The organism is Thermotomaculum hydrothermale, assembly GCF_016592575.1.
Taxonomy (GTDB): Bacteria; Acidobacteriota; Holophagae; order Thermotomaculales; family Thermotomaculaceae; genus Thermotomaculum; species Thermotomaculum hydrothermale.
In genome coordinates this window covers 692,056-807,398 of record NZ_AP017470.1, presented here as the reverse complement: position 1 = coordinate 807,398, position 115,343 = coordinate 692,056, and the positions used below count along the sequence as shown (strand labels likewise).

Annotated in this window: 108 protein-coding genes, 7 tRNA genes, 1 other RNA gene, 2 pseudogenes and 1 riboswitch (2 of these 119 only partly in view); of the genes and pseudogenes, 20 read left to right on the top strand and 98 right to left on the bottom strand. The window is 33.8% G+C overall.

Annotation, left to right across the window (positions count from 1 at the left end):
* The 4 genes from TTHT_RS03710 to rsmD all read right to left on the bottom strand — a co-directional run.
* Positions 1–394: the 5' portion of a hypothetical protein gene (locus TTHT_RS03710; protein ID WP_201328693.1), read on the bottom strand. It extends 236 nt beyond the left edge of the window; the window shows 394 of its 630 coding nt (coding positions 1–394); the start codon lies at positions 392–394; its stop codon lies off the left edge, out of view.
* Positions 391–2,757: a homocysteine S-methyltransferase family protein gene (locus TTHT_RS03705; protein WP_201328692.1), complete on the bottom strand. Its 2,367-nt coding sequence runs from the start codon at positions 2,755–2,757 to the stop codon at positions 391–393. The genes TTHT_RS03710 and TTHT_RS03705 overlap by 4 nt, the downstream gene beginning before the upstream one ends.
* Positions 2,750–4,906 carry a methyl-accepting chemotaxis protein gene (locus TTHT_RS03700; RefSeq protein ID WP_201328691.1) on the bottom strand — a complete coding sequence of 719 codons (2,157 nt, stop codon included), beginning with the start codon at positions 4,904–4,906 and terminating at the stop codon, positions 2,750–2,752. The genes TTHT_RS03705 and TTHT_RS03700 overlap by 8 nt, the downstream gene beginning before the upstream one ends.
* 395 nt (positions 4,907–5,301) lie before the next feature.
* On the bottom strand, positions 5,302–5,862 hold the full coding sequence (gene rsmD / locus TTHT_RS03695; protein WP_201328690.1) for a 16S rRNA (guanine(966)-N(2))-methyltransferase RsmD: 561 nt from the start codon (positions 5,860–5,862) through the stop codon (positions 5,302–5,304).
* 68 nt (positions 5,863–5,930) lie between these two features.
* On the opposite strand from rsmD, the gene TTHT_RS03690 reads away from it, so the two are divergent.
* The 4 genes from TTHT_RS03690 to TTHT_RS03675 all read left to right on the top strand — a co-directional run bounded on the left by TTHT_RS03690 (position 5,931) and on the right by TTHT_RS03675 (position 8,028).
* Positions 5,931–6,413, top strand: coding sequence for a metallophosphoesterase (locus tag TTHT_RS03690; RefSeq protein ID WP_201328689.1), 483 nt, complete (start codon positions 5,931–5,933; stop codon positions 6,411–6,413).
* Positions 6,414–6,426: 13 nt separating this feature from the next.
* Positions 6,427–7,851: a glutamate--tRNA ligase gene (gene gltX / locus TTHT_RS03685; protein ID WP_201328688.1), complete on the top strand. Its 1,425-nt coding sequence runs from the start codon at positions 6,427–6,429 to the stop codon at positions 7,849–7,851.
* Positions 7,852–7,867: 16 nt separating this feature from the next.
* A tRNA-Gln gene (locus TTHT_RS03680) sits at positions 7,868–7,942 on the top strand.
* A gap of 11 nt (positions 7,943–7,953) precedes the next feature.
* Positions 7,954–8,028, top strand: a tRNA-Glu gene (locus tag TTHT_RS03675).
* 185 nt (positions 8,029–8,213) lie between these two features.
* Here the strand turns inward: TTHT_RS03675 and msrA are convergent.
* The 3 genes from msrA to panD are packed head-to-tail and all read right to left on the bottom strand — an operon-like array spanning position 8,214 to position 9,498.
* The gene (gene msrA / locus TTHT_RS03670) at positions 8,214–8,717 is read right to left on the bottom strand and encodes a peptide-methionine (S)-S-oxide reductase MsrA (protein WP_201328687.1); all 504 of its coding nucleotides are present in this window, start codon (positions 8,715–8,717) and stop codon (positions 8,214–8,216) included.
* Positions 8,717–9,142, bottom strand: coding sequence for a thioredoxin TrxC (gene trxC, locus TTHT_RS03665; protein WP_201328686.1), 426 nt, complete (start codon positions 9,140–9,142; stop codon positions 8,717–8,719). Before trxC ends, msrA begins: the two co-directional genes overlap by 1 nt.
* Entirely contained in the window at positions 9,142–9,498 is a 357-nt protein-coding gene (panD, locus tag TTHT_RS03660) for an aspartate 1-decarboxylase (RefSeq protein ID WP_201328685.1), read from the bottom strand. Before panD ends, trxC begins: the two co-directional genes overlap by 1 nt.
* A 95-nt stretch (positions 9,499–9,593) precedes the next feature.
* Between panD and TTHT_RS03655 the strand changes: the two genes are divergently transcribed.
* Both TTHT_RS03655 and TTHT_RS03650 read left to right on the top strand, forming a co-directional pair.
* Positions 9,594–11,483, top strand: coding sequence for a tetratricopeptide repeat protein (locus tag TTHT_RS03655; protein WP_201328684.1), 1,890 nt, complete (start codon positions 9,594–9,596; stop codon positions 11,481–11,483).
* Position 11,484: 1 nt separating this feature from the next.
* Positions 11,485–11,868, top strand: coding sequence for a hypothetical protein (locus TTHT_RS03650; RefSeq protein WP_201328683.1), 384 nt, complete (start codon positions 11,485–11,487; stop codon positions 11,866–11,868).
* Positions 11,869–12,068: 200 nt separating this feature from the next.
* Here TTHT_RS03650 and TTHT_RS03645 read toward each other — a convergent pair whose 3' ends face one another.
* The 47 genes and pseudogenes from TTHT_RS03645 to TTHT_RS03415 form a co-directional block, all read right to left on the bottom strand.
* A complete protein-coding gene (locus TTHT_RS03645) occupies positions 12,069–12,926 on the bottom strand; it encodes a CsgG/HfaB family protein (protein ID WP_201328682.1) in 858 nt (285 codons plus the stop codon).
* Between the two features lie 126 nt (positions 12,927–13,052).
* Complete coding sequence (locus TTHT_RS03640) at positions 13,053–13,325, bottom strand: HU family DNA-binding protein (RefSeq protein ID WP_201328681.1); 273 nt, start codon at positions 13,323–13,325, stop codon at positions 13,053–13,055.
* A 9-nt stretch (positions 13,326–13,334) separates the two neighbouring features.
* Complete coding sequence (locus TTHT_RS03635; RefSeq protein WP_201328680.1) at positions 13,335–14,348, bottom strand: tetratricopeptide repeat protein; 1,014 nt, start codon at positions 14,346–14,348, stop codon at positions 13,335–13,337.
* The gene (locus tag TTHT_RS03630) at positions 14,336–16,363 is read right to left on the bottom strand and encodes an FHA domain-containing protein (RefSeq protein ID WP_201328679.1); all 2,028 of its coding nucleotides are present in this window, start codon (positions 16,361–16,363) and stop codon (positions 14,336–14,338) included. Before TTHT_RS03630 ends, TTHT_RS03635 begins: the two co-directional genes overlap by 13 nt.
* Complete coding sequence (locus TTHT_RS03625) at positions 16,360–17,295, bottom strand: FHA domain-containing protein (RefSeq protein ID WP_201328678.1); 936 nt, start codon at positions 17,293–17,295, stop codon at positions 16,360–16,362. The genes TTHT_RS03630 and TTHT_RS03625 overlap by 4 nt, the downstream gene beginning before the upstream one ends.
* A gap of 34 nt (positions 17,296–17,329) precedes the next feature.
* Positions 17,330–17,698 carry a DUF192 domain-containing protein gene (locus tag TTHT_RS03620; protein WP_201328677.1) on the bottom strand — a complete coding sequence of 123 codons (369 nt, stop codon included), beginning with the start codon at positions 17,696–17,698 and terminating at the stop codon, positions 17,330–17,332.
* Positions 17,699–18,622 (bottom strand): type II secretion system F family protein, encoded by a 924-nt coding sequence (locus tag TTHT_RS03615; RefSeq protein ID WP_201328676.1) that lies wholly within the window; start codon positions 18,620–18,622, stop codon positions 17,699–17,701.
* 11 nt (positions 18,623–18,633) lie between these two features.
* Positions 18,634–19,494 carry a type II secretion system F family protein gene (locus TTHT_RS03610; RefSeq protein ID WP_201328675.1) on the bottom strand — a complete coding sequence of 287 codons (861 nt, stop codon included), beginning with the start codon at positions 19,492–19,494 and terminating at the stop codon, positions 18,634–18,636.
* 3 nt (positions 19,495–19,497) lie between these two features.
* Positions 19,498–21,177, bottom strand: a complete 1,680-nt coding sequence (locus TTHT_RS03605; RefSeq protein WP_201328674.1) for an ATPase, T2SS/T4P/T4SS family — start codon at positions 21,175–21,177, stop codon at positions 19,498–19,500.
* A complete protein-coding gene (locus TTHT_RS03600; RefSeq protein WP_201328673.1) occupies positions 21,174–22,391 on the bottom strand; it encodes a type II and III secretion system protein family protein in 1,218 nt (405 codons plus the stop codon). Before TTHT_RS03600 ends, TTHT_RS03605 begins: the two co-directional genes overlap by 4 nt.
* A gap of 11 nt (positions 22,392–22,402) precedes the next feature.
* The gene (gene cpaB / locus TTHT_RS03595) at positions 22,403–23,206 is read right to left on the bottom strand and encodes a Flp pilus assembly protein CpaB (protein WP_201328672.1); all 804 of its coding nucleotides are present in this window, start codon (positions 23,204–23,206) and stop codon (positions 22,403–22,405) included.
* Between the two features lie 18 nt (positions 23,207–23,224).
* Positions 23,225–24,157 (bottom strand): hypothetical protein, encoded by a 933-nt coding sequence (locus TTHT_RS03590; RefSeq protein WP_201328671.1) that lies wholly within the window; start codon positions 24,155–24,157, stop codon positions 23,225–23,227.
* The gene (locus TTHT_RS03585) at positions 24,158–24,682 is read right to left on the bottom strand and encodes a TadE family protein (RefSeq protein WP_201328670.1); all 525 of its coding nucleotides are present in this window, start codon (positions 24,680–24,682) and stop codon (positions 24,158–24,160) included.
* A 16-nt stretch (positions 24,683–24,698) separates the two neighbouring features.
* A complete protein-coding gene (locus tag TTHT_RS03580) occupies positions 24,699–25,235 on the bottom strand; it encodes a hypothetical protein (RefSeq protein ID WP_201328669.1) in 537 nt (178 codons plus the stop codon).
* An 11-nt stretch (positions 25,236–25,246) separates the two neighbouring features.
* A complete protein-coding gene (locus tag TTHT_RS03575) occupies positions 25,247–26,638 on the bottom strand; it encodes a TadE/TadG family type IV pilus assembly protein (RefSeq protein ID WP_201328668.1) in 1,392 nt (463 codons plus the stop codon).
* 7 nt (positions 26,639–26,645) lie between these two features.
* On the bottom strand, positions 26,646–27,803 hold the full coding sequence (locus TTHT_RS03570; protein WP_201328667.1) for a TadE/TadG family type IV pilus assembly protein: 1,158 nt from the start codon (positions 27,801–27,803) through the stop codon (positions 26,646–26,648).
* An 8-nt stretch (positions 27,804–27,811) separates the two neighbouring features.
* Positions 27,812–28,363 carry an A24 family peptidase gene (locus TTHT_RS03565; protein WP_201328666.1) on the bottom strand — a complete coding sequence of 184 codons (552 nt, stop codon included), beginning with the start codon at positions 28,361–28,363 and terminating at the stop codon, positions 27,812–27,814.
* Between the two features lie 25 nt (positions 28,364–28,388).
* Positions 28,389–28,628, bottom strand: a complete 240-nt coding sequence (locus TTHT_RS03560; RefSeq protein WP_201328665.1) for a Flp family type IVb pilin — start codon at positions 28,626–28,628, stop codon at positions 28,389–28,391.
* 24 nt (positions 28,629–28,652) lie between these two features.
* Positions 28,653–28,856 carry a hypothetical protein gene (locus TTHT_RS03555; RefSeq protein WP_201328664.1) on the bottom strand — a complete coding sequence of 68 codons (204 nt, stop codon included), beginning with the start codon at positions 28,854–28,856 and terminating at the stop codon, positions 28,653–28,655.
* Between the two features lie 317 nt (positions 28,857–29,173).
* A complete protein-coding gene (locus TTHT_RS03550; protein ID WP_201328663.1) occupies positions 29,174–30,622 on the bottom strand; it encodes a hypothetical protein in 1,449 nt (482 codons plus the stop codon).
* Between the two features lie 20 nt (positions 30,623–30,642).
* Positions 30,643–32,505: a DUF3373 family protein gene (locus TTHT_RS03545; RefSeq protein ID WP_201328662.1), complete on the bottom strand. Its 1,863-nt coding sequence runs from the start codon at positions 32,503–32,505 to the stop codon at positions 30,643–30,645.
* Positions 32,506–32,574: 69 nt separating this feature from the next.
* Complete coding sequence (locus TTHT_RS03540) at positions 32,575–32,913, bottom strand: c-type cytochrome (protein WP_201328661.1); 339 nt, start codon at positions 32,911–32,913, stop codon at positions 32,575–32,577.
* 144 nt (positions 32,914–33,057) lie between these two features.
* Positions 33,058–34,326 (bottom strand): shikimate kinase, encoded by a 1,269-nt coding sequence (locus TTHT_RS03535; RefSeq protein WP_201328660.1) that lies wholly within the window; start codon positions 34,324–34,326, stop codon positions 33,058–33,060.
* Positions 34,323–34,970 carry a type I 3-dehydroquinate dehydratase gene (locus tag TTHT_RS03530; protein ID WP_201328659.1) on the bottom strand — a complete coding sequence of 216 codons (648 nt, stop codon included), beginning with the start codon at positions 34,968–34,970 and terminating at the stop codon, positions 34,323–34,325. Before TTHT_RS03530 ends, TTHT_RS03535 begins: the two co-directional genes overlap by 4 nt.
* The gene (aroB, locus tag TTHT_RS03525; protein ID WP_201328658.1) at positions 34,933–35,997 is read right to left on the bottom strand and encodes a 3-dehydroquinate synthase; all 1,065 of its coding nucleotides are present in this window, start codon (positions 35,995–35,997) and stop codon (positions 34,933–34,935) included. Before aroB ends, TTHT_RS03530 begins: the two co-directional genes overlap by 38 nt.
* A 12-nt stretch (positions 35,998–36,009) precedes the next feature.
* On the bottom strand, positions 36,010–36,402 hold the full coding sequence (locus tag TTHT_RS03520; protein WP_201328657.1) for a bifunctional nuclease family protein: 393 nt from the start codon (positions 36,400–36,402) through the stop codon (positions 36,010–36,012).
* Between the two features lie 78 nt (positions 36,403–36,480).
* Entirely contained in the window at positions 36,481–37,788 is a 1,308-nt protein-coding gene (gene miaB, locus TTHT_RS03515) for a tRNA (N6-isopentenyl adenosine(37)-C2)-methylthiotransferase MiaB (RefSeq protein WP_201328656.1), read from the bottom strand.
* Between the two features lie 63 nt (positions 37,789–37,851).
* Positions 37,852–39,627 carry a phosphoenolpyruvate--protein phosphotransferase gene (gene ptsP / locus TTHT_RS03510; RefSeq protein ID WP_201328655.1) on the bottom strand — a complete coding sequence of 592 codons (1,776 nt, stop codon included), beginning with the start codon at positions 39,625–39,627 and terminating at the stop codon, positions 37,852–37,854.
* A gap of 2 nt (positions 39,628–39,629) precedes the next feature.
* Positions 39,630–39,899: an HPr family phosphocarrier protein gene (locus tag TTHT_RS03505; protein ID WP_201328654.1), complete on the bottom strand. Its 270-nt coding sequence runs from the start codon at positions 39,897–39,899 to the stop codon at positions 39,630–39,632.
* Positions 39,892–40,314, bottom strand: coding sequence for a PTS sugar transporter subunit IIA (locus tag TTHT_RS03500; RefSeq protein ID WP_201328653.1), 423 nt, complete (start codon positions 40,312–40,314; stop codon positions 39,892–39,894). The genes TTHT_RS03505 and TTHT_RS03500 overlap by 8 nt, the downstream gene beginning before the upstream one ends.
* A gap of 17 nt (positions 40,315–40,331) precedes the next feature.
* On the bottom strand, positions 40,332–41,315 hold the full coding sequence (locus tag TTHT_RS03495) for a hypothetical protein (protein ID WP_201328652.1): 984 nt from the start codon (positions 41,313–41,315) through the stop codon (positions 40,332–40,334).
* Positions 41,305–41,790 (bottom strand): PTS sugar transporter subunit IIA, encoded by a 486-nt coding sequence (locus TTHT_RS03490; RefSeq protein WP_201328651.1) that lies wholly within the window; start codon positions 41,788–41,790, stop codon positions 41,305–41,307. The genes TTHT_RS03495 and TTHT_RS03490 overlap by 11 nt, the downstream gene beginning before the upstream one ends.
* Positions 41,791–41,799: 9 nt before the next feature.
* Entirely contained in the window at positions 41,800–42,327 is a 528-nt protein-coding gene (gene hpf / locus TTHT_RS03485) for a ribosome hibernation-promoting factor, HPF/YfiA family (protein WP_201328650.1), read from the bottom strand.
* Positions 42,317–43,792: an RNA polymerase factor sigma-54 gene (gene rpoN, locus TTHT_RS03480; protein ID WP_201328649.1), complete on the bottom strand. Its 1,476-nt coding sequence runs from the start codon at positions 43,790–43,792 to the stop codon at positions 42,317–42,319. Before rpoN ends, hpf begins: the two co-directional genes overlap by 11 nt.
* The gene (lptB, locus tag TTHT_RS03475; protein WP_201328648.1) at positions 43,792–44,520 is read right to left on the bottom strand and encodes an LPS export ABC transporter ATP-binding protein; all 729 of its coding nucleotides are present in this window, start codon (positions 44,518–44,520) and stop codon (positions 43,792–43,794) included. Before lptB ends, rpoN begins: the two co-directional genes overlap by 1 nt.
* On the bottom strand, positions 44,517–46,196 hold the full coding sequence (locus tag TTHT_RS03470) for a hypothetical protein (protein ID WP_201328647.1): 1,680 nt from the start codon (positions 46,194–46,196) through the stop codon (positions 44,517–44,519). The genes lptB and TTHT_RS03470 overlap by 4 nt, the downstream gene beginning before the upstream one ends.
* Positions 46,193–47,536, bottom strand: a pseudogene (gene recJ, locus TTHT_RS03465) (single-stranded-DNA-specific exonuclease RecJ); the annotation flags it as partial. The pseudogene recJ and the gene TTHT_RS03470, both read right to left, overlap by 4 nt.
* Positions 47,537–47,546: 10 nt before the next feature.
* Positions 47,547–47,891, bottom strand: a complete 345-nt coding sequence (locus TTHT_RS03460) for a hypothetical protein (protein ID WP_201328646.1) — start codon at positions 47,889–47,891, stop codon at positions 47,547–47,549.
* Positions 47,888–48,835 carry an acetyl-CoA carboxylase carboxyltransferase subunit alpha gene (locus tag TTHT_RS03455; RefSeq protein WP_201328645.1) on the bottom strand — a complete coding sequence of 316 codons (948 nt, stop codon included), beginning with the start codon at positions 48,833–48,835 and terminating at the stop codon, positions 47,888–47,890. The genes TTHT_RS03460 and TTHT_RS03455 overlap by 4 nt, the downstream gene beginning before the upstream one ends.
* 108 nt (positions 48,836–48,943) lie before the next feature.
* Complete coding sequence (locus TTHT_RS03450; protein WP_201328644.1) at positions 48,944–50,545, bottom strand: tetratricopeptide repeat protein; 1,602 nt, start codon at positions 50,543–50,545, stop codon at positions 48,944–48,946.
* A 45-nt stretch (positions 50,546–50,590) separates the two neighbouring features.
* A complete protein-coding gene (hslV, locus tag TTHT_RS03445) occupies positions 50,591–51,118 on the bottom strand; it encodes an ATP-dependent protease subunit HslV (RefSeq protein WP_201328643.1) in 528 nt (175 codons plus the stop codon).
* A complete protein-coding gene (locus tag TTHT_RS03440) occupies positions 51,118–51,579 on the bottom strand; it encodes an NUDIX hydrolase (protein WP_201328642.1) in 462 nt (153 codons plus the stop codon). The genes hslV and TTHT_RS03440 overlap by 1 nt, the downstream gene beginning before the upstream one ends.
* A gap of 12 nt (positions 51,580–51,591) precedes the next feature.
* On the bottom strand, positions 51,592–53,325 hold the full coding sequence (locus TTHT_RS03435; protein ID WP_201328641.1) for a proline--tRNA ligase: 1,734 nt from the start codon (positions 53,323–53,325) through the stop codon (positions 51,592–51,594).
* 11 nt (positions 53,326–53,336) lie between these two features.
* Positions 53,337–54,062 (bottom strand): ATP-binding protein, encoded by a 726-nt coding sequence (locus TTHT_RS03430; RefSeq protein WP_201328640.1) that lies wholly within the window; start codon positions 54,060–54,062, stop codon positions 53,337–53,339.
* 3 nt (positions 54,063–54,065) lie between these two features.
* On the bottom strand, positions 54,066–54,842 hold the full coding sequence (locus tag TTHT_RS03425; RefSeq protein WP_201328639.1) for a hypothetical protein: 777 nt from the start codon (positions 54,840–54,842) through the stop codon (positions 54,066–54,068).
* Between the two features lie 17 nt (positions 54,843–54,859).
* The gene (locus tag TTHT_RS03420) at positions 54,860–55,591 is read right to left on the bottom strand and encodes a hypothetical protein (protein WP_201328638.1); all 732 of its coding nucleotides are present in this window, start codon (positions 55,589–55,591) and stop codon (positions 54,860–54,862) included.
* Positions 55,592–55,604: 13 nt separating this feature from the next.
* Positions 55,605–56,468, bottom strand: a complete 864-nt coding sequence (locus tag TTHT_RS03415) for a DUF4388 domain-containing protein (RefSeq protein ID WP_201328637.1) — start codon at positions 56,466–56,468, stop codon at positions 55,605–55,607.
* A gap of 198 nt (positions 56,469–56,666) precedes the next feature.
* Here TTHT_RS03415 and TTHT_RS03410 point away from each other — a divergent pair.
* Positions 56,667–56,755: transfer RNA gene (locus TTHT_RS03410), tRNA-Leu, on the top strand.
* 94 nt (positions 56,756–56,849) lie between these two features.
* Positions 56,850–57,200: a transfer-messenger RNA gene (ssrA, locus tag TTHT_RS03405) on the top strand.
* 5 nt (positions 57,201–57,205) lie between these two features.
* On the opposite strand, the gene TTHT_RS03400 is transcribed toward ssrA, so the two are convergent.
* The 12 genes from TTHT_RS03400 to TTHT_RS03345 form a co-directional block, all read right to left on the bottom strand.
* Entirely contained in the window at positions 57,206–58,399 is a 1,194-nt protein-coding gene (locus TTHT_RS03400; RefSeq protein ID WP_201328636.1) for a tetratricopeptide repeat protein, read from the bottom strand.
* Positions 58,400–58,535: 136 nt separating this feature from the next.
* On the bottom strand, positions 58,536–60,032 hold the full coding sequence (gene purF, locus TTHT_RS03395; RefSeq protein WP_201328635.1) for an amidophosphoribosyltransferase: 1,497 nt from the start codon (positions 60,030–60,032) through the stop codon (positions 58,536–58,538).
* A 126-nt stretch (positions 60,033–60,158) separates the two neighbouring features.
* Positions 60,159–60,235, bottom strand: a tRNA-Arg gene (locus TTHT_RS03390).
* Positions 60,236–60,251: 16 nt separating this feature from the next.
* A complete protein-coding gene (locus TTHT_RS03385; RefSeq protein WP_201328634.1) occupies positions 60,252–61,013 on the bottom strand; it encodes a tetratricopeptide repeat protein in 762 nt (253 codons plus the stop codon).
* A complete protein-coding gene (locus tag TTHT_RS03380; RefSeq protein WP_201328633.1) occupies positions 61,010–62,788 on the bottom strand; it encodes a BatD family protein in 1,779 nt (592 codons plus the stop codon). The genes TTHT_RS03385 and TTHT_RS03380 overlap by 4 nt, the downstream gene beginning before the upstream one ends.
* 32 nt (positions 62,789–62,820) lie before the next feature.
* Positions 62,821–63,552, bottom strand: coding sequence for a tetratricopeptide repeat protein (locus tag TTHT_RS03375; protein WP_201328632.1), 732 nt, complete (start codon positions 63,550–63,552; stop codon positions 62,821–62,823).
* A 10-nt stretch (positions 63,553–63,562) separates the two neighbouring features.
* Entirely contained in the window at positions 63,563–64,534 is a 972-nt protein-coding gene (locus TTHT_RS03370; RefSeq protein ID WP_201328631.1) for a VWA domain-containing protein, read from the bottom strand.
* Positions 64,531–65,520, bottom strand: coding sequence for a vWA domain-containing protein (locus TTHT_RS03365; RefSeq protein ID WP_201328630.1), 990 nt, complete (start codon positions 65,518–65,520; stop codon positions 64,531–64,533). The genes TTHT_RS03370 and TTHT_RS03365 overlap by 4 nt, the downstream gene beginning before the upstream one ends.
* Entirely contained in the window at positions 65,507–66,454 is a 948-nt protein-coding gene (locus TTHT_RS03360) for a hypothetical protein (protein WP_201328629.1), read from the bottom strand. The genes TTHT_RS03365 and TTHT_RS03360 overlap by 14 nt, the downstream gene beginning before the upstream one ends.
* Positions 66,451–67,326 carry a DUF58 domain-containing protein gene (locus TTHT_RS03355; RefSeq protein ID WP_201328628.1) on the bottom strand — a complete coding sequence of 292 codons (876 nt, stop codon included), beginning with the start codon at positions 67,324–67,326 and terminating at the stop codon, positions 66,451–66,453. Before TTHT_RS03355 ends, TTHT_RS03360 begins: the two co-directional genes overlap by 4 nt.
* A gap of 27 nt (positions 67,327–67,353) precedes the next feature.
* The gene (locus TTHT_RS03350) at positions 67,354–68,343 is read right to left on the bottom strand and encodes an AAA family ATPase (RefSeq protein WP_201328627.1); all 990 of its coding nucleotides are present in this window, start codon (positions 68,341–68,343) and stop codon (positions 67,354–67,356) included.
* A 171-nt stretch (positions 68,344–68,514) separates the two neighbouring features.
* Complete coding sequence (locus TTHT_RS03345; protein ID WP_201328626.1) at positions 68,515–69,543, bottom strand: ketopantoate reductase family protein; 1,029 nt, start codon at positions 69,541–69,543, stop codon at positions 68,515–68,517.
* Between the two features lie 122 nt (positions 69,544–69,665).
* Here TTHT_RS03345 and TTHT_RS03340 point away from each other — a divergent pair, with 122 nt between their 5' ends.
* Complete coding sequence (locus tag TTHT_RS03340) at positions 69,666–70,358, top strand: uroporphyrinogen-III synthase (protein WP_201328625.1); 693 nt, start codon at positions 69,666–69,668, stop codon at positions 70,356–70,358.
* Between the two features lies 1 nt (position 70,359).
* Positions 70,360–71,337, top strand: a complete 978-nt coding sequence (gene hemB / locus TTHT_RS03335) for a porphobilinogen synthase (protein WP_201328624.1) — start codon at positions 70,360–70,362, stop codon at positions 71,335–71,337.
* A gap of 1 nt (position 71,338) precedes the next feature.
* Here hemB and TTHT_RS03330 read toward each other — a convergent pair whose 3' ends face one another.
* Positions 71,339–72,544 carry a MiaB/RimO family radical SAM methylthiotransferase gene (locus tag TTHT_RS03330; protein WP_201328623.1) on the bottom strand — a complete coding sequence of 402 codons (1,206 nt, stop codon included), beginning with the start codon at positions 72,542–72,544 and terminating at the stop codon, positions 71,339–71,341.
* Entirely contained in the window at positions 72,537–73,055 is a 519-nt protein-coding gene (purE, locus tag TTHT_RS03325) for a 5-(carboxyamino)imidazole ribonucleotide mutase (protein WP_201328622.1), read from the bottom strand. The genes TTHT_RS03330 and purE overlap by 8 nt, the downstream gene beginning before the upstream one ends.
* Positions 73,056–73,160: 105 nt before the next feature.
* Between purE and TTHT_RS03320 the strand changes: the two genes are divergently transcribed.
* The 5 genes from TTHT_RS03320 to TTHT_RS03300 all read left to right on the top strand — a co-directional run bounded on the left by TTHT_RS03320 (position 73,161) and on the right by TTHT_RS03300 (position 77,096).
* Entirely contained in the window at positions 73,161–73,463 is a 303-nt protein-coding gene (locus tag TTHT_RS03320) for an HNH endonuclease (protein ID WP_201328621.1), read from the top strand.
* Positions 73,447–75,021, top strand: a complete 1,575-nt coding sequence (locus TTHT_RS03315; RefSeq protein ID WP_201328620.1) for an ArnT family glycosyltransferase — start codon at positions 73,447–73,449, stop codon at positions 75,019–75,021. The genes TTHT_RS03320 and TTHT_RS03315 overlap by 17 nt, the downstream gene beginning before the upstream one ends.
* 93 nt (positions 75,022–75,114) lie before the next feature.
* Complete coding sequence (locus TTHT_RS03310) at positions 75,115–75,486, top strand: GntR family transcriptional regulator (RefSeq protein WP_201328619.1); 372 nt, start codon at positions 75,115–75,117, stop codon at positions 75,484–75,486.
* A gap of 8 nt (positions 75,487–75,494) precedes the next feature.
* On the top strand, positions 75,495–76,355 hold the full coding sequence (locus TTHT_RS03305) for an ATP-binding cassette domain-containing protein (protein WP_201328618.1): 861 nt from the start codon (positions 75,495–75,497) through the stop codon (positions 76,353–76,355).
* A gap of 12 nt (positions 76,356–76,367) precedes the next feature.
* Positions 76,368–77,096 carry a hypothetical protein gene (locus TTHT_RS03300; RefSeq protein WP_201328617.1) on the top strand — a complete coding sequence of 243 codons (729 nt, stop codon included), beginning with the start codon at positions 76,368–76,370 and terminating at the stop codon, positions 77,094–77,096.
* Positions 77,097–77,122: 26 nt separating this feature from the next.
* On the opposite strand, the gene TTHT_RS03295 is transcribed toward TTHT_RS03300, so the two are convergent.
* The 5 genes from TTHT_RS03295 to TTHT_RS03275 form a co-directional block, all read right to left on the bottom strand.
* Positions 77,123–79,003 (bottom strand): TonB-dependent receptor plug domain-containing protein, encoded by a 1,881-nt coding sequence (locus TTHT_RS03295; RefSeq protein ID WP_201328616.1) that lies wholly within the window; start codon positions 79,001–79,003, stop codon positions 77,123–77,125.
* Positions 79,004–79,076: 73 nt separating this feature from the next.
* Positions 79,077–79,261: riboswitch (cobalamin riboswitch) on the bottom strand.
* Positions 79,262–79,393: 132 nt separating this feature from the next.
* Positions 79,394–79,470, bottom strand: a tRNA-Arg gene (locus TTHT_RS03290).
* Between the two features lie 147 nt (positions 79,471–79,617).
* Positions 79,618–79,676: transfer RNA gene (locus TTHT_RS03285), tRNA-Cys, on the bottom strand.
* A gap of 287 nt (positions 79,677–79,963) precedes the next feature.
* A complete protein-coding gene (locus TTHT_RS03280; RefSeq protein WP_201328615.1) occupies positions 79,964–80,269 on the bottom strand; it encodes a ComEA family DNA-binding protein in 306 nt (101 codons plus the stop codon).
* Between the two features lie 260 nt (positions 80,270–80,529).
* Positions 80,530–81,540, bottom strand: a complete 1,011-nt coding sequence (locus tag TTHT_RS03275; RefSeq protein WP_201328614.1) for a DHH family phosphoesterase — start codon at positions 81,538–81,540, stop codon at positions 80,530–80,532.
* Positions 81,541–81,597: 57 nt separating this feature from the next.
* Here TTHT_RS03275 and mutL point away from each other — a divergent pair, with 57 nt between their 5' ends.
* Positions 81,598–83,331: a DNA mismatch repair endonuclease MutL gene (gene mutL / locus TTHT_RS03270; protein ID WP_201328613.1), complete on the top strand. Its 1,734-nt coding sequence runs from the start codon at positions 81,598–81,600 to the stop codon at positions 83,329–83,331.
* Between the two features lie 50 nt (positions 83,332–83,381).
* Here mutL and TTHT_RS03265 read toward each other — a convergent pair whose 3' ends face one another.
* On the bottom strand, positions 83,382–84,974 hold the full coding sequence (locus TTHT_RS03265) for a sodium:proton antiporter (RefSeq protein WP_201328612.1): 1,593 nt from the start codon (positions 84,972–84,974) through the stop codon (positions 83,382–83,384).
* 149 nt (positions 84,975–85,123) lie between these two features.
* On the opposite strand from TTHT_RS03265, the gene TTHT_RS03260 reads away from it, so the two are divergent.
* Genes TTHT_RS03260 through TTHT_RS03250 form a run of 3 tightly spaced genes read left to right on the top strand, consistent with a single transcriptional unit; the run spans position 85,124 to position 87,812 of the window.
* Positions 85,124–86,077, top strand: a complete 954-nt coding sequence (locus TTHT_RS03260) for a DUF1573 domain-containing protein (protein ID WP_201328611.1) — start codon at positions 85,124–85,126, stop codon at positions 86,075–86,077.
* 13 nt (positions 86,078–86,090) lie between these two features.
* The gene (locus tag TTHT_RS03255; RefSeq protein ID WP_201328610.1) at positions 86,091–87,101 is read left to right on the top strand and encodes a tetratricopeptide repeat protein; all 1,011 of its coding nucleotides are present in this window, start codon (positions 86,091–86,093) and stop codon (positions 87,099–87,101) included.
* A 15-nt stretch (positions 87,102–87,116) separates the two neighbouring features.
* Positions 87,117–87,812 (top strand): hypothetical protein, encoded by a 696-nt coding sequence (locus tag TTHT_RS03250; RefSeq protein WP_201328609.1) that lies wholly within the window; start codon positions 87,117–87,119, stop codon positions 87,810–87,812.
* Between the two features lie 152 nt (positions 87,813–87,964).
* Here TTHT_RS03250 and rfbC read toward each other — a convergent pair whose 3' ends face one another.
* The 23 genes and pseudogenes from rfbC to TTHT_RS03135 form a co-directional block, all read right to left on the bottom strand.
* Entirely contained in the window at positions 87,965–88,513 is a 549-nt protein-coding gene (rfbC, locus tag TTHT_RS03245; RefSeq protein ID WP_201328608.1) for a dTDP-4-dehydrorhamnose 3,5-epimerase, read from the bottom strand.
* Between the two features lies 1 nt (position 88,514).
* Positions 88,515–89,384 carry a glucose-1-phosphate thymidylyltransferase RfbA gene (gene rfbA, locus TTHT_RS03240; protein ID WP_201328607.1) on the bottom strand — a complete coding sequence of 290 codons (870 nt, stop codon included), beginning with the start codon at positions 89,382–89,384 and terminating at the stop codon, positions 88,515–88,517.
* Positions 89,385–89,386: 2 nt separating this feature from the next.
* Complete coding sequence (locus TTHT_RS03235; protein ID WP_201328606.1) at positions 89,387–90,490, bottom strand: 6-phosphofructokinase; 1,104 nt, start codon at positions 90,488–90,490, stop codon at positions 89,387–89,389.
* Positions 90,491–90,552: 62 nt separating this feature from the next.
* Positions 90,553–92,793: a Tex family protein gene (locus TTHT_RS03230; RefSeq protein ID WP_201328605.1), complete on the bottom strand. Its 2,241-nt coding sequence runs from the start codon at positions 92,791–92,793 to the stop codon at positions 90,553–90,555.
* 106 nt (positions 92,794–92,899) lie between these two features.
* Positions 92,900–93,685, bottom strand: coding sequence for an ABC transporter permease (locus TTHT_RS03225; RefSeq protein ID WP_201328604.1), 786 nt, complete (start codon positions 93,683–93,685; stop codon positions 92,900–92,902).
* On the bottom strand, positions 93,669–94,298 hold the full coding sequence (locus TTHT_RS03220) for an ABC transporter permease (RefSeq protein ID WP_201328603.1): 630 nt from the start codon (positions 94,296–94,298) through the stop codon (positions 93,669–93,671). Before TTHT_RS03220 ends, TTHT_RS03225 begins: the two co-directional genes overlap by 17 nt.
* Positions 94,299–94,649: 351 nt before the next feature.
* Positions 94,650–96,056: an ABC transporter substrate-binding protein gene (locus TTHT_RS03215; RefSeq protein ID WP_201328602.1), complete on the bottom strand. Its 1,407-nt coding sequence runs from the start codon at positions 96,054–96,056 to the stop codon at positions 94,650–94,652.
* Positions 96,057–96,305: 249 nt separating this feature from the next.
* On the bottom strand, positions 96,306–96,701 hold the full coding sequence (locus TTHT_RS03210) for a hypothetical protein (protein WP_201328601.1): 396 nt from the start codon (positions 96,699–96,701) through the stop codon (positions 96,306–96,308).
* Positions 96,702–96,726: 25 nt separating this feature from the next.
* Entirely contained in the window at positions 96,727–97,749 is a 1,023-nt protein-coding gene (locus tag TTHT_RS03205; RefSeq protein WP_201328600.1) for a glycosyltransferase family 2 protein, read from the bottom strand.
* A 2-nt stretch (positions 97,750–97,751) separates the two neighbouring features.
* Entirely contained in the window at positions 97,752–98,426 is a 675-nt protein-coding gene (locus TTHT_RS03200; RefSeq protein WP_201328599.1) for a glycosyltransferase family 2 protein, read from the bottom strand.
* Positions 98,419–99,300: a DUF2232 domain-containing protein gene (locus TTHT_RS03195; protein ID WP_201328598.1), complete on the bottom strand. Its 882-nt coding sequence runs from the start codon at positions 99,298–99,300 to the stop codon at positions 98,419–98,421. Before TTHT_RS03195 ends, TTHT_RS03200 begins: the two co-directional genes overlap by 8 nt.
* Positions 99,300–99,542, bottom strand: a complete 243-nt coding sequence (gene rpsR, locus TTHT_RS03190) for a 30S ribosomal protein S18 (protein ID WP_201328597.1) — start codon at positions 99,540–99,542, stop codon at positions 99,300–99,302. The genes TTHT_RS03195 and rpsR overlap by 1 nt, the downstream gene beginning before the upstream one ends.
* A gap of 2 nt (positions 99,543–99,544) precedes the next feature.
* The gene (rpsF, locus tag TTHT_RS03185; RefSeq protein ID WP_201328596.1) at positions 99,545–99,946 is read right to left on the bottom strand and encodes a 30S ribosomal protein S6; all 402 of its coding nucleotides are present in this window, start codon (positions 99,944–99,946) and stop codon (positions 99,545–99,547) included.
* Positions 99,947–100,015: 69 nt separating this feature from the next.
* Complete coding sequence (locus tag TTHT_RS03180) at positions 100,016–102,055, bottom strand: sodium-translocating pyrophosphatase (RefSeq protein ID WP_201328595.1); 2,040 nt, start codon at positions 102,053–102,055, stop codon at positions 100,016–100,018.
* Positions 102,056–102,077: 22 nt separating this feature from the next.
* Positions 102,078–102,650 (bottom strand): aminoacyl-tRNA hydrolase, encoded by a 573-nt coding sequence (gene pth, locus TTHT_RS03175; RefSeq protein ID WP_201328594.1) that lies wholly within the window; start codon positions 102,648–102,650, stop codon positions 102,078–102,080.
* Positions 102,651–102,658: 8 nt separating this feature from the next.
* Entirely contained in the window at positions 102,659–103,300 is a 642-nt protein-coding gene (locus TTHT_RS03170; RefSeq protein ID WP_201328593.1) for a 50S ribosomal protein L25, read from the bottom strand.
* A gap of 16 nt (positions 103,301–103,316) precedes the next feature.
* Positions 103,317–104,276, bottom strand: a complete 960-nt coding sequence (locus TTHT_RS03165; RefSeq protein WP_201328592.1) for a ribose-phosphate pyrophosphokinase — start codon at positions 104,274–104,276, stop codon at positions 103,317–103,319.
* A gap of 28 nt (positions 104,277–104,304) precedes the next feature.
* Positions 104,305–104,379, bottom strand: a tRNA-Gln gene (locus TTHT_RS03160).
* Between the two features lie 107 nt (positions 104,380–104,486).
* Positions 104,487–104,774: pseudogene (locus tag TTHT_RS03155) on the bottom strand (SpoVG family protein); the annotation flags it as partial.
* A 97-nt stretch (positions 104,775–104,871) separates the two neighbouring features.
* Positions 104,872–105,051 (bottom strand): hypothetical protein, encoded by a 180-nt coding sequence (locus TTHT_RS03150; protein WP_201328590.1) that lies wholly within the window; start codon positions 105,049–105,051, stop codon positions 104,872–104,874.
* On the bottom strand, positions 105,048–109,652 hold the full coding sequence (locus tag TTHT_RS03145) for a LamG domain-containing protein (protein ID WP_201328589.1): 4,605 nt from the start codon (positions 109,650–109,652) through the stop codon (positions 105,048–105,050). The genes TTHT_RS03150 and TTHT_RS03145 overlap by 4 nt, the downstream gene beginning before the upstream one ends.
* 62 nt (positions 109,653–109,714) lie before the next feature.
* Positions 109,715–110,365: a Crp/Fnr family transcriptional regulator gene (locus tag TTHT_RS03140; RefSeq protein WP_201328588.1), complete on the bottom strand. Its 651-nt coding sequence runs from the start codon at positions 110,363–110,365 to the stop codon at positions 109,715–109,717.
* 1 nt (position 110,366) lies between these two features.
* Positions 110,367–113,846, bottom strand: a complete 3,480-nt coding sequence (locus TTHT_RS03135; protein ID WP_201328587.1) for a methylmalonyl-CoA mutase family protein — start codon at positions 113,844–113,846, stop codon at positions 110,367–110,369.
* A 128-nt stretch (positions 113,847–113,974) separates the two neighbouring features.
* Here TTHT_RS03135 and TTHT_RS03130 point away from each other — a divergent pair, with 128 nt between their 5' ends.
* Positions 113,975–115,270, top strand: coding sequence for a YjiH family protein (locus TTHT_RS03130; protein ID WP_201328586.1), 1,296 nt, complete (start codon positions 113,975–113,977; stop codon positions 115,268–115,270).
* On the opposite strand, the gene mtnA is transcribed toward TTHT_RS03130, so the two are convergent.
* A protein-coding gene (mtnA, locus tag TTHT_RS03125) for an S-methyl-5-thioribose-1-phosphate isomerase (RefSeq protein ID WP_201328585.1) crosses the window boundary here: on the bottom strand, positions 115,253–115,343 show its final stretch. It continues 890 nt past the right edge of the window; the window shows 91 of its 981 coding nt (coding positions 891–981); its start codon lies beyond the right edge, outside the window; its stop codon occupies positions 115,253–115,255. The genes TTHT_RS03130 and mtnA overlap by 18 nt on opposite strands.

The following is a 115,343-nucleotide window of genomic DNA, read 5'->3' as shown; positions in this document are numbered from 1 at the left end:
AATATATTCCTTCAGTTAAAATTAAAAATAGCAAAAGCAAATTTAAAATCCATAAAAAATCTTTTATTTTAAACATTAAAATCAGAAAAATCACAAAAACAATGAGCCAGAAAACCAATAAAGGTTTTATTTTAGAAAAAATAAAATTGTAGTAAAAATTACCTGCTTTAACTACCGTATCTTTGTTAAGAAAAATATCAGCAAAAAATTTTTCTTCTCTATTTACATCCTTTCCAGAGGGTAAAATCTCCATATTTTTTCTATAATTCAAAGGCACCTGATAGATTGAATCAACAAAGTAAACCCTCCCTTTTTCGTCTTTGTACTTGTAAACATCACTAAATGCAGAAAATGAAATAAATATTATAAACAGAAAAAATATAGTTTTTTTCATAACAGATTCCTTACAAGGTTAACTGCATCAAAGGCATTTTTTCCATAACCGTCGGCTCCAATTTCCTCTGCAAACCTTTTCGTTACAACAGCCCCACCTACAATTACCTTAACCTCTGGCAGACTTTCCTTTATTTTTTTTACTGTTTCTCTCATATAAGGTAAACTTGTTGTCATTAAAGCGGATAAACCAACAACTCTTGCATTTGTTGAATTAATTTCCTCAATAATCTCATCAGGAGATTTATCAATACCACCATCAAAGACAGAAAAACCAAAACTCTTTAAAACTGTTAAAACAATATTTTTCCCTATATCATGCACATCGTTTTGAACAGTAAAAAGAAGTATTCTTGCATTATCCATGTTTTTATTTTTATTTTCCCCGGCTAACTCTTCTTCAAGATAAGGCTTTAATGTCTCAAAAGCGTTTTTCATTGTTTCTGCTGAAGAGAGTAATTGAGGAAGGTAAATTGCTCCCTTCTCAAAATAGCTCCCGATTTTTTCCATATTTTCAATTAACCCTTTTTCAAGTAAAAATGTGGCTTTATCCCTTTTTTCAAGCCTTGAAATAATCTCTCTGGTTAAATTTTCAATATCCCCTTTAATCAGATACTCGCCCCATTTGGAAAATTCCCCTTTAAAAACCAAGCCATTCTTTTCTCCCAGAGAAAAACCTTTCCCTTCAAAAATAGCCTCGTTATTAAAAATAACTGAAGCAATATTTGGGTCAGAAATATCTAATATAGAGGCAGTTAAGCCCCTTCTAATTAAATTTGTTAGAAGAAATGAATTAAGCCTGCTTCTATCAGGTAAACCGTGGGAAAAGTTAGATAAACCAACAATTGTTTTATATTTTGATTTTTCAATTATCTCCTCAACATAATGGTAGTTTTCAACCCCTGTACCCAAAGTTAAAGCAAGGGGATCGACAAAAATATCTCTTTTATCAATTTCGTACTCTTCTACAAACATATCCACCAATTCAAGGCCTTTAAGCCTTTCTTCAAAGGTTTTAGGTACTTTTTTGCCACTCATTAGAAGTACTATTATTTTGCCCCCAAATTTTTTATACAACTCGGCAATAAAATTAAACCTCTTTTCCGTTAAGTCAGCAGAATTGTAAAGGGGGGTACAAGCAGAATACAAAGCAACCTCATTCATAACTTCCAGGTATAAGGTATCAATTGAAATTATAGGTTTTGCAAAATTTTGAAGAGCAATTATATCCCTTTTAGCAGTTAAATAGTCATCTCTGGCAATCAAATCTACATTAAAATCAAGACATTTAGCCCCTGCAGTTATCTGCCTGTTAACCTCTATTTCAATAGCATTTTCAAAATTTTTCAGGTAATTTTCTTTAAATGTTTTATTGCCAAGTAAATTTAGCCTTTCGCCTATTGGAAAAAATGATTTGTTTTCAAAATCTACAAGAAAATCAGGAGAAACCAAAAAATCTTTTTTATTTTTCTTGACATAAGTACCCTTAAATTTATTAACTTCTTCTTTAATTGCCCTCGTATAATCTGGATTTGAACCACAACAACTTCCAACAATCCTTGCTCCATTTTTTAAAAATACAGATAATGCTTTTTTAAATTCTTTTTTAATATCAGGATAATAAACTTCCCCATTTCTCAATTCTGGAAGCCCTGCATTTGGAGAAGCAGACATTGGCTTTGAAATATATTCTGAAAAAGATTCAAAGTTTAAAGCCATATCTAAAGGCCCGGTAGAGCAATTTAACCCTGCCACATCACAGTCAATTGTATCTAAAAATGCCCCACAGTTTTTCGCATCAACACCCTGAATTGTTGCCCCGTTTGAATTCAGAGTAAATTGAGCAATTACTGGAATAGAATTTGAAATTTTTCTTACAGAATAAACCGCCAATTTTAATTCAAGAAAGTCTGAAAATGTCTCAAAAAGTATGCCTTGAACTCCCTGCAAAAGTGCCAGTTCAGTGGCAGTTGAATAAAAATCTATAAAAAAGTCCAGAGTTTCAGCAGAATAACTAAATATTGAATCACTCATAGGACCAAAGCTGGCAAAACAAAATACACTTTTCTCTTTTGCCGCTTTAACCCCTATTTCAACACCAGATTTTAAGAGTTTCAAAGCGTAATTTTTGTCTATTTTCCCGGTATTAAAGAGGTGAAATAGCCCAAAAGTATTTGTTTTGATTATATCTGCCCCTGCATCAATATAATTTTTATGAAGGCTTAACACTGTTTCAGGAGACACTATATTAGCTTCTTCTGGAAAGTTTATTCCTTTTATAGAAGCGGATAGTTGAGTACCATAAGCACCGTCAAGAATAAGAATTTTATCAAAAAGCAATTGAATAAATTCTTTTCTATTCATTTTCTACATCAGAGGAAGGTAATTTTATTGTTGAAAATATTGAATTTAATGCAATCATTGCCTTATTAATACTGTATAAAATAAATTCAATATTAATAATAGCTTCTTTCATCCCTTCTGAGCCTGCATCAATATTATTTAATAAAGTTAATATCTCCTTAAGTCTATTTTTAAATCTGACAATGGATTCATTTAAATCTACCGAAAGGTTTCTCATTTTATCGTATGTAAAACTAAATGTTGAAGTACTGTCAGACATCTGTTCATATGAAACCTTGATAACCTCAACGACATCTTTTAAATCAATAGCGTTATCAAATATCTTATCCATAACTTTTTTTTGTTCAGAGAAATCATAATTTATAGAATCAAGAAAATTCTCAATATTCCTTAAATCCTCAACCAGTTCCCCTAACATCATCTTTGCATCTTCAATAATAACAAAAATAATATCATTACTCTTTGAAATAGATTTAATCTGATTCTTGTTTTCTTCCACAACCTTAGATGCCTTATCTAAAAAATTTTCAACTGATGCTAAAGATTTCTTTGAATTCATTCCTATCTCTTTTATAACCTTAAAATTACCAACTCCTTTTGAAATAATCCCACCCATTTCAGACATAGAAATATGCAATCTTTCTGACAAATCTTTTATCGACTCAGCAATAACCCCAAAACCTGAATCCTCGCTACCACTTTTAACTGCAATTAAAGATGCGTTTAAAGCCAAAACATTAGTCTGGTCAATCAAATCCTCAATAATTTTAAATATCTGGTTTATTTTATTTATTTCCTCAGATTGCAAATCAATCTTTTGTAAAATTTCTTCAAAATATTTTTTAAATTTATTTAATGAATCAGCAGTGTTGTCTAAATAATCCTTATTTTTTATATTTTGCTTTTCAAGGGTTAAAAGCTTTTTTATTGCCTCATTATTTTCAATTGACAGGTTTCTTGCAAAATCAAAAACTTTTTCGATAGACTTGTTAAGCCTATCACTAATCATTAAAATCCTTCTGGTTTGTTCTTCTAATTCGCTGTGAGTAACATTCACTTCTGTAATCGAAGTAGTAATACTATCAGTAATTTTAAGTAAATTATGAGTTTCATTCCTTGCTTCATTGATAGCTGCCACAAATTTGACAATAACATGAGAGAAATCTTCCGCAATTTGCGACAACTGAGAAGTAACACTTGTTATATTTGTAACAAACTCATTTAAAAATAGTAGTTGAGATTTTGTTGCAGACAAATTTCTCGATTGATTTGTTGAATGTAAAGAAAAAGAATCATAACTTGAAAGAAGATTATTTACATCGGAAGTAATATGGGAAATTAAGAATGAAATTCTGGTGAATAACAGAGACAGACTTTTTTTAGCTTCAATAATCTTTAAATTAAGTTTCACTAACTGATCATCTGAGTACAGAACTTTAAATTTTTGCAGATCTTTGGATACAAGCTTTTCCACATTACTTTCTATGATGCTAAATTCATTTTTAATATCTTTACCCATTTGAACATAAACTACATACCCTAAAAATAATAAAAAAATCAAAAAGAAAATTAAGCCTTTGCTCAATATTAATTTAAAAATTTGAAAAGATTTTATAGGAACATAAACAAAAAGTGTTCCTAAATCTTTCACCTTTGATTTAATAAAAACATCCTGACTTGACATTTTTTGAGGAAAGGAATATCCAAAAATTTTCCCTTTTCTATCAATAAAAGAAATTCTTGCCCCTTTAGGAAATTTTACCGTTTTTAAATAAATATCAAGGTCTTCAGGAGAGCTATTTGAAAAGTAATACCCTTCTATGGATTCTTCAATTTGGTCTATTGAGCCATTTATAAAATCCATTATATTATTTTTCAAAATATCTGTAGTAACACTTAAACTAACAATACTAAAAAAGAGAATGACATAAAAAAGGACATAAGTTAAATTAACTAAAAACCATTTAAAATCAATAATTTTTTCCGGTAAAAAATTCAACTGAATCTCATCATCAAACTCTTTTAGTATCCCGGAAAAATAGGTTCCAACTATTCTCTTTGATATTATTTTACTTACAAATGCAGAAATCGGAGAAAGACCAACAACCGAAAACAAAACAACAATTATCCTAAAAAAATCATTTTCCATGAAAAATAACCTCAAGACAACAGCAAAACTAACTCCTCCTATTATCCAGAGAAGCAAACTGTTTAAATAAAATTTATTTGGTAAACGATAAAAAAATTTTATTTTTTCTACAATATCCCTTATTTTTCCCTTATCTAACTCGTTTAAAAAAACTTTATTTTTTGATATTTTTTTAAGAATAAAATAATTCTGAATCAGGTAAACAACAGAAATAAAAATTAATTCATAAGCAATTGATTTAATTATAAATATAGGAGTGTAAAATTGTAATAGAATATAAAGTAAAAAAACACCAAAACTTCCGCTTAATTGCACCAATATATCATTTAAAATTAATTTTTTTACAAAAGCATTAAATTCTTTGTTATTCGTGCTACTCATAATTATTTATGTTATCAGAAAAAATTGTTCTTTGTAAACATAGAAACTCTTTTGTTTCCATACTTTTTTACTTTCCATAACTCACAATTTTCAAGCCCCACATCAATATTAATTCTGTGTTCGATAATTATCAGCAAATTTTTTTCCGGAAGATATTTATTCAAATATTTCATTATTGCAGAGTACAATTTTTCATTTTTGTATGGAGGATCAATATAGATTATCGCTCTATCAATATCCTTTAAATACTTTGTAAAATTTTTCAGAAAAACTAATACATTCTCTTCTACAACTAAAGTATTAAAATCAAACCCTGTCTTTTTTAAGTTCTGCCTTACTATGTCAATAGATTCCCTTGCATTATCCACAAAAACTGCCTTTTTTGCGCCTCTGGATATAGCCTCAATTCCCATTATGCCTGTTCCACAGCACAAATCAAAAAAACAAACACCTTTAATATCACTACCAACAATATTAAAAACCGCCTCTCTTATTAAACTTGAAGTCGGCCTTATATCTTTGCCTTTCGGAGTTTTTAATTGCATCCCCTTTTTTGTTCCTCCGGTAATTCTCATTTATCCTCCCGACATTGCATTTCTTTGTTTCTTGACAAAAAACCCTTTTAAAATAATAATTGTTAAGTATGAAAGTTGCAATTTTTTCTGACACACACGACAACTTAACCCTATTTAAGAAAGGAATTGATTATTGCAAAAAACAGGGGATTTTTACAATAATTCACGCAGGAGACATAATTTCTCCATTTACAATAAGAGTTTTCGGTGATTATTCACAATTTAATTTCATAGGAGTTTTTGGAAATAACGATGGAGAAATGAGGTATTTGAAAAAACTATATAAAACAATTTACTATCCACCACACTTCTTTGAAATTAACGGTAAAAAAATTGCACTCACCCATAACCCTGAAACACTTGATTTTGACAAAACAGATACAGACATAATTATTTATGGTCATACCCATGAAAAGGATTTGCGTGAAAACAACGAAAAACTTATAATCAACCCTGGAGAAGCGTGCGGATACCTGACTGGTGAACCAACATTTGCTATTTTAGAAACAGATAATTTAGAAGTTAAAATATTAAACATATCTCAAATATAATAAAGGAGAAAAAATGGAAAAGAATAAAGAAGTAAGGGTAAGGTTTGCCCCTTCCCCCACAGGGTACCTTCACATAGGGGGAGCAAGAACCGCACTATTTAACTATGTTTTTGCAAAGAAACACAATGGAAAATTCCTTTTAAGAATTGAGGATACAGACACTGAAAGGTCAAAAAAAGAATACACTGAACAAATTATAAGAAGCCTTGAATGGCTTGGAATAAAGCACGACGAAAAAATTGTTTATCAATCTGAAAGGTTTGAAGTTTACAAAAAGTATGCAGAAAGATTACTAAACGAAGGTAAAGCTTACAGGTGTTTTTGCACAAAAGAAGAAATTGAAGAAAAAAAGAAAAACAACCCTAAATGGAAATACAACAGAAAATGCCTGAATTTAAGCAAGGAAGAAATTGAGAAAAATTTAAGAGAAGGTAAACCGTATACAATAAGGCTTAAACTCCCGGATACCGAAATAAGATTCTACGACTATGTTAAGGGAGATATGAAATTCCATTCAAAAGACTTTGAAGACTTTATAATTGTTCGATCAAACGGTGTCCCTATTTACCAGTTTACAGTTGTAATAGATGACTATGAGATGGGAATCACCCACGTTATTAGAGGAGATGACCACCTTTCAAATACTCCAAAGCAAATCCTCATATATCAGGCTTTAGGGTTTGAAACGCCAGAATTTGCTCATATTCCCCTAATTTTAGGACAGGATAAGAAAAGGTTAAGTAAAAGGCACGGTGCAACAAGTGTTGAAGAGTATAGAGAAAACGGCTTTCTCCCTGAAGCCCTCGTAAACTTTATTGCACTTTTAGGCTGGTCTCCAGGTGACGACAGGGAAAAAATGTCTCTTGATGAAATTATTAAAGAATTTTCACTTGAAAGAATCAACAAAAGCCCTGCTGTGTTTGATTATAAAAAAGCACTATGGATTAACGGTAAATACATATCTGAAAAGAAAAACGAAGAATTACTCCCGCTTGTAAAAGAAGTTTACAAAAAACATGGAATAGATTTCACCTCCAATCCCAATTATTTGAAAATACTGGAACTTTTAAAAACAAGAGTTAAAACAATAAATGAATTTTACGAATTTGGGCTTTACTTTTTCAAAGACCCGCAAAGTTACGATGAGAAAGGGATAAAAAAGTACTTTAAAAAAGAAAATTCAAAGAAATTACTTGAGAAACTTATTGAAATACTTGAAAATACAGAGCCTTTTACAGAGGAGAAACTTGAGGAAGTTTTAAGAAGTGAGGCAGAAAAAGAAGAGTTATCTGCTGCAAAGTTTATTCATCCTCTAAGGCTCGCAATTACAGGTTTTACAGTAAGCCCTGGTATATTTGAAACAGCTGTACTAATAGGCAAAGAGAATTGTATAAATAGGGTCAAAAAAGCACTTGATTTTTTATCTCAAAATGAATAAAATATAATCCGCCTGCTGGGAGATCGTCTAATTGGCAGGACGCCAGACTCTGGATCTGGTTGTCGGGGTTCGAGTCCCTGTCTCCCAGCCATTTCTTTTTGTGGGGCATTGGTCTAGGGGTTAGGACGCCGGCCTCTCACGCCGGTAGCAGGGGTTCGATTCCCCTATGCCCTACCATTTTCATCTTTAATGCTGGATTATAAATTCTGAATTTTGAATTGAGGAATTTTTTTCAAATTAAAAGATTTTTATCTCAATTCAACATTTAGCATTCATCATTCAACATCTTATAATTCTTAAACAAATTTTAAATTATGAATTTTGGATTTTGAATTGAGGAAGGGATTCTTTAAAATAATTCCTCAATCTTCTTTTTCTAAAATTGAAAGGTCTATATGGCAATATCCGTTAGGGTTTTTATCAAGATAATCCTGATGATACTCTTCAGCAGGCCAGAATTTCCCCGCAGGCTCAATCTTTGTAACTATTGAAAATTTGTACTTTCCAGACTTTTCTTGCTCTTCCTTGCTTTTTATAGCCTTTTCTTTTTGCTCTTCATTTAAATAAAAAATTGCACTTCTGTACTGAGTACCAATATCCGCCCCCTGTCTGTTTAAAGAAGTTGGATCATGAATTTTCCAGAAATGCTCCAAAATTTCTTCATAAGAAATTACTTTATTATCAAACTCTATTAACACACTTTCCGCGTGACCTGTTTCTCCTGTGCACACTTCTTCGTATGTTGGGTTCTCTTTATGCCCTCCACAATAACCTACTTCTGTATCTAAAACCCCTTTTACCCTTTTAAAGTATGCCTCAACACCCCAGAAACAACCTGCTGCTAAAATAGCCTTTTCCTTTACCATTATCCTATTACCGAATTAATCCATTGAATTATCTGAGGTGCACTCATGGCACCAGAGATTCTTCCCAACTCCTGCCCATTTTTAAAAACAATCATTGTTGGAATTCCCATTATTCCGTACATTCCTGCAATTTCAGGATAGTTATCCGAATTTAGTTTAGCAAATCTAACTTTTAACGGAAAATGCTTTGCTGCCTCTTCAAATTGAGGAGCCATCATTAAACATGGGGCACACCAGGGAGCCCAAAAATCCACCACAACAGGTATGTCGTTTTTCTCAATATGCTTTTTAAAATTCTGAGCATTTAATTCAACTGGATGAGTGTCTTTAAGGCTATTTTTACACTTTCCACATTTAATATCTTTTGCCCCCCCTTTTATTTCAACATTGTTAACAGTATCACAAAAAGGACAAACAATATGCATTATAGTACCTCTTTTATTTCATTATTATCATCCATTATTACAAGAACAGGTTTATGTTTTTCCATTTCTTTTTCATCTAACATACAGAAAGTTGTAATAATTATCTTATCTCCCACCATTCCCTTTCTTGCCGCTGCACCATTTAATTCAAAAGCCTTACTTCCTCTTTTTCCCTTGATTGCGTATGTTTCAAGCCTCTCACCGTTATTAACATTGTAAACCTGGATTTTTTCAAATTCTCTTATTCCAGCAACTTCCATAATTTCTTCGTCAATAGTGAGAGAACCGCTATAATCAAGGTTGGCTCTTGTAATTGTGGCTCTGTGAATTTTGGCTTTTAAAAATTCTCTTAACACAAGTAGCCTCCTTGTTTTTTTGTCCGCAAATATTATAGCAAAAGTTCAAATAGATATATATTGAATTATAAAAATCTGTCTGTTAGAATTTTTGTATGGAAAAAAAAGAAATAATTGAAAAGACAAAAAAAGCTTACCAATTATATAAAGAAAATAAAATATATCATGCATTTAAAGAAATTTATCCCGTTGCACAGAAAGTCAAAACAGAAAAAGTGCAAAAACTTTATAAAGTTATAACTATAAAAGCAAAACAACTTCTTGAGGATTTGTACAATAGTGGAGAATTGAACAAACTTGAAGAAATAGAGTATATGTTTTTTGAGGGTGTCAACATACCCGCAATAAAGAAAATATTTCAGAAAGCAAGAGAAGATAGAAAAAAACTGCTTGAACAGTTAAAAGAGGAAGAAGATTTAGAGGATTTTTCTGAAAACTCATCTACCTACCAGGGGATAAGCCTTGAAGACAACTACACAGAAGATGAAAAAAATGAGTCTGAAAGCTTTGATTTTAATGCTGATAACTTTAAACTCTCATCTTTTTCTGAAGACGAAATGGGAGAACAGGACGTAAACGCGTTAATACAAAAAGGTGTTTCTCTTTACGAAGTAGGAGATATTGAAAATGCTTTAGTAGTGTGGGAAAAAGCTTTGCAACTGCAACCTGAAAACGATTTTGTAAAAGAGTATATAGCAAATGCAAGGAGAGAATTAGGAGACAATACTGTTGCCCAGGATATAGATTCAGATTCCAATTATTCTGACAATTCCTTACAGGAATTTCAAACAGACACACCTTCATTAGAACCTGAACAAAATGATGAATTAAAAGAAAAAGAGGAAGAAGTTGAGATTATATTTGATGAAGAAAATTTAAGCGGAGAATTAAAAAGGGCTATTGCTATTGCAAGGAGTGGAGATGTAGAAAGAGCAAATAAAATACTAAACTCTCTTTATAGCAACAATCAAATTAACGAAAATCAGTACAAAAATGCTAAAAAATTTATTTCAAAAATTGAAAAAGAAGTAGGCGTTACTATTGTCAAAAATAAACTAAAAAATATGATAAACGACAAGGACTTTGAAAATGCACTAAACTATCTTAAAAAAAATAGAAACAGGTTAAGTGTAGAAGAAGCAAATAGAATTGAGCAGTTGATAATGCAAAAAAAACAGGAGCAAGCATTATCTCAATCTTTTGAACTTGAACTTGACGAACAACCTGAAACAAAACTTGAAACAACAAAGTCAAAACCTATACTTAAAAGAGAAAACATTAAGCTTAAAGCAAGAAAAAACATTAAACATAAAAACAAAAAATCAAATCTAAGTGTTTACTTCAAAACAACCTTCTTTTTTATACTTTTAATAGTAATACTCGCTGTGGTAATTTTCTATGGAATAAAAGTAATTCAATCAAATATTCAAACAGATAACACTGCATTTGACATACAGACATTTCAACTTCAAGAACTGGAAAAACAAAAAAAAGCACGTTTTAACAAATACATTAAAGAAGCAAGAAATTATTTTGATCTGGGAGAGTATTTGTTTGCATACTATACTTACCTTCATGCTGAACGATTTGGAAAACTGAATGAACAACAAATAGCATTCCTTTCTAAAGCCAGAAGGTTAATGAAACAGGAGGCAATTAACAAAAGAAAAGAATTAAGATTAGCTGAAAGATACTATAAAACCCGACAGTACGAAAAGGCTATCCCACACTATAAAAACCTTCTTTCAGAAAATCCTGAAGATTTAACTATTAAAGAAAAACTGTTTGACTGTTATAAAAAAACTGCTATTAACTATGCATTAAATAATAATGTACTAAAAGCTAAAACATATTTTAAATATGCACTGGTATTAAATAGAAACGATTCAGAAATTCCTAAACACCTTAAAGTTTTAGATAGGTATCTTAAAGGACAGATAAATCAAAGACTATTAACTCAATGGTTCTATTTTTACATAAAGTAAAATGAGTATTAAATGTAGATCTTGCGGTTACATTAATCCAGATAACAAAAAAGTTTGTGATAATTGTGGGTGCAATCTAAAATATTCGCAAATTTTTGAAAAAATTTTAGAAAACGAGATGCATTCATCCGACTTTCTCTTTGAAATTGAAGATAACCACAAAATTAAAACAAATGAAAACGAATTTTTATTTGATTCGTCTGAGGAAGAACCTATACAAACATCATTTGACGAAGAAGATGAATATAAACCAATTTCTTTTCCAGACCCTGAACAGGAAAAGAAAGCAAAAATAACCAAACAAATGGAAGATAATGAAAGAAATATCAGAGAGATAGGAAAAATTGTATCTATAGAATTGCTTGAATACTTTGTTTTTTTCTAATGCTTTTATTTTTAATTAAAGTATTTTTCAAAAACTATTCAATTCCCAATTTTGAAATCGGGAAAAGTGCACTTATTACTTATTTATTTTTTAACATTCAATCGTATTTTTTTACAGGGAAACAACTCACTTTTCATTTAATAAAAAAAGAGGGAGACAATTAGTCCCCCTGCAAATTAAACATTCTATTGTTTTGTATTTTATTCCCTTGAAACAATATCTCCTTTTTTGGCAGTACCAGAAATTATTTTGCATTTTGAATACTTTTCTTTTACTTCAATCACCTTTATGCTTGCAACTGTTGTCATTTCCGCCCCTAATTCTTCTCCAGTATCAGGGTCTATTAAAACTTCGCCTTTCTTTTTAACTGTAAAAACATCACCATTTTGTACACCATTTCTGGCACCTAAATTAATAAAGACTTCTCCTCCTTTTACAGCAATAACCTTACCTGTTTTCACACTCATCTCTGGGGATTCAATCTTTAATTCCTGAACTTTTTTGCTCAACTTATCTGCCATCTGTTCAACAATAGGTTCAAATATGTCATTTACCATGGTTTCGTCGTAATCAGTGCCACCGCCTATAGTTGCAATCCTTAAATTCATAAACTTCTTTGAACCCATACCCTTATCAACATATACAACTTCACCTGTATCAGTTCTAATAAGTCTAATATCAAGCCTTCCCTCAAGCTTTTTATTCTTAAATTTAAATCCCACCTTGAAAAAGGCGTCAAAACTCTTGCCTTTATACGCAAACCTTGTAACCTTTCCAGTAAGAATATACTGAACACCCACCAATTTTCCTATTTTTACAGCTGTAGCAGGGTCAACATTCCCTGACATACTGAGATTTTGCTCTTTCATTATTGCTTCAAGTCTTTTCCTCTCAAAAACCCTGACTGCTCCTCTTTCAACCAGTGCAGTAGTAAAAAGTGACACCAATGCCGCCGAAATTTCCCTTTTGTGAGGTTTAAAACCATACCACAAACCGGCATCATCAACATCAAAATCAACTATGGCAATACGAGGTCTCGTATCTCGTGCCTGCAGCATCCCTCCAAAAAGCAGAAAGATTAAAAATACACTTAAAAATTTCCTCACCATTTATCCACCTCCGAATTATTCTCATTAAAGTTTACATTTATAAAAGAAATTATGACTTGATATAAATCACAAATCTTATTTAGTAGCCTCTTTTAACTCCTTTCCTGGCTTAAAATAAACTATTTTTTTAGCCGGGACATTCACCTTCTCCCCTGTCTGCGGGTTTCTGCCTATTCTTGGCTTTCTTTCTCTAATTCTTAAACTACCAAACCCCCTTAATTCAATCCCTTCTCCCTTTTTTAAAGACTCAATCATAGAACCTAAAAAGGTGTTGACAACAGCCTCAGCATTTTTTTTACTCATTCCCATTTCCTGAATAAGAATGTTAATTAAATCAGCCTTTGTCATAAAAACCTCCTATATTGAATTTAAAAGTTTTAAAGCCTCTTCCTTTGTATCCTTATAGTTCATTGCCATTTTTAAGTTAACCTTCGCAAGTGCCAAATTCCCTGTTTTTAAATAGCACTTTGCAAGTTCAAGATAAGTTTGTCCACTTTCAAAACCTAATGCAAGGCATTTTTTATAAAGCTCCAGCGCTTTGTCCCACTTTTTGAGCTTCTTTGCTATATCTGCAAACATTAAAAGATATTCTTCGTCAATATTTTCCAGATCTTCACACCTGGATAAAGTCGAAAATGCTGATAAATAATCACCTTTTTGAACTTCTAACTTAGCCTTTTCTTTACAGGTTCTTAATAAATAATAATTTTCAAAATCATCTTTAAAGTCTCCTGCTATACTGTTTAACATTGATTTAATTCCCGGTTTTTTTTCATCAGGGGCTATTTCATAAAGTTTTCTGGCATAGTAATATGCAAGCAATTTGTTTTTCTCAACATTTAGATAACTTTCTGAAAGCAAAGCATAAGCTTCAGTCGGCCTGTCTTTTAATGTTATTGCCTTATTCCACATTTTTCTTGCTTCTTTTAATTGCCCGTTATTAACAAGCAACTCTCCTAACCTTACATAACTTAAATAATCGTCAGGATAAATAGCAATTACCCCCTTATACACATTAATAGCATCCTGTAATTTATTTAATTGAACAAGATACTCTGCATAAAGTACTGCATATTTTAACTCAGTGCCTTTTAATTGATAAAGTTGTTTTATAAAAGAAAAACCTGATTGAGGGTTACCTGTTTCCATATAACAAATACTTATATGATAAAGAGCTTTTTCGTCTTTCTGGTTTTTCTTTTTTGATAAATACTTTAAATAATTAGGAATTGCCTGCTGATAATTACCTGCATTAAACAATTGTTCCGCTTTTTTAAAATACTTTTTAGCGCTTCCAAGGTCACTTAAACTAAAGCCTGCAAAAATGTTCATTGTAAATACAAGACAAAAAGCAACCACTATTTTTCGCATTCTTTAATCCTCTTCATTGCTTTTTTATAAATCGGGTCTGAAGAAGGCAGTATTTCTACAACCTGCCTGAAATAATATAAAGCTGCTTTGCAGTTATTGTATTGAGTTTGTTCTATATAACCTTTATTGTAAAGACTTTTTGCCTTTCTTAAAATATCTCTTTTCAATGCCTGCATAGACCTATCTGACGGAGAAATATCAAGCACTCTATTGGCATAATCCAGAGCCTTTGTATAATTATTAACTTTATAAAATGAATTTGCCTTACTTACATAGTAATCTTTTAGCAGTTTTTTGCATTCATTTTCAATTTTTCCATCTTCACCCCATAAATATTTTTTGGAGATTTCAAACAATTTTTCAAAGTTATTAGCAGCTGCTTCTGTATTCCCCTGCATTACCTGTTTTTTTCCTTTTAAGTAAAGGGTTCTTACCTTTGACAAATTTTCTTTAAGTCTATCGATTTTTGAAGGTACTGTCAGGTTTTTAGCAATGTATAACTGCCTTGCATCAATTAACTTTGCGATTGAATCAACAATATTACCGTTAAGATAAAGCTCCTTAGCTTTTTCAACCAAAGAGTTTGCTTGAGAATTTACCTTTCTTCTCAAAGCAAAGTACTTTTGTCTTGCTTTTTTTCTTTTCTGGTAAGTCTTATATTTTTTCTCTAACTCCTGTGCAAGAAGAGAAATCTTTTCATTTTCCGGGAACTTTGTTTTCAATTTTATAATTTTGTTATATGCTTCAACAATTTTATCACTGTCAATAAGAGAATCAATCTCTTCAAGTTTATTTGAAATAAATTCGCCCTTCTTTTCAGTTAACAATGATTGCCCTTTTTGATAATAAACTGATTTTTCATCAATTGTGCTCAAAAGTTTTTCTGCTTCTTGAAAATTATTATCGCTTATCAAATCAACAAGTTTTAAATATTTTTTCCTATTTTCTATCTCAAATTTAGCCTTACTATACTCATTTTCAAAACCTTTTAAATTAAAATTTTCAATCAAATAAACAACATTGTCCCAATCCTCGTTCTTGAAAGAGTTTATTACATCAAGCTTCAATTCTTTAACTGATATTTTAGTATTTCTTTTTACCCTCTTTTCTCCAGACGGAAGCAAAGCAAGGATAACAATCAACACAAAAAACACTGCAAAAATTGTTATATACACTTTCTTTCTATCAAAATTAAAAGATTTTTTTTCTTTTTTGTCTTTTAGAAAAGACGGAGAAAATAATTCTCCTGGGGCAATAAAAACAAATTCTTTATCCCCTAATTTTAAAATATCTCCGTTTTTTAAAATTGCCTTTTTTACTTTTTTATCGTTGATAAATACTCCATTAGTGCTATCGTTGTCAACAACTTCATAATAATCATCTTTTCTATTAATAAAACAGTGTACCCTTGAGATAGATGGATGGTCAATTGAAATATTGTTTATACTATCTCTGCCAATTGAAATTTCACTCTCTTTTAATTCAAACTCTTCTAAAAAATTTCTGTTTTCATCAAGAAGCACAAGCCTACCATATTGCACAAGCCCCTTGACTCCGTAGAGAACAGTCTCTGTCCCTTTCTCTTTATTTGCAACATTATTATCATCTTTGCTTTCTTCCTCAATAATTTCCTGAATTTCCTGAACTTTTGAAGCATCCATTAAAACTGTACCGTTTGAAGCTTCATCTGTCTCAACAGACTGTTTTTCTTCTTCCTTCTCAACTTCAATTAAAAACTCATATGTTGCAAATCTTACTCTGTCTTTATCAGCTACCGATACTCGACCGGTAATCCTATTATCATTTACAAATGTCCCGTTTGTACTGTTTAAGTCTTCCACATAAATTACTTCGTCAACACATTCCACTATTGCATGGAACGACGATACATTTCTAAAGGGCAAAACTATATCGTTTGTGTCTTTCCTGCCTATGGTTAACCTGGGATTTTTTCTACAATTAATAGTAAAAGCATTCTCTACCTCTTTTGAAAGAGGTTTAAATATTACCTTCATTTCAGTAAGTTATACCTCCTTAAAGCAGTAATATAAATTCGTGAACTCTCATCTGGAATTGTCTGCATTATTGCAAGATAAACATCTCTTGCACCCTCTTTGTTTCCATCAGATTCCAGCAACCATGCATCTTTAAACAACTTCTTTAATGTCAATTTTAATTCAGTTTTTGTAGAATTTATAGCAGGAATAATCTTATCCCATATAGGCGGTTTAGGATTTATTCCCTCTACACTCTTTTTTGCTTTTAAGAAATAAACAAGGGCGCTGTATAATGCTTCTTTATTCAGATTTTTTAATTTTAATTTTTCCTGACCTAATTCATAAAACCTTTTTGCATTTTCAATAGATTTTTTGTCTGCAATTGTTTTATCAATGTGTTTTTCCAGTTGAAGGAAATAGGTGTCAATCACATCAACTGTAATTGGAGAGGTTTTTGTTTTTTTCTCTGATGAAGGGAGCAATAAAAGTGTAATCAATAGAATAAAAAACACACCTATTAGAGAGCCTACCAGTATCCACTTTTTTTTATCTTCCTTTTTTGCCGCTTTTTTCAAGTCTGATAGAAAGTCTTCTCTCTCAATAACAACTGTCTTATTGCCTACTTTCTCTTCTTTGCCATCTACAACTCTTCCTTCTCCTTCAAAACTAACCTCAATTGTATATCCGCAAAAGGTGATTTTATCACCAGGAAAAACTTCTTTTTCGTCAATAACCTGTTCTCCATTCACAAAGGTTCCGTTTATACTCCCTAAATCTTTAACTTTCAGGTTATTCTTTTCGTTCAAAATAATAAAGTGTTTTGAGGAAACAGATGGGTCATTTATTATAACATCACAGTCCAAAGCCCTGCCAACAGTTATTTCCTTCTTTGAAAAATTCAAAGAAGCTTTTTTAATATCGCCATAATAAACACTTAATTTAATTTCCATATAATTTCCTTTGAATGCTTTCTTAAAGTATAATTTAACACAAAAATACAACCTGGACAATATTATTGTTAGATTTTAATAATCTTGTCCCTTCCAAAACTGCAAAAGCCTCCTTTTCAGATTTTGTTTTGAACGGATCAACATTGAATTGAGAAACAATATCCCCTGATTTATTCAAAAAAACAACATCAATAGAATAACCCATAAAAAATGTGTGAATTGAATTGCATGGAATAATAAGATAGGCATTTTTATGGTTCTCTTTTGAGAAAAGCATTCCCTTTAGCCTTGAAAAAAAGGTATTACAGACAATAAGAGTTTTTATAGAGTAAGTACTGTCTGAATAAATCAGTTTTACTTTTTTAATTAAATTAAGATTCAAACTATTAAAAGAAACAGGCAATTAGAATAACTCTCCTCTCACCCATTTAACTATAATACCACCGAAAAGAATTAAAACTGTCGAAATAAGAATAAAGACAAGTGGAAACATAATCTTTACAGATGCCTCTCCAGCCGCTTTTTCAGCCTTCTGGCTTCTTGAAATTCTCAAACTTTCTGCCTGAATTCTTAAAACTTGAGCAACAGGAGTCCCCATTTTTTCCGCCTGTATTATAGCTGTAACAATGCTGTTTAATGCTTCAACATCAGCCCTTTTTGCCAAATCCAGCAATGCTTCCTGTTTAGTTTTTCCCATTCTAACTTCCTGTAAAAACTGGAAAAACTCCTCAACCAAAGGACTTTTTGTTGAATCCTTTTCCACCATTCTTTTAACCGCAGAGAGAAAATCAAGCCCAGCCTCTACAGCCATTGAAAGTAAATCTAACTTATATGGAATATCTTTATAAATTTTTATTTTTCTCTCGTCAGCTTGATTGGCAAGGAAAAAGTAAGGGAAAACATTGCCAAAAACAAAGGCAATAATTAAAAAAATAAAATTTATGCTACCAAACATTGAATAGGTAAAAAATGCAGCTAAAACAGTCACAATAAACCCTATTGTCGTTGCATAGCCTATGTATTCATAAGAAGTAAAGCCATAGGGATAACCGGCTGCCGCAATCCTTCTTTCAAGTAAATCAATATACTTTTGAGGGATATTCATCTTTTTAGCCCTGGCAGCAAACGCAATAATTACTGGATAAAGGGCTTTCATTACTGGACTTTCCTCAAATGTTCTCATTTTTTTATTTTCAAGATGTCCGGTAGGTAATTGTTTTCTAAACTCCTCAACTTCTGCCTCAGTAGGCAAAAAATAGTAGAATAACAAAAATATTGCAATAAACAGAAAAACTGTTGCCAGAATAAAGTAAATTTGCGGATTCATAACCACCTGCCTTAAATATCTATGTTTATAACTTTTCTCAGGAAGTAAATACCTAACAACCAGAAAAGTGCTGCCACAAACAAAATCACAGTCCCTTGAGGAGTATTAAACAGAGGTTGCATCAAATCAGGAGAAATGGACGCTAAAACAAAAGCGAGAGCAAAAGGCATCCCCCCTAAAACAACCGCCTGCATTCTTCCCTGCGCGGTTAATGCTTTTACTTTAGCTTCCAATCTCATTATCTCTTTAATGGATTCAGCTAATTTTTTAAAAATCTCGGCAATGTTTCCACCTGTTTGCCTTGATATTAAAATAGCGGTAACAAGCAAATCAAAATTATTTGAACGAAGTCTTTCTGCCATATTTTCAAGAGCCTTATCAAATGGGACACCAAGCCTTATTTCATTTACAAGCAAACCAAACTCCTGGGAAACAGGAGGAACAAGCTGCTTACTCACAACCTCACATGCCTGTGGAAGGGTAAGCCCTGCGGATACTGAATTTGACAGTACATACAAAGCGTCAACCAGTTGCACTTCTAACTTCTCCGCCCTCTTCCTTGCAGTCATATACAAAAACATTTTGGGCAAGAAATACCCTATTGCGCCAAAAAGAATCAAAAATAGAACACTATCAAACAATAGATAACCAACAATTGCCATTCCAACTGCTGCAAGAATAGTGTTTTTATAAAACCTTTCAGGAGAATAGGCCATAAAATTTTTGTTTAACTCATTCCCTACTTTCTTTATATAACCTTCTTTGTATTTTTTATATCCTAACAACACTGCTTCATAAATTGAATAGCCAAACATTGCAAAGCCAGCAAATATCAATAAATTAGACAACCAGAAAATTATTGTATCCATCATGGCTCACACCCTGAATAAATCTTCCGGGACTGGTATGCCCCTTGCCTTGAAATCTGCAAGGAAGGAAGGTAAATAGCCGGTTGCTGTATGCTTTCCTATCACCTTGCCTTCGCTGTCTATACCTGCCTGTTCAAATCTAAATACCTCTTCAGTAACAATGTTGTAATCATCATCAACCCCTAAAACCTCTGTAATGCTCGTAATTTTTCTTGAACCGTCAGACAGCCTCTGTTGCTGGACAATAATATCAATTGCGGAAGCAATCTGGTCTCTTATTGCCCTTATTGGCAATTCCATTCCTGACATTAAAACCATTGTCTCAAGTCTTCTCAATATATCGTCAGGAGAGTTTGCGTGGCCTGTTGTCATTGAGCCTGCATGCCCTGTATTCATTGCCTGAAGCATATCAAGTGCTTCCCCTCCTCTGCATTCTCCAACAATTATTCTGTCAGGCCTCATTCTCAAAGCATTTTTAACTAAGTCTCTTATGGTGATTTCTCCTTTTCCCTCAACATTGGGCGGTTTTGATTCAAGAGAAACAACATGTTTCTGAGGAAGCCTCAACTCAGCAGCATCCTCAATTGTTACAATCCTCTCATTTGGTGGAATAAAAGAAGATAAAACATTCAATAAGGTTGTTTTACCTGAACCTGTTCCACCGGAGATAATGATATTTTTTCTTCCCTTTACACAAAGTTCAAGGAAAGTTGCCATAGGTTTATTCAATGTCCCAAATCTAACCAGGTCTTCAATAGTTAGGTTTTTCTTCCCAAACTTTCTAATTGTAAGACAGGGTCCTTTTAAAGCAAGCGGAGGTATGATTGCATTAACCCTTGAACCATCCTTTAACCTTGCATCAACAAGGGGTTGGGATTCGTCAATTCTCTTTCCAATTGGGGCAACAATCCTTTCAATAATTGCCATTAAAGCAGCATCTGAAGAAAACCTTTTGTCAGTTTCAACTATTTTACCCTTTTTTTCAACATAAATTAAATCTTTGTGAATTACCATTATCTCGCTAACATCGTCATCTCTCAAAAAATCTTCTAAAGGCCCTAACCCCACAACCTCGTCTAACATTTCTTTTTTCAAAGTTGTAAGGTCAACCCATGCCGGGATGTCCCCTCTCATCTGATCTAAAATTAAATCAAGTTTTTTGTTTACAAGGTTTTTTAATTCTTCGTCAGGCTTAGAGGTAAAATCAACCCACCTTAAATCTAACAACTCCAGCAATCTTTTATGGATTTTATCCCTAATACCAGATAAAGCATCTAACTGCTCAGGAGTTAACTTTTTCCCTGCTTTTGGTTCTTTTTTATGGTGAGACTTTACCTCAACCCGTTGTTTCTTAATTTCAGGCTCAGAAAGTTTTTGTTGAGTCCCGCCTTTTTCTTCATCAGTGGTAAAAATCAATCCAAATTCACCAATAATTACAGGATTATTTAAAGGAAGCTCAATTTTTTTGCCTCTTTCCAGCCTATTCTGACCTATAAAAATCCCATTTGAACTTGTGTCAGTCACAAAAACTTTACCATTTTCAATTTCAACAGTACAATGCTTCCTTGAAACAACAGGGGAAGGTAGAACCACATGGGCAGGTGGTTCTCTTCCAATAATGAATTTTTCAGGTAAATTTTCAAACTCTTTTTTTGAACCGTCTTTAAAAACAACGGTTAGTTTCATTTCTTATCCCTCTGCCACCACTTTTTCTTTTCTTTGTGAAACTCTTTAATAGGCTTATCTATCATCTGCTTCATATCCTGATCTTCAGCAGATATTCTTTTTGCGGTAATAAAGATAACGCCATCTGTCACCCCGTTCTGGTATTGTTTTGACCTGAAAAGAGCACCTAAGACGGGAATGCTTCCAAGACCAGGTACTTTTTGAATATCCTGACTCTTGATCCTTTTAATAAAACCACCTAATGCAATGGTTTGTCCCTCTTTTATCCTGACAACAGTATTTATTTTTCTTGTATTTAAAGCGGGGATACCGTCAACCATTGTGCCGCTTAATTCGGAAATTTCAGAATCAATTTTAATCCTCATATTATTTAATGAATCAATCTCGGGAGTTACTTTAAATTGGGTGCCGTACTTTTTCCACACAACAGAACTTGTATCCTGGGTAATATTTCTCGTTCCAAATTCACCACCTACAAAGTATTCAGCCGGCTGCCCTGATACAGTAATAACCCTGTGTGTGTCATAAACCTTTGCATCTCCATTCCCTACCATAATATTTAATGCCTGGCCAAAGTTTGAAACAATACCAATGGTGCTTTTTACCACATCCCCTGTTCCAAAGTTTTTAGCATATTCAACAGATAGTGGCTTAATCGCCTGATTCCAGTTAATCCCGTAATTCCCCATTTTGTTTGTATTTACTTCACAAAAATTAAATTCAACCATTATATTGTCTTCTTTAGGTAAATATGCCCTGTTAAACTCTGCAAATTTGACAACCTGGTCTCCATACAGCTTCATTACTTTGTCAATTCTCTTATTATCCTTTTCTGTTAGTATTTCACCGTCAATTATTACCTTGTCTCCAACCGTTTTAATTTCAATTCCTTCCACTCCTGCAAGAAGCTGCTCAACTTCTCTTTTAATCTTTTGAGGGTCATGTGCAATTACATTTACTGTTAATTCCTCTGTACTTCCATCCTGTTTAATTAATGTAACTGTTGTTGTGCCTGCCCCAACAGCCTTTAAAATAATCTTTGACTGGTCTTTGGGAATAACAATTCTCACAATCCTCGGATTTCCTGATGAAACTGATTTCACTCCCTCTGCAGGAATTACCTTCTGTTTACCCATTACAAGAGTGAATTCCTGCGCCATTAAACTAAAGCACAAAAGAAACAGTGCAAATATTAGAAAAATTTTTCTTTTCATTTATTCCCCCCTTATTTTAAAATTTCAATTCTCTTTTTGTTCATCTGATTTCTTTTTTTCTGCAATTGCTTTAAAGTGTCGCCACTAAAAATACTTGAAAAACTAACTTTTTTAATATCCTCTTTTGTTTTAGTGTCTTCTGGATTACGCAAAACAAAAACAAGTTTTGTTTTTCTCCTTGCAAATTCAATTAATTCTGCTTCTTCAGGTGTTACTGACAATGTAATTGTTCTGTAACTCCTGCCTGTTCTTACATTTTTCTTATTTAAAGTGGTACCAACCTGACTTCCAATTGCAAGAACCGGAACACTCTGCAGAATTGTTACTGTCTGGCTGGCAACTCCCCCCCCAATCTTGGTGAAAGTACCTAAAATATCAACATAATCACCAGGCCGAATCAATCCTGCCACACCGCTTTCCTCATCAACTCTAACAGTAATTGCCCTTTCACCAGGCAATATTGCTCCTGATAGAAACTTTGTTGATAATCCAGCAACACCACCTTCACGGAAATGAGATGCTAAAATCGGCTCGCCTTTTTTTATATCAACTTTAGGAGGAACGCCTAATATTCTTGTAACATCTCTAACAGAAACAGCGTCTTTAGGAACAAATTCCCTGAAATACTTTTTAACGGTAAGCATAGACCTTTCAATTGGAGTGCCTGCAGCAATATTCTTTTTGGCAACTATAACTTTAACAAGTTTAGTTTCATCGGTATACTTCTTTTTCTCGCCCATTATATACAGTTGAACAAGAATTACGCCGATAACAGCCACAATAATTGCAAAAATCATAGCCTTTTTCTTATCCATAAACCCTCCTAAAGTGTTTTATTCGTATTTTTCAACCATTACAACGCTTGTGTAATTTAACCTATCAACGCAAAAAGTAATATATAGACTTTTATTTCCCTTCCTTGCGTATATAAACCTTTTTTCTTTTGCTTTATCAAGGGCTTTAACAACAGTTTCAGGAATTTCCCATTCATTTCCCCTTAAATCAGACAGGTAATAAATTATTACTGAGTCAATATTGTCATCAACCCTGTATGCAACAAGCTTGCTGCTTGCATAATTATCTTTTTGGGCAATAGAAAGAAGTCTTTGCGAATAAGGATGCCTGTCAACATCATCAAGGTCAAACCCAGGTAAATCTTCATTTCCCTCTGGGACAAAGTTTTTAAAACTGAAAACTTTATCAGTCCAGTACTTTACAACTACTGTTTTTTCAGACTCTGGATTTTCTTTAAAAGCCATTACTACTTTAGGAACTATTTTTTCGCCTGCTTTTTTATCTATAAAAAGCTTTGTGTTGTCTCCCATATCAAGTATTCCAAGCATTCCCATTGTTTCTCCCTTAAATTCAAGTACAGGAGGGGCAAGTTTAGCAAAAATTGTTTCATAAAACCTGATTGCTTTGAAAGCGTCATCCCCCTGCTGAACACCTGCCCTTTCAAGTTGTTCATCAGTAAACATTCTTAAAAAGTGTGGATTATAAAGATTTTTATAGTAATCTATAACATCATCTATTGAGGCATTCACTACCTCAACTGAGTAAGTAAAAGGCACTCCATTAGCAATTGTCTTGCCTTTTGGAGAATAATTTGCTCCTTCCATAAAATCTGGGATAGATTTTGTTCCTCCGTAAAAAAAATCAAAAACATCGGCTTTACTATCCTGTACAGTTACATGAAATCTATTGCCTACCCATAAAAGCCCAATTCCGATTGTAATAATAAGAATTAACCTTAATAGTTTAACCATTTAAAATAAATCTCCTATTGCGCCACCAAGTTCTTTTATTAAATCCCATAGAAAATTAAGAAAACTCCCAACATCTTTGTGACTCCACGTATTTTTGTCTATATAATAGGTTGTGCTTATTGTAACTTTCTTCTTATTTCCAATAATTTTTTGAGTAAATTTGCCTTTCACCTCTATTTCATATGAAACTTTATACCCTTTTGTACTACTTATCTTGTCCAATACCTTCAAGAAAAATCCTAAAACCTCGTTAGTGTCTCCCCCATGTCCACTAAAAACAGTATCAAGAGCCTCTGAGCTATTTACCTTCTCAAATGTAACTTTATCTTTATCAACTCTATTGAAAAAAATCTTTCCAAGGTTTTCCTTAATATCTTCATCTTTTTCTTTAAATTCTCCTTTTGCAATTGTTACATATCGAGCTGCTGAAATGGTTTGTTGTTTTATAAAAAAGGCTTTAACAAAAAAGATTACCCCGAATATCATAATTAGATACACTGGTATTACCATTACAAATTCAGTCATAGACTGACCTTTTTCATCAGTGAATGAATATGTCACCACTAAACATCTCCTTTATCGCATTAAAGAGTTTCATAAACTTATTTGTGCTGCCTGATTTCCCTCCACCTAATGAAAGAGCCTGATTAACACCAGAAGAATCAAGTTTTTTAGCTAATTCACTTAATTTGGTAAATCTTACAAGCCTTACCTGCCAGCACTGATTAAATAAATGAGGTTCTACCCCATCTGGAACATAAATTTCTGCCTGAGAAAAGTAAACCATTCCAACTGGATTTGGATTTTTCAAACCAGCTTTAATATTTACAATGTTCTTTTGAGGTAAAACATAGGCTATACCAACGTAATCTTTGTGATTTTCCCAGTACTCTTTCCCATTTTCTTTGTCTCGTTTCAATAGATAAGGCTTTGGTTTATCGCTATCTCCTCCACTACCCCCACTTCCTCCTCTATTACCCCATGATTCTTCAGGAGAAATCTCCTCAGTCGTTTCATATTCAGCAGAAACAATTTTAATTTCTATAATTTTGTATGCCCTAACATTGCTCCCTAACATAGGTTCATTTTCTACAGTGAAACCATAGGTTTCAGGATTAACCCAAACCTTACTTTTTTCTTTTTGTCACATTTTTTCCCCATAATATTTTTAAAGAAAAATTTAGCATCATCTCCCTCTAAAGTAGCAGAAGTTGCTTCGTTTTCCAGCCATGCATCCTTGCCAGATACTTTACCTGCAAAATAACCACAATCCTGAGTATCATTGCCATTAATATCTTTATATGTTGATAATACCCTACAGGGAGCAGGGTCTCCACAATTACAGGATTCTTTTGTAAGAATTTCATCTAACGAATCAACCCCCGACCTAATTGTTATCCCACCATTTTTTATATAGGTGAGTTTTGTCAATTTATCTGCATTGTTTTTAATTTCATTGCAATTAGAGGTAGTTTTTTTATAGCTGTATTTACCAGGTTTCCCCTCACACATTGATTCATATGTTGCTCTTACCACCCCATCGTAAACAGCTCCTATAAATGGAGGTACAGCCCTTAATAACGGATAAAACAGATAAGCTTTAAAGTATTCTAAAGGTGCAGGGCCAAAGTCACCAAAAGTTAAAATATCCATAATAGAACCCAGAATATCCGATACTTTATCTGAAGCTAAAAAACTTGTGGTTGGCATATGTTCTATATTTTTTTGCCCTTCCATCCCGATTTCCCCAATTTTCGCAATTTTAGTGTCAACAGCCCTTGAAATAGCATTAAAATGATGTGCAACAGGCTTACACAATGACTCAAATTTCCTGTCATCGTCATCAATAAATGGCAATTTTAAATCTACATCAGGTATTAAAGGATACAAAAAACCTATCGTGGCACCATTAGCAAGCCCTGTTTTAACAGCTTCCACCTGAGCAATCACTGGAATAACCTTTACTTCAATCTCTTCAGCATCTACAAGAAAATCCTCAATATCCCATAAGACACCATTACCATTATCTTCTAAATTATCAGCAAGAACCTGCTCATAAACCTTTTCCCCAACGTATTTAATAAGGTATTGCTGTGGAACAGTTATTGCGTATAGTACAGCTCCAATTGCAGCAGTATACGGTATGTCCTTTAAAATTTCAGCAACTGCTTTTTGTGCCTGTAACAATGCTTTCGCAATTTTATTGGCTCTTTTAAAAGATTTCATAAGCATTATTATTGCAAGAACCTGAGTTTGAGTTATATTTAACATCGCCGTAAGGTTATAGCCCCTGCACATCCAGGTTGCACCGGAGACGGCAATAGCGTCTGCATTGTTGGTAAGCCTCATCTTTTTACTTGTAACATCTCCTACATTTAAAACCATAAAAACAAACATTGCTAAAAACAGAAAAGTAATTGCTGAAAAAACAATTGATTGGCCGCTTTCGTTTTTGTGTAATCCTCTTAATTTAGCAATCATACTAACCTCAATGCTTTGCTTTCATTTCAACATGCATTGCACACTCAGCGGTTATTGGATAAACATAACCGCTGCAATCTATCTTTAAAACTGAAAAATATTGATTATCAAGGTATCCAAGATACTCCTGGGTTGAACTACTTAATCCTAAATCATCAAACAACTCTTTATTGAATTTTTTCCCCATAAATTTATTTGCAATTGGAATTACAAGATAATATGGAAACTTAACCTTAACCACAACTAAATCACTTCTTGAATATTCTTTTTCGTCATAAATTTGATCCAGATTTTCATCAAGTATATTTATATCAGTAAACAATGAGGCATACATAAACCTGTAACTTACAGCCTCAGTGTACTTGTCAAGGTCATTAACTCCAAAAACATCCCCTATAAAGCCTATAAATTTTCCTAAAAGCGTTATTATCTCATCAATTTGTAATGTTTCAACAATATCCATCCCACTTACTGTTGTTCCTCCAAAAAGCGTAATTTTGAAATCCTTTAAAAATGCTTTTGAACCATGGCAAATAGGCATTAATGACAATGCTGCTGCTTTTTTAATTAATTTATATTTTTGCTTTTTGGTATCATCCGAATTATTTCCAGAACTTTCGTTTTCGTTATTTTCTTCATTTGAAGGAAGGTTAATATGTCCAGCAATCTCATCTTCCATACTTTGCGGTATAACCACTATAGCTGCCCTTGCAGCGTTAAATGCTGCGTAATTTACCACTAATCTTGCAGTATAAATAAGGCTTAATTGCATTATGCAAAGAGTAATAAACAACTGGAGAGGAAAAATTAAAATAAATTCAGTTAAAGCCTGCCCGTCTTCATCATCCCCCAAGTCTTTTAGTTTTCTTTTGGATTTTTTTGCGGCACTAATTGTAGAAAAAATTATCATTAGAAATATTAGAAAAGTAAAAATTGCAAGAAATACAGGAGCGGCTAACTTAACTTTATCAATCTTTGAAGTGTTTTCTTCCATTAATTCACTTGATACATCATCTCCTGTCTCAAGCGATTCAATTGCAGTATCAAATGATTTTTTTACAAAAAATTTCTGGTATGCATAAGTTCCAATAATTGCAACAACGGCAACAAGAAGCAAAACTATCATGTACTCTCCAATAGATGAACCCTTCTTGCCGTTTAGCATAAAAACTCCTAAATTTTTATATAATCAAAAATAGACACATTAAACATAAACTCTAAAACAGCCCATAATGTTCCTAAACAGATAGCAAATCCAAATGGGATTTTCTCACTTTCCTCTGGGCTTAAAGAAAGCGGTTTAACGCCTGGAAAAATAAAAGAAAAGATATAAGAGAAAATTACTCTAAAAATATTTCTCATTCCCCTTAAAAACTTACCCTTCCATATCATTATTGCAATAGACATTAATCCGCCAACAAGGGCAGAATAGAAAGCTGCATACAAAACAAAGGGATATCCTTTTATTGCCCCTATAGCAGCCATTAACTTTACATCGCCTCCCCCCAATCCTCCGATCATAAAAACAATAAGGAAAAGGATAAAAGCAACAAGAAGCCCGATTACTGAGGATTGAAAATTATCTTTTCCTAAAAAAAGGTTAATAATCAATCCAAGCAATATGGCAGGATATGTAACTTTATTAAAAATTTTGCCGTACATTACATCGGTAATAGCACAAACTGCTATAACAACATATAAAAGGATATCCCTAAAAAAAATCATACTAAAATCTTATCCAAAAAAGTTATTATGAACCCTGGAATGCGCCTTCTGTTTCGCTGCCTAATGTTTCGGTTGATTTCTTGAACAGCCCTTTAATTTTTCCACCAAAAGCCTTTACAACAAACAACACTAAAATAGCCACAAGTACAATAATGATAATGTACTCTGTCATACCCTGACCTGTTTCATCTTCGTGAAACCTTTTTGCAAGGGATTTTAAATCAAACCCCTTAACCAATTCTGTTAAACCCAAAAGCCTGAACATAAACACCTCCTAAAGATTTATCAATTAAGGAAAAGGCAATTGCACAAAAAAACTGATTATGTTGAAATTAAAGTTAACCGCATATATAAATGCCTTCAAAATCCAGAAAATAGGCACCATAATAAGAACTAAAAGCATAGCGTATTCGGTGTATGTTTGAGCATCTTCATTTTTAAAAACTTCTTTATCTTTTCTAAAAAATTTCCGTTTTTTATCCCGCAATATCATAACACCCTCGCCATTTTTAGAATGTTTTATTGTTACTAATAAAGTAAACCTTAAAATCTTAAAAGTCAAGTGCTACAAATCACAAAAAAGAGGGTTAAAGATGAATAAGGTTTAAAGTAGAGGGAGTTAGGGTATAAATTACTTTTAAATAGTGTAAAGTAGCTTAAAAATATAAAATCTGGATACAAAATCTTATTTTTAAATTTTTCTCTGAAAATGGGGAATAGCTTTACTATTAATTATTAACTTTATCTCTAAATTTATGTTAAAAAAAGCGGGGATTACTCCCCGCCTTTAAAAAATTGGTGGTGCTTTTTTTATTTAGTTCTCTTTTTTGAGAACCTTCCTCCAAACTTTCTTGGATCTCCCTTGTAGCCTAATGCTTTCCAATCCATCCTACCGTTCTTACCATGGCAATCCTGGCATTTAAGAGCCTTATCACCAGGCACGACTTCATGGAAAAGCCCCATGTATCTTTCAACCTTTATCCATTCATAATCATTTGCAGTTATATCTTTACCAAAATAAGCTTTAGCACCTTCAATAATTGCTTTGTTAACATCACCTGTTTTGAAAACTGTGTTTACATTAATAGGAAGTATCAACCTTTCCTTTTTCAAAATAGGCATGTTAGCAACATGCCTTTTCATCGCATAGATCTTTGCATTTGGGTCATTAATTGAACCATCAGGATACATAATCTTCACATAACCATTCACAGCGATAGCCGGTTTGTGCGGGTCTTGCGCAACTGTTTTTCCATTCCACCACATATATACAGGCCTTACATGCTTTTTCAAAACAGTATGTTCACCGTGCTTTCCATTAGGTTCAAGTTCGTTCCTTGACCAATCTCTTTCAACATCCGTTGCATCATACCTTGCATAATCAGGAATATGGCATGTTGTGCAGTAAACTGTTTTAGTGTGTCTGTTCAACACATCACTGTCATGTGGTTCTTCATCGTGGCAGTTTTCGCATGCAACTTTAACCCCAGGTAAATCCCTTGCTGCAAGGTCAACTCCCCTGCCTGCAATTCTGTGGTTTTTAGTTGTGTGGCAGTCAATACAAGACATATCGTTTGCAAAGTGAACGTCTAAATCTTCATCAGCTTCATAGTGAGCCATTTCAATGTCGCCTCTTTTAAAGTTTGCTCCACCACCGGAACCGGCATGGCACTTTAAGCACATTGCAGCAGTCGGTTTTCTAACATTCTTTGCCCTTAAGGTAAGCAAATCATCTGACATATCAGGAATCCAGTGTAATTGACCATCTTTACCTTTAACCACTTTCCTTGAATAACCTGGAGCGTGGCACATTAAACAATCAATATTTTCAAGTTCCTTTTCAGTCATTTTTTCTGATGGTTTTTTCCCAAATCCAACATGGCACTTTGAGCAACCATCTACAATTAATTTACCATCTTTATTTAAGTACCTATCAATCCAGGGAGCAGACGGGTTTGTACAAAAATCATTATTGTCAACCAATTTCCCGACTTTTGTTCCTGGCTCTATACCAATTAAATCTTCCGCTCTTGCTTCTGTTTTCCACTGATAATGCAATGAATGGAAAACATCCTGCGCCTCTTTCATATGGCATTTCAAACAGGTTTTGGTTCCCTCATACTTTTGAATGTAATAGTAATGAGGGGGATTCATATCTTCATCATCATCGTCATCCTGAGCAACCGCAAGATTTACGGTAAGTGCTATAAGCACAACAAGTAAAGAGAAAAACTTAACCCACTTAAACCATTCTTTCATTTCCCCTCCCAACAAAAAGTTTAATATCTAACAGTAAGAGACAAATAAATATTGTCTATTTTGTCAAAAACAGGCATTAAAGTGTCAAAAGCTGTTACATCTTCAATCTTTTTAGGTGCACCTAAAGGTGTTCCGCTTCCTGTATATTCATAATCGTAGTGCTGATAACCAGTTGTTAAGAAAAATTTCTGACCGAAGAAAGGATAGATGTAATAAATCTCGTAGACATCACCTCTTACAGCAGCTTTGCTACCAACTATATTGTCTTCAGCACCTGTAAAGTTGAACCAGTATTTTGAACCGTGGTTGTACTCAATACCTACTCTTGAACCGTTTTCAAAATCATAGATTAAACCTGCCCAAACAGCGTTTCCACTATGTTTTTCCTGACCACCGTTATCGTTAAGTAATGCGTCTTTACCCCAGAACACCATCATAGGATTCATTGAAGAACCATCTGGATTTGCACTGCTTATAGAATAAGAAAAGAAATATTGAAAATTTTTGTATTTGCCTTCAACAAGAAGTGTTACAAGGTCAACATCTCCTATATTGTTTGAAGGCTGAAGCCTTGAAACATAGCCACCTGAATTTGCAGCAAGATAGTATTCATCAAACTTTCCATCATTATTAATATCCACACCGTTTACGGTAAAAGGCATTACAACTGTGCCTGTAAATCCATCAGTAACATCAAAAGCGTGCGCATAACTTAAAGTAACCCTGATTTTATCTGTTCTATAAAGGTTTGAGATAAATCCAGCAAGATGAACATCCTTTATGTCAGGGTTTGGATATACTGAATAGGAATTTCCCCATCCTGATTCAAAACCAACACCATAACAGAATTTAAATGTAAAACCAGGAATACCTAATTTATCTTCAAGGTTAAACCCTAAAGATAATCCATCAAACTGCCAGTTGATAATTGTGGCAATAGGTGAACCGCCAACAACAGAGTAATTTTTGTACTCCATTGGCAAACCATCAGTTGAAGGCCTTCTTCCAACAGAAAAATGCCAGTTATCTCCTGAATAGGTAAAGAATGCCCTTTCAACCCTCAACTTATCATCTGTTGGAACAGAAGCATCAAAACCATCCATTAACATTGAGGTCATCTGACCATTGTAGAATTTCATATCAGCGCCATCACCCCAGGTTTTATACATAGCAAGTCTGCCCATAAACTTTAAATTTTCATTAATCTGTGAAGCCATGTTAATTCTTAACCTTGTTGAGTACATAACTGAATTGTCTTTATTGTCAATGGCAGGTGCAATACCGTTAAACATCATTTGGTAAAGAGCAAGGTCGTTTGCTCCAAACTTGTCGGAAAAATAAGGTACTCCCAATGAATTTACCGCAATAGATGGCATATCGTACTGGTCAAACTGACCGTTTCCATTCATATCAACAAACCCATTTGCTGAAACAAAACCCATTTGCACCATTGCACTCATCATTCCCTGTAAAATCTGTCCATAACTCTGAGCAAAAGCTGGGTTAAAGGTATAGCCAGAACCTTCTCCATAGAGTGTGCCACCAATCTGATTTGCTGGAACAGCAAGCCTGTTAAATGCCCAGAGCTGGAGCATTGCGCTAGCCCAATCAGGCATTATTCTCATATCTGAATAATGGATAGAATCAGCCCTTGATCTCAACTCATAAGAAAAATTAATTTTATCCATTACAGTATGCTGCTCGTTTTTATCAACCCTGTCTGACAAATCATCCATATCATCCTGCAATTCTTCAAGCTGCTCCTGTAACTCCTGAATTTTCTTTTTAAGCTGTTCCTTGGTTAATGTGTTCTGTGCAAAAGATTTAAAGCCATAAAGTGAAAAAACGCACATAATCAGAACAAATAAAGCCTTCCTGAACATAAAAAACCTCCCTAAAATAATTAAATGGGAAAGGGGGCTAATTAAGCCCCCCTTATCAAAGTTTTACTATTAATCGCAGGTTTGTGGCTTTTCTGAATCTAAAGCTCCAACGTAGCAAAAAGACCAGAGATCATTAATATCTTTTTCGTTTAAATTTAATTTAACATTTGCTTTGTTGTGTTTTCTAAACAATTTCTTACCATTATCTTTAAGATACCTTTTCCACTGAGCCCTTGTTTTATGAGCAGGGGTTAATTTCTTGGCCTTTTTCCCATTGTGGCAGGCTTTGCACTGTTCTTTAAAAATCTGTTTTCCATGTTTAATATCACCCTTTTTTCTGTCAAGGGCAAGTACACTTAAAGATGAAACCAGAAAAATCGCACAAGCTAAAATTACTAACTTTTTCATTATTTCCTCCGAAACTCAAATTTATTTTTGGGATTTGTTTATACAAATTAGACCATTCGCACCACCGAAAATTATAATATCATATTTTTCTAATATTCAAATTAAAAAAACAAAAAAGTTTGTGAAAATTTATCAATTTTTTGTTTATAATACTTTACAAAATTCGTAATAAATAATGTCGGATATTTCTTCTGGTGTATATATCGAACTATTGAGAATCAAATCTGAGAGCATGAGATATTTATCTTTTCTTTTTCTATAAAGATTGATAAAAAAATTACTGCCTTTTCTCAAAGGCCTGCTTGAATTTTCTGTTCTTCTAAAAAAATCTTCTGGATTACCGCAGAGAAAAATATTAAAAAAATAATCTTTCAACATATCAAAACAATACTGGCTTTCAACTATTCCCCCACCTGTAGCTAAAACTATTCTGTTTTTATCTTTTAATTCAGATAAATACCTGTATTCAAGATTTCTAAAATAACTTTCTCCAAAATTATTGAAAATTTCTGGGATACCTTTCCCTTCTCCTTTTTCAATGCTCTTATCTAAATCAATAAATTGATAATCTAATTTTTTGGCAAGTAATTTCCCGGCAGTGCTCTTCCCACTTCCCATAAAGCCTATCAGCGCAATTCTGTTTTTAGGCTTAGCTTTATCAAGAATACTATCAGGAAAGCCATTTTTACAATCAAACCCAAATAATGAACATGCTACTTTTCCCTGTTCAATTAGCCACTCTTCACCGGGAATATAAATAATCCCCTTTTTCTTACATTCTTCTTTAAAAAAGTGCTGATTGTAAATCGCAGTAAAAAAAATAGCAGAGGGTTTAATCTGAGATATGTCTAAATCTATCTTTACTGGAATGGTATAGCAAATTATATCAATCTCTCTCAAGATTGAATTTATTTTTTCAAAGAGAACAACATAAGCCCCAAACTTTTTCGCCTGCTCCCTGCCCTTTTCGTAAGTTCTATTTGATAAATAACATATTGCATTCTCTTTTTTATAAGCATAAAGGGCAGCCCTTGCCGCACCGCCAGCTCCTATAATGAGTATTTTTTTATCTTTTAAACTCTTTAATCGTTTTTTTAAAGGCATTAAAGCACCGTAAATATCAGTATTGTGCCCTTTCAGCTGATTTCCAAAAACAACAGTATTAACGCCATCCACACCTTTTGCTTCATCACTTGCAAAATCAACTGTTTCCAACAACTCTTTTTTGAAAGGCATTGTTGCATTAATCCCATCAATATTTAATAAACGACAGGTTTTAAGTGCATCTTTAAGATTTTTAGATGCTATCCTTGTGTAAACAGCGTCAATACCTTTGTTTCTAAAAAATCTGTTAAACATTTGAGGGCTTTTGCTGTGGGCAACAGGCTTTCCTATTACTGCAAAGCGCTTCATAGAGAGTAATTCTCCAGAATATTGTAAAATTCTTTCATTTTGTAATAATCAATCTGCCCCGGTGCTGAAGGCTTGTTATTTACACATGCAAAGGTTATTTTAGACCCAAAAAGAGGGGCAAATAACCTTGTTTTTTTTCCATAATCCCCCATCCCAAGAACAATTAAAGGTATGTCAAGGGAAAGTAAAGAGAGTAGCGTAATATTATCACTTTCTTTTTTAACATAGGTTGCAATTTTAATTAGAGATGGCGAAAATCTCTCAAATTCTTTCTCGGCAATGTTTTTTAAAAAAACATAATCAGGTGTTTCATTAAAGTTGTGGTATGAGTGGATTCTTTTAACGCCAAATCTCTCACATAGATTAATCAATTCCTTTTTCACTGATTCCTCTGTTTCAAACTCTATGTCAATGTACTCTGGTTGAAATTTAATTGCTTCTTTTAAGTAGGATACTCTGTCTATTTCCTGATTCTCCCTGCAGGTAACAATTACATTTCTGTTAACTGCCAACAATTCTTCAATCTGGCTAATTTCCGGTTTAATTAAATCAAGCCTTAATTCGCAGAAATTAAATTGTTTTAGTATTTTTTTAACTTTATCAATATTAGATTCTGTAATACTTACGCAAATCTTGAAGTCCATTTTCAATCTCCAATAAGTCCATAGCTTCAATAACTGGCTTACCAAAACCTTTTAAAAGGATGAAATCAATTTTTTCGCCATCCTTTTTTTTATCACCTGCAATCCCTTCTAAAATATCTTTTAGATTTACATCCTTAATATAATCAGGTAATCCGTATAACTTTATAATCTCAACAATTCTTTTAAATTCCTTCTCTCTTAAATACCCTTTTTTGAAAGAAAGATATGAGGCAAAAACCATTCCAGCAGCAACCCCTTCACCGTGACTAACTTTCTTTAGCCTTTCAAGTGCATGTCCCAAAGTATGCCCAAAGTTTAAAATTTTTCGCAAACCTGATTCTTTAAAGTCCTTTTCAACAATTTCAACCTTTGATTTGACAGATTCATCAATTAAGTAACTTAAAGCATCGAGAGTTTTTGATTTAATAGCCTCATTATTTGAAACTAAAAAATCAAGTAATTCTGGCTTATAAATAGCGCCGTATTTTATTATCTCAGCTAAACCAACATTAAACTCTTTTTGTGGTAAAGTTTTCAGAAATTCAGGGGAAATTAAAACAAAAGAGGGATGGTTAAAAGTGCCTATGTAATTTTTAAAGCCTTTAAAATTAACTCCATTTTTCCCGCCTATTGACGCATCAACCATTGCAAGCAAGGTTGTGGGAATAAACCCAAACTTGACTCCTCTCATAAAGGTTGTTGCTGCAAAACCAGTAATATCAAGGGTAATTCCTCCCCCCACCCCAACAACTAAACTTTTTCTATCTGCCTTGTTTTGTAATAAAAAGTTGTGTATTTTAAAAAAGCTTTCAAGGCTTTTGTTATCTTCTGTTGCATTAAACAAAAAAAACCTTTTGTTTTCTAAAAATTTTCTATATTGCTTAAACGCTAAAAGGGATTTATCAACAATAAAAAATACACTTTTCCCATTTATTTCCAGATTATATAAATAATCTTTGATTTCAGTAAAAGGTAAAGAAAAAATAAGTGATTCACTCTCACTATGGGATTTTAATTTTATTCTCATTAAGTTTTCCAGTTATTCGCCAATTTTCAAAAGTTTTTCATTTACATAAATAGGTTTTTTATACTTTATTGCTATTGTAATTGCATCGGAAGGCCTTGAATCTATTGCTATAAACTGCTTGTTTTTTTCAATTTTGATCTCCGCAAAGTAAATAGAATCCTGATTTTCTTTAATATAAACACCTTTTAACTCAGCCTCTAATCTTTTAATTAAATCACAAATTAAATCATGAGGCATTGGCCTTGGAGGAATTATTCCTTCAATCTCATTTGCAATTGTGTTTGCTTCTATAAGCCCTATCTTCATAGATAAATACCTTTGCCCTGTTTTTTCTTTTAAAACAAGGACGGGAGAATCAATTAAAGGATGGTCTATCAATTCTTTTAATTCCGCTTCAACAAACATGGCATCCTCTCTGAAAAGTTAATATTTTGTCATATAAAATATAAGAAAAATTCTTAAAAAGTCAAAGAAAGATTCAGGTTATACAAGCATTCCTTTAAGGCTCGTAAAGGTTGAAGATATAATTTTAACCTTTACAAATTTCCCTATTAAATCTTCTCCCCTTCCAGCCTCAAAGTTTACAACATGATTCCCTTCTGTTCTTCCTGTGAGTTTGGTTTTATCTCGCTTTGAAACACTTTCAACAAGCACTTCATATACTTTTCCTTCCATATTCTTGTGCTTAATTTCCTGTACCTTTTCCTGATACTTTTGAAGTACAAAAAGCCTTTTATCCGCAATCTCTTTTGGGATAAGAGGATATTTTAGTCTTAAAGCAGCTGTTTTAGGCCTTGGAGAGTACTTAAAAGAAAAGATATTGTCATACTGCACCCTGTAAATTGCATCCATTGTTAGAAGGAAATCTTCTTCATCCTCCCCGGGAAATGCAACTATAAAATCAGAAGAAATAACCACATCAGGGATATATGAACGAAGCATATCAATTTTTTCCAGGTACTCCTCTCTTGTATACTTCCTCCCCATAAGTTTCAAAACCTTATTAGAGCCTGATTGCATTGGAAGGTGAATATACTTGCAAATCTTTTCAGAGGATGCAATCACCTTTACCAGCTCTTCATTAAAGTCTTTGGGATGAGAGGTTAAAAATCTTATCCTTTTTAACTCTTTAATTTTATCAACCTCAATTAATACATCTTTGAATGTTTTCCCCTGATAACTGTATGAATTAACATTCTGCCCCAATAATTCAACTTCCCTTATACCGTATTCTTTTATAGCAACCTTAATTTCTTCTACAATATCCTGCAAAGGCCTTGACCTCTCCCTGCCCCTTGTGTAGGGGACAACACAGTATGTACAAAAATTATCACAACCTTCTATTATTGAAACATAGGCTTTAACCTTTTTTTCCCTATCAACAAGTTCTGGACTAATTTCAAGGCTTTCAGGATGATCTGAAACATCACAGAACCTTTTACCCTTCAGTGCATTATCAACAGCTTTTGCTATTAAATGAACACTTCTTGTACCTAAAACAAAGTTTAAATTGGGAATTTTTTTAAACAAATCTTCAGCTTCATGAGATGCCACACAACCGGTAACTCCAACAATTTTATCTTTGCCATAATTTTTTCTAATTACCCCAACTCTTGTAAAGATTTTATGGGCAGCCTTTTCCCTTACACTACATGTATTTAACACAAAGATGTCAGCATCTTCATCACTTTGTGTTTCCTCATACCCGTATGCTTTTAGAATACCAGCCATTTTCTGACTATCGTATTCATTCATCTGGCAACCCCAGGTTTCTATTTTAAACTTAGGCATAAACGCTCCTTTAGTTTACTTTCGAGGAATAATTATAGTATAGAGTGGGAAAAATACAAATAGTTATAACTTAATCTTTGTTAGTTTGTCGTAATCAGGTATTAATTTATGGTTTACCGCTATAATATGCTTTTCTATTTGAGAAGCGCTTTCCATTGATAATACCCTTTTCAGCAATTGCTCACAATCAGAAATCTTTACATTTCGCAAAACTGATTTAATTACTGGAAGTGATGGTGGAGTCATACTGAATTTTCTTAAACCCATTCCTAAAAGTAATGTAGTGAATTTAGGATTACCTGCCATTTCACCGCACATAGAAACATCAATTCCAGATTTTTTTGCCGCTTCCATCACCTTATTTAACATTCTTATAACAGCAGGGTGAGATGGTTGATAAAGGTAATTCACTTTATCATTATTTCTATCAATTGCAAGAGTGTATTGAATTAAATCATTTGTTCCTATACTGAAGAAATCAACATATTTGGCAAGTAAATCAGGAATTTCCGCCGCAGAAGGAACTTCTATCATAATACCCTTTTGAATATTTTCATTTATCTTGACTCCTTCTTTTTTCATTTCATCCATTACTTCTTCAAGAAAAGAGATTACTTCCTTCAATTCATCAACACCGCTTATAAGCGGAAACATTATCTTTACTTTTTCATTCTCTCCTGATAGCCTTAATATTCCCCTTAACTGGGTTCTAAATATATCTTTCCTTTTTAAACAGAATCTAACAGCTCTTAATCCTAATACAGGATTTTGTTCATCCTTTTCCAATACTTCATGAAAAAACTTTTCCCCCCCTAAATCAAGAGTTCTGATTATAACCTCGCCCTTCACCTGGGCACAAAGTTTTTTATAGAAATTGTAATGTTCTTCTTCGCTGGGCAAATTAGGTGCTGATTGCAAAAATATAAACTCACTCCTGTAAAGTCCCACTCCTTCAGCTTTAAATTTCTTCAGAAGAGGCAGTTCCTCAGCAAGTTCAACATTGGCAAGTAAGCGAATTTCTTCTCCGTCTAATGTTATTGAAGGTTTTTTGGCAATTTCAATAAATTGTTTCTCTAACTGTAACCTTTTTTGATGTTTTTCCAGATAAACACTTTTTTCTGATTCCTGAGGTTTAACTATAACCTCGCCTTCAATCCCATCAACAATTACAATATCTCCATCTACTATAACCTTTGTAGCGTTATGTAATCCAACAACTGTTGGGATATTCAGTGCCTTGGCAATAATTGAGGTATGAGTTGTAACTCCCCCATAATCTGTTGCTATTCCAACAACTTTATCATTGTATAGAATAGACAAGTCAGAGGGGTGAATTACCTTTGACACCAGAATTGTATCTTCTCTAAAATCAATTTTCTTGTTTACCTCTTTATCAATAAGATTTGCAATTACCCTTGTGGCTATATCTTCCAGGTCTTCACGCCTTTGTTTAAAATATTCATCATCCATTCCTTTAAATTTGCCTATTAACTCTTTTATAACTTCTTTAAAAGCATATTCAGCATTTATAAACCTTTCTTTTATAAGATTTATTGTTTTTTGCACCAAAGATTGGTCTTTTAAGATTAAAAGATGGGTATCAAAGATAGAAAGGTGGTCTGACTTCAAATCTGAATTTAAATTATCTTTTGCATCCTCAATTTGTTTTTTTGTTTTATCTAATGCTTTTAGAAATCTTTCAACTTCTTCATCAATGTGATTTTTTAAAATATTGTAATAGGGAATAACAATCTTGGTTTTATCTTCAAGAATAACCGCTTTCCCAATAGCTACATCTGGAACAATCCCCGTTCCCTTCAATTTAATTCTATTTGACATAATTACTCTTCTTCTCCGAATTTATCCTCAATTAAATTTTCAATTGCTTTAATTGCATCCTCTTCATCTTCACCACTAACTTGAAAAATTAATTCTGTTCCAATCGGAGCTGCAAGCAACAAAACTCCTAAAATGCTTTTACCATCAGCTTCAACATTATCTTTTACTATTTTAACATCAGACTTAAATTGTTCTGCCACCTGTACAAGTTTAGCAGCTGCCCTCGCGTGTAATCCTAATTTATTCTTTAAAACAAGTTTCTTCTCAATCATTTCTATTTCCCTTTTTCATTGAAAGAATTTCTGCAACTCTGTAAATATTCCTCTGTCCCTGGCTTTTTATTTTGGAAGCAAACTCCGCTAAATCAATCTCTTTAGATTGCATTGTTGCAGCTTTTATTAACATAGGTAGATTTACCCCTGTAACAATCTCAAGATTATATTTATTTGATAGAGAAATCATTAAATTGGTTGGTGTGCCACCAAACATATCGGTTAAGGCCAAAACCCCATCTCCATCGTCAAGTTTTTTTACCTTTTTTTCGATAGTTTTCAGTGCAATGTCAGCTTCATCTTCCCATTGAATAGAATGGGATGAGATTTTTTCCCTTTTGCCTATAATTTTAAAACAGGTCTGAATTAAAACATCGGCAAGATTTCCGTGTGTTACAACTATAATTCCAATCATGTTTATCTCCTACCAGGCTAAAGCCTGTTTATCTGACTTAAATAATTTTTAACTATTACTTCAACAATTGTAGCAATGTTCCTTCCGGGACCAACCGGCACTTCTCTGTAGTAAATTTTTGTATTGAACAATTCGAAAAATGAATCAGATACCCTCTCTGACAAAAACTTTCCACCATTTAAAACATTTTCCAACCCTTCTATATCTTTTTCTCCAAGTCTTGAGTAAGAATCACTTTTCTTCAACTCTTGCTCCTCATCCCAGCTAATAAGCCGGATTACAATATCAAGGTCTTTTACTGGCCTTAAAGCTGATGCTCCGTATATTTTATCTATGTCTATTATACCAACTCCCCTTAATTCCATCAAACCAAAAGCATTTTCGCTATAACATGTAGCTGTAATTTTCCCTAATCTATTCTTATAAAGCTTTACAAGGTCGTCCGCAACAAGCCTGTGCCCTCTCGCTATTAACTCAAGGGATGTTTCCGATTTACCAACTCCGCTTTTACCTAAAAGTAAAACTCCCATTCCAAAAACATCAATCATTGTTCCATGAATTACCTTTGTTTCAGTTGTTAAATTATGAATTCTATCTAAAATGGTTGAAATAACAACCCTTGATGAAAGAGCAGTTCTCAATATAGGTACAGAAAACTTTTCAGCCCTTTTTTTAATGTCATTGCTGACTTCTGCATTATTGCAAACAACAAGACAAGAAACATTTCTTTCATCCATCAGATGGAAAAATTTGTGAATTCTATGTTTTGAGTAGGATAACAGTTTTTCTAATCCCTCCTGCTCAGTAATTATCAAACTTTCAGGAATTACACAGGTTTGGTTGCCTAAAAGAATTTTTTCAAGATACTGGTATTGAAGAGGAACTGTTATTTCCTTTTCTTCAATGTGCGCTGTTCCTGCTACAAATTCAAATGTAATACTATCTTGTGTACTGACATCTTCCAATGATATCAATTGTATTAGAGGGATTTTAGATTGCATACTCACATTCCTCTGTTATCTCCCTGAGTTTTTCTTTGTTCAAAAAATCTTCTATTCTGGAAGAAATAGAATGTTTACTTACAAGCCTTGAAATCGCAGCAAGGGCACCTAAATGTAAAGTTACTTTATTCTTTCTGGTAAAAACAGCAAAAATTATGTGAACAGGTTTGCCATCGTGAGATTTGAATTCAACCCCCTCTTTAGAATAACCTACAAGAATTACCATATCTTTGTTTATTTCATCAGTTTTACAGTGAGGAATAGCTATGTGTTTAATTATTCCAGTACTACCTAATTTTTCTCTCTCTGCAAGTTTTTTAAAAATCTCATTGGCAGACTTTTCATCTTCTACATATCCTAATTCTTTCAATTTAAATGAAATAGTTTTCAAAACAGAATTTTTGTCCCTTTCTTTTAATTCAAAAATACAACCTTCTTTCACATAATCTCTTAAACAAATCTTATTTTTCCCCATTTAAGTCCTCTATTCCAGCGTAATTAAATGATAATTTTTGTGGTCTTTTTTATAAAGTACACTCATTGCCTCTCTATTTTCAGCATCTCTGAAAACTATAAAATCGGCATTCGCATCTTCCATCTCCATAATAGCCTCTTCCTTTGTTAAAGGCTTTACACTTTCAATCCTTCTATGAGATATTACAATCTCTTCTCCCTGAGGGGTATTAATAGTTAAATTTCCTTCTTCTTTAACAAAAGATTTTTTCTTTTTAGAAACAAATTTGTCTTTGCTTTTTTTCAACTGTTTTTCAATTTTATCAAGGGCACCACCTATTGAGGCATACATATCATTTGTTGTTTCTTTTGCCACAACCTTTTCATGACCAGCTTTTATAACAATCTCAGCTATATGCCTATGCCTTTCAACTGTAAGCCTAACCTCCACATCAAGAATATTATCAACGAAACGGGATAATTTATTAAGCTTGTCTTCAGTAAATTTCTTCAAAGCGTCTGTTACTTCAATTCCTCTTCCAATAAATTCAATTTTCATATTTCCTCCTATAATAAATTTTTCGTTTTGATGAAGATTCTATACCTAATTCTTCCCTATATTTTGCCACCGTCCTCCTTGCAATCTTAATCCCTTGTGAAAGCAAAATTTTAACAATCTCCGAATCTGAGTAAGGTTTATTTTTGTTCTCATTTTCAATTATTCTCCTTATCTTTTCCTTAACCGCCATTGCTGATACATCTATCCCTGACGATGTTCCCAGCTTACTTGAAAAAAAGTATTTTAATTCAAATACCCCCCTTGGTGTTTGCATATACTTGTTTTTTACAACCCTTGCAACAGTTGATTCATGAATCCCCAATTCATCGGCTATATCTTTGAGAGTTAACGGCTTCATATACTCAACTCCAAAATCAAAAAAATCTCTCTGCCTATTTACTATAGACTTAGCAACTTTCAAAATAGTTTTCTGTCTGTTGTGAATACTTTTAATCAACCATAGAGCAGATTTCAACTTTTCTTTTATGTAAGCTTCAGTTTCTTTCTCTATTTTATCTCTGTTTTTCAACATTTCAGCATATTGTCTGTTAACTTTTAAACCTGGTATCCCATCTTCGTTTAAATCAACATAGTATTCGTCATCTACTTTAAAAACAATTACATCAGGTATTATATATTGCGTTCTTTCACTAGCGTACTTTCTTCCCGGTTTTGGCTCTAATTTTTTAATAAAATCAATGTAATTTTTAACATCTTCTTCAGTTATCCCTAAAACTAAAGCTATTTTAGAAGTTTGATTTGAGGCAATATCTTCAAGGTGATTAAAAATCATTTTTCTCAAAATTTCATCTTTTTCAAATCCAAGATAGCAGCTTTGAAGCCAGAGGCACTCTTCCACAGAGGTTGCACCTACCCCTGTTGGATCAAACTTTTGAATTTCTTTTATCGCATCTTCAATCAATGATTTTTCAAGTTTTAACTCATTGCTTAAATAATCTATAACATTTTGATACCTGGTTTTAAGCTCTTCCGGCACCTTTAAATAACCATTGTCATCAATATACGGAATTATCATTAATACTGCATTGTAAACTTTTTCATCTTCAATATTTATTCCAGCCTGCCATTCAAGGTATTCCTTTAAAGACTGAGGTTTGGAAACAAAATTTTCATAATTAAAATCGTTATCTTCATACTCTTTGTTTCTGCTTTTAGGTACATACTGGTCATCAAAATAATCTCTGAAAAAATCCTCTATGTTTATGTCTTTTTCGTGGAGAAGGTCATTTGTTTCTTCCTTTTTTTGTTCAGGTTCTTTTTCCTCAATATCCCTTACTTCTTCAAGAAGGGGATTTTCAAGCAATTCTTTTTTTATTTCCTGTTGTAATTCAGGAACTGTCAATTGCAAAAGTTTAATTGCCTGTTGTAAAGCCGGGGTTAAAGCTAATTTTTGAGAAAGCCTTAAATCAAGTTTTTGTTTTAAATTCTGCTCTATAAAAGCCATTAATCTAACTTAAAGTCCTTTCCTAAATAAATCTCTTTTATTTCTTCATCCTGCGCTATTTCCCCCGGTGTACCGATTTTAAGTATGCTTCCATTAGATAATATAAAAGCCTTATCTGTAATGCGCAAGGAATCTTTAATATTATGGTCTGTAAGTATAATCCCTATCCCCCTTTTTTTAAGTTTTATGATAATCTCCTGAAGTTCAATTATTGTTATTGGGTCAATTCCTGCAAAAGGTTCATCTAAAAGAATAAACAAAGGGTCAGTCGCCAGCGCCCTGGCAATCTCGACTCTCCTTCTTTCCCCACCTGATAGATAACTTCCCTTTGTATCTGCAACATGATTTAAACCAAATTCTTCAAGCAAACTGTCTGTTTTCTCTTCAATTTCATTTTCAGTTAAATCCCTGAATTGCAAAACAGCCTTTATATTTTCTCTCGCTGTTAACCCTCTGAAAATTGAGGCTTCCTGAGGAAGATAGCCAATCCCTTTTCTTGCCCTCATATAAACAGGATAATCAGTCAAATCGTAATCATCTAAAAAAATCTTTCCTTCATCAGCAACAAGCAATCCTGCAATCATATAAAAAGTAGTGCTTTTCCCTGCTCCATTTGGGCCAAACAACCCGGTTATTTCTCCCGTTTTTGCCTCTATAGAGACTCCGTTTACAACCACTCTTTCCCCAAATTTCTTTTTTAAGTTCTCAGTTTTTAATATATGAGTCATATTTTTATTTTTACCTCAACCTGACTTTTCTTATTAGTTTTTTCAATAAAAATTTTATCAGTTACATTATCCAAAGTCAATTTGTCCCCTTTTAAGGTATTTCCGTTTTTATCCTTCACATTGGAATAAAACAGATAAGAATACCTTGACTTAAAATTTAAAACAATAATCCTGGCAAAACCAGAATAACTTCCTTCTACTTTAAAATTACAATTAAAAAAGATAGCATAATTTTTGAAAATTATTGCAGTTTCAGGTTTTGCAAATAATTTTTCATTAATTATTCTAACATTATCTTTAATATAAACTTTTTCTCCGCTATTAACTATTTCCATATAATTAGACAAAAGCTTTCCAATTGTTTCATTTCTCATTTCTTTAGTTGCAACAACATTGTTTTCAATCCTCATGTTGTTGTTTGAATAAAAAGAAATTAAATCGCCCTTGATTCTATCATTTTGTTTTTGCAGGGAGATAACCTCTCCCTTTACTACAGTACTTTTGTCCTTTTTAAAAACAGCTGAATTACCTTTAAATTCATATTGGTCAAAAATTCCGTAAACCTTTTCAGGGAAAAAAGCTTCCTGTTTGTTATTAACAATACATAGAGAAGACAAAAGTAAAATATCCCTGTCCTTTAAAACCGGGTTTAAGATCCTCAATTCTTTATTTTTTAATGTGTAGCTCTCGCCCTTAATCTTCCTGTCAGTTTTAAGGGAATAAAGGTAGGGGTTGTACCCATAAACCAAAGAATTTTTTTGCTCAAACAGGTTATTCACACCTGAAAAAACATAAGAGTTAAATACAGTTTGAATATACCTTGTTTGGAAATAGCCATTATGAAAATATCCATCTGACCCTTTTCCAGAAAAATCATTTGAAACAAAATTAAATAAACCTCTTATGACTATTGAACTATTTTTGCTTTCATAATTCATATATCCTTCATTAAAAAATAAGGATATTTCTCCTGTTTTTACTAAGCACTTCCCGAAAAAAAACATTTTATTAAAATCTACAAGATGTTTTATTAAATCAGCCTTCACCTTTATTTTATTTTTTTTCTCAAATAGACTGGCATTATATAAAAAAAAGGATTTAATTTTTTCTTTAAAATCTGACACCCCGTAATCAGAGTTAATTTTAATATCTTCTGATAAAAGCTCTGTTTTGCTTTTTAATTTAAGAAAACTATTGTTTATATCAAAAACAAATTTTTTACCAGATAATTTAAAAGTTGGAAAGGATAAATTTATAGTGTTTTCTCCAAAGATTTTCTTGTTTTTCAATAAACATGGAGGGTCTATTAAAACCTTAACCTTTTTTTCAGGGAAAAATCCATTAACTTCGCTTAAAAAACTAACAATACCCTCTTTAAAAACCGCTTTTTTAGAATTTAATGTTCCATTATTTTTGAGGAAATTGATGTCTATTTTTTCAAGTTCAAGGGTTTGCTTTTTTTGTATTGCTTTTAAATAGCTCAAATGGGCAAACTTCTCACCATTTGAATAAATATCATGCTCACCATTTTCAATAACCATACTGGCATCTACAGGAGTTTTTGTGTTATCTTTGATTTCAATTTTCGCTGGCTTGTAAAAATTAAAAACTACCAATAACACCGACAAAAAAAGAAGGATTATAAGAAGCAGGCGTATTAACTTTAATTTTCTCATCTAACCTTAAAATCTATCAAATTTAACTGAAAGTATTCCCTGTTATTCCATCTCACTTTATCCAGAGTGTATACTATATCCATTGAGCAAAATTTTTCTAAATATTTCGCTTGCTTAGCCTTGTTGTATCCTATAACAACAAATTTGTGCAATCCATCTGAAACATAAAACCTTATATGTTTATCACTGAGAATATCTACATCGCTTTCAACAATCACATCCCTGCTTAAAAAAACTGGCTGGGGATTACCTATTCCAAAAGGTTCAAGCATATTTAAATAATTGTAAAATTCCTCGTTTATTTGAGAAAGTTCAATTTCAAAATCTATATTAACCCTTGGAATAAACAAATCCTCAGGAAAATTTTCAAAAAGGTATTCATTTATTTTCTGGTGTAATATGGGAATATTTTCAGCTTTTAAAGTAATTCCAGCAGCCTGATGGTGACCCCCGTAATTTTCAAGTAAATCTCTAAAATTATCAAGGATTTCAATAATATTTATCCCTTCTATACTTCTAATTGAACCGTAACCTATACCATTCTCTATACTCACAATTCCAACAGGCCTATAATATTTTTTCTGAATCTTTGAAGCAACAATCCCTATTACCCCTCTGTGCCAATCTTCCCCCCTTAATAGCAAAAACCTCTGCTTCATTAAACTTTCCTCATCTAAATCAGCTTGAATTAACTTTTCAAGGGTTTTCTCGAGTTTTTGTCTTTCATAATTTTTTCTATTCATATAATCCACATACTCTTTTATATTTTCTCTGTTTTCGGGGGAAAATAGTTCTATAGCAAAGCTTGCATCTCCAAGTCTGCCAAGGGCATTAATTCTTGGGGCAATTTTGTAACTTATATCAATGCATGCAAGATTTTTTTTATCAATATGACAACTATTAAAAATTGCTTCAAGCTCTTTAGTTTCTGTTTCCCTTATTGTTTTTAGCCCTTCTTTTACTATAATTCTGTTTTCCCCAATAAGAGGAACAAGGTCAGCTACAGTACCAATAGAAACAAGCTTAATAACAAACTCTTCGTCAAGCTCTACATTAAAATGCCTCTGTAATGCCTGAACAAGTTTAAAAACAACTCCAACTCCGGCCAGAGGCTCATTTTCAAATCCGCTACCTTCGATTTTGGGGTTTATTATTGCAACAACATCTTCAGGAAGTTCTGTATCAGGCTCATGATGGTCTGTAATTATAACATCTATACCCATATCGTGAATTTGCTTAATCTCATCCTTAGCTTTCACTCCACAGTCAACCGTTATAAGCAATGAAAAAGGCTTTTCATGATAAACCTTTTCAACTTTTTCAACCTTCACCCCATAGCCGTCCTGAAACCTATTGGGAAGGGCATACCTTACTTTCCCACCAAGTTTTTGAAGGACATTTTTTTAGCACAACAATTGATGTAATTCCATCAACATCGTAGTCACCGTAAATTACAATCTCTTCCCCTTTTTTTATAGCTTCTTCTATCCTTAAAACAGCCTCTTTAACTCCCTTCAAACCCTCCGGGTCTCTAAAATTTTCTTTTGTGCCGAAGAAAAAAATTTCTGCTTTTTCAACAGTATCTATACCTCTCATACATAGAAGTTTTCCAATAAATTCAGGGATATTGAGCTTCCTTACTATTTCATTTAAATTTTCCTCGTTGTACTCAGTAAACTGCCATTTGTATTTCATGCTTTTACTTCCTGAAATTCTCCTATCCTCCTGAACCTCAAATACCTATCGTTCACTATCTCAGGAACAGGTACTGAGTTTAAAGATTCAAGATTCTTCAACAAATATTCTTTTAAAACCTCCGCTGTTTTATCATAGTCTACATGAGCACCACCAATAGGCTCAGGGACAATCTCGTCTACTATTCCATATTTTTTTAAATGATTGGCTGTAAATTTTAAAGCCCTTGCCGCTTCGTCAGCTTTTGCTGCATCCTTCCACAAAATAGATGCACATCCTTCAGGAGAAATGACAGAATAAATTGAATATTCAAGCATTAAAACCCTGTTTGCAACAGCAATTCCAAGGGCTCCACCACTTCCACCTTCTCCTATTATTACTGTTATTACAGGAACTCTTAATTTAGACATTTCAAGCAAATTCCTTGCAATAGCCTCGGCCTGCCCCCTCTCCTCTGCGTCAATTCCTGGATATGCGCCGGGCGTATCTACAAAAGTTATTATTGGCCTCTTGAATTTTTCCGCCATCTTCATTATCCTTAAAGCCTTACGATATCCTTCTGGCTTTGGCATTCCAAAATTTCTGTATATCTTCTCTTTAGTGTCTCTCCCTTTTTGCTGTCCTATAATACAAACTGGAATATCATCCAGAAAGGCAAAACCACCAACAATAGCTTTATCATCTCCAAAATTTCTGTCACCGTGTAATTCAATAAAATCGGAAAAAATTCTTTCAACATAGTCTAAAAAATAAGGCCTATTTGGATGCCTTGCCACCAGGGCTATCTGCCATTCATCAAGATTTTTGTATATCTTTTTTCTTAATTCTTCTATTTTGGCTTTAATTTCTTTTATCTCATTCTCTTTTCCGAAAGTTTCTGCTGTCTCAAGTTTTTTGTGGTAGTTTACCAATTCTTTTTCAAAAGGCAAAAAATATAAACCCATATCTACACCTCTATTTTCAATCTTATTAGATTTTTACAAAAATATAGAATTATGTCAACCTTATGGAGGGAAGAATAAATTTATAGTTAATGAGTTTCTTATTTATTTTCAATCAATTACGATTTCTTTTGCAATTACTTTTATTAAAGGAAGTTCTTCTATCTCTCCAAACCTTATTAAATTATCAATTTCCCTTTTTTCCATACCTAACTTTCTTAAATGATTCACAGCCCCTTTGATAGAAGTCCCCGCCTCTCTGCAGGCAAGCAATCTAACTTTCCAGCTTTCAATAGCAAGTTTTGTATAATTCCTTTTCTCTCCTTCATCTTCAGCTTTTGTAATCAATTTTTCGTAAAGATATGCAAGGTTGTTTGCTGCTTTTCTATTAAGTGGATTTATTGCAAGAGATACAAGATAGGCATCTTCAGCAGCTTTAAAATTTTTATTACATTGGTAGGCAATTCCAACATAGTTCCATATTTCGCTATCTTTAGGGTTTATCTCGCGTGCTTTTTCAACATATTTAAGCTGGTCAGCAAACCTTTTTTCCAATCTTGCAACCTCACTTAATCCCAGGTAAGCCCAATATTCATTCTCATCATATTCAACCGCTTTTAAGAAAAATTTCTCTGCCTGTTTTGTTTTTTTCAGATTAAGATATGCAAATCCTGCCTCTGTGTAAGAAGGGACATGAAATTTATCTCTTTTTATAGCTTCCTTGTAAAATTTTATAGCCTTGTTGTAATTGCCCCTCTCAGATTCTATCTTTCCTAAATTGTAAAATGGTAAAGCATACTCCTCATTGTATTGAATAGCAATGTTAAAGTGTTTAATAGCTTCATTATCATCCCCTTTTTGGGTGTACACATAGCCTATAAAATTGTTAACTTCTGCAATAATAATTGGGTCTTTATCTCCCATTATTCTTTCTATCTTTTTCATTTCAGCAATGGCACTGTCATACTCTTTTTCAGAGAGGTAATACTCCCCTAATATAAAATAAGATGACCAGTCTTCAGGGTTAATAGAAATTGCTTTTGCAAGTGCTTGAGTTCCCTTAACAAAATCACCTATTGAGAGATATATTTCACCTAAAAGGTGCCAGGATGCAATAAAAAAAGGTTCAAGCCTTAGAGATTCTTCAACCTTTAATTTCGCTTTCTCACTTTCCCCTAAATCAAAATAACATTTGGCTATCATTCTCAAAACCCTGAAACTTTCAGGATTGTGAAATATGGCCTTTCCAAAAGTTTCTAATGCCTTTTTGACATCACCTATTGCGTGTAGTATGTAACCATAAATTTCATAATTAACACTATGCTCAGGATTTATTTCAATTGCTTTGTTAATTAAACTTATTGCCACACCATCATTTTCAAGAAAGTAGTTAATAAAAGCTAACACCCTGTATATAGCATCGCTAACCTCTTCTTTAAGCTCTAAAAAGTCATATATTTTTTCAAGTTCCTCTTTAATCTGGTTCAAATCAGCATCACTTTTAAAACCAGAAGCCATAATCAGCTCAAACCATGCGTCAAAATTAAACCTGTTAAACTCGATTGCTTTCTTTGCTGCATTAATAGCCTTATTATAGTAAGAACGGTAATTATAAAACTTTGCAAGTTCAGTATAGGTTTCAGAGTTTGGATTTTTATTTACCTTTTCTATTAATTCCCGTAATGCATAATCACTTATAAATACATCTTTCATTGCTAACCTCATTTAGCCTTTAATTTTAACCTTATTATACAACAGTTAAATAGTTTCAATAGTAAAATTTTTATTGGTGTATATGCAAATGTCTCCAGCAATCTCCATTGCCTTTTCAGCAATCTCTTTTGCAGACAGGCTTGTATTTTCATATAAAGCCTTAGCAGCAGCATAAGCATAAGGGCCCCCTGAACCTATTGCAACAACTGGTATGTCAGGCTCCACCACATCCCCTACTCCTGAAAGAAGGTATACCTTTTCACCATTTGTCACAATCATCATTGCCTCAAGCCTTCTCAAATACTTATCTGTTCTCCAATCTTTTGCAAGTTCAATAACAGCCCTTTCTAAATTTCCAGAAAATTGCTCTAATTTTGATTCAAGCCTTGAAAACAATGTAAAAGCATCTGCAGTCGAACCAGCAAAACCAACCACAATCTTATCTTTATATATTTTCCTCACCTTTTTTGCCTTATGCTTTAAGACAGTATTTCCGAGAGTAACCTGCCCATCTCCTATAATTACACTTTTACCATCTTTTTTTACGAAAAGGATTGTTGTACCTTTAAACATTATTCACCTCTCCTCCATCTAAAAAGAAAATTAGCCACATCTTTCACATTTTTAGGCATCTTTTTCCCTTTTATCTCATTATAATGAAACCATTTTACCTTTCCCTTAAACTCATCTGAAAGTTTATCATCACCAATCACCTCTGCAACAAAAATAAAATCTATATGCTTATGATTTTGATCAATGTATTCAATCTGAACATGAAGAGGTGAAGGTATTCTCACCGTTGTTGCATCAAGTACAATAGGAATCCCCGGCCTGAAATCAATAATTTCAACATCTAACCCTGTTTCTTCCTTAACTTCCCTGACGGCTGCATGAATAGGGTGCTCTCCCTCTTCTATATGGCCTCCAGGCGGGAGATAAAAACCGACAAATGGCTTCTTTTCCCTTTTGATAAAAGCTAACGCTGTACCATCTTTGTTGAAAACAAACACATTAACAACAAACTCATATTTCATTAAATTACTCTTTTACCTATTTTCTTCTTCAATTCTTAAATTTTCAAGTATTTCTCTTGTTTTTTCAATTAATTCTTCTGGTTTAACTTTAATTCTCTCTCCTGTCCTTCTAACCTTCAATTCGAGCAAACCTTCTGCCATGGTTTTTTTGCCTGCAATAATTTGAACAGGTATGCCTATTAAGTCTGCATCTTTAAATTTAAAACCAGGTCTTACATCCCTATCGTCATATAACACTTCAAACCCTTCCTCTAAAAGATTTTGGTATAATTTATCAATCTTTTCAGTAAACTCTTTGTCTTTAACTTCAAGGTTTAAAAGGATAACCTGGAAAGGAGCTATATTCACAGGCCAGATTATACCGTTTTCATCATGATTTTGTTCAATAGCAGCTGCGGCGGTTCTTCCCACACCTATTCCATAACAACCCATAACTGCATACCTTTCCTTGCCGTTTTCGTCAAGAAATGTACAATTCATTGCTTTTGAGTATTTTGTACCTAATTTAAACACCTGTCCAACCTCTATTCCCTTAAACTGCTCATAAGTGCCCTTTTTGCACCTTGGGCAGGTTTCGCCTTCCACTGCAAGCCTTAAATCTGCAAATTCCTTAACCTCAAAATCTCTTCCTAAATTAACATTTATAAAATGCATATCTTTCTCATTTGCCCCAACAACAAAATTATTCATATTAAGCACCGAATAATCTGCATAAACAGGAATTTTCAAACCAATAGGTCCTGAAAACCCAGAGGGGCCACCTGTTACATTTTCTATTGTCTCTTCGTCAGCAAGTTCAAGAATTGCCACTCCTAAATGATTTTTAACTTTTACTTCGTTAACTTCGTAATCACCTCTTACAAGAACAGCGATTGCACTTCCATCTTCAAGTTTAAAAATCATTGTCTTAACAAGGTCTGATGGTTTCACACCAAGAAATTCAGACACTTCTTCAACACTTTTTTTATTGGGAGTCTCAACTTTTTCAAGAGGTTTCATTTCAATGTTGTCGTTAACCTTTTCAGGTTTAAGGCATTCAGCCTTTTCAATATTTGCCGTGTAAGAACAATTATTACAGCTTAATACTGTATCTTCACCTGTTTCAGCAAGAACATGAAATTCATGGGTATAATTACCCCCTATCGCTCCTGAATCAGCCTCAACAGCCCTGAATTTAAGGCCACATCTCTTAAAAATCCTTGTATAGGCATCATACATTTGCCAGTATGACTTATCACAGGATTCATCATCAACATCAAATGAGTATGCATCCTTCATGATAAATTCTCTTCCCCTCATCAAACCGTAACGAGGCCTTATTTCATCCCTGAATTTAGACTGTATTTGATAAAGGTTTAAAGGCAATTGCTTGTATGACCTTAACTCTTTTCTAACAATGTCTGTTATTACCTCTTCATGTGTTGGCCCCAGACAAAAATCACCATTTTTTCTATCTTTAAACCTTAATAATTCTTTTCCATAATAATCCCATCTCCCACTTTCCTGCCACAATTCTGCAGGCTGAACAGCAGGCATTAATAGTTCAATACAACCCTCTTTATCCAGTTCTTCCCTAATTATATTTTCAATCTTTTTTATTACTCTGTATCCCAATGGAAGGTATGAATAAATACCTGATGCAAGTTTTTTAATCATACATGCCCTTAGCATCAGCCTGTGGCTTACTGTTTCCGCTTCTTTTGGATTTTCCTTTAAAGTATAGAGAAAATACCTTGAAAACCTCATACAACTCTCCTTCATATTTTATTCTTTAACATTCTAAAATCAGGAGCTATTATCTCAATATCCCTGCACATCTCATATAACCTTGAACGCATTCTGATACCTACTCTCTCTTCAAGGGTCTCCTCTGTCAAAGCATTTGGTATTTGCCTGTCAAAGTAATTTGTTGTAATTATAACAGGCAAGTCTCTATTGTACCTGTAATTGAGTATTCTTGCAAATACATCCTCACTCCATTCAGTATTTCTTTCAGAGCCCAAATCATCAATAATCAATAACCCAGCATTTAACACAGGAAATAAAATATCAGCTTCGCTTAAATCCGAGGCATATGAAAAGGTGGACTTAATCTCATCTAACAGCTCTTTAAAATCAACAAAATAAATATTATAATAGCCCTTTTTTACAAGCTCTCTAACAACAGCAGCACACAAATGGGTTTTTCCTGAACCAACTGTCCCTTTTATTAAAAAGCTCTGTTTTTTTGATTTAAATAATTCAAGTTGTACATAATCGTATAAAAGGGTTTTGGCCTGTTTTAGCCCAATAGCTTTGGGAATATTTATTTTAAAATTCTCAAAACTACACTTTAAGTATTTTTCAGGTATTCCTATTCTTCTCAAGGTAGAAGTTATTCCATATTCACAATCGCAGGGCTTTGCAATTTGATATCCCTGCTCGTCTTTAAATAAAATCCACCCTGTATTATTGCACTTTAAACACTTGAATTGTTCTGACATTTATTATTTTCCTTCTAAATTTTCCTCAATCTCTTTATTTCTCTCTTCTATTTCATTAACTATTTCAGAAAGTTTTGATTGTATTTCCACTGTTGTTTTTTTCAATTCCTGTAATTTTTGTACAGGCAAATTTACAGCTTTAGAAAAACCATCCATTTTCTCTGAAAGCTTTTCCAGAAAATGCCTGATATTCGCTTCCTCTTTTTCTGTTGTAAGCAAAAGGTTTTTCAACTCTTTTAATTCATTAAGAGTTTCATCACTTTCTATCTCTTTCAAAAAGTAAACAAATTCAAGGGAGGCTATCATTAACTTATCTTTAGATTCTCCTCTATTTAGCATTTCAAAAATATGGCTTACCATTTCATTTTTGATAGCCTCATTCATAATGATAAAATCAATTTTTTTAAGAAAATCCTGATTTACCTGCTTCCGTCCTGAAAATAAACCAATAAATTGTTCTATTTTTTGCCCCAACAACTCCAATTTATCAGAAAGGTTTATTAACTCATTCCACTCTTCACTCTCTGCCAATTCATTTATTTGAAAAGATAAACTTTTACAATAATTACTAAAAGCATTTATTTTTGTTTTAAAATCCGCAATCGTCTTGTTTATATAGTCAGAACTTTTATATTCCTTTACCTGCTCAAAGTTTAAAATTTTTTTTTCTACTTCTTTAATTTGACGTAGAATATCTTCTACATAATCACTTAAATTTAAAGAGCTACTTTCTTTTTCCAAATCGTTCTTATTTTCTTCAGACTTCTGCTCCTGTTCCATCTAACCTCCAAAGTTTTTTAACCTCTCTCAAGCCATTCTTCAATCTTTTTAGTCGGGAAGTAAGCCAGATGACCCAATATAGTGACAAATGCAATTAGCACACGAACAAACAAACCTGCAATCGGGTTTTTGGTCCCAGCAAGATCTATCATCATCAAAGTAGCACCTATAAAAAGAGATAATGCGGTCATAACAATTTTATATTTACTGGTTCTTGAAGATGCTTTCTTGGATGTTAACAAGAGAAGTATTAAGGCTATTAATCCTGGAACATAAAACATTGCCCCAAAAGCAATCATCAACATTTCACTACCAGGCTTCCACTCAGACAGCCAATAAGAGACACCCACCCTTTGAGCACCTATTTTTACATCAAAATAAAACCAAATAAAACCGGCAATCACCCATATTATTGCCAGACTATCTGCAACTTTTTTATTTTTAAAGAGAAAATATGTAGTAAAGAAAATAATAGTACCCGCTAACATTGCCCCAAAAAAGTTATCTGCATAAAAAAACATTTTATCCATTTGCTCAAGCCCAAAGTAGGCTGCTATTGTCCTGATAGCAACTGAAAGATAAATTAATCCTATATCCAGCCAAACAACAGAGAATGCTAATGCAGGTATTCTTGCTTTACCGTAAGCTTTCTTTTTTATAACTTTAATTGCAAGAAACCAGCTTGAAATAAACACAATGAAACTAACAGCTGCATTTACCAGCAATCCTGTGTACTGGGTACTTCCCATAAACCCCTCCTTTTTAATCAAAAAAGTCTTCTAACAATTCCTCGTTTTCGTCTTTGGGAATATTCCTTGAAATTGGTTTTACAATAAGTTTATCCCCCTCTTTAATTTTAAGTTTTTGAGCAATTGAAGGAGTAAACTTAATTTTGTTACCTATTTTCTTTTTATGTGAAAGTTTCAACACAACAAATCTCTTACTCTGGGTTTTAATTTTAACAACCCTCATTCTACTTTCATTAATTAATTTGTCTTTCCAGTCGTTATAAACAAGCGTATCAACATACGCAGTATCCTCAGAAATAAACATTCCGGTTATTGGTTCAAATTCCAGAATTTTTAAAATCTCAAATGTTTCAATATACTTTTTATCGTAAAGGTCAACAAGGAGTGTTAGCACTTTAAATTCTGATAATCCCGAATCTTCAACTAAATCGTTCACATCTCTAGTTCCATCTAAAAGATTTAACAGCACAATCTCTTCTTTTGATAAATTTCCCTGCAAACTGTCAAGCCTTGGGTCTACCACTGCCCTGAAAACAAGGTCATTGTCAGGGATTACTTCTCTCAATCTTTTAATTGTATCTTTCTGTCGAGCTGATTCCAGCACTAAATCGTGGAGGGTCTGTTTAATAGTCACTTTTTTGTGAGGGGGGGTAGCTATAAACTCAAAAGTACCGCTCTGAGCCTGGAACAATTCATAAGCCGCAATTTCTCCAGTATTTTCTTGCGTTTCTGCATCTACCACATTACCATTATTAAAATACAAAACCCCTTTAGCCTCATTTGAATCAATCTTTAACATCCCTGTTTTTTTGTTTAAATGCAATAATTGTGCAATATCATTTAAACCAACATTACCAATTTGACCTTTAAGTGCCATACCCAATTCCTTACAAAAAATTTATTCTGAAAAAAATATAACACAAAATTATAAACTTAACAACTATTTATACAATTTTTAATGAAAAAAATTTAATTAAACGTTTGTGAATAAATACTACAAAAAATAAAAAAAGACATTGCCATTTAACAAAAAACTCTTTACTTTTTACTTTATTTTTCTATAATTTTATCTGACGCCGGCGTGGCGGAATTGGCAGACGCGCTGGACTCAAAATCCAGTGGGAGTTAAATCCCGTCTCGGTTCGACCCCGAGCGCCGGCACCATCTTCAATATTTCCTTGCAAAAAAAGTCTTTGTCATTATATTTAATTATGCAAGTTAATAAGAGTGTATAATGTTTATTGTTCTTTGATAATACGGGGGCGAAATGGGTTCGACGGGCAGCGTTGAGGCTCAGGCTGCATGCCGAGGTGTCCCGCCTCGTTAAACAGGGTCGCTAAATGTAAATGCAGATAATTTTGCATACGCTGCTTAATTAACGCAGCCGGGTACTATTCCTTCGCCTGCGGGGAATAGATACCCGTCGTGTAGCAGGCTCGGCTCAATGTTTTTCAGCCGGCATTGAGCCTAAATTAAAGGCTGATAGCGGGATTACACCCTGCCCTATCGGGTCGTAATCCTCGCGAAACAATAAAAGATAGGGCTAAGCATGTAGATGCCTGAAGCCGAAACTGTTCGGACGGGGGTTCGACTCCCCCCGCCTCCACCAAAATTTTATTTATTTTTATTATTGTTTTCCAATAAGTTTATCTTATTTGAGTACTTTTCAATCAGTTTACTATCCCTGGTTAAAACTCCCAATCTATAGTAAAATATATACACCTCTTGATTGCCTTGTGATAATTTATCAGCTTTTTTTATCTCCTTTAATGCTTTTTTAAATTTCTTTTGAGATAAGTATTCATTTGCCTTCAACAAATGCCAGTAATAATTGTTAACAAATTCATTTTCAAGTAAGTTATCAATTTCTGCTCTATCTTTTTCCGGTAATTTAGATTCAAGCTTTAAAATATTTGCAATTATAAATTGAAATGAGGGAGCATACTTTAAAGCCTCTAAAAATGTTTTAATGGAGTCAGCATACTGACCGTTCTTTTTGTAAATTACAGCAAGGTTATTTTTAATAATTCCAGAATCAGGGTAAAGTGAATCTGCAAATTCAAGTAAATACTTTGCAAACCCATAATCTCTTTCCATCATATATTTACAGGCAATATTGTTGTAAAAAAGCCCTGCTGCCTGAATATCGGTTAATTTTTTTACCCTGTTAAGCCTGAATAATCTTTTGTAATCAATGTCTTCCTGTGGCAAAAAATCAATAATATATGGCCTTGGATAATTTATGTCAATACCGCATACAATATGTACTGTTCTAATTAAAGTACTTTCAGAAAGGTAGGTTGAGTTAATATCTGAGACAAGGTAGTAGTATGAATTAAAACCTAACTCTCTTGTTATAGTTATAAACATGTTTGTTAAAGAAAAGCAGTTGCCCATTCTCTCTTTGAATGTGGTCTGGGTATCCATGGTCAACATCCCATAGTATTTAAACAAATCAGGGGTATAGTAAAAGTTCTCTTTTATCAGGTAAATATAAAAAATCCTTGAGGTGACATAGTTGCCGTATTTGTTTTCAAAATCTTCAATATTTTGAATTAATTCTTCATCAGGCATATAAGGAGGTTTTAACAAATTAATGTGCATTTTAACCGTTCTTTCGTCTAAATCGTAAAATACATCAAACTCTGTGGGATAAATTTTTTCATACTTTTTTAATCTTCCATCCAATATATTTTGTACTATTGAAGCGTATTCTGAATAAGAATAAATGTATTTCTGCTGTGCAAAGGTTTTAGTAAAAAACAAGAGAAAAAATAATAAAAAAACAGCAATACTTTTACCTTTCATAACCTTTTACCTCCAATAGGAACTCTATTTTTATAAACGAAATTTTAAGGTAAAAAGTTTTAAATGTAAAATTTTTTACAAAACCAATCTTTTAAAAAAAGGAAAAAGAATGGGTTCTATAAACAAATTGCTAATTTTAATCCCTGCTTGACAACCTGTCAAAGACTATACATCTTCTTGATTTTTCATCAACATTGACTGGATAATCCCCATCAAAACAGGCTGCACAACGATTATTTTCAAGTAACAGGTTTAATCTCTCAGTTGAAAGATAGGTTAAAGAATTAAGACCAAACTTTTCTGCAAGTTTTTCTTCAAGTTTAGTTAATAGTTTTTTATCCAATCTTATTGAATCGCCGTTAAACTTATACCCCATCTCCTTTAAAACCTTGTATGCTATCAATTCCTCATGGGTGGACATATCAATTCCGTAATAGCAGGGGTTTATAACTGGGGGAGAATAAATAGCAAGGTGAATCTCCCTTGCCCCCTTACCCTTTAAAACCTCAACAATTCTTTTCACAGTGTTGCCTCTCACAATACTGTCATCTATTAGCATTACAGATTTATCTTTAATTTCAGCCTTAATAGGGTTTAACTTCAACCTTAAGGCAGAAGCCCTGTCCCCCTGAGTTGGCATAATAAAGGTTCTTCCAGAGTACCTGTTTTTTATAAATCCCTCTCTAATAGGTTTTCCTGTTTCTTCGGAGAATGTTATTGCAGAAGGCCTTGAAGTATCCGGAATTGGAACCACTATATCAAAATCAATTCCCCGCTTTCTCTCCTTAAACTCATCTGCTAAAAGCCTTCCCAACTCCATCCTCTTTTCATATACGCAATGGTCGTTTATTTTTGAATCAGGCCTTGCAAAATAAATGTATTCAAAGATGCAGGGGGCAAATCCTTTTTTTTCAATTTCAAACTCAACAGGATCTTCCCCTTCACGGAAAAACACTACATGCCCTGGTTTTATGCTGCCCATATAGTCAAAATCAAGCACATCCAGACAAACGCTTTCAGAACAAACAATGTATGAATCCCCCTTTTTGCCCCAGACAGCAGGCCTTATGCCATAGGGGTCTCTTGCAGCAAACATGGTGTCCTTTCCGTCAATACTCATAATTCCAACAAGGGAATAAGCCCCCTTTACAATCTTGTATGTCTCTTTCAATCCCTTTACAACATCCTTAAATGAATAAACTCTTTTTATGTTGTCTCTTATAATTTCATTTGAAAGGATGTACAAAACAGGCTCAATATCGCATTTACTTGACAAAAAAATGGATTGAGAAAGCAGATGCTCCTTAATCTCTTCAAAGTTTGTTATATTGCCGTTGTGTGCCATTATAATTCCAGGCCACCTTGAATAAAAAGGCTGGGCATCTTCTTTGCTGTTGCCCCCTATAGTCGGATATCTAACATGCCCTATGGCACATCTTCCCTCAAGCCTTTTTAACTCCTTTTCGTTAAAAATATTGTGGACAAGGCCTATGTCTTTGTAATACCTGAAATGATTGCCCTTTTTAGCACCTATACCTGCTGAATCCTGCCCTCTATGCTGAATAGCCTGTAAGGCCATTGCTACCTTGTTTGAAGCATCTTTAACCCCTATAATTCCAACAATTCCACACATACAATCCCCCGCAATTTAAAATACAAGGTAATTGTAATAGAGATAATTTTTTGAGTAAAGAGAATAAAAAATAAATTAAAAATTTGCTTTATAGTAATTTTTCAAACAATTGGCTAATCTTTAAAATGGTGCGCCCGGCGGGACTTGAACCCGCACTTTTCGGCTCCGGAGGCCGATGTTTTATCCAGTTAAACTACGGGCACACTTTATTGGATTTTATCAGATTTCTTTAATATACTGCCTGTCAATCCAGCCGTTTAATCCGTCGGGAAGGGAAATGTGAACATAGCCGTTTAACTGCTCCTCTATCTTTACCTTTGCTGCTTTGTGAAGTTTAAAGAGTATAGTTGACGAAGTGTTCGGTTCGCTGAATACATCAACTTCCTCTGAAAATACAATCCCCTCTTTTTGAAATGTGTATTTATAGCGGGAATAAAATAGAGAAAACGAAAGCAAGAAAAAGAATAAACTTATTCCAAGGGAATAATAGAGTTTCTTTCTGTCATATCTGTTTGCAATTAGCATTGCTAAAATCAAAAAAACGGCAAGAAAGAAAATTAAAGTAATTAAAGTTAAAGCATTGAGGCTAACTGATAGGTAAAGCTTTTTGTAAATATTAACAAAGAATCCGTTAGTTACCTTTTTCTCTTTATCCTTTAGCCTTGTTAAAATTAATTTAAGGTTTTTGTTTAAGTCTTTGTCAAATGGCTTGATTCTCTTTGCCTTTTCAAAATAATACCTTGCGTTTGCAATATCATTTAACCTGAAATAGGTGCAACCTAAATTGTAATAAAGTTTGAAAGAATGTTTATTCTTTTCTCCAATCTCTTTTTCAATTTTTTTATACTCTTCAAGGGCTTTGGTGTAATTTTTATTTATGTAAAAATGGTTAGCCTTTTCAAAAATTGCATTTAAGTCTTGAGAAAAACTTAAAAAGTTGAATGTCAGGCAAAGCATTATTATAAATACAACATTTTTCATAGCGCCTTCTCCACCTTTTGAATAATCTCATTTGCCTCGTTAATTAATTCAAGCTTTATCCCTGAAGAATGAGGGGTATAACTTTCAAAATCGCAGTATTCAACAAAATCAGTTAACTGCTTTATTAACTTTTCATCAACACCTTTCTCCTTCAGCATTTGCTCAATCTCGTCTATTCTCAATTCAATGTTTGGCTTTGAAAATTTGTCTGAAAAATAAGAGATAACAGCCTTTGAAAGTGTTTGATAAAACTCTTTTGAATTTTTCTTTCTTGCAAACTTCCTTGCCTTTTTCAATTTGTTTTTAAAAAATGAGTATGCCTTTTGTTTTCTGTATTCAACATCGTTTTTTCTTCTCTCATCAACAATCCTTACAAATATCCCCCAGAAAATAAACAAAAATGGCACAACTGAAGAAACAATTATCAAAGCCTTTGAATTCACAATGTATGAAGTGGTATCAATCTTTCCAGTTTTTATAAAGGCAATATCTTTGTTTAATACTCTAACTTCATTTCCTTCAGCTGGTGAAACAATATTTACTGTTCCTCCGCTTTCAACCTTTCCGCTAACTGAAATTTCAATTGGGTTTGTTTCCTTTGTTACATACTTTTCAAGAAGAGGGTCAAAGTATGTCAACTTTATAGAAGGGATTTCTAACTTTCCTTCCCTTACAGGGACAAGGACAATATCCCAGACCTTTGACTGGTTTATCGGGTCTTTTGAAGTTATTTTCGGGGATGAAGATTTAAATATTTTAAATCCATCAATTGTATCGGGAATTATGTTTTCAAGTGCTTTTAAATCTCCCTTACCGCTTACAACAACTTTAAAGGATATTGATTGGCCAACCTTGGCATTGTTTGTATCAACCGACGCATGAATGTCAAAACTTCCAACAAGCCCTGAAAAATCCTTCGGTGGCTCAGGCAAAGGTAAAACCTTAATCCTTAAAGGCTCACTCTTTCTGATAACCCTTTTGCCAAAGAAGAAATCAGCCTGTGCATTTAATACAAAACTTAAAGGCTTTATTACCAATTCTCCAGATTTTGTTGGATATAAAACCTTTTTATAAATTATTGCAGTGTTATACCTTTTCCCTGCAAGCACCGTTGATTGAAACCTTATTCTCTTATTTGCATCAATATCGTAAGCCAAAAAGCCTTCAAAGGATGGTGCTTCCTGCAAACCAAGCTGAGTTATTGGAACTGTTGTAAAAAGCCTGAATTTTACTAAAATAGGCTCACCTAAATACACCTTTTTCTTTGAAACCTCAGTTCTAATAAATATATCTTCAGGCCTTACATTTCTTGGCCGTGGAGGGGCAAAAAAATCGTCGTCAAAGAAGTTGTCAAATGGGTCGTAAGCATTGCCCCTGTTCCTCTGATGCGGAACAATACTCCCCTTGACAACCTCAATCTCTATAGGTTTAGTTTTGTACTCCTTATCACCTGCTTTAACGGTAAATGAAGGGATTGTAAACTTACCTTCCCTTTCAGGGGCAAGGACAAAACTCAAACTGTCTTTTTTGCTCATACTGCCGTTTACAATTGAAATTGAGTGGCTTCTGTTTGGACCGCTGACAATGGTAAACCCAGGAAAGTTTAGAGATGAAACAATGTTTAAATCCCCATCAAGGTTTTCCCCTTCAATTGTAAATGTAAGGGTATCGTCTGTGCCAATTTTATTATTTGAAACATAAGCCTTTACACTTTCAGCAAAAGACAGAGAAGAAATGGCTATTGTAAAACACAAAACCATAATTATCTTTTTCATAATGTTACCCTTTTTTCTTACTCTTCAATAGTTTACCAGTCTTTTCCCGGACTATCAATAATTGCCTGATTTTTCTTCTTATTTTTCATATTTTTCTTTCTGTCTATCTTTTCCTGCTCAGCCAATGTTTTAAGCAATTTCTTTAACTCTTTTTTCTTTTGCTCTTCTTTTTTCTGCTGTTTGTTTTGCTGTTTCTCTTTCTTTTTATCCTGGTTTTTGTTCTGGTTTTTATTCTTTTTGTTATCCTTTTCCTTTTGTTGTTTCTGTTTATCCTTTTTGTTTTTATCCTTATCGTTCTGTTTTTTGTTTTCATTCTGCTTCTGCTTCTGTTGCTTTAGCATTTTCAAAGCAAGTTCAAGATTTTCTTTTGCATACCTGTCTTTTGGCTTCATTTTTAAACAATTTACATAACTTTTTACAGCCTTGTCATACTGTTTTTTCATAAAGTATGCATTGCCTAAATTGTAATAGAGGTCTGGTTTTATGCTTTCAGGCACTTCCTTTTCTATCTTTTTATAAACATCAATAGCCTTGTCATAATTTTTCATTTGATAAAGTGAGTTAGCAAGGTTGTATTTGATTACAGGGTCATCCCTTTCGCTTAATGCCCTTATGTAATTGTTAACCGCTGATTTGTAATTCTTGTTTAAGTACTCTTTATTCCCCTTTTCGTTTAATTTATAGCCTTTATCGGCAAGTATATTTCCCCCAAAAACAGGAAGGTACAGCAGGGAAATTAGTGCAAATAACAACAATCTTTTCATAGCAACCACCTCACAAAACAAGAAAGGCTATTAAAAATAATACTGACACAGCAAGAGGATAATAATACCTATCTTTTAACTTAACAAAGCCCTTTTCAGCAAACTTTTTCTTCTGTAATTTGTTTATATTCTTAATCAATGGGTCTATATCAAGGTTAGACCTTACTATAAATGCCTCTCCATCTGTTTCTTTTGCAATTTTAACAAGTGTTTCAGGGTTCATCTTTGTTATAACAACCTTGCCGTCTTTATCCTTTTTAAAACCTATTACCTTGCCGTTTATATCTTTAACAGGGATTGGGGCACCTTCTTTTGAACCAATCCCGACAGAGAATATAATTACATTGTTTTCTTTTGCAACCTTAACTCCACTTTCAACTGAATCTCCAAAGTCTTCCCCGTCTGAAAACACTATAATTGTTCTAAAGCCTTTGTCATTTTCAGGGAAGCCCTCCTTAACAACCTTTTCAATTGCTTCCCCTAAATTGGTGCCCTGTTTTGAAATCATATCTGTGTCTATGGAATCAACAAACATTGATACAGCATCGTAATCGTCTGTTAATGGGCATATTATCTGACAACTGCCTGCAAAAACAGCAACGCCAACCCTGTCCCCATTCATTTTTTTAAGCAGGTTAAAAATTACCTGCTTTGTTGCATCAAGCCTTGAGGGCTTAATGTCTGTTGCATTCATTGAGTTTGATACATCAATTAAAAAGAATATATCCCTTCCCCTTCTCTCCCCCTTCTCAAGGGCAACTCCAAAACGAGGGGAAGCAAGGGATAGAATAAGGAAGGTTAAAGATACAAGAAAGAAAAACTTTTTAAAAAACCTTCTATCAAGGGCATATGTTTTAAAGACATCCTTAAGCCCGTTTTCCTTTAAAAATTTCTCCTTCAAAATATACTGAACATAAAAGATTATCGCTATTAACGGCACAGTTACAAGAACATACAGGTATTCTATCCTTCCGAAATTCATTCTTTCACCCTCAATACAATATTATTTAAAAATACATAGGCAAAAAGCAGGATTAAAGCAGTTAAAAGCAATGGATAATACTCGTCTTTCCACACTGTAAACCTTTTAACCTCTATCTTTGTCTTTTCAAGAGAATCAATTATAGAGTAAATTGTCTGTAATTTTTTTGAATCTGTTGCCCTGAAGTACTCTCCACCGGTCATTCTTGAAACCTTGGTAAGCAAAGCCTCGTCAATTTCAACAGGCACTTTAACATAGGTTTCCATACCGAAAGCATTTTTCTGGGGAATTTCAGCAAAACCGTTTGTCCCTATTCCAATTGAATAAATCTTTATCCCCAATTCCTTTGCAAGCTTTGCCGCTGTTAAAGGGTCTATCACTCCCCTGTTGTTTACTCCGTCTGTTAAAAGGATAATCACCTTTGTTTTTGCCTTTGACTTTCTCAACCTGTTTACACCTGTTGCAATTGCCATTCCTATTGCAGTGCCGTCTTCAATTGAGTCTAATTTTGTGTCTTCAATTATCTTTTCAAGCATTCTCTTATCCGTTGTTAAAGGGCACTTTGTAATTGCATACCCTGCAAATGCGATAAATCCTATTCTGTCGTACTTTCTCTTTTTTACAAAGTCAAGGGTTGTCTTTTTTGCAACCTCAAACCTGTTTTTAGGCTTAAAATCAAGCGCCTTCATTGAGGAAGAGGTATCAAGGCAAAGCATAATGTCTATGCCCATTGTCTCCTGTTTTTCATAGCCTTCTCCAATTTGAGGCCTTGCAAGTGCAAAAACCATCAAAACAAGTGCTATAAACGGAAGAAAATAGGTGACTATATACAGGTAATGCTTATAGTTTTTTGGAATTAACTCAATTAAAAATGACGAATAGTTTATTCCTCTGTTTTTTGAAAAAAGCCTTTTGTAAAGTATATAACCTAAATAAATAACAAAAGGCAAAAGGATAAGCACAAGCGGATACTTAAACCTGAACATCTTTTTCTTCCCCTTTTTCTTCTTCTAACTTTAGCCTTTTGCAAATTAAATCTGCAAACTGGTATAAAGTGTTTACCGTTCTGTTTATCTCAGACTGCTCAGGCAAATACTTTGCAAATTTAACTAAATCGCAAATCTCAAAAAAATCTTTAATCAAACTCTCTTCTTCAATCTTTACCTTTCCGTTAATCAATTCAAAAATTTCTTCGCTTGTTTTTGATTCATAATCAAAGTCAAAAACCCTTCCTAAAAACCTTTTTGCAATTTCTGAAAGTTCAACAAAAAACTCTTTTACCCTTCCCTCTTTCAAATAAGTTCTCCCAAGGAGAGACGAGGTAAGTTTTTTAATCTCAATGCAGGGAGACTCAAGTATTTCAGGCTTTTCCTCAACCTTCTTCTCCCTGCCCTTTATCTTTTCAATTAGTTTTTTTAGCAAAAAGTAAAGAATAATTAGAATTAAAATAGCAATTAATGCATATTTTACATACCTTTTCAAATAAGAGTAATCTGGTTTTATGCTTGCCTGTGGCTTTAATGGGTTAATTTTCTTTTTGTTTTCTGGCAGTATAGACTGAACGGTAATTTTAGGAATCTCTTTTTCATATTCCTTCCCGTCAACCTTTACCTTTACCTTGCCTATGCTTATATCTCCCAATTTAAAGGATTGCACGGTAAAGGTAAGGGTTGTTAACTTCATATCTTCAGGAAGTTTCTTTGTCTCTGTCTTATAGTTTTCAACAACAATATCTTTATCCTCGTTTTTTTCAATGTCAAACTCCACTTTCGCCTTTGAGTCTGTTACAACCTTTACCTCAGCTGTGATTTTGTCTCCAATAGAACACTTGTATTTTGTAAGGGATACAGTTATATTGGGCTCTCTCGCTATAGCAAATAAAGAAAACAAAAAAACTATAATCAGCGCCTTCTTTCTCATCTTTTCAACTTCCTCTTTCTCATATTAAAGAATTTGTGGAACGCTTTAAAAATGTCGTCTGAAGTCTCTAAATTCAGGTAATCCATTCCATATTTATTGAAAAGGTTAAAAAGGTATTCATCCCTTAAACGCACGTTTTCTTTAAAAACTTCCCTAACCTTTTTTGATGAAAAATCAACTATAACAGGCTTTTCTCCTTCAAGGGGGAGGAATTTAAAAACCCCCTTAGGCGGGTCTGTCTCAAATTTTGAATATATCCTAACAGGGATTAAATCGTGCTTCATTGATGCAAGGGCGATTTGTTTTTCAAAGTTTCTTGAATGAAAATCAGACACTAAAAAAGCAATTGACTTCTTTTTCTGAACCTTTAAAAAGTATTCAAGTGCGGATTTTATATCTGTTTTTCCATTAGATTCAAGCTCAAGCAAATCCCTTATAATTGCAAGAACCTGTTTGCTTCCCTTTTTGGGAGTTATAAACTTTTCAACCTTGCCTGAAAATGCAATTAAACCAACTCTATCGTTGTTTTCTATTGCTGAAAAGCCTATTAAGGCGCAAATTTCAGCAAGCAATTCCCTCTTTAATTTATTGTTGTTTCCAAAATTCATAGAGGGGGAAATGTCAACAATTAGCATAATTGTCAATTCCCTTTCTTCCTTAAACCTTTTAACGAAGGGGAAATTCATCCTTGCTGTAACATTCCAGTCAATTGTCCTTACATCATCACCGGGGATATACTCCCTTACTTCGGCAAATTCAAGTCCCCTTCCTTTAAATATAGAGTGGTACTCCCCCCCTATCGCTTCATCAACAAGCCTTTTTGTTTTTATTTGAATCCTTCTGACTTTTTTCAGAAGTTCTTCTGCTTTCATAAATTCTCCCAAATTTTCAACAGCAAATTACGGAACTTCAATCTCGTCAAAGATTTTCCTGATTATTGCGTCTGAATCAATTTGCTCAGCCTCAGCCTCGTAAGAAACAATAATTCTATGCCTTAAAACATCAGGGGCAACAGCCTTAATATCTTCGGGAGTTATGTAACCTCTTCTCCTTATTGCAGCAAGCCCCTTTGCTGCTGTAATAAGGGATAAAGTCGCCCTCGGAGATGCGCCGTAATCTATTAAAATCTTTAAATCGTCTAAACCATAATTTTCAGGGTTTCTTGTGCTATCAACAATGTTTACAACATACTTTTTAAGCCTATCGTCAACATAAATCTCTGGAATAATCCCTTTTAACTCCTCAATCTCTTTCAAAGTGCAAACCTTTGATACCTTTATCTCTTTCCCTGTTGTGTACCTTTCAAGAATCTCCAATTCCTCTTCCTTTGATGGATAGGTAATCTTTAATTTAAGCATAAACCTGTCAACCTGTGCCTCAGGCAATGGGTATGTTCCCTCCTGCTCAATTGGGTTCTGGGTTGCCATAACAAGGAAAATGTCAGGAAGCTTGTAGGTGTTATCCCCAACGGTTACCTGCTTTTCCTGCATTGCTTCAAGCAAAGCAGACTGAACCTTTGCAGGTGCCCTGTTAATCTCATCTGCAAGTATAAGATTTGCAAATATAGGGCCTTTTTTTGATGTAAAGGTACCGTCCTTTGGATTGTAAATCTGGGTTCCTGTTAAATCAGCAGGAAGCAAATCAGGGGTAAACTGAATTCTCTTAAAAGAGCAGTCAATCGCGTCAGCAATAGATTTAATTGCAAGGGTTTTAGCAAGGCCAGGTACACCTTCAACAAGTATGTGGCCGCCTGTTAAAATTCCTAAAAGCAGCCTTTCAACCATATACCTCTGTCCAACAATTGCCTTTGAAACCTCACCTAACAAAGCGTCAACAACTGCACTCTTTTCTTTTACCTGCTCGTTAATAGCCTTAATGCCTGTATCCATAAACACACTCCCTATATTAATTTTTCATCTCATATAAATTATGCAATTTTTATGCCTGTTAAAATTATGAAAAAAGATAGGGAAATTATGCCAGATTCAACCTATTGTGCCATTTTTGCATAATCAAACTATGCAAAAATAACATTGAAAAAAATTATGGAAATTTAATTTTTAAAATATCAACTCCCTCAAATTTTCAGGTGAGATTTTTCTCTTTCCGTTTTCAATTTCGTGGACTATTTCAACTATTCTCTCATTAACAGGGGTTTCAAATCCTGTTTCCTTGCCATACCTCACTATAATCCCGTTTATAAAATCAACTTCTGTCTTTCTTCCCCTTTCAAGGCTCTGCAAGCTTGAAGATTTTAAATTTTTATACTTTCTTCCAATAAATTTTATTATTAAGTCTTTATGAAACTTTGATAAACAAAATTTTCCATTTATCTCTCTCTCAGATGCGGCAAGTTTGTGTATTGATACCCCTGAAATTTTTTCAAGCTTTATCCCCTTTTTTTTAGCAACCTCAACCCCTTCGTACAAAATCTTTCTGAATACTTCCCTGAATTCTTTCTTTGAAAGCATCTCTCCCAAAGTTAAACCTGAAACAGCTCCCATTGTTGTAATACAGGCATTAATAAGAAGTTTTGAATACTTTGCACCCCAGATATTCTGAGTTATCCTTGTCTCAATAACACTATCAAGAATTGACTTTAAAACCTTTATCCTTTCTTTAATGCAACCGTTCAATTCACCTATTACAATCTCCCCATGAGAAGTCATTTCAACAAAACCTGGCTGGTGCATTGTTGCTCCAAAACCTATTATTCCCCCAACAAGCTTCTCTTCAGGAACAAATTCAAGAAGATGATTTTCAACAATACCGTTCTGAAAAGAAACTATAAATCCAATTTCACTTAAATAATTTAAAGCCTCTTTTGCTGCATCAATAACATTGGTTGCTTTTGTACAAAGTAGAATTATGTCAAACTTTAAATCTGCCTCTTTAAATGACGAATAAATTCTCGGACAACAGTTTACATTACAGTGAGTTGCCTTCTCCTTTTTGACTCTCAATCCATTCTCTCTTATACTTTTGACTATTTCTTTGTTTTTACTTATCATAACAGGGGCATATTCTCTATCTATTTTTGAAGCAATAACTCCACCCACTGCGCCAATCCCAACAACGGCTATTTTCATAGCATTCCTCCATTTTTTTTAATCTATCTATAATTTACCATACAAAAATCTTTGTCTTTGAAAAAGTTAAAGTGACTTTTATCTTTTTATCTTCCACATAGTTTTTTTGCTAAAATATATTTGTGAAAAAGATTGCTGTTTTTGGTTCAAAGGATAGCCTTGAAGGGCTAAAAAAAATAGAAATTACTGAGACTGATATTGAAATTGCTGGATTTGAAGCGATTAAATTCAAAGAAACAGAATTTGAAATATCAGACTTTTCAAACTTTGACTGGATTTTTTTCGGAAGCAAAAGAGGGGTTGAGTTTTTCTTTAAAAAGATAAACCCTGAAAATATTAAAGGATTAAAAATAGCATGTGTAGGTAAAAAAACAGCAGAAAAATTAAATAAATATGGGATTAAACCTGATTTTATACCCTCAAATTACTCCTCAAAACACTTTTTTAAAGAGTTTTCTGAAAAGTACAATAAAGTGAAAGGGATACTCTTTCCCACCTCTGATTTATCTGAAAATACACTTGAAAATGATTTTAAATCTAAAGGAATTGAATTTAAAAAAATAACTGTTTACAAAACAATTTGTGGAGATTTAAGTTTTTTACCAGATTTTGATGGCTATATCTTTTTAAGCCCATCTTCATTTAAGTGCTTTATTGAAAAAAATCCCTATGATTTTTTAAATAAAAAGATTGTGTGCGCAATAGGAAGTGTCACTGCTGAGGAGATTAAAAAATACGGTATCCCCTGCATTTTCCCGAAAAAATTTAGTTTGAAAGAGGCTTTAAAATTTACTATTTCAAAGTTAGGAGGCTAATATGAAATTCCCTGAATTGAGAGCAAGAAGGTTAAGGAAAAACTCTTTAATTAGAGATATGGTAAGGGAGACAAAGCTATCTGTTGACGACTTTATATACCCTATTTTTGTTATTGAAGGGGAAAATATAAAAAATATGGTGCCCTCAATGGATGGGGTTTACCAGTATTCAATTGACAGGCTTGAAGAAGAAATAAATGAGATTGTTGAATTAGGGATTAAATCAGTAATTCTATTTGGCATCCCAGAACATAAAGACGAATATGGAAGCGAGGCTTACTCAGACGAGGGGATTATCCAAAGGGCAATTAGAAAAATCAAAGAGTTAACAGACAAAGTCTATGTAATTACTGATGTTTGTATGTGCGAATACACATCCCACGGGCATTGCGGGGTAATTGAAAACAACGATGTTGATAATGATAAAACACTTGATTTGCTTGCAAGAGAGGCTATATCCCATGTTAAAGCAGGGGCAGATATGGTTGCGCCATCAGATATGATGGACGGAAGGGTTATGAGAATTAGAAAAGCATTGGATGAAAAAGGGTTCTCTCACATACCCATTATGGCTTACTCTGCAAAGTTTGCATCGGCATTCTATGGGCCTTTCAGGGATGCTGCAGAATCTGCCCCTCAATTTGGAGATAGAAAATCCTATCAAATGGACCCTGCAAACAGGAGAGAGGCTTTAAAAGAGGTGATGCTTGATATTGAAGAAAACGCAGACATAGTTATGGTTAAGCCTGCTTTAGCATACCTTGACATAATTTCAGATGTAAAACAAAATGTGCTTGTACCTGTATGCGCTTATAATGTAAGCGGTGAGTATTCAATGGTTAAGGCCGCAGCAAAAATGGGCTGGATTGACCACGATAAGGTGATGATGGAAATGCTTACCTCAATTAAAAGGGCTGGTGCAGATCTAATAATTACCTATTTTGCAAAAGATGCTGCAAAACTTTTAAAAGAAGATTAAATCAAATAACCTCTCCCCTAACCAGAGTTGGGGAGAGGATTTTTTTAATTTTAACCTTATACTCACTTGAAGGATTAACTTCTTGCTCTACTCTAACCTGAATGTAATTATCGGTTAAAATCAAATCAGGGTATATTGCAATACCAACTCTTTCCTTGTTAAGAAAATTTCTTATAAATTTTTCTCTTTTAGAATCTGAAAGTTGTCTTAACTTTTTAACCCTTTCCTTCTTGATTTTTTCATCAACCTGCCCTTCCATTGAATAGGCATCTGTGCCAATCCTTGGAGAAAATGGAAAAACATGAAGGTAATCAAGTGGAATTGTTTTTACAAAGTTGTAACTTTCATTAAAATCATCCTCTGATTCTTTAGGAAACCCAACTATAATGTCAGCCCCAATACAGCAATCATTTACCTTTTCCTTTATCTTCTCAACAGTTTCTGCAAACTGGCGTATGGTGTACCTTCTTCTCATAAGTTTTAAAATTTTGTCGCTTCCGCTTTGCAATGGTATGTGGAAATGAGGCTGAATTGTTTTTGAATTTGCAAAAAAGTCTATTAAATCATTATCAATCTCATTTGAATCAAGGGAAGAAATCCTTATTTTTATTTTCCCCCCAAATCTCTTTTCAATTTCCTCAAGCAAATTTAATATTGTTTTCTTAGGGGAAAAATCATGCCCCCACAACCCAAGGTGAATTCCGGTAAGCACAACCTCCTTTTTCTCATGATTAACAAAAAATTCAATCTGTTCTAAAATCTTTTCCGTTTCAACACTTACACTTTTCCCCCTGAATTTAGGGACAATGCAGTATGCACACTTTAAGTCACAGCCGTTTTGAATATAGATTAAAGGCCTAGCGTGTTTTTGCTGGCTTAAGGGGAAAAAGGGAAGGTTTTTAATTTCTGGGATATTAAACTTATCCTTACCCTTTAAAAATTTAGTTTTCTCGTAATCTTTAGGTTCAACAAAACAACCTATAAAGTACTTTTTTGCATCTGGATTTTTTCTTATTAAATTTCTCAATGTATAAAAGGCTTCTTTCTCAGCCTTATTTGTAACTCCACAGGAATTTACAATAATAATATCTGCCTCTAAAACATTGTCAGTTTCAAAATAGCCTGATAATGTTAAGCCTTCCCTGATTTTTTCTGAATCAAATTGATTCAGTTTGCAACCAAATGTTTTTATATAAAACTTACTCATTTAAAAACTTTTCTAACTTTTCGTGAACCTTTTTTTCCCTCTCAACAACAACTCTTTCAAAATCTTTTCTAAAATTCTCCAACCTTTCACTTAAATCCTTATCGCTTAACGCAAGCATTTGAATTGCATAAAGAGCTGCATTCTTTGCCCCAGCCTTCCCTATTGCCATTGTGCCAACAGGTATTCCTGATGGCATTTGCAATGTTGAATAAAGGGCATCAATACCGTTTAGAGAAGATGAGTTAATGGGAACACCAATTACAGGTATAGTTGTTTTTGCAGCAATTACCCCTGCAAGGTGTGCAGCCATTCCAGCACCAACAATTAAAACCTTTAATCCCCTTTTCTTTGCACTTTTTGCATACTCTAATGTTCTTTCAGGGGTTCTGTGGGCAGAGGTCACCACAACCTCAAAAGGCACTCCAAAATCCTTTAAAACCTTTGCACTCTCTTTCATTATTTCAAAATCTGAATCACTTCCCATTAAAATTCCAACAATTGGATTACTCATTTAATACGCTCCTTATGTTTTTTCACAGGGATATATTACCTGTTTTTCTTTTTCTATCAAGTGTAATTTGAAAAAAAAACCTTATTCTGTTATAGTTTTTTTGCTATGGAATTTTTTATACCTGCAGATGAAGAACACATTAAAAGAGAAAAACAAAAGGCAAGGGAATTAAGAAAATCCCAGTGGTGGAAGAGAAAAAAAGCAAATGGTGTTTGCTATTATTGTGGGAAAAAGTTTCACCCTTCTGAATTGACAATGGACCATATTGTGCCTATTTCAAGGGGAGGAAAAACCACCAAAGGAAATGTTGTTCCCTGCTGTAAAGAGTGTAACAACAAAAAAAAATATATGCTGCCTCTTGAATGGCAGGAGTATCTGGAAAAATTAAAAAATGACAAAACGGAATAAATATATTCTTATCATCATTTTATTTGGCTTTTTTTCTTTCCTTTTCTTTGAAACAAAAGTTCCATTTACAGAAACATCAGACGCAAGGTATTCAGAGATTGCCTATGAGACCCTCGTTTACAATCACTATCTTATACCAACTCAAAACAGGATAATCCACATTACAAAACCGCCATTGACATACTGGCTTACAGCTTTAGGATTTAAAATTTTCGGAGTAAATGAGTTTGGGGGAAGGTTTTTTTCTGGAATTTGTGGAATTCTATCTGCTATTTTAGTTTTTTTTATCTCTTTAAAATTATTTAAAAACGAAGATATTGCCTTACTTTCAGGGATAATTTTTGAAACAACACCGCTAATTATAGGCGCATCAAGAATTGTGACAACAGATATTTTCCTCTTGACAACAATGCTTTTTTCAATTTATTACTTTCTTGAATTTGAAGAAAATGAGAACAATAAAAGCCTGTATCTCTTCTGGATGTGGTTAGGGATTAGCGGTTTTGTAAAAGGGCCATTAGGATACTTGCAGGTTTTACCTGTTGTTCTAATTTACCTTACAATAACAAAACAAAAAGAAAAGATAAAAAAACTATTCAAACCAATTCCTGTTTTAATTTCTTTGATAATTGCAACCTGGTGGTTTGTTTATATCTTTGCAAAAATACCCAATTCTATTGATTACCTTTTAGGCAAACAATTTGCGTCAAGGCTAACCTCTAAAGGATTTGGACACCCAAAGTCTTTTTATTACTACTTTGAAGGCTTGCTTTACTTTGCATACCCCTGGATTTTTGGAATAATCTTTTCAATTAAAACTGTGTTAAACGACTTAAAAAACAAAAATGAATTTAAATTTCTTGCAATAATGTTTTTATTTCCAATTCTTTTTTTCTCAATCCCTGTAAGCAAACTTTCTCTTTACATACTTTTATCTCTTGCTGCTTTATCAATCATGGTTTCTTATGTTCTTTTAGAAAAAGAAAAATGTAGCCTTTTTATTCTCTCTGCTATATTTGAAATAACAATAGTAGTTGTTGCACTTAAAAAACATTTAATAAGTTTTAACTTCCCCTTCTCTCTTTTAGTTCTATTTCTCATAGCATTTAACCTGTTTATCCCCTTTTTAAAGACAAACAAAATTCGCAGTATATTTGCTGGAATAAAGATTATCTCAATTCTGCTTATTATCCTTTACACAATCTCTCTTTCACCTGAAAAATACCTCTTCACTATGAAAACAACTGCTAAATTTATAAATAAATTGCCTGAAAAACCGAAAAAGGTTTACCTTGTCGGATTTAATTCAAGGAGTTTCATCCTTTATACAAAAATACACCCGATTGAAACAAGGTTTGACAAAGAGTTTATTTACTCTGACCCTGAAACCAAAAAACTATTAATTCACATCAATGAGTTAAAAAAGAGATGGCAAATAGAAAAGGATTCACTTATTGTTGTGAGAAATAGAGATGCTGAGAAGTATTTAAAAGAGTTTAGTGGCTCAAAAATAATCTTCAAAGACAATAGATTTTCAGTTTTATCCCATAGAAAATAAAAGATAAAAAATATTTTTAATTTTTCATTAAAAAAATGAAACAATTTCAACTGTATTACTATATTAATACAGTAGAACGGTTTGGAGGTAATTATGATGGTGATAAGCATTAATCAACAAAGCCGAATCCCCGTATTTAAACAGGTTACTGAAGAGATTAAGTTAAAAATAGCCTCAGGGGATTTGCGAAAGGGGGAGAAGCTTCCCTCTGTCAGGGAATTGGCAGTTTCTTTGGGAGTTAACCCAAACACTATTATGAAATCTTACAAAGAACTTGAAAGGGAGGGATTTGTGGAAACAAAAGCAGGAAAAGGAGTATTTATTAAAGAAAACCTTTCTGATTTAACCGTAAATAACCTAAAAAAGGAAATCCTTTTCAGAAAAATAGACGAAATGGTTAAAACCGCAAAGATGCTAAACATAGAAAAAGAAGAAATAATCAGTGAAATAAATAAAAGGTATTAGGAGGAAATATGCCGCTTTTAAAGATTGAAAACCTAACGAAAAGTTACCCTGTAAACTTTTTTAAGTCAAAAACGGTTATAGAAAATCTATCCCTTGAAATTGAAAAGGGGAAGGTCTATGCCCTCTTAGGAAGAAACGGGGCTGGGAAAACAACACTATTAAACTGTGTCCTTGGGCTAATTAATTACAAAGGAAGGATTTTTTACAAAGACACAGAATTAAACAGAAAAACAATAAAACAGGCTTTAAAAACAATTACAAGCGCTCCATCCCCAATTGAGATGTTTCCCAACCTCTCTTTAAACCAATACCTTCCCTCTTACAGAATGCTTTATTCTAACTGGGATAATGAATTGTTAAAAAAGATTAAAGAATTTACAGAGTTTGACTGGGATAAACCTTTTAAATCACTCTCAAACGGCCAGAAAATGCAGGCTTTACAGGTACTTACCCTTTGCCCATCACCTGATTTGATAATACTTGATGAACCTCTTGGAGTTACAGACCCTGTTGTAAGAAAATATTTTTACAGAACCTTAATAGACATTATTGCGGAAAAGGAAACCACTTTAATAATTGCCACTCACCTAATTAATGAAATTGAAAACCTGTTTGACACTGCAATTATTATGAAAAACGGGAAGATTGTAATGCAGGAGTCGATGGACAAACTGCAAACCAGATACAAGAAATTCACCCTTGAAAAAATGCCTGATACAAAGATTGAGGGAGAAATTGGAAGGTTTTTAGGGGAAAAGGCACTTTTAAGTGAAAATACTGAAAAAACAAGTGAAGATTTAAAACAGTTAGGGATAAAACACCTGATAGCAAACCCAACTATTGAAGATATCTTTGAAATATTTGCATAAAAGGAGGAGAAAATGTTAGCCGTAATGAGATTATATTTAATTAAATACAAAAAGTTCCCACTTTTAATCACCGGTATATTTACAATTATGTTGCTATGGGCAATGGTAATAAAAATTTTAGTTGAACCTGGAAGCCCTATTAATGCTCAGATGGATTTACATCTTACAAACATTGCCCTGTTTGTATTTGTAATTTTAGCTTTAATTAAAAGAGAATCTATGAATAAAGGCGGTTTTTTAGTAAGGTTGCCTGTCTCCGATAGGGAAATTGTTTTAGCAAACATACTGTCGATTGCAATTATTTCTGTAATTACAATAGCCCTTACATTATTAACTTTGAGTGTGATTTTGGGATTTTTTAAAGCGGCAGGGTACCGTGTAATTATAAGTTATGAAAGGTTTCAACCAGAACAACTCTGGAGTTTTGTATACATGATTATGTATTTTGGAGTAATTTTTTCAACTTACACCTTTATCCTTCAATTTAAAGGAAGAAGCCAGGCGAAGTGGATAATGATAGGAGTCCCGGTTATTCTATTGTTCTTAATACCAACAGTTTTAGCTTTTGTAACACACTCAACCCAGATTGTAATAACAAAAGAAATAATTAAAAACATAATGGCTAATCCATTTTTAAACGGATTAGGTAAAATATTTTCTTATGCCTGGAAAATCAGGCTTGTTTTAGGATTTATTCTAATATTTGTCCTTTACAGGATAAGATACTTAAAAGAAATTTAAAAAGGGGGGATAATCCCCCCATTCTTTTAGAAAGCCTTATACCTTACACCAATATAATACACAGCCCCCAATGTACCATATCCATAAACATACTCGTAATCTTCATCAAAAATATTGTGGCCTTTTAGATAAATCTCAAGTTTTTTGTTTAAATTGTAACCAATCCTTGCGTCAACAACAGTGAAACTGTCAAGTTTTACCTCTTTAAAATTTAAGAAATCAAAGGATGTTCTGTCATCATAGTAAAGTGCAGTTAAATTACAATTCCATTGATTGTATTTGTAAGTTATCCCAAAATTCATTGTTGCTTCAGGCCTGTTGTAAAAATATGCTTGATTATCAGACGAATAAGAGATATTTGTAAATCCAAAAAACCAGGAAAAACTCTTTCCCGCATACTTAAATGTTGTTTCCATTCCCTTTGTTTCAGCCTCCTCTCCGTTTGCATAGCGATATGTTGTCATATCAAAGTAAATTAAGTCTTTGTACTTGTCGTAAAAATACCCTATTGTAAAAACCATTTTCCCTTCAAGAAGCCTTTTTTCAAAAAATGCCTCGTAATTATCTGATGTTTCAGCCTTTAAATCCTTATTTCCATACATATCAGAGTACAATTGAAAAAGGGAAGGTGCTTTAAAGCCGTTGCCACCGTTTACTTTGAAAACAAGGGTTTCTGTTAAAGGAACCACAAAACCTAAATTAAAGGTTCCCTTGCTTCCAAATTCATCGTGGTCATCGTACCTTGCACCTATATTTAGAGTAAAAAACTTAAACTTTGAAATTAAATTTAAATACGCACTGTTTGTATCAACAGACTTTTCAGGGAAGATACTCTCATAAGCACCCCAGGAAGACTCTGAATAATAGTAAGAATGCCCCTTCTCTTCTGTTGTCTCCAATCCAAAAGAAATTGAATTTTTGTCTGAAAGCTTTAAAAATGTGTGTAAATTGAAGCGATTAAATTCCCCCTTATAATTTGAATTTACAACAGGGGGAAAATTCTCATCAGGATTAGAGTAATCCCTTTCAATACTTGTATAGTAATACCCAAACCTTGTGTAACCGTCAAAACCGAAAGGATTGTTATACTTCCATTCAAACTTTCCGTAATAATCTGTTCTATCCCCTGTATATGAAGGATTATCTCCAAACTCGCCACCAAAATTGTCAAGGTCTGAATCTGTATCAATATAAATCAAAGAAGCAGTCAATTCATTTTTTCCAAAACTATACTTTAACCCACCGTTAATTGTTGCATTTGTATAGCTATCACTTTCTGTGTTTCCCATTTTTTCATCTGCTGCGGAAATTCCGTCTGTATCAAAAAATGAGCCCTTCATCCAGTAAAATAATTTACCCTGTTTATTCTGGAAATTTATCCCCCCAGATGTTGTTGACTTTGAACCTCCCTCAAAAAAACCGTTCAAGGTTCTCTTACCAGAAACTGTAATTATGTTTATAACACCAGCCATAGCATCTGAGCCGTAAACGGCACTTTCACTTCCGTAAACAATTTCAATTCTCTCAATATCTGATGCAAGAATTGTTGATAAATCAGCGCTCCTTCCAGGGTTCATTGGGTCATTAATTTTAATACCGTCAATCATAACAATTGTATGGTTTGGAGAAGCCCCTCTTAAATAAACAGAGACAGGAGAGCCATAACCACCGTTAGAAGCAATAATTACACCAGGAACATTCTTCAATGCATCAATTGCCGTAATCGCACCGCTTTCTTCAATCTCCTTTTTAGTTACAACTTTAACATTTTTTGCAATATCCTTCTTCTTTGTCTTCTCCTTTGTGGCTGTCACAACAACACTTTCCTTAATCTCATAATAATTCCCTGCTGCAAACGCCGTAACAACAAAAAAAACAATAAAAAACGATAGAAAACCTCTTTTCATACACTCCTCCTTTTTATTTTTTTTTCAGGATTAAATTTTATGCGGGATAATTTACAATCACCGCTAAGCCTCCGTTAGCATTTGCAGTCAGGCAGGTCTTCTGACTCCCGGATCAACCTTCCAGCCGCCTTCCCATCCCGACTTCGTCGGAACAGTGGCATAATGGCCTTCAGTCCCCGGTTACAGCGGCGGGCCCGTTCCCGATTTTCACGGGATTCCCTTTTAATCCTTAAAGGAACCTGACCGATATGGTTAATATATAAAGAACTTTTTAAATGGTGTGCCCAGAGGGACTTGAACCCCCAACCTCCCCGATTGTATCGGGGTGCTCTATCCAGTTGAGCTTTTACTTCATACCTTCAAAGAACTAAATGCCTCTTACCAAACAAATGGTGTGCCCAGAGGGACTTGAACCCCCAACCTTCTGGTTCGTAGCCAGATGCTCTATCCAGTTGAGCTATGGGCACACGCAAAAAATAGTTTAATTTGAATTAAACAACTTGTCAACCAATGACACAAAATCTTTAAACAAATAGATTGCAATTATATTTTAAACTCACCTCTTATTTCTTATAATTTTTATCGCTGAAAAAAAATCTCAGAAATGCAATTTGTAAGGGACTTGAACCCCCAACCTCCCCGATTGTATCGGGGTGCTCTATCCAGTTGAGCTATGGGCACACGCAAAAAATAGTTTAATTTGATTTAAACAACTTGTCAACCAATGACACAAAAACTCTATCCAAATAAATTGCATTTGTCGGTAAAGCCAACCTATTGTACCATCTAATTTTTGTTGGTTTTAAAAAGGTTACTTGAATCACTAAAGTTAATAATTTTATAAAAAACAAAATCAAGCCCCGAGATTTCGGGGCTTTTATTTTCGTCCCCTTTTTCAGGGAAAGGGGAAGGGAAAAAGGGGACAGGGGAAAGCTGGCGAAATCCTTTTGTTTTTAGTTATTAAAGAGTTAAGAATGGTTTTATTTTTTCAAATGTTTTTTTACCAATTCCCTTTACTAACATTAAGTCTTCAAGTTTCTTGAATTTTCCATTTTTCTTCCTAAACTCAACAATTGCCTTTGCCTTTTTAGGCCCAATGCCTTTAAGTTTTATCAACTGGTCAACAGAGGCAGTGTTGATGTTAATCTTTTCAACCTTGTTTACGGTTTTTACCCTGTTTGTTGCCTTTCCTGAATTTGCCATAGCAGGCATATTGAACCCAAAGCCCAAAGTAATTATCAGGATTAAGATTGATAAGTATTTCATTTGAACCTCCCTGAAAAAGTATTCGCTTATTTATAAAGCAATTAAAATGCCAGATTTTTAATTTTGTATTTTGTTGAAAATTATGGAATAAAAAAACTATAAGGTATTTTTAAAGGTAAAATTATCTTTACACTGCAAAATATTTTTTACGAAAAAGAGGAAAACTGGGTTAAACAAAGTTTAATTGAAAAAATTAGTGTAATGTTTTCATATTTAAGGGAAAAATTGATGAATAATATAAAAAAACTTGATACTTCCGATTATTTCATTCCTGTATAGAAAGTTGTTAATTTTTCCTTTTCTATTGAAAACTTTTTATAAAACCTATCAAGAAAAATATCTTTGTTTTTTTCAGGATGTTGCACAACTCCACCGCCTGTTTTATTGTGTCCACCGCCACTTCCTATTCCCTCTGCTAATTCATAGGAAACTTTCCCTAAAGTTTTCCCTCTCTTCTTTGTTCTTATTGAAAAATAAAGCATGTCTTTAAAAACTCCATAAACAAGGACAAGGGATACCCCCTCCATTCTCAAAAAGTAATCAGCCATTTCCCCTGTCATATCGGGAACAAAGGCTTCACCAAGGTCTGCAATCAATATATCTTTAAAAATTCTTGCAGAAGTTATTGCATCAGCAAAATCAAAGAAATACTCTTTTGGAAGTTCAGGGTATTCAATTTTGTGAAGTTTTTTGTAATCAACATTTAAAAACAATTTTTTGTAATATTTTTCGTCAAGGGAAGAATAATCCCTCAACAATCCGTCAGTATCTGTTTTAATCCCGTAAAAAAGTGCAGTGGCAAGATTTTCAGGCACTTCTATTTCAAATTCTTCAAGGTATTGGCAGACAATTGCAGCAGTGCTTCCAACATTCTCCCTTATATCAATCAAATCCCCTTTATTTTCTGCACCCTCTTCAAAATGATGGTCAATGACTATAAGCACTTTTTTATATGTCGGCAAGCAATTGTTTTTCTTTCCCGGTTGAGTGTCAACAAGGCAAAAGTAATCAAATTTTTTTAGATAATCTTTTCTCGCCTTTTTTATTGGGATATCAAGCAAATCAACCATTATGCGGTTGTTAATCCTTCCTATTATTCCATCGTAATAAATGGTTGCTTCTATACCTGCAGTTTCTTTAAAAAAATACCAGAGCCCATAAGCGCTTGCTATTGCATCAGGGTCAGGGTTTGTGTGGGTTAAAATGCATATTTTCTTTTTTTTATCTTTAACTTTTTCAATAACACTTGTTAACTCGTCTTTCAAACTCATACAAAAATTTTATCAGACTGAAAACTCAAAACAAGTTATAATTATTTTGAGGTAAAAATGGCAAATATAAAAATTCTTCCCGATAGAGTGGTTAATAAAATTGCAGCAGGTGAAGTTGTTGAGAGGCCTGAATCTGTTGTAAAAGAGTTAATTGAAAACTCTATTGACGCAAAAGCTGACACAATTAAGGTATTCCTGAAAAAAAGCGGAAAAAGGGAAATCAAGGTTATAGATAATGGGATTGGTATGTCTTATGACGACGCATTACTTGCGTTTGAAAGGCATGCCACAAGTAAGATTGAAGATGTGAAAGACATAGAGAATATATGCACACTTGGATTCAGGGGAGAAGCCTTACCATCTATAGCAAGCGTTTCAAAGGTAATTTTAAAAACTGCTAAAACGAATGAAAATGAGGGAACAATTATAAGAATTGAAGGAGGGATTCTAAAAAAAGTTGAAAAAGCAGCTTTGCCTTCAGGCACTGAAATAACAGTCTCAAGCCTTTTTTTCAATACCCCTGCAAGAAAAAAGTTTCTAAAATCTGACGAAACAGAGCTTTCAAGGATTGTAAGGCTTGTAAATTCCTATGTACTTGCAAATCCCCATACTGCATTTTATCTATCAAATGACGGCAAAAATTTACTGTCTTTTTCATCCTTTGAAAACCTTGAAACAAGGATAAAAAAAATTTTAGGGAGTGATTTTTTATCTTTTAAAATAGATTATCCACACCTGAAAGTTGAAGTTTTTTTGCTTCCCCCTGAAAAAGCACTAAAATCCCCTATAAAACAATACTTTTTGCTGAACGGCAGGTTTGTAAGGGACAAAACTATAAGCCAGAGTGTTTACAATGCATTTAAAAGTGTTACTTCCTTTTTTGAAGGTTACCCTCAAGGTGTTATAAAACTTCAAATATTGCCCGAACTTGTTGATGTCAATGTTCATCCATCAAAGCTTGAAGTAAGGTTTAGAAATCAAAACGAAGTCTATTCAACAATAAAAGAAGCCTGCATAAAAGCCCTTGAAAACAGGGAAAAACCTTCAAAAATTACAGTTACCGAAGACTCATTAAGGTTTTTTACAAAAGATAAATACTCTTTTGAGGAAGAAAATAGATATAACTTGCAAGAATCAGGGATAGAATACAAAACAGAAACTCAAAATTATATGGAACATATTGAAAAAAATAATTTTCTACCTTTTGAAAAAAAATCCCATGGATTTAGAGTTTTAGGACAGTTTCAGGCATCGTATATAATTGCAGAAAAAGATAACTCCCTTTATATTATTGACCAGCATGTTGTTCATGAAAGGATACTATATGAAAAGGCACTTAAAATGATAAATAACAATAAAATAGAGATGCAACCTCTTTTAATTCCTGTTTCAGTTAATACAGGCAATGAAAATAAAGAATTGCTTGAAAAAAACAGGGATTTAATTGAAAAAAGCGGTTTTAAATTTGAATTTATTGACAATTCATCAGTTAAAATAACCGCTTACCCTATATTTTTAAAACAAAGAGACATTGAACCTTCATTTCTTGAATTGTTAGGTTTGATTATTGAAGAAAAGGAAAGAGACAGAAAAGAGTTATTTAAAGACATTGCAGCAACAATAGGATGTAAAAATGCAATAAAAGCAAACACTCCTTTAACTTTTGCGGAAATTGATTCTTTATTAACCCAACTGTTTGAGTGCGAAAACCCATACTATTGCCCTCACGGAAGGCCAATCCTTATAAGACTAACCCTTGACGATATTGAAAAACTATTCAAGAGAAAATAAAAGCCCCGAAAAATTCGGGGCTTTATAATTTTTTTCAACTTTTTCAGATTTTAAAAGAAAATAAAGGTTACAAGAATAAAGGTTGGAATGAGAAAAATAAGAGAGTACTTGAAGATGTATCCAAAGAAACTTGGCATATCAATTCCATTTTCTTCAGCAATTGATTTAACCATAAAGTTTGGTGCATTTCCTATATAAGTATTTGCACCCATAAAAACTGCACCGGAAGAAATAGCCTTAAGGTAGAGATTCTGGTGTGCAATAAGGTTGTGAATCGCAATTTTTTCAGGTACACCGGGGAAAAACTGCCCTAATGCTGTATTTAAAAATGTAAGATAGGTTGGTGCATTATCAAGGAATGATGAGAGAGTTCCTGTTACCCAGAAGTAATGGGCTGGCTCTTTTACAGAATTTATAAGAAAGGCAAGGGCACCGTCTGTGCCTGCTTTTAAAATTGAGAGAGCAGGTATAATTGTCATAAAGATTCCAGCAAAAAGGTATGCAACTTCCTGAATAGGAAACCATGAGAACTCGTTTTCTTCTCTAATTTCTTTTTTTGTGGTGTAAAGGGAAAGCAATCCCATAATAATGAGAATTAAATCCCTTACCTCGTTTTGAATGTGTAGCTTAACCCCTAAAATTGTAAAATCGCCAGCATGCCAAAACCCGCTAAGCAACACTCCTCCAATTATCCCTAAAAGGAAAATAAAATTGTGAGCCCCTAAAATCTTAATATTCATTTTACCCTGCTTAATTCTTACAGCCGGGTCTTCCTTCGCATAATAGTATCTATCCATAATGTATAAAATTACAAGAAGAATGCCTGCGGTTGTTGCCATTTCAGAAAAAATATGAAAAGTCCAGAAAAATGGAACACCGTGTAAAAATCCTAAAAACAAAGGAGGATCTCCTAATGGTGTTAATGAACCGCCAATATTTGCTACAAGAAAAATAAAGAAGACAACAATATGGGTTTTATATTTTCTATCTCTATTAGCCCTTAAAACAGGCCTTATAAGCACCATTGCAGCACCGGTTGTCCCTATCCATGAAGCCATAAAGGCTCCAATCAACAACATCATCAGGTTCATTTCAGGGGTACCTTCTAAGCTCCCTTTAACAAGAATGCCGCCTGCAACAGTGAATAATGACCAGAGAAGAATAATAAACGGGATGTAGTCAATAAGATAAATGTGTAAAATCTCGTGAAATGCAACTCCTTTATAGACAAAGAGAAAAGGCAGAGCAAAAACAAGCGCCCAGAAGGCAGCAACTTTACCGAAATGATGATGCCAGAATTTAGGGAAAATTAGAGGGAACAAAGCAATGGAAAGTAGTATCCCTATAAAAGGAATTATAGACCACAATGGTAATTCCTTGCCAAGTATGTATTCAGTCTCTTCTCCCTCTTCGTTCTCACTTACATCCTCTTGCTTGCTTTTTTCTTTTTTAATATTGTTTGTATCGCTTTTCTTCTTTAAATCATTGGTTGAATTAATGTTTTGTTCCTCATTTACAGAAACTGACTGTTCAATATTAGGTTGATTGGCCTCAACCTTTTTTGTTGCATTAACGCTCTGAGCAAATCCATTTCCTACCAAAAGGAAAGTCCCTAAAATAATCGCTATTACAATTTTTCTCATACCACCCCACCCCAAAATTTTTTATAGTTTTAATCTTAAAAAAAATTATCCTGTCTGTAAACTTAAACTTTTTTACAAAAACTTATTTTGACATATAATAAAAGGCGGTTTTATACGTCTATGGAAAAGAACAATTAAACGGAGGGATTATGAAAAAAATACTTGGCTTTCTAATTTTAGTAATTATATTTTCTCAAAACTCTATTGCTGCTAACTCTTTAAAGTTTAGCGAAACCATAAAAGATTTAGGGACAATAGAGCAATTTAAGAAATTTGAATGGATTATAACAGTAAAAAACATATCAAATAAACCTGTAACGTTTACAAATATAAAAACAACCTGCGGGTGCACAATGGCAAGGCCTGAAAAAAAGACTTTACTTCCCGGGGAAACCACAAAATTTATTGTCCATTTTAACAGTGAGTATTTCCACGGCCACATAGAAAAATTAGTGTTTATTGACACCTCTACAAAAGAAAGCTATACACTAAGGATTATTGCAAATGTGCAAAAAGGCATTTACCTTGAACCTGAAAGAATCAAAATCAGCACAAGGGACGATTATGTTGAACAATTGGTTGAAGTGAAAAGCTTCAGTAATCCTGAAAAAATTAAAATCAAAAAAATCTACCTTCCAAAAATTAAAGGAATTTCATACGAACTAACTGGAAACAGAGCATTTGTTTTAAAAATAAATCCCCAAAAAATTGATAAATATGGTTTAAAAATAATCAAGATAGAATTAAACGGAAACTACGAGCCTTTAAGATTTTTTCTAAATATAAAAAAAATAAAAGAGTATACAGTAACCCCAAATGACAACCTTCTTTTTTTAAATGTTAAAAAAGGAAAAATGTATGAAAAAACTGTTTATATAACAGCAAACGAGAAATTCAACATTATTACTAAAAAATCAAATATCCCTTTTGCTAAATTAAAGGAAGTTAAGAAGATCTCTGATAAAAAATGGAAAGTTACTGTCATATTCAATCCAAATAAAATTTTTAGGGCAACATCAGGGAAATCAATACTATCTCTCAAAACTGATAATCCCAAAATATCTAATATCAACCTTTACGTAGTATTCCATCTAATTAAATAAAAACGGAGGAAATATGAAAAAAATTGTGTTTGCATTAACAATTTTACTAAGTTTAAACCTTTTTGCAGGGTCAATTCACCAGGAACAAGCATTAACAGAAAGGCTTAAAACCCTTTTGTCTGAACAAAAATACCCTTTATACTATTCAGAATCCTTTATGGCTCTCTGCAATGACTGGAAAAACACCAACTTAATGTTTTTTGTAGCTGACGGCTACGACAAATTAGGCAATCTGTACAGAGAAAAAAGTATATTATTGAGAGCGTTAAAATTAACACCGGAAGATACCAGACTTAAAGATAGGCTTAATGATGTTGAAAATAGAATCAATAAAATTGAAAAAAAGATAGAAATGTTGGAACAAAAACCAAAAGATTTACAGGTGTATCTCCAGTTAGCAGCTATTTACATTGGGCTAAAAGACCTTTCAAATGCACGAAATTACCTCAGCAAAGCAGGAAAGGTTGAATCATCAAGAAGAAATATTATCCATAAAATTTTATACGATACATACACAAAGCAAATTGAAATACCAACAAAACAGGCAATAAATATGTCAATGAATGCGTTAACTGAATATGAAAATGGTAATAAAGAAAAAGCATATTCAATGTTTAGAGATGCTCTTGCATTTTCAATATCAAGTCCTTTTGTATATGACAATTTAGCTGAAATGCTTATTAGAGAAAAGAATTACGGTGGGGCTATAAGGGCATTGGAAGAATCTTTTGAATTACAAAAAGATGCATCAAAAGCAATAGATTTAGGAAACCTATATTTTTTAATGAAAGATTATAATGAAGCTTTTAACTACTTTGAGCAAGCAACAAAATTAAACGGTAATGCAAGCGAAGCTTACTACAACATGGCTCTTTGCCTCGAAAAATTAGGAGACAAAAAGGGTGCTGACGAGTACTACAAAATTGCTTTCAGGCAGAATCCGAAATTAAAAGAATTAAAAAAGAAAGGTAGTCCTATTTTTATAAAAGGAATAAAGATAGAAACTGGCAAAAATACTAAATAACTCAGGAGACACTTTATGAAAAAAGCAGTATTTATCTTATTTTTATGCTTTTCACTTTTATCCTTTGGGAAAGGCTACAAGATAACCTATAAAATATATCTATCAGGAAGTGATAAGCCATACATAGAAACCACAATTATGTGTGAAAAATGGATGAAAATTTCAATTGATAAAAACAGATACTACCTTTTCCAGAATTACAAAGGTTATATTGTGGATGAAAAAAATAAAAAAGCAATTGAGTACGATTTCAATAAAAACAAACCCTTTTTTGCTGCTTTTGTTGCAAATTATGGAATAACAACAACCGATGGCAATATTGTATTTCCTCAATTAATTTTCAAAAAAACAAAAAAAACAATAAAAGTGAACAAAATATTGGCGAGAAAATACGAATTACCGGGAAATTACCTAAACTCAAAATCAACCGCATGGTTTGCTGAAAACAAATTAAGGTATAACGGAACGCTTTTTGCAAAATACCTTTCCTTTTTTACAAACAGCAAGAGATTGTTAAATCAAGCAAAGAACCTGAACAGCTTTCCGCTTAGAATTGAAACTGTATTGCAGGGTGGAATTGTAAAAGATTCCAATATTAGAGTGTTGGATAAAATTGAAGAGATTAACTGTCCTAACAAAAGTTTTAAAATTCCCTCTGATTTTAAAATTATAAAAGCAAAACCTCAGGGGTTACCTGTGGCCGAAATGTAATTTCGGCCTTTTTTGCTTTTCTTTTTATAGAAAATCATAACTTAATGAAAAATATATAAAATTAATTAACCAAATAAAATAGCTATTGAAAGACTAAAGTTTTAAGCTTAAAAGTTTTATTCTCAAATCCATATCTCATTTCCCTATGTGTGTTAATCAAAAAGCCATGCTTTATTAAAATCGGGAAGAGATAGGTCTTTCTCTGAGACTATTGGATTTTCAACTGGCCAGTTGATTGAAAGTTCAGGAGAATTGTATACTACCCCACCTTCACACTCAGGACAGTATTCATTAGAAACAAAATACTCTACAATTGCAAAATCAGACAAAACCGCAAACCCGTGAGCAAAACCCTCTGGAATGTATAACATTTCTCCATTTTTATGGCTTAATGCTACTCCAACCCACTTTTTGAATGTTCTTGATGACTTTCTCACATCTACTGCAACATCAAAAATCTCTCCATAAACACATCTAACAAGCTTTGCCTGTGGTTTAGGGGGAAGTTGATAGTGTAATCCTCTTATAACTCCTTTTTTTGAATAAGACATATTTAACTGATAAAAATCATCCTTTATCCCGCTTTCTTTAAAAACCGACTCTTTATATACTTCCTGAAAAAAACCCCTATAATCATTATATCTATCAGGGGTTATTAAAATTAAATCAGAAATCTCAAGTCGCTTAAATTTAAACCCCATTTTAGTCCTCAAAAATACTCAACAGGTAATTTCCATACCCGCTTTTCATTAAGGGAGAAGCAAGCTGTTTTAATTGCTCTTTTGAAATCCAGCCATTTCTGTAAGCAATTTCCTCTATACAGGCTATTTTAATGTTTTGCCTGTCTTCAATTGTTTTTATAAACATGGAAGCCTCTAACATTGATGTATGAGTCCCGGTATCAAGCCAGGCAAAACCTCTTCCCATCAATTCAACAGTTAATTTTTCTTCTTCAAGGTAAGCTTTATTTACATCAGTAATCTCAAGCTCCCCCCTTTTAGAGGGTTTTATTGATTTTGCAATATCAACAACTTTATTGTCATAGAAGTATAAGCCTACAACCGCATAGTTTGATTTTGGATTTTTAGGCTTTTCTTCAATTGAAATAACCTTACCATTATTATCAAATTCAACGACACCATACCTTTCAGGGTCATTTACCTTGTATCCAAAAACAGTTGCGCCGTCTTTTCTGGCGTTTGCCTTTTTTAACAAATCTGTAAACCCATGCCCATAAAAAACATTGTCCCCTAAAACAAGGGCAACCGTGTCTTTTCCTATAAAATCTTCCCCAATTATAAATGCTTCAGCTATCCCGTTTGGTTTTTCCTGCACTTTATATGACAGCTGTATTCCAAACTTTTCTCCATTTCCAAAAAGAGATTGAAATCTCGGGGTATCTTCACGGGTTGAAATAATCAATATTTCCCTTATTCCAGCAAGCATCAAGGTTGAAAGTGGGTAATAAATCAAAGGCTTATCGTAAATAGGCAATAGCTGTTTACAAACAGGCAAGGTTGCAGGGAAAAGCCTTGTTCCACTTCCCCCAGCAAGAATTATTCCCTTTCTCACCCCTATCTCCCTAAAGAAATACCTATTGCTTCTGCCGCTTTTACCAATTGACCATTGGGGTCAACTTTCTTTAAATCCTTTACCGCTTCCTTTATCGGAACAACTTCAATCTTTGGTGTTCTAAGACAAACCATGTGTCCAAATTTTCCTTGAGCAAGTGCATCAACAGCAGCAACCCCAAACCTTGTTGCGAGAATTCTATCGTATGCGGTAGGAGAACCGCCTCTTTGCAAATGTCCCAAAACAGTTACCCTAACATCCATTCCTGTTATTTTTTGAATCTGCTCTCCGACAACATAGCCAATTCCACCTAACCTCGGTGCCTTTCCTTTTACATTCTTTTCCTGAAATACCATCTCTCCGCCAATTGGCTTTGCACCTTCAGCAACAACTACTATCGAAAATTTACTGCCTAACTTGTTTCTTCTTATTATCTTGCTGCAAACTTTATTTATGTCAAAGGGAATTTCAGGGATGAGTATAACATCTGCCCCTCCAGCTATTCCACTTTCAAGAGCAATCCACCCTGCATATCTTCCCATTACTTCAATAACAATTACTCTGTGGTGGGACTGGGCTGTTGTATGCAATTTATCCAGAGCCTCGGTTGCTGTGGTAATTGCTGTGTTGAATCCGAATGTGTAATCAGTTGCTTTTAAATCATTATCTATGGTTTTCGGCACTCCTACAAGTTTAACTCCCTTTTCAGAAAATTTATTTGCTATACCTAATGTTCCATCTCCTCCAATAACAACAAGGGCATCAATTTCAAGAATGTTAAGGTATTCAACCACTTTATCTGACATATCTTTAACAATTTCTTTTCCATTTTCTATAACAACATATTCAAATGGATTGCCTTTATTTGTAGTACCCAAAATTGTGCCGCCTAAAGGTAAAATTCCCCTTATGTTGTATTCGGTTAATTCCTGTAGTTCACTCCCAATTACAAGCCCTTCAAAGCCATCAGGAACACCATAAACTCTCCAGTTATACTTTCTTATTCCTGCTTTTACCACTCCTCTTATTACTGCATTCAACCCAGGAGCATCCCCGCCACCAGTAAGAATGGCTATTTTTTTAATATCAGAAACACATTTTACCATTTGCCCCTCCCTTATCCACTTTGCTCTCATAATTTAAACACATTTAAGATTTTTTCAACAATTTAATTTTTCCCAAATTTTTCCAATAACTTATTAACAAGTTTTTCTTTTCTATCCTTCACCTGTTTTTTTGTAAAATTTTTGCTTTTGCCACTTTTTTTAGGTGGGGTTTGAAGCGCTTTAATGCTTAATGCTATCCTGTTTAAATCCCTATCAACATTTAATACTTTCACTTTTACCTTCTCTCCAACAGAAACAAACTCTTCTGGATTTTCAACAAAAGTATGTGAAAGCTCGCTTATATGAACAAGCCCATCCTGATGAACCCCTATATCTACAAAAGCTCCAAACTTAGTAACATTTGTTACAACCCCGTTTAATACCATTCCCTCTGTTAAATCCTCAATTGTCTCTATGCCCTCTGCAAACTCAAATAATTCAAAGTTCTCCCTTGGGTCTCTGCCTGGATTAAGCAATTCTTTAACAATATCCTTCAAAGTAAATTCACCAAAATCTTCAGTTTCAAATTGTTTTAAGTCAATAGAATTTAAAATCTCTCGGTTTTTAATTAAATCATTTATCTCAAGTCCCACAGATTCGGCCATTTTTTCGACAATAAAGTAGGATTCCGGGTGAATGCCTGTTGAATCAAGAATGTTTTCTCCATCTCTAATCCTTAAAAATCCAGCACACTGCTCAAAGGTTTTATTCCCCATTCCAGACACATTCATCAACTCTTTTCTATTCTTAAACCTTCCGTTTTCATCCCTGTAAGCAACAATGTTTTTAGCAACCCTTTCGCTGATTCCTGAAACATATTTGAGCAAATGATATGAAGCTGTATTCAAATCAACTCCAACCCTGTTAACAACAGAGACCACAACATTATCAAGCTTTTTTTTCAAAAGTGATTGATTAACATCATGCTGATACTGACCTACCCCTATTGACTTGGGGTCAATTTTAACAAGCTCAGAGAGAGGGTCTTGAAACCTTCTGCCTATTGAAACAGCTCCTCTTACTGTTACATCGTAATCAGGAAATTCTTCTATTGCCGCTTTTGAAGCTGAATAAACAGAAGCTCCTGATTCATTTACAACGGTTACTATTACACCTTCAGGAGCAATTGACTTAAAAAAAGACTTTGTTTCCCTTGATGCAGTACCGTTCCCAATTGCAACAGCCTTTATATTGTACTTTTCGATTAAATTTAAGGCAATTTTCTTCGCTTCTTCAATCTTCTCAAATGGTTTTGTTGGATAAATTGTAGCATTTTCAAGCAATTTTCCTGTTTCATCAAGTGCGACTATCTTACACCCTGTTCTATATCCAGGGTCAACTCCTAAAACAGAAATTGTCCCTGCCGGAGGCATTAACAAAAGATTCTCAAGGTTTTTCGCAAAAACATTAATTGCATCAAGGTCTGCTTTCTTTTTTAACTCCATTCTTATCTCAAGCTCTATTGATGGAAAAACAAGCCTTTTTAGTGAATCATACAGAACACTTTTTAAAAACTCAAAATAGATATGCTCTTTTTTAAAAAACAAGGAAAACACATCTTCAAAAGCCTTATCAATATCAATTTCTATTTTTGAGCGTAAAACCTTTTCCTTCTCTCCCCTTCTTATTGCCAGAATTCTATGAGAGGGGATGGTTTTTACAGATTCTTCAAAAGAATAATACATTTCATATTTTGTTCTTTTCTCTTCAAAATCTTTTGTTACAGATACTTTAATAATTCCTTCATTATAAAAACTATCCCTTACCTTCCTTCTAAGCTCTGCATTTTCTGAAAACATTTCTGCAAGAATATAACCGGCATATTCAAGAGCCTTTTCTTTAGAATCCACACCCTTTTCTGTGTTTATATACTTTTCTGCTAAAACATCTAAATTGGTACCCTCACCTTTTAAAATCTCCTCAGCAAGAGGCTCTAACCCCATTTCCTTACCAATTGTTGCCTTTGTCCTTCTTTTAGGTTTGAAAGGAAGGTAAATATCCTCAAGTTCTGTTTTTGAAAATGTTTCCTCAATCTTTTTTTTCAACTCATCTGTGAGTTTTCCCTGCTCTTCGATTGTTTTCAAAACAGTTTTCTTTCTTTCATTAAGTTCAACTATATACTGATAGTTCTCTTTTATATTTAAAATCTGTGTTTCATCAAGATTCCCCGTTCTCTCTTTCCTGTACCTTGCGATAAAAGGAACTGTGCTCCCCTCTTCCAATAAAAGAATTGTAGATTTAATCTGGTTAACTGAAATTCCCAACTTTTCAGAAATAAAGGATAACTCTCTGTTATTCAACATAACCACTCCTATGAAATTATTATGCGAGTGAATATTTTACCATTAAGTGAAATTAATTAAAATCTTGAATACTTCTTTTTAAAATAATCACCTAAAATATCAAGGCTTAACACAGTAAAAAACAACAAAATTGAGGGAGGAATATATACCAGGGCGCAACACCTAAATATGCAAAACCGTCATATATCATTTGCCCCCAGCTTGGCTCAGGGGGTTTAACTCCCAAACCTAAAAAACTTAAAGAAGACTCAGCTACCAGCATACCTGAAAATCCGAATATCGCAATTGGCAAAAGAGGGGGCAATATATAAGGGAAAAAATGGTTTTTAAAAAGATACAAATAACCTGCTCCATTTGCCTTGGCATACTCTAAAAATGGAGTGTTTTTCAATTTTATAACCTCTGCCCTTACAAGCCTTGCAATAAACAACCATCCTAACAACCCTAAAACAACAGCAAGTAAAAAAAGATTCTCTCCAATAATCGGAGATAAAAGAATAAGAATAAACATAACAGGGAGAGAGTAGAATAGTTCAAACACCCTGCTAAAAATGAAATCAAACCATCCACCTAAATAACCAGACAATCCTCCTAAAAGAGCACCAAAAATTAAAGAAACAATTGTTGCAATAAAACTAATTAAAAACGAATTTGATGTTCCTTTTATAAGCCTTGCTAAAACATCCCTCCCCACTTCGTCTGTACCTAACCAATGATTTTTATTAGGTGAGCTTAAAAATGATGTTTTATCTATTTGATAAGGGGTATATTTATAAATTTTATTACCATTATCTTCATAAACCCCGCTACCTACAATATATCCAGAAAAAACCGCAATCAAAACCAAAAAAGATAGAAAAAAAGCGGCAAACAGTTCAATCACCCTTTTCATTTAATTCTCCAGCTTTGAAAACTTCGTACATAATATCTGTAATAAAAATACTGAAATAAATAACTACCACATTTACAAAAGCAACTCCAATTAGAAGAGGGAAATCCCTATGAATTATGGCCTTATAAAGCATATTCCCTATCCCAGGATAACCAAAAATTGTTTCAATTATAATAGAACCTCCAAATAAACCTGGAATAATAAATGTTAACAGGGAAATAAATGGGAAAACTGAATTTTTTAAAATATGCTTTAATTTGATATTAAAGGTATCAATCCCCCTGACCTTTAAAGCTATAATGTGTGAATGTTCAAGTATTCCTACAATAGAGTTTTTTGTAAACCTTGCAAGAAAAATTATAGAGGCAATGCTTAAACTTAATGCAGGGAGAAAGAGATGTTTTAAATAATCCAAAAATTGAGAAAAAGAGTTTAATTCGTCGTGATTTAATGAAACAATGCCTGAAGAAGGAAAGAGATTAAGTTTTATTGAAAATATCAAAATTAGAAAAATAGCAAGAATAAAATCAGGAATAGCATAGATAATAAAAAAGATAACTTCAATAATTGAAACAATCTTATTTTTTGAAATTGCACTTAACACTCCAAGCACAATCCCCCCTAAAAAAAGGATTAATAGGGCTAAAAAATTAAGAATTATTGTATTTTTCAATTTGTTTTTTAATATTACACTTACCTTCTCACCTAAAAATTCAGACTTACCAAAAGAAAACGTCTTTATTTTTTTTAACCACAAAATATATTCTTTTGTCGCCTGAAAGAAATCGAAACCCTTTTCCTGAGATAATTTAACACCCTGAACTTTGACTTGATTTGCAACAACATTGACCCTTGACGCAAAAATAATTAGAAATACAAGATAAAAAGCAATAAAAACAGAAAAACACATAATAATAAATTTTTTTAAAACAAATGAAAATGTCATGGAATAAATTATAAAATGTTACTCCCTTTTCTGCAACTTCTTCGGAACATAGACTTTTGCCATTCCAGGATACCATTTAAACATACCAAGAGGAGATGGCTTTAAATTTCTATACCTTTTATGAACAAGTACAAGGGCAGATGGATAATAGAGAAACAAATATGGCTGTTCTTTATAAAGTATATCCTGAATTCTATAGCAAAAATTTATTCTTTCATTTTCGTCAAAAGCATAATTTAATTTATTCAGCATTTTAAGTATTTCAGGATTTACATACCTATTAATATTCAAGGTATAGGCAGATTTCACAGGAGGAGCAAGCATTGAATAAAGGTATGTAGGTGTCGGGTTTATACTCCAACCATAAACCACTCCATCATAGTCAAGTTTTGACATTTTTTTAGAAAAAATTCCAGCTTCTTCAACATCTATAACCAGCTTAATCCCGGCTTTTTTAAAATTCTCTTGAAGATAAACAGGAATTTTCTTAAAAATTCCCCCTAATCCCTGAGTTAATAAAACAATAGTCAGTGGGTTACCTTTTGCATCTTCTACAAAACCATCACCGTTCCTGTCTTTATAACCTGCCTCATTTAATAACTGCTTAGCCCTTTCAACATCGTAAGGAAAGGGTAAAAGGTTTTTGTTAAAGTACTTAGATTGCGGATGCATTGGACTCACTGCCACCTTGTAAAGTCCGAAAAAAAGCAGTTTGTTAAGCCTTTCTAAATCAGACAAATAAGCAAGAGCCAGCCTTACTTTTCTGTCATTAAGAGGCTTTTTATGCACATTCCATGCAATATAGTAAAAAGCAAAAAGGTAATATCTATATTTAGCAAAGTTGTTTTTTACCTCAGGTAGCTCTGTTTTAAATTTCCAGGTACTTATTGAAACAGGGAGTATATCAAACTCGCCCTTTTTAAGTCGTTCAAATTCAATATTAACATTACCACCATTAATATAAATTATTTTATCCAGATAAGGCCTACCTAAAAAGTAATCATTGTTTGCTTCAAGCACTATTTGTCTGTCTTTCTCCCACTTCACAAGCTTAAAAGGTCCTGTTCCTATTGGTTTCTTATTGGCTGGGTTATTTTCAAAAGTATATTTAGACGTATTGTAAATATGCTCGGGAAGAATATAGTAATCAATAAAATAGTCCATAATAAAAGCCTGAGGTTTTGAAAAAATAAACTTAACTGTATATTTATCAATAATCTTAACTTCTTTTATATCTTTCATACTGTCGGCAATATCCTGCATATGGTTTTTAGGGTCAAAAACACAATCATATGAATACTTAACATCCTTAGCTGTAAGCTCAATCCCATCAGTAAACTTCACACCCTTTCTTAAATGAAAGGTAACTTCAGTATTTTCCTTGTTTATCTCCCATTTTTCAGCAAGCCTTGGTACAATATCCAACTTATAATCGTAAGAAACAAGAGAATCAGAAATTAAATAAATTATTTCTTCCTCACTTGAAGTGGTAAAATTTATAAAATTTAAATTATAAATATCACTGCCAAGAAGAGTAACAATTTTATCTCCGTATGCAGGTAAATCAAAATTATTATTATCAACCGATATATTACCTTGACTAACAACAATATTGTTTTTCTGATTATTGCAACCTATAAAAAGAAGTAATAAAAAACCAAAAAAAAGGCTTTTTTATTCATCTTTACCCTCATCTAAAACAAAATTTCCGGCAAACAAAAAATAGCCTGCTGTAACAAAAGCAAAGCCTATTGAATACCTTAAATAACCTCCTAAGAGGAAATAGATAAAACCAAAAATAAGAGGCATATTAAAAAGGACATAAACAACCATTTCTGCTTGCTTTTTATTTAAAATTTTTCTATATATACGCCTTGCAAAAAAAGGTACAAGTATGGTAAATCCGCTAAAAATATAACCTACCCCTTGAATAACATCACTACCAACAAGAGAATGGATTTTATCTTTTATTACAATCATAACAATTATTATAAAAACAGGATTGATTAAATTTAACACCACCCCTACTACTTTTTCAACAGGAATATTTCTTTTTTCTGCTTCGTTCATTTTCCCACCTTTTTGTTTAATTTTATTATTTTTTAAACGCAAGTTCAACTGGAGAAAGAAAGAAATTCAGTATTTTCTTGCAAAAACCAATCCCATTTATCTTTACTTTAGATTTCAAATCTCTTCTTTTTCCCCAAAAAACAGGAAGCAACTTCAATGAATCAATGTTTGCTTTAAGAAGAATTTTTAACAATTCAAAAGCACTGTACTCTTTTGTAAATTCTCCTGCACTCCCTTTTTTTACAAAAACTGATAAAGCCTGAAAAAAATATCTTATTAAAGTGAAAAATGGGGACAATAAAACACAAACTATAGGAAAATTTTTTATTAAAACAAAAACCCTGTTTCTTTCAACATAGTAAGCCTTTAACCTACTGTATTCTCCCGCAGTTGCAGAATGCATATGGTAAACCACTGCATCAGGCTGATAATAACATTTAACCCCAGCTCTCACATACCTTAATCCTAAATCAGTATCCTCACCGTAAAGGAAAAAATCTTCATCAAAAAAATCATATTTTTCAATTACCTCTCTTTTAAAACAGGCGGCACACCCATCAGGGATTAAAACATACCCTGGTTTTAAATACTTTTCACTTAATTTTTCCTGGCAGCCTCTTCCCCTGTTTAGACCGTCAAAATAAACAAGATGGCCACCTGCCTTATCAATTGTATCTGGATTAAACTTAAAAAGAATTAAAGGGGCAACCATACCAATTTCTTCATCTATATCAAACGGTTTAATTATGTTTTCAAGAAAATCATCTTTAACCTCAGCATCATTGTTTAAAATCACAATGTATTTTCCTTTTGAGTGCTTAAAACCTATATTATTTCCTGCTCCAAAACCTGAATTTTTTTCAAGAAAAATAGTCTTTATCTGGGAATTTTTAATTTGTTTTAAATAATTGCGGGAAGAATCCTGAGAATTGTTATCAACAACAATAATCTCAAAATTTTTAAAGGTTTGGTTTAACAGAGAGTTTAAACAGTCAGGTAAATATTTTTCACCGTTGTAATTTACAATAATTACCGATATATCAACCATTATCAGGGAAAAAGCCTCTTCCTAAAAAGAAATAACAGGTTTACAATTCCATCTCTCCACGGCCTTAATTTTATCTCCCCTTTTCTTGCAGAGTACTTAATATGCTCCTCTTTAAAGGTTATGCTTTTATTTCTTATTGCCTCAATCTTTATCTCCTCGGAAAAAGCCATTCCGTCACTTCTCAATTTCATTAAAGGTAAAATATTTCTTTTGAAAACCCACATCCCTGATTGGGAATCCTCGATAGGGGTTTTATAAAGAATCGCCATAAATAAGGAAAGAATCTTATTTCCAATCCAGTGCTTAAAAGACATTGCCTCAGAATTCATTACAGGGAATCTGCAACATGAAAGAAAATCAACATTAAAATTAAAGAATGTATCAAGCAACCTTTGTAAATCCCTTATAGGATATGAATGGTCTCCGTCAAGAGTGACAATAATATCCCCTTTAGCCTTTGAAAAACCAGTTTTATAAGCCCTGCCGTATCCTCTTTGCAATTCTCGAATTACAGTGGCACCTTTACTTTCAGCAATTTCAGCTGTTCTGTCTTCAGAATTGTTGTCAACAACAATAACATCATCAACAAACTCAGGAACTTCGTCAAGAACCTTTCCAATTGCATCTTCTTCGTTCAAACATGGGATTACCACAGTTATGCTATGACCTTTATACAACTTTACCTCCGCCTATATTTTTTATCTTTTTTCTAAAATCAACCCAAAAATCCAGTATCCCGGCCAGAGATAACATGGCAGGTAGGGGATAAATAAATATTAGCACAATTGACAATGCCTTTGCAAAACCTGAAAAACCTACCTTTTTCAAAAAAAATAGATAAATAGCAAAACCCTGAACAAAAAATATAAAAAACAAAAAGAAAGAAATTGTGGAAATAATTTGCAAAACAATTCCATTAAGGTTTCCAGTAGCCCATAAAATATTTACAACAATTAAAAATAAAACTGTAAACAACACAATAGTAATGTTTACCCTGTAATCATAAAAATCTCTCAATACTCCACCTATTTTTCCAAAAAATAGTGTATTGAAAAGAAAAAATATTGCCTCAGAAAAGAAAATCAATCCCAAACCAGCATATTTAAAAACATTTTTAACATACTCAAGATCACCTGCATTAAGATTTGCAGTTTTAAAAAACTGCTCAAAAATCTGCTCAAAAACTGTTTTACCCTCTATTGTAATAAAAAAATAAGTTATAGAAACAATGAAAATTAAAATTGTTAATGTCGGGATAACTATCCTTAGAAATGGAGTAAGCGTAAACTTTCTGTGGATATAAATAATTAGCAGTGTTGGTAGCACAAGGCTTCCATAATGAAGAACAGAGGCAAAAATAGATAATTTATCAGGGAGAAAAGGAAAAATAAAAAAAAGTGGAATTAATGATGTAAAAAAAAGTGTTTTAAAGGAAAATTTATCCTTGTAAAGAAAAAAGGGCAGTGGCAAAAAGATTGCCAGCGGCCCTGAAAAATTCAAAATTATTAAAACTAAAACAAATAGAAAGTAATCTTTTAGTAATTTTTTCATTACTGGGTAACAAAAGGCAACAGAGCCATAGTTCTTGCTCTTTTAATAGCCCTTGTTAACCTTCTCTGGTGTTTAGGACAAGTTCCTGTTGCCCTTCTTGGTGAAATCATAGCCCCTTCAAGAAGGTAATTCTTCAAGGTATCCACATCTTTATAATCAATTACCTCAATACCCTGAGCACAGAATTTACAGTATTTTTTCTTTTTTACAAAATATCTTTTTCTTGGATTCTGATTAGCCATGATTATTCTCCTTTCTCCACTTTTACTTCTTCTTTGGTTTCTTCAACATTTTCCTCACGATTGCGCCTTTTAGCCTTCTTAGCTCTTTTCTTTTCTTCTCTCGCCTTCAACTTCAAATCATGGTCAAGGTTTACAATTATGTGCCTTAAAATGCTTTCGTCAAGCTTCATCCTTCTGTCAACTTCACTGACTTTGGACTTTTCAAGTTCAAATTCAATAAGCACATAAATTCCTTCGTTAATTTTCTTGATAGGGTATGCTAAAACCCTTTTCCCCCATTTGTCAATCTTTCTGATTTTTCCTTCTAATTTTTCAACAGTAGAAGTCACCTTTTCGACAAGTTTATCAACTTCTTCATCTGTCAAAGAAGGAAGAGCAATAAAAAGTGTTTCGTAAACAGACATTTAGTCCTCCTTATGGTTTTATTGTAGGGGATAGCACCAGGGCTATCCCCAAGGATTCAAGGCATTATATCAAAGCAATGGAGCAATGACAAGTGCAACTACACTCATTAATTTAATTAAAATATTCAATGAAGGTCCAGCAGTATCCTTAAAAGGATCACCAACTGTATCTCCAACTACCGCAGCCTTATGAGCTTCTGAACCTTTCCCACCAAACTCACCGGTTTCAATAAATTTCTTTGCGTTATCCCATGCACCACCTGCATTAGCCATAAAGATAGCAAGAACAACGCCAGAAACAGTAACACCAGCAAGTAATCCACCTAACATTTCTTTGCTAACAAAGCCAAACACAACTGGAACAACAATTGCCAGAAGGCCAGGTACAATCATTCTTCTAATTGCTGCCGCAGTTGAAATATCAACGCATCTTGCATAATCTGCTTTAACCCCTTCTTTTCCTTCAAGAAGGCCTTTAATTTCTTTAAACTGTCTTCTAACCTCTTCAATCATATCAAACGCAGCATTTCCAACAGCCTTCATAGCCATTGAAGAGAAAAGGAAAGGCATCATTGCACCAATAAACAACCCAGCCATTACATACGGATTACTTACGTCAATAGATTTTACTTTTGCAGTATGCATATAAGCGTTGAAAAGAGCAAGAGCAGTTAACGCAGCAGAACCAATTGCAAAACCCTTTCCTATGGCTGCAGTTGTGTTTCCAACAGCATCAAGTTTATCTGTAATAGCTCTAACTTCTTTACCAGCGTGTGACATTTCAGCAATTCCACCAGCATTATCAGCAATTGGACCGTATGCATCAACAGCAAGCTGAATGCCTGTTGTAGCAAGCATACCCAATGCAGCAATTGCAATTCCGTAAAGGCCAGCAAATTTATAAGCAACAATTATAGCAGCAGACAAAACTATTATAGGCCATGCGGTTGACCTCATACCAACAGCAAGTCCAGCAATAATGTTTGTTGCAGGCCCTGTTTGAGAGTCTTTTGCAATTGACTGAGCATGCTTTTTAGATTCTGCTGTATAATGCTCTGTTAACAAGCCTATTGCAATACCAGCTGCAAGTCCTGCTATTACAGCAATAAAGATATTTGTAGCCTGTGAAGGTATAAAGTATTTGATAATAAAGTAAGAAAAGATAGCCATGAAAATTCCTGCACCAAAAGTACCTGTATTTAGAGCAGCCTGAGGGTTCCCCCCTTCTTTTGTCTTAACAAAGAATGTTCCAATAATTGAAACAATAATTCCCACACCAGCAAGTGCAAGGGGAAGAATTACATAGTTTAATGCGTTTCCAGGCTGGGCAGCTCCTAAAACCATTGAACCAATAATTGCACCAACATATGATTCAAAGAGGTCAGCACCCATACCTGCAACATCACCAACATTGTCTCCAACATTGTCTGCAATAACAGCAGGGTTTCTTGGGTCATCCTCAGGAATACCAGCCTCTACTTTACCTACAAGGTCTGCTCCTACATCTGCCGCTTTTGTGTAGATTCCACCACCAACCCTTGCAAACAAAGCAATGGAAGATGCACCAAGGGAAAAGCCGCTTAAAACAGTTAAAATCTTTTCAAGAACCTGATGGTTCTGAAAGTCATAGCCAAACACCTTTATATAAATGATAAATAGTACGCTTAATCCTAAAACTCCCAGACCAACAACAGCCATTCCCATAACTGTTCCACCTGAGAAAGCAACATCCAAAGCCTTAACAATACCACTTTCTTTTGCTGCATTTGTTGTTCTTACATTTGAAAGTGTGGCAACCTTCATTCCAAAATAACCGGCAAGAGCGGAACAGGAAGCTCCTATAACAAATGAAAGAGCAACAAGGGGACTGCTCATAGGATTGGAATAATTACCTAACACTAAAAGTGCAGCAACAACAACAACAAAAATAGAGAGTACTTTATACTCTCTGCTTAAAAAAGCCATTGCTCCTTCACGAATATGAGAAGCAATTTCCCTCATTGTTTCGTTTCCATCAGATTGCTTTGAAATCCATGAAGTTTTAATAAAAGCAAAAATCAAAGCCAACAACCCTGCTACAGGAATTGCATAAAGTAAATTGGTAGACATCTTAAAGTACCCTCCCTAAAAGTTATTTTGTATTTACAAACTTTATAGCCTCATTTAAGTTTCCTTCACAAAGGAATATTTCAAGCCCTCTCATTGCCTTCTTAAATGCCTCGACATATTTCACTTCCTCATCCTCAGTAAACTTTTCTAAAACAAATGCTGAAAGAGGGATCTGGGCAAGCCTTTCAGTTTTAATTCCAAACCTGATTCTTAAAAAATCATTTGTTTTTAATCCATCAATAATATGCTTCAACCCATTATGTCCGCCTGCACCACCGCCTTTTTTAAATCTCACATCTCCACATTCAAGGTCTTTATCATCATGACAAACAATGAGTGAATCCTCATTCAGTTTGTAATAATTTAAAACTTCTTTTACCGCTATCCCACTTAAATTCATAAAAGTATCCGGCTTAACAAAAATTAAATCTTGATTACAGAAAGAGATTATATCATAGTAATAATCAAATTTTTTCTTAAAATTACAATTTAATTGCCAGTTTTCACAAAGGTAATCTAAAAAAAGAAATCCGAGATTGTGCCTGGTAAAGGCATACTTCAATCCCGGATTTCCTAAGCCTGTTAAAACTATCATTTATTGAATTATTCTTCCTCTTTCTTACCCTTTGAAATTACCTCAGGTTCCATTTCCTCTTCTTCTTCTTCAGGTGTTTCTGTTTCATGTGCTTTAATTGGTTCAACCTTCACAATAACAGTGTCAGGGTTATCTACAAATTCAACATTGGGAACATCGAGGTCTTTAACCCTTATAGCATCGTTTAAGTGAAGATCTGAAACATCTATCTCAATAACCTTTGGAATTTCAAGAACCTTCGCCTTCAACTCTACTTCACGTTTAATAAGATCAAGCATTCCGCCTTCATTCTTAACTCCATAAGCAGTGCCTTTTATTTCAACAGGAACACTTACCTCAACAACCTGGTCAACATCAACTCTCATAAAATCTGCATGAACTAATTTTCTTGTAATAGGGTCAATCTGATAATCTTTAACCATTACATGCCTTTGTTTGTCTGTACCTGCAAGTTTCAAAAGCCTTACAGTATTTTCTCCTGTTTCTGCATGAAGCATTTCCCACACATTTCTTTCTTTAATTGCGATGGGCACAGGACCTCTATCTCCCCCGTAAACAATTCCAGGAATAAAACCCTGTTTTCTCAATCTTCTGTTTGCGTTTTTGCCTAATTTCTCCCTTGGTTGAACTTCAATGTAATCCTGTTGCATAATATCCTCCATATTTTTAATCGATAAATAACGAACTTATAGATGTTTCTTCGTGAGCTCTCTTTATAGCTTCGCCAATGAGCTTGGCAACAGAGAGAATCTCAACTTTATTCTTTTTATCAAGTTTTTTGTCAAAGGGAATAGAATCTGTAATAAATATCTTTTCAATACAGGATTCTTCAATTCTTTCCATTGCAACACCTGACAATACACCGTGAGAAGCTACTGCAAAAATCCTTAATGCACCTCTCTCCTTTAACGCTTTTGCAGTTTTAACAAGAGTACCTGCAGTATCAATAATATCATCAACAATTATGAGGTCTCTCCCATCAACTTCTCCAACAACATTCATAACCTCTGCTTCGTTTGCCTTTTCCCTTCTCTTATCTACTAATACAAGGCTTGCATCAAGTCTTTTAGAGTATGCCCTTGCTCTTTCAGCCCCACCTGCATCAGGAGATACTATACATAAATTTTTAAATTCCATATTCCTTAAATATGGGATAAAAACTGCTGAAGCATATAAATGGTCAACTGGAATATCAAAAAATCCCTGAATTTGATTTGCGTGCAAATCCATAGAAATAACCCTGTTGGCACCAGCTTTCTCAAGCAAATCAGCTACTAATTTGGCACTAATTGGAACCCTTGGTTTATGCTTTCTATCCTGCCTTGCATAACCGAAATAGGGGATAACTGCTGTAATTCTAACAGCGCTTGCCCTTTTAAGGGTATCAAGCATAATTAACAGTTCCATCAAATTGTCGTTTGCAGGGTTACAGGTTGATTGAATTACAAAAACATCAGTACCCCTGACATTTTCTCTAATATGACATGAAATTTCCCCATCTGAAAATCTGGTAAGTTCAATATCACCTAAACCAACACCAACCTCTTCTTTTAAATATTCTGCTATCTTTTCAGCAAGAGATGGATTGGAATTGCCAGCAAATACTTTTAGCGGAGCGTGCCTCATATCATACTCTCTTTAAAAATGAATTTTATGGCTGGGGAGGTAGGATTCGAACCCACGAATGGCGGGACCAAAACCCGCTGCCTTACCACTTGGCTACTCCCCAGCACTAAGCTTTATTTAATAACCAAACTCTTTAGCGGTTAATAAATCTGAGGTATCAACTTTTTCTTCAGCCTGCTCAACTTCCTCTGTTGCTTTTTGTTCTTCAGTAGAATCAACCGCTTTTCTTCTTTCAAGTTTTTCTCCTGTAACCTTTTCAAATTCCTCAAACACTTTATTTTCAATCATCAATCTTGTATCCATGTTCAAAGGATGTGCTACATCTCTGAATTTACCATTTCTGCTTTTTTTGCTTGGCATTGAGAGAAAAGCGCCATTAGGTGTTTGAATAATCTTAATGTCAGTAACAATAAAACAATTGTCAAAAACCACTGATGCAAAACCTTTCAACTTGCTAACATTGTTAACAGGTGTGATTTTAACTTCTGTAACTTGCATAATCTTTAGAACCTCCATATTTAGTAAAAACTTTTCTCAAAAACGAATAAATTATAACAATTAGAGTGTTTTTGTCAATAGAGATTAAAGGATATATTTAATTCTTATTTTTTGATTTTTCTCTAAAATCAAGACATACAGCATTTTTAGGAACTAATTGTCTGTATTTAGCACAGTAAAGAGAAATTTCCCGCCTGCATGCCCCATCTAAAGCATTACTTTCAGGAAAAGAAGCATATTTACACATTAAATCACAAAACTTAATTTCTTCACTCAAAACAATTCCTCCCAGGAAATTATATTGTCGTTCCCTCTGTAAATTCCGAAAGTAGCCCTTCCAGAAGCAAAATGCATATAGTATGGTGCTGAAAAAATTAAATCCACAGTCCCTTCATTGCCAACTCCCGGCGGGGAAAGTGTTAGTGAACCTTCGCCGTTTGAAATTGTTGAATAGTTAACTATTGAGGTTTCCCCTGCATCTAAATTACCAGAATAATTGGAAAGTGATACATCTGAATCTGTATAGGTTGTGCAGTTATCGTCACTATTTAGTAGATAATCTCCATCCTGATAGTATTCAGCAAATACATTTAATGTTAAACTCTGGTCTGCGGAAGGTGCATATCCGTTTTCTACCCTCAACCTTCCGTATCTAAAAGGAACATAATTTGAGATACCCTCTCCTGATACATTATCGCTATCTGTTGCAGTTATCTTTATAGCTAAGTTTTCAGGATTATGCTCATCACTCCAATTGTAATTACATGGCAAGGTAAAAGAGGTTTGTCCATTGTTAAAATTAATAGTTGTTGAATTTACATTTAAAGTCCCATCCCCGCTTGTAGATGAATTAATAATTGCAGAACAGGACAGCCCAGAAAAATCAAGCTTAGCAAAATCTCCTGTATAATTTTGTGTAATATCACCATTTGAGTTTACGGCTGAAAGGGATACATCAACGGTAAAATTCTGGCCACCGTATGTAAAAACTGAACTGCAAGCAGGATTTTGAGTTACATTGTCAAACCTAAAGGAATCCGGGATAAACCTTCCTACATTACCTGAATTTCCGTTTATACTTCCTGCTCCAAGATAATCACTATCTGTGGCAGTAATAGTGATAATTCCAACCTCGGTAAAAGTCATTATTGAATCACTTCCCTGACCACCTGATAAATTGAGAGAAGTGGGACTTAAAGTACCTGATGCTCCCCCTGAAGGTGCGACAAGGCTTGATATTAGATTTACTGTTTCAGAATAGTTTGGAGTTATTGAATTATCTGAAAGGTCTGCACCATCGTCAGGCACACCGTCATTATCAGAATCATCTGCACTCTGCCAGTTAACTGCCTTCACAACCAATTCAAACTGCTCTCCTGCTTTTTTGAAAACCGCCCCACTTGCATCAGATGCTCCAGGATTTCCTGTGGCAGATACATAAAATCCAAATGGCTTAACAACAAATAGATTGCTATCTCCGGTAATATCCTCTGCACTATCTGTAAATCTTATTGAAATCTGTCCAGCATCAGGATAGTTTGCTGTAAATGTACATTGGCCATTTGAAAAATTTAACGAGATATTTGTCCCGGAAGAAGATATATCTGTTCCATTTATTTTTAAATCAGTACTTCCAGTAGAAGGATTCTGGTAAATAACATAAGCAGTTATTGTTTTTGTTCCATCATAATCCAGTATGGTACAATCGCCTGTTTCAGGGTCTTCCCCAACCGCTTTTACAGTTACAGAAAAATCTTTGCCAGAAATTTGATTTGCAATTGAATCAAAAACAAAACCAGATGCTCTAAAAACAAGAGCTCCACTGTCATGCCCTGTGGAATCTGCAGAACCGTCAGTGGCATAAATTGTCAGAGTTTCAAGATGGGTATCCCTTAAAAATAGAGTAACCTCGCCCTCATCTGCTGCCACAAATTGATAGGTAGCCTGGCCATCATCTGATGTGTTATCAGTTAAAGTTCCCTGAGGCGGGTCATCGTTTGTAACCCCTGTGTAAGATGAATACCAGGTACCGTGGCCTGTTGATGTTGTAAGGGTAATCGTTCCAGTATAGTTGGTAACTGTATTCCCCCCTGAATCGCATATTCTTATATGCACTCTTTCTGGATAACAGACTATTCCACTTCCATCGTGAGTAATTTCAATGTATGAAACATTTGAACAACCATTGCAATCTCTTGATGTTCCATCATAATTTATCCCTGACGACTCATTGTTATAAATGTAAGCGATTTGAGAATCACTTAAAGCGTATCCAAATATTTTAAATTCATCCACAAGTGTTCCTATTGTTTGCCCGTTTAAATCGTCACTTGAGGTAAAAAGATAGTAAAGAGCACCTATACTGTAAAGGGATACAGAGTTCACATAATTCCCGTCAAGGTACATTTTGCTGCCAGATGAAGTTACAACAACCGCTATGTGATGCCAGCCAGAAAGATTGTCTGCAAGGGAATTAGTTTCCCATTGTCTATTTTGATTCCATATTCCCCACCTTACAGAAGAACCACTGTTATAAAAAACAACAAGGTCTCCATCTCCGTTAATTGAACCAAGCACATAGTACTGGCTATGGGGAGAAGGTGCGTTTAATGGAAATTTAATCCAGCAAGTTACAGTGTATGGCAATGAAAGTGTATAACCTGTTCCGCTTATAACTCCATAGTTGTCATCTGAAAAATTACCGCTTCTGCAAATTACTGAATCATCTGTTTCAATATTCGCTCCGTTTTTTGATTGGCCGTCATGCCCGTTTCCACTTGAATCTACAATTTCATTTGCCGTTCCGTCCCACAAGCACTCGTCCATTCTGTACTCAATATCAGCGGAACAGGGGACACAGTTCCTTGAAGTGCCATCCCAATTTAAATTTGACAATTGATTGTTGTATAACTCCTGCACCTTAGAGGATGATAGAGATGTTTCAAAAACCATAACCTCGTCAATCTGTCCACTAAAATAATATCCGCCGTATTCACTACCTATACAGTGAAGGTAATTGCCCTGGTCAATAGAACCGCTTACATCTAAAGTTGCATCAAGATTTCCGTCAATATATAATTTCATTTTACTGCCATTATACACTCCAACCAGATGGTGCCAGTTTGTATCAGTTATTTGAGTGGAAGAATATAGATACTGGTCTGTGCCATTTATTCTTAACTGAAAAAGAACATTATTATCGCTTAATCTCAAAGCCCTGAACCAGCCACCATTGGTAAAAATATTCTGCAACCCGCTTGTATCTGCAGTTGATTTTTTAATCCAGGCGCAAATGGTTAATTTTTCCGTCGGTTCAAGGTCTGAGTTTGAAGGTATCTCAACATAATCTCCATCTCCGTCAAAATTGCCTCCATAACAGAGAAGTGCATTTGAGGTAAAGGCATCGCCATTCGCCGTGCCATTGTAATTATTGCCTGAATAATCAATAACCTCTCCAGTTGAACCACCCCAGAAACATTCATCAAGATGCCAGTCTGCAATAGGGCTGCAATTTGGACAGGTTCTTGAATCACCATTCCAATTGTTGCCATTTGATTGATTGTTATAAATACTCTGAACTTCTGAAGAAGACAGCGATCTTCTAAAGAATAACAATTCATCAACATACCCCTGACAATCCTGACTCTGCTGGAAACTCCCACCTACACTATCCTGCTCCTGTCCAATTATCAAGCCTCCTGGCTCAACATTTAAAGCCCCTCCAGGTGCATTTGTTCTATGAGCAATTAAAGAACCATCCTGATAGATGTAAACATCTGTTCCCTCCCTAACAACCGTAAAGTGATGCCACTGATTGTCAGCAATATCATTGACAGTTGTATATGCATATGCACCCTTTATATAAATGTATAACCTTGTTGAATTTGAGAAATAAATCAAAAATTCATTTGCATAGGTAACTGTTGAATTGGCTGCAGAAACTATTGCCTGCGCCCCGGTATAACCTGTCTTAATCCAGAATGAAACTGAAACATCATTTGCTCCATCAAGCACTGTATTGGGAAGAGAAATATAATCACTTGTACTATCCGCTGTGAAATCAGCGCTTCTACAAATAACACCGTCATCAACCGTTGAAACATTGTATGGTGTGCCGTTAAAATCCCTCCGGCTATCCAGCACCTCTGCTTCACCATCCTCCCAGTAACATCCGTCAAAATGATAATCTGCATAGGGAAGGCAGGTGTTGTAAAACATTAATGCCTCTTCATCATTCAATTTATTTTCATTGTAAAGATATTGAATGTAATCATTATCATCTATCTCAACACCAACTGTGGCAGAATTACCAGTACAATTTTCTTTATACTGACACTTTATATCTCCAGTTTTTTCGTATAAAATAACCTCAAAGGTATACCTTGTATTACCCCCATACCTCTTAACTCTATAAAATTCAACAATAAAAATTCTATTAGGTACACTTCCCATAGTCTGGTAATAAACTTTTCCACCACTGCCAGGGTCTAAATCATCCCAATATGCCGCAATAAAATTATCGGCAGGAGATGATGGACAGCTTGAAGATGGTGGTGAGGGAGGATTTGAAGTAACGGGTAATGAGGTATTATTATACTGTCTGAAAAAACCTGTATCATTGCCAAACTGCAAGAAACCATTTGAACCAATTATAACCTGATTATAAGAAGTACACCCGAAATAAAAATCAAAACCTATATTAATTATAACTTTATCATCATCATCAGGATAATATGTGCACTGATTGTCCCAGGAGACCTCTGTACCAGTTCCATCAATTTCAATCCAATCGTAGTTTACACTATCATCATATATATAACTCTGGGCAAATACATTAATTGCTAAAAAAATAAAAAGGCATAATACAACCTTCTTCAAACTTATAACCTCCTCTTTTATGTAAAAATATAATCTTTTAAATTAAAAAATCAAATAGAAATTTAAAAATCTGTAAATTTTTTTACTATAATTTTCTTTCCGTGAACTTCAATGATTCCCTTATCTTTTAAACGGGCAAAAGTCCTTGATATAGTTTCTGGTGAGGTAAACAAAAGTGAAGCCAACTCCCCTTTTGATATAGGCAAGGTAAACTCACTCCCTTTTTTCTCTGCAATATCCTTTAAATAATGGAGAAGCCTTTCTTCAACACTCTCCGTCCCTGCCATTTCAAGCCTTGACAGCAGGGTTTTTATTCTTTGAATTAAAAGAAACACAAATTTTTTATTCAAATTTTCCCTTTCTGACAGAATATCTAAAAACTTTTTCCCATTTATCTTTAAAACCAAAATTTCTTCTAATGCAATTGCATTAACCGGGAAGTAGGGGTCTATTATTGTAACTTCTGCAAAAATTTCTCCTGGATTTATAATTTTTACCACAACCTCTTTTCCGGCAGAGGATATTTTATACAACTTTACCTTACCGCTTACCAGAAAATAAAAGCTTTCTCCCTTATCTCCTTCAAAGAATAGATGCTCCTTTTTATTTATAGATTCAAGGGTTGAAATATTATCAATAAGTTTAATAATTTCAGGTGATGTATTACCTAAAAATTTATTTGAAAATAGAGTAATTGCAGCATCTTTTTTCATATTACATATTTCTCCTGTACTGTCCACCTACACTAAACAATTCCTGGGTAATCTGACCTAATGAGCAATAGTTAACAGCATCCATTAGTACCTTAAAGGTATTCTCATTGTTTATTGCTGCTTGTCTTATTCTTTTTAAGTATTCAGGTGCTTCCTTTTTGTTTCTCTCGTGAAACAATTTAAGATTTTCAATCTGCTGTTTTTTCTCCTCTTCTGTTGACCTTATTAACTCAAGAGGTTGTTTTTCCAACCCTTTTAAATGTGGAGGCCTTTCAAAGGTATTTACGCCTATAATTGGTAATTTTCCAGTATGCTTCATGTATTCATAGTACATTGACTCTTCCTGAATCTTGCCCCTCTGGTACATTGTCTCCATAGCACCTAACACACCACCTCTCTCAGAAATCCTTCTAAACTCCATTAAAACCGCTTCCTGCACCAAATCTGTTAACTCTTCAATTATAAATGAGCCCTGCAACGGGTTTTCATTTTTAGTCATTCCAAACTCTTTGTTGATTATTAACTGAATTGCAAGAGCCCTTCTTACAGACTCTTCAGTTGGTGTGGTGATTGCTTCATCATAGGCATTAGTGTGAAGTGAATTACAGTTATCGTAAATTGCAATTAATGCCTGCAATGTTGTTCTAATATCGTTAAAATCAATCTCCTGGGCGTGCAAAGACCTTCCAGATGTTTGAATATGGTACTTTAACTTCTGGCTTCTTTCATTTGCACCGTATTTGTACTTCATTGCAATAGCCCATATCCTTCTTGCAACCCTTCCAATAACAGAGTATTCAGGGTCTAATCCATTTGAGAAAAAGAATGAGAAGTTTCTTGCAAAGTCGTTTATATCCATTCCCCTTGATAGATAGTACTCAACATAGGTAAATCCATTTGCAAGGGTGAAAGCAAGCTGGGTAATTGGGTTTGCACCTGCCTCAGCAATGTGATAGCCGGAGATTGAAACAGAATAGTAATTTCTAACATTTTTCTCAATAAAATACTCCTGAATATCCCCCATCATCTTCAATGCAAATTCTGTTGAGAAAATACATGTATTTTGAGCCTGGTCTTCCTTTAAAATATCAGCCTGCACCGTTCCCCTTACCACATTTAAAGTGCAATCCTTAATCTTTTCGTAAGTTTCTCTATCAACAAGTTCGTATCCCGGAATTCCAAGGGTAAATAAACCAAATGCCCTGTCTCCCTGCGGGTTATCCTTCCCTCTGTATTCAGGTGGCCTTACTCCCCTTTCTTTAAAATACCTCTCTTTAATTTTCTCTGCTTCCTTTATCTTTCCAGTATCCCTTAAGTACTTTTCAACCTGCTGGTCAATTGCCGTGTTGAAAAACATTGCAAGCATCATAGGTGCCGGGCCATTTATTGTCATAGAGACAGATGTTTTAGGGTCACACAAGTCAAATCCGCAGTATAGTTTTTTCATATCGTCGATTGTTGCAATTGAAACGCCTGAATTTCCAATTTTTCCATAAATATCAGGCCTTGTGTCAGGGTCATAGCCGTATAGGGTTACAGAGTCAAAGGCAGTTGAAAGCCTTGCAGCAGGCTGCCCCTGTGAGAGATAGTGAAACCTTTTGTTTGTTCTTTCAGGAGTTCCCTCACCAGCAAACATCCTTGTTGGGTCTTCCCCTTTTCTCTTAAAAGGAAAAACACCTGCAGTAAAAGGGAACATTCCCGGGACATTCTCCCTTAACTTCCACTTTAAAATATCTCCCCAGTCTTTATATTTTGGAAGGGATATTTTAGGAATTTTAGTTCCCGATAAAGATTCTGTAAAAAGTTCGTTTACAATTTCCTTATCCCTTACCTTGGTTACAAGCTTTTCCTGCCTATAAAGGTTTTTAAAGTCTTCCCACTCTTCTAATTCTTTTAAATACTCTGGATTAATCCTTCTCTTTAATGCATCAATTGCCCTATCAATTTCCTCTAAAACCTTTTTATCTGCCTTATACCTTCCTAATTCAACCTCACTCTTACCGTCTTTTACATTAAAGTTTTTTATGCTTCCTGAAGTGTCAAAATATGAAGGATTGGTTAATGTTTCCTTTGTTTTAATCAAACCATAAAGCCTTGAAGCATAGTTGCTCTGCTCTTCAACCATACTGTCATACTTTGCAATTTCGTCGGAAATCTCGCTTAAATACCTTATCCTTTCTGGTGGAATTATGTAATTTTTTTCAGGGTATTCAAACTTTAACGGCTTTTCAACCTTAAAACTTGAACCTGTTTTCTCATTTAGAATATTCATTAAATGGTTAAAGAATGTATTAACCCCTTTATCGTTAAACTTGCTTGCAACTGTCGGAAAAACAGGCAATTCCTCATCCTTTGCATCCCACAGCAGATGTGCCCTTCTATACTGCTTTCTAATGTCTCTTAAAGCATCTTCACTTCCCCTTCTGTCAAACTTGTTTAAAACAATTGCATCTGCAAAGTCAATCATATCTATCTTTTCAAGCTGGGTTGCAGCACCGTAATCTGATGTCATTACATAAACATGAACATCAGATACATCAACAACCTCAGTATCACTCTGCCCTATGCCAGAAGTTTCCACAATAACCAAATCAAAGCCGGCAAGTTTCAGCAAGTCAACTGCATGAGAAACAGCCTCAGATGTTGACTTATTGCTTCCCCTTGTTGCAAGAGATCGCATATAAGCCCTTGGGTGAGGAAGTGAGTTCATTCTAATTCTATCCCCTAATAGCGCCCCCCCACTCTTTCTCTTTGTTGGGTCTATTGAAATAACAGCAATCCTTTTATCAGGCTCTCTGTCTAAAAACCTTCTAATTGTCTCGTCTAAAAGAGATGATTTTCCCGCACCGCCTGTGCCTGTAACACCTAAAACAGGGATTTTTCTATCAAGCATTTCCTTTATTAATGAATCATACTTCTCTACCTCTCCATCTAAAACTGCTTCCTCAACAACAGAAATTGCCCTTGCTATTGCTTTTTTATCCCCTTCTTTAACCTTTTCCAGCAATTTCTTAAATTTATTCAAATCCTTATACTCTTCTGTTAAAGAAAAATTACACTTTTCAAGCATATACTCAATCATCCCCTCAAGCCCCATCTTTTTGCCATCTTCAGGGGAAAAAATCTTGGTTATGCCGTATTCTTCCAATTCTTTAATCTCTTCAGGGACAATTACACCGCCTCCACCACCGAATATTCTCACATAATCCATTCCCTCTTCGTTGAATCTGTCCCTCGCATATTTGAAATACTCCATATGGCCACCCTGATAAGATGAAACAGCAATTGCGTGGACATCCTCTTCTATTGCAGTATCAACAATCTCATCAACACTTCTATTATGGCCTAAATGAACAACCTCTGCCCCCTTTGCCTGAAGAATTCTTCTCATAATATTTATGGACACATCATGCCCATCATAAAGGCTAGCAGCAGTTACAAACCTTGCCTTAACCTTATTTGCTTTTTGTTTTTTAACCATTCCCCCTCCCCTTTTTCAAAAAACAATCTCATTTGAGTTTAATTATAACTAATTTTTCCAAAAAATACATTCATAAGGGTTTATGTTTAGAGTTTGTTTTTATATAATTTTGAAAAAAGGAGTTAACTATGAGGGAAAATGTAAAAAATACATTAAAGTTTTTAATATTGTCAGCAATTGGAATATTTGTCTTTTTTATCCCAATAACAATTAACGGGAAAAAAACAATCCCTTTGGACCACATAATTACATTTTTAAAAATAAATTATCCAATTTTTTCAAAAAATATTGTTTTCATTATTTTAATTGCTGGAAGCCTGTATCCCTTTTTAAATAAAACCTGGAAAAATAACAAAACAGAGATTATTCTCTCTTTTCTAAAATTATTAGGTCTAATTTTTGCTGCAATGATTTATTTCAACAAAGGAATAAAAATTGTGCTTGAACCTACAATCGGGCAATTTTTGTTTAACAAATTGGTTATCCCCGTCGGTTTAATTGTCCCTGTTGGTGCTATATTTCTCTCATTTTTAATTGATTACGGCCTTCTTGATTTTGTTGGAGTTTTAATGAAGCCTGTAATGAAAACAATCTTCAAAACACCGGGAAGAAGCGCAATTGACGCAGTTGCATCTTTTGTTGGGAGTTATTCAATAGGGCTTTTAATTACAGACAGGGTTTATAGAAAAGGCATTTACTCAACAAGGGAAGCTGTAATAATTGCCACAGGCTTTTCAACCGTGTCTGCAACCTTCATGATTATAGTTTGCAAGACACTTGGAATAATGAATTACTGGAACCTATACTTCTGGACAACACTAATAATTACATTCGCAGTTACAACAATTACAGCAAGACTAATTCCAATAAAAAACTTCTCTAATGAGAAAAAATTTGAAGAAAGTAAAGAAAAAGTAAATCTAAAAATAGCGTTTGAAAGGGGAATTGAGGGGGCTGAAAAATCAGGGAAATTTTTAGAAAACATTAAACAAAACTTTATTGACGGATTAAAAATGGCATCTTCTATTCTTCCTTCAATTATGTCTATAGGCTTAATAGGGCTTGTAATAGCAAAGTATACAAGCTTCTTTGATATTGCAGGCTATGTATTCTTTCCATTTGCAAAGATTTTAGGTGCAGGTGAGCCTCTTTTAATATCCAAAGCGTCTGCCCTTTCAATAAGCGAGATGTTTTTGCCTGTTTTAATTGCAGTTAAAGGGAGTATTGAGGCAAAGTTTATAATAGCAATCCTCTCTGTGTCAGAAATACTTTTCTTTTCAGCATCAATTCCCTGCATACTTGCAACAACTATTCCTTTAAAAATCAAAGATATTTTAATTATCTGGTTTGAAAGGGTTGTTATTTCATTGATTCTTGCAATACCAATAACAAAACTCTTTATAATTTTAGGCTTTTTGAAGTAAATCAAATGGTGGCTTAACCACTCCCTTTTCAGTTATAAAACCTGTAATTAATTCATTGGGGGTAATGTCAAAG

What these genes read in the sequence shown, in the direction of transcription:
- TTHT_RS03705 (WP_201328692.1), bottom strand. Translation starts at nt 2,757, where the DNA reads ATGAATAGAAAAGAATTTATTCAATTGCTTTTTGATAAAATTCTTATT.
- TTHT_RS03700 (WP_201328691.1), bottom strand. Translation starts at nt 4,906, where the DNA reads ATGGAAAATGATTTTTTTAGGATAATTGTTGTTTTGTTTTCGGTTGTT.
- rsmD (WP_201328690.1), bottom strand. Translation starts at nt 5,862, where the DNA reads ATGAGAATTACCGGAGGAACAAAAAAGGGGATGCAATTAAAAACTCCG.
- TTHT_RS03690 (WP_201328689.1), top strand. Translation starts at nt 5,931, where the DNA reads ATGAAAGTTGCAATTTTTTCTGACACACACGACAACTTAACCCTATTT.
- gltX (WP_201328688.1), top strand. Translation starts at nt 6,427, where the DNA reads ATGGAAAAGAATAAAGAAGTAAGGGTAAGGTTTGCCCCTTCCCCCACA.
- msrA (WP_201328687.1), bottom strand. Translation starts at nt 8,717, where the DNA reads ATGGTAAAGGAAAAGGCTATTTTAGCAGCAGGTTGTTTCTGGGGTGTT.
- trxC (WP_201328686.1), bottom strand. Translation starts at nt 9,142, where the DNA reads ATGCATATTGTTTGTCCTTTTTGTGATACTGTTAACAATGTTGAAATA.
- TTHT_RS03655 (WP_201328684.1), top strand. Translation starts at nt 9,594, where the DNA reads ATGGAAAAAAAAGAAATAATTGAAAAGACAAAAAAAGCTTACCAATTA.
- TTHT_RS03650 (WP_201328683.1), top strand. Translation starts at nt 11,485, where the DNA reads ATGAGTATTAAATGTAGATCTTGCGGTTACATTAATCCAGATAACAAA.
- TTHT_RS03645 (WP_201328682.1), bottom strand. Translation starts at nt 12,926, where the DNA reads ATGCTGCAGGCACGAGATACGAGACCTCGTATTGCCATAGTTGATTTT.
- TTHT_RS03640 (WP_201328681.1), bottom strand. Translation starts at nt 13,325, where the DNA reads ATGACAAAGGCTGATTTAATTAACATTCTTATTCAGGAAATGGGAATG.
- TTHT_RS03635 (WP_201328680.1), bottom strand. Translation starts at nt 14,348, where the DNA reads ATGCGAAAAATAGTGGTTGCTTTTTGTCTTGTATTTACAATGAACATT.
- TTHT_RS03630 (WP_201328679.1), bottom strand. Translation starts at nt 16,363, where the DNA reads ATGAAGGTAATATTTAAACCTCTTTCAAAAGAGGTAGAGAATGCTTTT.
- TTHT_RS03625 (WP_201328678.1), bottom strand. Translation starts at nt 17,295, where the DNA reads ATGGAAATTAAATTAAGTGTTTATTATGGCGATATTAAAAAAGCTTCT.
- TTHT_RS03615 (WP_201328676.1), bottom strand. Translation starts at nt 18,622, where the DNA reads ATGAATCCGCAAATTTACTTTATTCTGGCAACAGTTTTTCTGTTTATT.
- TTHT_RS03610 (WP_201328675.1), bottom strand. Translation starts at nt 19,494, where the DNA reads ATGATGGATACAATAATTTTCTGGTTGTCTAATTTATTGATATTTGCT.
- TTHT_RS03605 (WP_201328674.1), bottom strand. Translation starts at nt 21,177, where the DNA reads ATGAAACTAACCGTTGTTTTTAAAGACGGTTCAAAAAAAGAGTTTGAA.
- TTHT_RS03600 (WP_201328673.1), bottom strand. Translation starts at nt 22,391, where the DNA reads ATGAAAAGAAAAATTTTTCTAATATTTGCACTGTTTCTTTTGTGCTTT.
- cpaB (WP_201328672.1), bottom strand. Translation starts at nt 23,206, where the DNA reads ATGGATAAGAAAAAGGCTATGATTTTTGCAATTATTGTGGCTGTTATC.
- TTHT_RS03590 (WP_201328671.1), bottom strand. Translation starts at nt 24,157, where the DNA reads ATGGTTAAACTATTAAGGTTAATTCTTATTATTACAATCGGAATTGGG.
- TTHT_RS03585 (WP_201328670.1), bottom strand. Translation starts at nt 24,682, where the DNA reads ATGACTGAATTTGTAATGGTAATACCAGTGTATCTAATTATGATATTC.
- TTHT_RS03580 (WP_201328669.1), bottom strand. Translation starts at nt 25,235, where the DNA reads ATGTTAGGGAGCAATGTTAGGGCATACAAAATTATAGAAATTAAAATT.
- TTHT_RS03575 (WP_201328668.1), bottom strand. Translation starts at nt 26,638, where the DNA reads ATGATTGCTAAATTAAGAGGATTACACAAAAACGAAAGCGGCCAATCA.
- TTHT_RS03570 (WP_201328667.1), bottom strand. Translation starts at nt 27,803, where the DNA reads ATGCTAAACGGCAAGAAGGGTTCATCTATTGGAGAGTACATGATAGTT.
- TTHT_RS03565 (WP_201328666.1), bottom strand. Translation starts at nt 28,363, where the DNA reads ATGATTTTTTTTAGGGATATCCTTTTATATGTTGTTATAGCAGTTTGT.
- TTHT_RS03560 (WP_201328665.1), bottom strand. Translation starts at nt 28,628, where the DNA reads ATGTTCAGGCTTTTGGGTTTAACAGAATTGGTTAAGGGGTTTGATTTA.
- TTHT_RS03555 (WP_201328664.1), bottom strand. Translation starts at nt 28,856, where the DNA reads ATGATATTGCGGGATAAAAAACGGAAATTTTTTAGAAAAGATAAAGAA.
- TTHT_RS03550 (WP_201328663.1), bottom strand. Translation starts at nt 30,622, where the DNA reads ATGAAAGAATGGTTTAAGTGGGTTAAGTTTTTCTCTTTACTTGTTGTG.
- TTHT_RS03545 (WP_201328662.1), bottom strand. Translation starts at nt 32,505, where the DNA reads ATGTTCAGGAAGGCTTTATTTGTTCTGATTATGTGCGTTTTTTCACTT.
- TTHT_RS03540 (WP_201328661.1), bottom strand. Translation starts at nt 32,913, where the DNA reads ATGAAAAAGTTAGTAATTTTAGCTTGTGCGATTTTTCTGGTTTCATCT.
- TTHT_RS03535 (WP_201328660.1), bottom strand. Translation starts at nt 34,326, where the DNA reads ATGAAGCGCTTTGCAGTAATAGGAAAGCCTGTTGCCCACAGCAAAAGC.
- TTHT_RS03530 (WP_201328659.1), bottom strand. Translation starts at nt 34,970, where the DNA reads ATGGACTTCAAGATTTGCGTAAGTATTACAGAATCTAATATTGATAAA.
- aroB (WP_201328658.1), bottom strand. Translation starts at nt 35,997, where the DNA reads ATGAGAATAAAATTAAAATCCCATAGTGAGAGTGAATCACTTATTTTT.
- TTHT_RS03520 (WP_201328657.1), bottom strand. Translation starts at nt 36,402, where the DNA reads ATGTTTGTTGAAGCGGAATTAAAAGAATTGATAGACCATCCTTTAATT.
- miaB (WP_201328656.1), bottom strand. Translation starts at nt 37,788, where the DNA reads ATGCCTAAGTTTAAAATAGAAACCTGGGGTTGCCAGATGAATGAATAC.
- ptsP (WP_201328655.1), bottom strand. Translation starts at nt 39,627, where the DNA reads ATGTCAAATAGAATTAAATTGAAGGGAACGGGGATTGTTCCAGATGTA.
- TTHT_RS03505 (WP_201328654.1), bottom strand. Translation starts at nt 39,899, where the DNA reads ATGATTGAGAAGAAACTTGTTTTAAAGAATAAATTAGGATTACACGCG.
- TTHT_RS03500 (WP_201328653.1), bottom strand. Translation starts at nt 40,314, where the DNA reads ATGATTGGAATTATAGTTGTAACACACGGAAATCTTGCCGATGTTTTA.
- TTHT_RS03495 (WP_201328652.1), bottom strand. Translation starts at nt 41,315, where the DNA reads ATGCAATCTAAAATCCCTCTAATACAATTGATATCATTGGAAGATGTC.
- TTHT_RS03490 (WP_201328651.1), bottom strand. Translation starts at nt 41,790, where the DNA reads ATGGGGAAAAATAAGATTTGTTTAAGAGATTATGTGAAAGAAGGTTGT.
- hpf (WP_201328650.1), bottom strand. Translation starts at nt 42,327, where the DNA reads ATGAAAATTGAATTTATTGGAAGAGGAATTGAAGTAACAGACGCTTTG.
- rpoN (WP_201328649.1), bottom strand. Translation starts at nt 43,792, where the DNA reads ATGGCTTTTATAGAGCAGAATTTAAAACAAAAACTTGATTTAAGGCTT.
- lptB (WP_201328648.1), bottom strand. Translation starts at nt 44,520, where the DNA reads ATGACTCATATATTAAAAACTGAGAACTTAAAAAAGAAATTTGGGGAA.
- TTHT_RS03470 (WP_201328647.1), bottom strand. Translation starts at nt 46,196, where the DNA reads ATGAGAAAATTAAAGTTAATACGCCTGCTTCTTATAATCCTTCTTTTT.
- TTHT_RS03460 (WP_201328646.1), bottom strand. Translation starts at nt 47,891, where the DNA reads ATGAAATACAAATGGCAGTTTACTGAGTACAACGAGGAAAATTTAAAT.
- TTHT_RS03455 (WP_201328645.1), bottom strand. Translation starts at nt 48,835, where the DNA reads ATGGGTTTATATTTTTTGCCTTTTGAAAAAGAATTGGTAAACTACCAC.
- TTHT_RS03450 (WP_201328644.1), bottom strand. Translation starts at nt 50,545, where the DNA reads ATGAAAGATGTATTTATAAGTGATTATGCATTACGGGAATTAATAGAA.
- hslV (WP_201328643.1), bottom strand. Translation starts at nt 51,118, where the DNA reads ATGTTTAAAGGTACAACAATCCTTTTCGTAAAAAAAGATGGTAAAAGT.
- TTHT_RS03440 (WP_201328642.1), bottom strand. Translation starts at nt 51,579, where the DNA reads ATGAAATATGAGTTTGTTGTTAATGTGTTTGTTTTCAACAAAGATGGT.
- TTHT_RS03435 (WP_201328641.1), bottom strand. Translation starts at nt 53,325, where the DNA reads ATGAGGTTTTCAAGGTATTTTCTCTATACTTTAAAGGAAAATCCAAAA.
- TTHT_RS03430 (WP_201328640.1), bottom strand. Translation starts at nt 54,062, where the DNA reads ATGTCAGAACAATTCAAGTGTTTAAAGTGCAATAATACAGGGTGGATT.
- TTHT_RS03425 (WP_201328639.1), bottom strand. Translation starts at nt 54,842, where the DNA reads ATGGAACAGGAGCAGAAGTCTGAAGAAAATAAGAACGATTTGGAAAAA.
- TTHT_RS03420 (WP_201328638.1), bottom strand. Translation starts at nt 55,591, where the DNA reads ATGGGAAGTACCCAGTACACAGGATTGCTGGTAAATGCAGCTGTTAGT.
- TTHT_RS03415 (WP_201328637.1), bottom strand. Translation starts at nt 56,468, where the DNA reads ATGGCACTTAAAGGTCAAATTGGTAATGTTGGTTTAAATGATATTGCA.
- TTHT_RS03400 (WP_201328636.1), bottom strand. Translation starts at nt 58,399, where the DNA reads ATGAAAGGTAAAAGTATTGCTGTTTTTTTATTATTTTTTCTCTTGTTT.
- purF (WP_201328635.1), bottom strand. Translation starts at nt 60,032, where the DNA reads ATGTGTGGAATTGTTGGAATTATAGGGGTTAAAGATGCTTCAAACAAG.
- TTHT_RS03385 (WP_201328634.1), bottom strand. Translation starts at nt 61,013, where the DNA reads ATGAAAAATGTTGTATTTATAATAATGCTTTGCCTGACATTCAACTTT.
- TTHT_RS03380 (WP_201328633.1), bottom strand. Translation starts at nt 62,788, where the DNA reads ATGAAAAAGATAATTATGGTTTTGTGTTTTACAATAGCCATTTCTTCT.
- TTHT_RS03375 (WP_201328632.1), bottom strand. Translation starts at nt 63,552, where the DNA reads ATGAAAAGATTGTTGTTATTTGCACTAATTTCCCTGCTGTACCTTCCT.
- TTHT_RS03370 (WP_201328631.1), bottom strand. Translation starts at nt 64,534, where the DNA reads ATGAATTTCGGAAGGATAGAATACCTGTATGTTCTTGTAACTGTGCCG.
- TTHT_RS03365 (WP_201328630.1), bottom strand. Translation starts at nt 65,520, where the DNA reads ATGTTCAGGTTTAAGTATCCGCTTGTGCTTATCCTTTTGCCTTTTGTT.
- TTHT_RS03360 (WP_201328629.1), bottom strand. Translation starts at nt 66,454, where the DNA reads ATGAGAAAGAAGGCGCTGATTATAGTTTTTTTGTTTTCTTTATTTGCT.
- TTHT_RS03355 (WP_201328628.1), bottom strand. Translation starts at nt 67,326, where the DNA reads ATGAAAGCAGAAGAACTTCTGAAAAAAGTCAGAAGGATTCAAATAAAA.
- TTHT_RS03350 (WP_201328627.1), bottom strand. Translation starts at nt 68,343, where the DNA reads ATGGATACAGGCATTAAGGCTATTAACGAGCAGGTAAAAGAAAAGAGT.
- TTHT_RS03345 (WP_201328626.1), bottom strand. Translation starts at nt 69,543, where the DNA reads ATGAAAATAGCCGTTGTTGGGATTGGCGCAGTGGGTGGAGTTATTGCT.
- hemB (WP_201328624.1), top strand. Translation starts at nt 70,360, where the DNA reads ATGAAATTCCCTGAATTGAGAGCAAGAAGGTTAAGGAAAAACTCTTTA.
- TTHT_RS03330 (WP_201328623.1), bottom strand. Translation starts at nt 72,544, where the DNA reads ATGAGTAAGTTTTATATAAAAACATTTGGTTGCAAACTGAATCAATTT.
- purE (WP_201328622.1), bottom strand. Translation starts at nt 73,055, where the DNA reads ATGAGTAATCCAATTGTTGGAATTTTAATGGGAAGTGATTCAGATTTT.
- TTHT_RS03320 (WP_201328621.1), top strand. Translation starts at nt 73,161, where the DNA reads ATGGAATTTTTTATACCTGCAGATGAAGAACACATTAAAAGAGAAAAA.
- TTHT_RS03315 (WP_201328620.1), top strand. Translation starts at nt 73,447, where the DNA reads ATGACAAAACGGAATAAATATATTCTTATCATCATTTTATTTGGCTTT.
- TTHT_RS03310 (WP_201328619.1), top strand. Translation starts at nt 75,115, where the DNA reads ATGATGGTGATAAGCATTAATCAACAAAGCCGAATCCCCGTATTTAAA.
- TTHT_RS03305 (WP_201328618.1), top strand. Translation starts at nt 75,495, where the DNA reads ATGCCGCTTTTAAAGATTGAAAACCTAACGAAAAGTTACCCTGTAAAC.
- TTHT_RS03300 (WP_201328617.1), top strand. Translation starts at nt 76,368, where the DNA reads ATGTTAGCCGTAATGAGATTATATTTAATTAAATACAAAAAGTTCCCA.
- TTHT_RS03295 (WP_201328616.1), bottom strand. Translation starts at nt 79,003, where the DNA reads ATGAAAAGAGGTTTTCTATCGTTTTTTATTGTTTTTTTTGTTGTTACG.
- TTHT_RS03280 (WP_201328615.1), bottom strand. Translation starts at nt 80,269, where the DNA reads ATGAAATACTTATCAATCTTAATCCTGATAATTACTTTGGGCTTTGGG.
- TTHT_RS03275 (WP_201328614.1), bottom strand. Translation starts at nt 81,540, where the DNA reads ATGAGTTTGAAAGACGAGTTAACAAGTGTTATTGAAAAAGTTAAAGAT.
- mutL (WP_201328613.1), top strand. Translation starts at nt 81,598, where the DNA reads ATGGCAAATATAAAAATTCTTCCCGATAGAGTGGTTAATAAAATTGCA.
- TTHT_RS03265 (WP_201328612.1), bottom strand. Translation starts at nt 84,974, where the DNA reads ATGAGAAAAATTGTAATAGCGATTATTTTAGGGACTTTCCTTTTGGTA.
- TTHT_RS03260 (WP_201328611.1), top strand. Translation starts at nt 85,124, where the DNA reads ATGAAAAAAATACTTGGCTTTCTAATTTTAGTAATTATATTTTCTCAA.
- TTHT_RS03255 (WP_201328610.1), top strand. Translation starts at nt 86,091, where the DNA reads ATGAAAAAAATTGTGTTTGCATTAACAATTTTACTAAGTTTAAACCTT.
- TTHT_RS03250 (WP_201328609.1), top strand. Translation starts at nt 87,117, where the DNA reads ATGAAAAAAGCAGTATTTATCTTATTTTTATGCTTTTCACTTTTATCC.
- rfbC (WP_201328608.1), bottom strand. Translation starts at nt 88,513, where the DNA reads ATGGGGTTTAAATTTAAGCGACTTGAGATTTCTGATTTAATTTTAATA.
- TTHT_RS03235 (WP_201328606.1), bottom strand. Translation starts at nt 90,490, where the DNA reads ATGGTAAAATGTGTTTCTGATATTAAAAAAATAGCCATTCTTACTGGT.
- TTHT_RS03230 (WP_201328605.1), bottom strand. Translation starts at nt 92,793, where the DNA reads ATGTTGAATAACAGAGAGTTATCCTTTATTTCTGAAAAGTTGGGAATT.
- TTHT_RS03225 (WP_201328604.1), bottom strand. Translation starts at nt 93,685, where the DNA reads ATGAAAAGGGTGATTGAACTGTTTGCCGCTTTTTTTCTATCTTTTTTG.
- TTHT_RS03210 (WP_201328601.1), bottom strand. Translation starts at nt 96,701, where the DNA reads ATGAACGAAGCAGAAAAAAGAAATATTCCTGTTGAAAAAGTAGTAGGG.
- TTHT_RS03205 (WP_201328600.1), bottom strand. Translation starts at nt 97,749, where the DNA reads ATGGTTGATATATCGGTAATTATTGTAAATTACAACGGTGAAAAATAT.
- TTHT_RS03195 (WP_201328598.1), bottom strand. Translation starts at nt 99,300, where the DNA reads ATGAAAAAATTACTAAAAGATTACTTTCTATTTGTTTTAGTTTTAATA.
- rpsR (WP_201328597.1), bottom strand. Translation starts at nt 99,542, where the DNA reads ATGGCTAATCAGAATCCAAGAAAAAGATATTTTGTAAAAAAGAAAAAA.
- rpsF (WP_201328596.1), bottom strand. Translation starts at nt 99,946, where the DNA reads ATGTCTGTTTACGAAACACTTTTTATTGCTCTTCCTTCTTTGACAGAT.
- TTHT_RS03180 (WP_201328595.1), bottom strand. Translation starts at nt 102,055, where the DNA reads ATGTCTACCAATTTACTTTATGCAATTCCTGTAGCAGGGTTGTTGGCT.
- pth (WP_201328594.1), bottom strand. Translation starts at nt 102,650, where the DNA reads ATGATAGTTTTAACAGGCTTAGGAAATCCGGGATTGAAGTATGCCTTT.
- TTHT_RS03170 (WP_201328593.1), bottom strand. Translation starts at nt 103,300, where the DNA reads ATGCAACAGGATTACATTGAAGTTCAACCAAGGGAGAAATTAGGCAAA.
- TTHT_RS03165 (WP_201328592.1), bottom strand. Translation starts at nt 104,276, where the DNA reads ATGAGGCACGCTCCGCTAAAAGTATTTGCTGGCAATTCCAATCCATCT.
- TTHT_RS03140 (WP_201328588.1), bottom strand. Translation starts at nt 110,365, where the DNA reads ATGAAAAAAGATGCTGCAATTACTCTATTTTCAAATAAATTTTTAGGT.
- TTHT_RS03135 (WP_201328587.1), bottom strand. Translation starts at nt 113,846, where the DNA reads ATGGTTAAAAAACAAAAAGCAAATAAGGTTAAGGCAAGGTTTGTAACT.
- TTHT_RS03130 (WP_201328586.1), top strand. Translation starts at nt 113,975, where the DNA reads ATGAGGGAAAATGTAAAAAATACATTAAAGTTTTTAATATTGTCAGCA.